The 114577-nt window shown below is 72.2% G+C and carries 100 protein-coding genes and 2 pseudogenes (2 of these 102 only partly in view); 51 read left to right on the top strand and 51 right to left on the bottom strand.

All coding sequences use genetic code 11. The annotated features are described in order from the left end of the window. On the top strand, positions 1–299 hold the 3' portion of the coding sequence (locus AB0B63_RS21005) for a methyltransferase (protein ID WP_357021196.1). It extends 721 nt beyond the left edge of the window; only the last 299 of its 1020 coding nucleotides appear in the window; the start codon falls outside the window, past its left edge; its stop codon occupies positions 297–299. Positions 300–335: 36 nt separating this feature from the next. On the opposite strand, the gene AB0B63_RS21000 is transcribed toward AB0B63_RS21005, so the two are convergent. From AB0B63_RS21000 to AB0B63_RS20985, 4 genes are read right to left on the bottom strand one after another with little or no spacing between them, the layout of a single operon-like run. After that, positions 336–1265: an acyl-CoA thioesterase domain-containing protein gene (locus AB0B63_RS21000; RefSeq protein ID WP_357021193.1), complete on the bottom strand. Its 930-nt coding sequence runs from the start codon at positions 1263–1265 to the stop codon at positions 336–338. Continuing rightward, positions 1262–2521, bottom strand: a complete 1260-nt coding sequence (locus AB0B63_RS20995; protein ID WP_357021190.1) for a glycosyltransferase — start codon at positions 2519–2521, stop codon at positions 1262–1264. Before AB0B63_RS20995 ends, AB0B63_RS21000 begins: the two co-directional genes overlap by 4 nt. Next, positions 2484–3413, bottom strand: coding sequence for an SDR family oxidoreductase (locus tag AB0B63_RS20990; protein WP_357021187.1), 930 nt, complete (start codon positions 3411–3413; stop codon positions 2484–2486). Before AB0B63_RS20990 ends, AB0B63_RS20995 begins: the two co-directional genes overlap by 38 nt. Next, positions 3410–4393, bottom strand: a complete 984-nt coding sequence (locus AB0B63_RS20985; RefSeq protein ID WP_208570506.1) for a ketoacyl-ACP synthase III family protein — start codon at positions 4391–4393, stop codon at positions 3410–3412. The genes AB0B63_RS20990 and AB0B63_RS20985 overlap by 4 nt, the downstream gene beginning before the upstream one ends. 419 nt (positions 4394–4812) lie before the next feature. On the opposite strand from AB0B63_RS20985, the gene AB0B63_RS20980 reads away from it, so the two are divergent. Further along, positions 4813–5091 (top strand): acyl carrier protein, encoded by a 279-nt coding sequence (locus AB0B63_RS20980; RefSeq protein WP_219460528.1) that lies wholly within the window; start codon positions 4813–4815, stop codon positions 5089–5091. A 177-nt stretch (positions 5092–5268) separates the two neighbouring features. On the opposite strand, the gene AB0B63_RS20975 is transcribed toward AB0B63_RS20980, so the two are convergent. Continuing rightward, positions 5269–11748, bottom strand: coding sequence for a type I polyketide synthase (locus AB0B63_RS20975; RefSeq protein WP_357021182.1), 6480 nt, complete (start codon positions 11746–11748; stop codon positions 5269–5271). A gap of 525 nt (positions 11749–12273) precedes the next feature. Between AB0B63_RS20975 and AB0B63_RS20970 the strand changes: the two genes are divergently transcribed. The 4 genes from AB0B63_RS20970 (at position 12274) to AB0B63_RS20955 (ending at position 16362) form a co-directional block, all read left to right on the top strand. Then, entirely contained in the window at positions 12274–13095 is an 822-nt protein-coding gene (locus AB0B63_RS20970; protein ID WP_357021179.1) for a glycosyltransferase domain-containing protein, read from the top strand. Continuing rightward, on the top strand, positions 13092–13790 hold the full coding sequence (locus AB0B63_RS20965; RefSeq protein ID WP_357021176.1) for a class I SAM-dependent methyltransferase: 699 nt from the start codon (positions 13092–13094) through the stop codon (positions 13788–13790). Before AB0B63_RS20970 ends, AB0B63_RS20965 begins: the two co-directional genes overlap by 4 nt. A gap of 131 nt (positions 13791–13921) precedes the next feature. Next, the gene (locus AB0B63_RS20960; protein ID WP_357021173.1) at positions 13922–15364 is read left to right on the top strand and encodes a DHA2 family efflux MFS transporter permease subunit; all 1443 of its coding nucleotides are present in this window, start codon (positions 13922–13924) and stop codon (positions 15362–15364) included. A 47-nt stretch (positions 15365–15411) separates the two neighbouring features. Further along, positions 15412–16362, top strand: a complete 951-nt coding sequence (locus AB0B63_RS20955) for a hypothetical protein (RefSeq protein WP_357021170.1) — start codon at positions 15412–15414, stop codon at positions 16360–16362. Between the two features lie 6 nt (positions 16363–16368). Here the strand turns inward: AB0B63_RS20955 and AB0B63_RS20950 are convergent, their stop codons facing one another. Then, positions 16369–17247 (bottom strand): NAD(P)H-binding protein, encoded by an 879-nt coding sequence (locus AB0B63_RS20950; RefSeq protein WP_357021167.1) that lies wholly within the window; start codon positions 17245–17247, stop codon positions 16369–16371. 71 nt (positions 17248–17318) lie between these two features. Between AB0B63_RS20950 and AB0B63_RS20945 the strand changes: the two genes are divergently transcribed. After that, positions 17319–18242: a LysR family transcriptional regulator gene (locus AB0B63_RS20945; RefSeq protein ID WP_357021164.1), complete on the top strand. Its 924-nt coding sequence runs from the start codon at positions 17319–17321 to the stop codon at positions 18240–18242. 166 nt (positions 18243–18408) lie between these two features. Here AB0B63_RS20945 and AB0B63_RS20940 read toward each other — a convergent pair whose 3' ends face one another. The 5 genes from AB0B63_RS20940 to AB0B63_RS20920 form a co-directional block, all read right to left on the bottom strand. Further along, the gene (locus AB0B63_RS20940) at positions 18409–18669 is read right to left on the bottom strand and encodes a hypothetical protein (RefSeq protein WP_357021161.1); all 261 of its coding nucleotides are present in this window, start codon (positions 18667–18669) and stop codon (positions 18409–18411) included. Between the two features lie 137 nt (positions 18670–18806). Further along, a complete protein-coding gene (locus AB0B63_RS20935; RefSeq protein WP_357021157.1) occupies positions 18807–19217 on the bottom strand; it encodes a hypothetical protein in 411 nt (136 codons plus the stop codon). A gap of 215 nt (positions 19218–19432) precedes the next feature. After that, the gene (locus tag AB0B63_RS20930) at positions 19433–20107 is read right to left on the bottom strand and encodes a hypothetical protein (protein ID WP_208570517.1); all 675 of its coding nucleotides are present in this window, start codon (positions 20105–20107) and stop codon (positions 19433–19435) included. A gap of 136 nt (positions 20108–20243) precedes the next feature. Continuing rightward, the gene (locus AB0B63_RS20925) at positions 20244–20822 is read right to left on the bottom strand and encodes a TetR/AcrR family transcriptional regulator (RefSeq protein ID WP_357021152.1); all 579 of its coding nucleotides are present in this window, start codon (positions 20820–20822) and stop codon (positions 20244–20246) included. Between the two features lie 13 nt (positions 20823–20835). Beyond that, the gene (locus tag AB0B63_RS20920) at positions 20836–22344 is read right to left on the bottom strand and encodes an MFS transporter (RefSeq protein WP_357021149.1); all 1509 of its coding nucleotides are present in this window, start codon (positions 22342–22344) and stop codon (positions 20836–20838) included. 172 nt (positions 22345–22516) lie between these two features. Here AB0B63_RS20920 and AB0B63_RS20915 point away from each other — a divergent pair, with 172 nt between their 5' ends. Continuing rightward, positions 22517–22909: a nuclear transport factor 2 family protein gene (locus AB0B63_RS20915; RefSeq protein WP_357021146.1), complete on the top strand. Its 393-nt coding sequence runs from the start codon at positions 22517–22519 to the stop codon at positions 22907–22909. Between the two features lie 68 nt (positions 22910–22977). On the opposite strand, the gene AB0B63_RS20910 is transcribed toward AB0B63_RS20915, so the two are convergent. The 3 genes from AB0B63_RS20910 to AB0B63_RS20900 all read right to left on the bottom strand — a co-directional run bounded on the left by AB0B63_RS20910 (position 22978) and on the right by AB0B63_RS20900 (position 25978). Then, positions 22978–23859, bottom strand: coding sequence for a fructosamine kinase family protein (locus AB0B63_RS20910; RefSeq protein ID WP_357021143.1), 882 nt, complete (start codon positions 23857–23859; stop codon positions 22978–22980). Positions 23860–24014: 155 nt separating this feature from the next. Further along, positions 24015–24659: a hypothetical protein gene (locus AB0B63_RS20905; RefSeq protein ID WP_357021140.1), complete on the bottom strand. Its 645-nt coding sequence runs from the start codon at positions 24657–24659 to the stop codon at positions 24015–24017. An 83-nt stretch (positions 24660–24742) separates the two neighbouring features. Then, positions 24743–25978, bottom strand: a complete 1236-nt coding sequence (locus AB0B63_RS20900) for a hypothetical protein (protein WP_357021137.1) — start codon at positions 25976–25978, stop codon at positions 24743–24745. A gap of 117 nt (positions 25979–26095) precedes the next feature. Between AB0B63_RS20900 and AB0B63_RS20895 the strand changes: the two genes are divergently transcribed. Continuing rightward, complete coding sequence (locus AB0B63_RS20895; protein ID WP_357021133.1) at positions 26096–26560, top strand: DIP1984 family protein; 465 nt, start codon at positions 26096–26098, stop codon at positions 26558–26560. A 253-nt stretch (positions 26561–26813) separates the two neighbouring features. Here the strand turns inward: AB0B63_RS20895 and AB0B63_RS20890 are convergent, their stop codons facing one another. From AB0B63_RS20890 to AB0B63_RS20875, 4 genes are read right to left on the bottom strand one after another with little or no spacing between them, the layout of a single operon-like run. Then, positions 26814–27626 (bottom strand): ABC transporter ATP-binding protein, encoded by an 813-nt coding sequence (locus AB0B63_RS20890; RefSeq protein ID WP_208570525.1) that lies wholly within the window; start codon positions 27624–27626, stop codon positions 26814–26816. Then, complete coding sequence (locus AB0B63_RS20885; protein WP_357021130.1) at positions 27623–28657, bottom strand: iron chelate uptake ABC transporter family permease subunit; 1035 nt, start codon at positions 28655–28657, stop codon at positions 27623–27625. The genes AB0B63_RS20890 and AB0B63_RS20885 overlap by 4 nt, the downstream gene beginning before the upstream one ends. Further along, positions 28654–29694: an iron ABC transporter permease gene (locus tag AB0B63_RS20880; protein WP_357021127.1), complete on the bottom strand. Its 1041-nt coding sequence runs from the start codon at positions 29692–29694 to the stop codon at positions 28654–28656. The genes AB0B63_RS20885 and AB0B63_RS20880 overlap by 4 nt, the downstream gene beginning before the upstream one ends. Continuing rightward, a complete protein-coding gene (locus AB0B63_RS20875; RefSeq protein ID WP_208570528.1) occupies positions 29694–30731 on the bottom strand; it encodes an iron-siderophore ABC transporter substrate-binding protein in 1038 nt (345 codons plus the stop codon). Before AB0B63_RS20875 ends, AB0B63_RS20880 begins: the two co-directional genes overlap by 1 nt. 99 nt (positions 30732–30830) lie before the next feature. Here AB0B63_RS20875 and AB0B63_RS20870 point away from each other — a divergent pair, with 99 nt between their 5' ends. Further along, positions 30831–32555: an ABC transporter ATP-binding protein gene (locus AB0B63_RS20870; protein WP_357021124.1), complete on the top strand. Its 1725-nt coding sequence runs from the start codon at positions 30831–30833 to the stop codon at positions 32553–32555. Beyond that, positions 32552–34411, top strand: coding sequence for an ABC transporter ATP-binding protein (locus AB0B63_RS20865; protein ID WP_357021121.1), 1860 nt, complete (start codon positions 32552–32554; stop codon positions 34409–34411). The genes AB0B63_RS20870 and AB0B63_RS20865 overlap by 4 nt, the downstream gene beginning before the upstream one ends. Here the strand turns inward: AB0B63_RS20865 and rpsD are convergent. Continuing rightward, a complete protein-coding gene (rpsD, locus tag AB0B63_RS20860) occupies positions 34399–35007 on the bottom strand; it encodes a 30S ribosomal protein S4 (protein ID WP_219460451.1) in 609 nt (202 codons plus the stop codon). The two genes, AB0B63_RS20865 and rpsD, sit on opposite strands and share 13 nt — an antisense overlap. Positions 35008–35080: 73 nt before the next feature. Here rpsD and AB0B63_RS20855 point away from each other — a divergent pair, with 73 nt between their 5' ends. Both AB0B63_RS20855 and AB0B63_RS20850 read left to right on the top strand, forming a co-directional pair. Beyond that, positions 35081–35815 carry a DUF2470 domain-containing protein gene (locus AB0B63_RS20855; RefSeq protein ID WP_357021117.1) on the top strand — a complete coding sequence of 245 codons (735 nt, stop codon included), beginning with the start codon at positions 35081–35083 and terminating at the stop codon, positions 35813–35815. 232 nt (positions 35816–36047) lie between these two features. Next, entirely contained in the window at positions 36048–36689 is a 642-nt protein-coding gene (locus AB0B63_RS20850; protein WP_357021114.1) for a TetR/AcrR family transcriptional regulator, read from the top strand. 77 nt (positions 36690–36766) lie between these two features. On the opposite strand, the gene AB0B63_RS20845 is transcribed toward AB0B63_RS20850, so the two are convergent. Continuing rightward, complete coding sequence (locus AB0B63_RS20845; RefSeq protein WP_357021111.1) at positions 36767–38233, bottom strand: MFS transporter; 1467 nt, start codon at positions 38231–38233, stop codon at positions 36767–36769. Positions 38234–38470: 237 nt separating this feature from the next. Between AB0B63_RS20845 and AB0B63_RS20840 the strand changes: the two genes are divergently transcribed. The 5 genes from AB0B63_RS20840 to AB0B63_RS20820 all read left to right on the top strand — a co-directional run bounded on the left by AB0B63_RS20840 (position 38471) and on the right by AB0B63_RS20820 (position 42079). Next, positions 38471–39019 (top strand): hypothetical protein, encoded by a 549-nt coding sequence (locus AB0B63_RS20840; RefSeq protein WP_357021108.1) that lies wholly within the window; start codon positions 38471–38473, stop codon positions 39017–39019. Positions 39020–39042: 23 nt separating this feature from the next. Continuing rightward, the gene (locus tag AB0B63_RS20835; RefSeq protein ID WP_208570533.1) at positions 39043–39438 is read left to right on the top strand and encodes an Imm7 family immunity protein; all 396 of its coding nucleotides are present in this window, start codon (positions 39043–39045) and stop codon (positions 39436–39438) included. Positions 39439–39577: 139 nt separating this feature from the next. Further along, positions 39578–40114, top strand: a complete 537-nt coding sequence (locus tag AB0B63_RS20830; RefSeq protein ID WP_357021105.1) for an ATP-binding protein — start codon at positions 39578–39580, stop codon at positions 40112–40114. Positions 40115–40477: 363 nt separating this feature from the next. Next, positions 40478–41053 carry a hypothetical protein gene (locus AB0B63_RS20825; RefSeq protein WP_208570534.1) on the top strand — a complete coding sequence of 192 codons (576 nt, stop codon included), beginning with the start codon at positions 40478–40480 and terminating at the stop codon, positions 41051–41053. 342 nt (positions 41054–41395) lie between these two features. Further along, a complete protein-coding gene (locus AB0B63_RS20820) occupies positions 41396–42079 on the top strand; it encodes a lytic polysaccharide monooxygenase (RefSeq protein WP_208570535.1) in 684 nt (227 codons plus the stop codon). 177 nt (positions 42080–42256) lie between these two features. Here AB0B63_RS20820 and AB0B63_RS20815 read toward each other — a convergent pair whose 3' ends face one another. Continuing rightward, complete coding sequence (locus tag AB0B63_RS20815; RefSeq protein WP_357021101.1) at positions 42257–42754, bottom strand: cellulose binding domain-containing protein; 498 nt, start codon at positions 42752–42754, stop codon at positions 42257–42259. 388 nt (positions 42755–43142) lie between these two features. On the opposite strand from AB0B63_RS20815, the gene AB0B63_RS20810 reads away from it, so the two are divergent. Further along, positions 43143–44171, top strand: coding sequence for a hypothetical protein (locus AB0B63_RS20810; protein ID WP_357021098.1), 1029 nt, complete (start codon positions 43143–43145; stop codon positions 44169–44171). 127 nt (positions 44172–44298) lie between these two features. On the opposite strand, the gene AB0B63_RS20805 is transcribed toward AB0B63_RS20810, so the two are convergent. From AB0B63_RS20805 to AB0B63_RS20795, 3 genes are read right to left on the bottom strand one after another with little or no spacing between them, the layout of a single operon-like run. Then, positions 44299–44763: a hypothetical protein gene (locus AB0B63_RS20805; RefSeq protein WP_357021095.1), complete on the bottom strand. Its 465-nt coding sequence runs from the start codon at positions 44761–44763 to the stop codon at positions 44299–44301. Next, complete coding sequence (locus tag AB0B63_RS20800; protein ID WP_208570539.1) at positions 44738–45379, bottom strand: sigma-70 family RNA polymerase sigma factor; 642 nt, start codon at positions 45377–45379, stop codon at positions 44738–44740. Before AB0B63_RS20800 ends, AB0B63_RS20805 begins: the two co-directional genes overlap by 26 nt. A gap of 28 nt (positions 45380–45407) precedes the next feature. Next, positions 45408–46721, bottom strand: a complete 1314-nt coding sequence (locus AB0B63_RS20795; RefSeq protein ID WP_357021092.1) for a S8 family serine peptidase — start codon at positions 46719–46721, stop codon at positions 45408–45410. A gap of 186 nt (positions 46722–46907) precedes the next feature. Between AB0B63_RS20795 and AB0B63_RS20790 the strand changes: the two genes are divergently transcribed. Beyond that, positions 46908–49520 carry a CHAT domain-containing tetratricopeptide repeat protein gene (locus tag AB0B63_RS20790; protein WP_357021089.1) on the top strand — a complete coding sequence of 871 codons (2613 nt, stop codon included), beginning with the start codon at positions 46908–46910 and terminating at the stop codon, positions 49518–49520. A gap of 31 nt (positions 49521–49551) precedes the next feature. Here the strand turns inward: AB0B63_RS20790 and AB0B63_RS20785 are convergent, their stop codons facing one another. Next, on the bottom strand, positions 49552–50334 hold the full coding sequence (locus AB0B63_RS20785; protein ID WP_208570542.1) for an inositol monophosphatase family protein: 783 nt from the start codon (positions 50332–50334) through the stop codon (positions 49552–49554). Positions 50335–50610: 276 nt separating this feature from the next. On the opposite strand from AB0B63_RS20785, the gene AB0B63_RS20780 reads away from it, so the two are divergent. The 3 genes from AB0B63_RS20780 (at position 50611) to AB0B63_RS20770 (ending at position 55346) form a co-directional block, all read left to right on the top strand. Then, positions 50611–52338 (top strand): aminotransferase class V-fold PLP-dependent enzyme, encoded by a 1728-nt coding sequence (locus AB0B63_RS20780; protein WP_357021085.1) that lies wholly within the window; start codon positions 50611–50613, stop codon positions 52336–52338. 181 nt (positions 52339–52519) lie between these two features. After that, entirely contained in the window at positions 52520–52912 is a 393-nt protein-coding gene (locus tag AB0B63_RS20775; protein ID WP_357021082.1) for a hypothetical protein, read from the top strand. Position 52913: 1 nt separating this feature from the next. Continuing rightward, positions 52914–55346, top strand: a complete 2433-nt coding sequence (locus AB0B63_RS20770; RefSeq protein ID WP_357021079.1) for a DUF4132 domain-containing protein — start codon at positions 52914–52916, stop codon at positions 55344–55346. Between the two features lie 79 nt (positions 55347–55425). On the opposite strand, the gene AB0B63_RS20765 is transcribed toward AB0B63_RS20770, so the two are convergent. Continuing rightward, positions 55426–56295 (bottom strand): helix-turn-helix transcriptional regulator, encoded by an 870-nt coding sequence (locus AB0B63_RS20765; protein ID WP_357021077.1) that lies wholly within the window; start codon positions 56293–56295, stop codon positions 55426–55428. Between the two features lie 101 nt (positions 56296–56396). Between AB0B63_RS20765 and AB0B63_RS20760 the strand changes: the two genes are divergently transcribed. The 3 genes from AB0B63_RS20760 (at position 56397) to AB0B63_RS20750 (ending at position 58422) form a co-directional block, all read left to right on the top strand. After that, entirely contained in the window at positions 56397–57170 is a 774-nt protein-coding gene (locus AB0B63_RS20760; protein ID WP_357021074.1) for an SDR family oxidoreductase, read from the top strand. 247 nt (positions 57171–57417) lie between these two features. Then, entirely contained in the window at positions 57418–58116 is a 699-nt protein-coding gene (locus tag AB0B63_RS20755; protein ID WP_357021071.1) for a M23 family metallopeptidase, read from the top strand. A 135-nt stretch (positions 58117–58251) separates the two neighbouring features. Then, the gene (locus AB0B63_RS20750; protein WP_208570549.1) at positions 58252–58422 is read left to right on the top strand and encodes a hypothetical protein; all 171 of its coding nucleotides are present in this window, start codon (positions 58252–58254) and stop codon (positions 58420–58422) included. A 528-nt stretch (positions 58423–58950) separates the two neighbouring features. On the opposite strand, the gene AB0B63_RS20745 is transcribed toward AB0B63_RS20750, so the two are convergent. Beyond that, the gene (locus tag AB0B63_RS20745; RefSeq protein WP_357021067.1) at positions 58951–59136 is read right to left on the bottom strand and encodes a hypothetical protein; all 186 of its coding nucleotides are present in this window, start codon (positions 59134–59136) and stop codon (positions 58951–58953) included. An 88-nt stretch (positions 59137–59224) separates the two neighbouring features. Here AB0B63_RS20745 and AB0B63_RS20740 point away from each other — a divergent pair, with 88 nt between their 5' ends. The 3 genes from AB0B63_RS20740 to AB0B63_RS20730 all read left to right on the top strand — a co-directional run bounded on the left by AB0B63_RS20740 (position 59225) and on the right by AB0B63_RS20730 (position 61509). Further along, on the top strand, positions 59225–59992 hold the full coding sequence (locus tag AB0B63_RS20740; protein WP_357021064.1) for a hypothetical protein: 768 nt from the start codon (positions 59225–59227) through the stop codon (positions 59990–59992). Positions 59993–60069: 77 nt separating this feature from the next. Then, complete coding sequence (locus AB0B63_RS20735) at positions 60070–60423, top strand: hypothetical protein (protein WP_357021061.1); 354 nt, start codon at positions 60070–60072, stop codon at positions 60421–60423. Between the two features lie 435 nt (positions 60424–60858). Further along, on the top strand, positions 60859–61509 hold the full coding sequence (locus AB0B63_RS20730) for a DUF4291 domain-containing protein (protein ID WP_357021058.1): 651 nt from the start codon (positions 60859–60861) through the stop codon (positions 61507–61509). A gap of 146 nt (positions 61510–61655) precedes the next feature. Here AB0B63_RS20730 and AB0B63_RS20725 read toward each other — a convergent pair whose 3' ends face one another. Together AB0B63_RS20725 and AB0B63_RS20720 are read right to left on the bottom strand one after the other, a co-directional pair. Next, positions 61656–63185: a hypothetical protein gene (locus AB0B63_RS20725; RefSeq protein ID WP_357021055.1), complete on the bottom strand. Its 1530-nt coding sequence runs from the start codon at positions 63183–63185 to the stop codon at positions 61656–61658. Further along, positions 63182–63718, bottom strand: a complete 537-nt coding sequence (locus AB0B63_RS20720) for a hypothetical protein (RefSeq protein WP_357021052.1) — start codon at positions 63716–63718, stop codon at positions 63182–63184. Before AB0B63_RS20720 ends, AB0B63_RS20725 begins: the two co-directional genes overlap by 4 nt. 382 nt (positions 63719–64100) lie before the next feature. Here AB0B63_RS20720 and AB0B63_RS20715 point away from each other — a divergent pair, with 382 nt between their 5' ends. Then, positions 64101–64988: a macro domain-containing protein gene (locus AB0B63_RS20715; protein WP_208570280.1), complete on the top strand. Its 888-nt coding sequence runs from the start codon at positions 64101–64103 to the stop codon at positions 64986–64988. A 29-nt stretch (positions 64989–65017) separates the two neighbouring features. On the opposite strand, the gene AB0B63_RS20710 is transcribed toward AB0B63_RS20715, so the two are convergent. After that, positions 65018–66592 carry a hypothetical protein gene (locus tag AB0B63_RS20710; protein WP_357021048.1) on the bottom strand — a complete coding sequence of 525 codons (1575 nt, stop codon included), beginning with the start codon at positions 66590–66592 and terminating at the stop codon, positions 65018–65020. Between the two features lie 26 nt (positions 66593–66618). On the opposite strand from AB0B63_RS20710, the gene AB0B63_RS20705 reads away from it, so the two are divergent. Further along, positions 66619–68136, top strand: a complete 1518-nt coding sequence (locus tag AB0B63_RS20705) for a hypothetical protein (protein WP_357021045.1) — start codon at positions 66619–66621, stop codon at positions 68134–68136. After that, positions 68133–69323: a nucleotide-binding protein gene (locus tag AB0B63_RS20700; RefSeq protein ID WP_357021041.1), complete on the top strand. Its 1191-nt coding sequence runs from the start codon at positions 68133–68135 to the stop codon at positions 69321–69323. Before AB0B63_RS20705 ends, AB0B63_RS20700 begins: the two co-directional genes overlap by 4 nt. Before the next feature lie 164 nt (positions 69324–69487). On the opposite strand, the gene AB0B63_RS20695 is transcribed toward AB0B63_RS20700, so the two are convergent. From AB0B63_RS20695 to AB0B63_RS20685, 3 genes are all read right to left on the bottom strand, one after another. Next, a complete protein-coding gene (locus AB0B63_RS20695) occupies positions 69488–70306 on the bottom strand; it encodes an alpha/beta hydrolase (RefSeq protein ID WP_357021037.1) in 819 nt (272 codons plus the stop codon). A gap of 19 nt (positions 70307–70325) precedes the next feature. Continuing rightward, entirely contained in the window at positions 70326–70895 is a 570-nt protein-coding gene (locus AB0B63_RS20690) for a DJ-1/PfpI family protein (RefSeq protein ID WP_208570275.1), read from the bottom strand. Between the two features lie 93 nt (positions 70896–70988). Then, complete coding sequence (locus AB0B63_RS20685; RefSeq protein WP_208570274.1) at positions 70989–71732, bottom strand: GntR family transcriptional regulator; 744 nt, start codon at positions 71730–71732, stop codon at positions 70989–70991. A gap of 444 nt (positions 71733–72176) precedes the next feature. On the opposite strand from AB0B63_RS20685, the gene AB0B63_RS20680 reads away from it, so the two are divergent. The 7 genes from AB0B63_RS20680 to AB0B63_RS20650 all read left to right on the top strand — a co-directional run bounded on the left by AB0B63_RS20680 (position 72177) and on the right by AB0B63_RS20650 (position 80667). Then, the gene (locus AB0B63_RS20680; protein ID WP_357021034.1) at positions 72177–73562 is read left to right on the top strand and encodes an extracellular solute-binding protein; all 1386 of its coding nucleotides are present in this window, start codon (positions 72177–72179) and stop codon (positions 73560–73562) included. Continuing rightward, on the top strand, positions 73559–74512 hold the full coding sequence (locus AB0B63_RS20675; RefSeq protein WP_208570272.1) for a sugar ABC transporter permease: 954 nt from the start codon (positions 73559–73561) through the stop codon (positions 74510–74512). The genes AB0B63_RS20680 and AB0B63_RS20675 overlap by 4 nt, the downstream gene beginning before the upstream one ends. Then, the gene (locus AB0B63_RS20670; RefSeq protein ID WP_219460361.1) at positions 74512–75429 is read left to right on the top strand and encodes a carbohydrate ABC transporter permease; all 918 of its coding nucleotides are present in this window, start codon (positions 74512–74514) and stop codon (positions 75427–75429) included. The genes AB0B63_RS20675 and AB0B63_RS20670 overlap by 1 nt, the downstream gene beginning before the upstream one ends. Next, complete coding sequence (locus AB0B63_RS20665) at positions 75429–76496, top strand: ATP-binding cassette domain-containing protein (RefSeq protein WP_357021030.1); 1068 nt, start codon at positions 75429–75431, stop codon at positions 76494–76496. Before AB0B63_RS20670 ends, AB0B63_RS20665 begins: the two co-directional genes overlap by 1 nt. Next, positions 76496–77572 (top strand): ABC transporter ATP-binding protein, encoded by a 1077-nt coding sequence (locus tag AB0B63_RS20660; RefSeq protein WP_208570269.1) that lies wholly within the window; start codon positions 76496–76498, stop codon positions 77570–77572. Before AB0B63_RS20665 ends, AB0B63_RS20660 begins: the two co-directional genes overlap by 1 nt. A gap of 230 nt (positions 77573–77802) precedes the next feature. Beyond that, positions 77803–79263 (top strand): NAD-dependent succinate-semialdehyde dehydrogenase, encoded by a 1461-nt coding sequence (locus AB0B63_RS20655; protein ID WP_357021026.1) that lies wholly within the window; start codon positions 77803–77805, stop codon positions 79261–79263. 195 nt (positions 79264–79458) lie between these two features. Then, on the top strand, positions 79459–80667 hold the full coding sequence (locus tag AB0B63_RS20650; protein ID WP_208570267.1) for an iron-containing alcohol dehydrogenase: 1209 nt from the start codon (positions 79459–79461) through the stop codon (positions 80665–80667). A gap of 241 nt (positions 80668–80908) precedes the next feature. On the opposite strand, the gene AB0B63_RS20645 is transcribed toward AB0B63_RS20650, so the two are convergent. Next, positions 80909–81685 carry a maleylpyruvate isomerase family mycothiol-dependent enzyme gene (locus AB0B63_RS20645; RefSeq protein WP_357021023.1) on the bottom strand — a complete coding sequence of 259 codons (777 nt, stop codon included), beginning with the start codon at positions 81683–81685 and terminating at the stop codon, positions 80909–80911. 486 nt (positions 81686–82171) lie between these two features. On the opposite strand from AB0B63_RS20645, the gene AB0B63_RS20640 reads away from it, so the two are divergent. Beyond that, positions 82172–82786, top strand: coding sequence for a DUF1062 domain-containing protein (locus tag AB0B63_RS20640; protein WP_357021020.1), 615 nt, complete (start codon positions 82172–82174; stop codon positions 82784–82786). A 54-nt stretch (positions 82787–82840) separates the two neighbouring features. Here AB0B63_RS20640 and AB0B63_RS20635 read toward each other — a convergent pair whose 3' ends face one another. The 6 genes from AB0B63_RS20635 to AB0B63_RS20610 all read right to left on the bottom strand — a co-directional run bounded on the left by AB0B63_RS20635 (position 82841) and on the right by AB0B63_RS20610 (position 89252). After that, entirely contained in the window at positions 82841–83743 is a 903-nt protein-coding gene (locus AB0B63_RS20635; protein ID WP_357021017.1) for an ABC transporter substrate-binding protein, read from the bottom strand. 37 nt (positions 83744–83780) lie between these two features. Next, a complete protein-coding gene (locus AB0B63_RS20630) occupies positions 83781–85268 on the bottom strand; it encodes an MFS transporter (RefSeq protein ID WP_357021014.1) in 1488 nt (495 codons plus the stop codon). Positions 85269–85273: 5 nt separating this feature from the next. Further along, positions 85274–86287, bottom strand: a complete 1014-nt coding sequence (locus tag AB0B63_RS20625; protein WP_357021011.1) for a PhnD/SsuA/transferrin family substrate-binding protein — start codon at positions 86285–86287, stop codon at positions 85274–85276. Positions 86288–86375: 88 nt separating this feature from the next. Further along, positions 86376–87098, bottom strand: a complete 723-nt coding sequence (locus tag AB0B63_RS20620) for an ATP-binding cassette domain-containing protein (RefSeq protein WP_357021008.1) — start codon at positions 87096–87098, stop codon at positions 86376–86378. After that, on the bottom strand, positions 87095–87949 hold the full coding sequence (locus AB0B63_RS20615; protein WP_208570260.1) for an ABC transporter permease subunit: 855 nt from the start codon (positions 87947–87949) through the stop codon (positions 87095–87097). Before AB0B63_RS20615 ends, AB0B63_RS20620 begins: the two co-directional genes overlap by 4 nt. Before the next feature lie 292 nt (positions 87950–88241). Continuing rightward, complete coding sequence (locus tag AB0B63_RS20610) at positions 88242–89252, bottom strand: LacI family DNA-binding transcriptional regulator (protein ID WP_357021003.1); 1011 nt, start codon at positions 89250–89252, stop codon at positions 88242–88244. Positions 89253–89613: 361 nt separating this feature from the next. Between AB0B63_RS20610 and AB0B63_RS20605 the strand changes: the two genes are divergently transcribed. After that, positions 89614–91968 carry an AbfB domain-containing protein gene (locus tag AB0B63_RS20605; RefSeq protein WP_357021000.1) on the top strand — a complete coding sequence of 785 codons (2355 nt, stop codon included), beginning with the start codon at positions 89614–89616 and terminating at the stop codon, positions 91966–91968. Between the two features lie 50 nt (positions 91969–92018). Here the strand turns inward: AB0B63_RS20605 and AB0B63_RS20600 are convergent, their stop codons facing one another. From AB0B63_RS20600 to AB0B63_RS20585, 4 genes and pseudogenes are all read right to left on the bottom strand, one after another. Next, positions 92019–93236: a chitosanase gene (locus tag AB0B63_RS20600; RefSeq protein ID WP_357020997.1), complete on the bottom strand. Its 1218-nt coding sequence runs from the start codon at positions 93234–93236 to the stop codon at positions 92019–92021. A gap of 430 nt (positions 93237–93666) precedes the next feature. Further along, positions 93667–95073 (bottom strand): NAD(P)/FAD-dependent oxidoreductase, encoded by a 1407-nt coding sequence (locus AB0B63_RS20595; RefSeq protein ID WP_357020994.1) that lies wholly within the window; start codon positions 95071–95073, stop codon positions 93667–93669. Positions 95074–95580: 507 nt separating this feature from the next. Further along, positions 95581–96060, bottom strand: a pseudogene (locus AB0B63_RS20590) (cellulose binding domain-containing protein); the annotation flags it as partial. 84 nt (positions 96061–96144) lie between these two features. Then, positions 96145–97398 (bottom strand): annotated as a pseudogene (locus tag AB0B63_RS20585) (glycosyl hydrolase family 28 protein); the annotation flags it as partial. Positions 97399–98306: 908 nt separating this feature from the next. On the opposite strand from AB0B63_RS20585, the gene AB0B63_RS20580 reads away from it, so the two are divergent. Further along, positions 98307–98777 carry a hypothetical protein gene (locus AB0B63_RS20580; RefSeq protein ID WP_357020991.1) on the top strand — a complete coding sequence of 157 codons (471 nt, stop codon included), beginning with the start codon at positions 98307–98309 and terminating at the stop codon, positions 98775–98777. Between the two features lie 41 nt (positions 98778–98818). Here the strand turns inward: AB0B63_RS20580 and AB0B63_RS20575 are convergent, their stop codons facing one another. After that, complete coding sequence (locus AB0B63_RS20575; protein ID WP_357020988.1) at positions 98819–99451, bottom strand: TetR/AcrR family transcriptional regulator; 633 nt, start codon at positions 99449–99451, stop codon at positions 98819–98821. Between the two features lie 48 nt (positions 99452–99499). Here AB0B63_RS20575 and AB0B63_RS20570 point away from each other — a divergent pair, with 48 nt between their 5' ends. The 3 genes from AB0B63_RS20570 to AB0B63_RS20560 are packed head-to-tail and all read left to right on the top strand — an operon-like array spanning position 99500 to position 103859. Next, positions 99500–100156 carry a CatB-related O-acetyltransferase gene (locus AB0B63_RS20570; RefSeq protein WP_357020985.1) on the top strand — a complete coding sequence of 219 codons (657 nt, stop codon included), beginning with the start codon at positions 99500–99502 and terminating at the stop codon, positions 100154–100156. 18 nt (positions 100157–100174) lie between these two features. Further along, on the top strand, positions 100175–101014 hold the full coding sequence (locus tag AB0B63_RS20565) for a hypothetical protein (RefSeq protein WP_357020982.1): 840 nt from the start codon (positions 100175–100177) through the stop codon (positions 101012–101014). Continuing rightward, the gene (locus AB0B63_RS20560; protein ID WP_357020979.1) at positions 100944–103859 is read left to right on the top strand and encodes a tetratricopeptide repeat protein; all 2916 of its coding nucleotides are present in this window, start codon (positions 100944–100946) and stop codon (positions 103857–103859) included. Before AB0B63_RS20565 ends, AB0B63_RS20560 begins: the two co-directional genes overlap by 71 nt. Positions 103860–103963: 104 nt before the next feature. Here AB0B63_RS20560 and AB0B63_RS20555 read toward each other — a convergent pair whose 3' ends face one another. Continuing rightward, positions 103964–104551, bottom strand: a complete 588-nt coding sequence (locus AB0B63_RS20555) for an XRE family transcriptional regulator (protein ID WP_357020977.1) — start codon at positions 104549–104551, stop codon at positions 103964–103966. A gap of 80 nt (positions 104552–104631) precedes the next feature. On the opposite strand from AB0B63_RS20555, the gene AB0B63_RS20550 reads away from it, so the two are divergent. From AB0B63_RS20550 to AB0B63_RS20540, 3 genes are read left to right on the top strand one after another with little or no spacing between them, the layout of a single operon-like run. Further along, positions 104632–105696: an alpha/beta hydrolase gene (locus AB0B63_RS20550; RefSeq protein ID WP_357020974.1), complete on the top strand. Its 1065-nt coding sequence runs from the start codon at positions 104632–104634 to the stop codon at positions 105694–105696. Then, positions 105693–106331, top strand: a complete 639-nt coding sequence (locus AB0B63_RS20545; RefSeq protein ID WP_357020972.1) for a class I SAM-dependent methyltransferase — start codon at positions 105693–105695, stop codon at positions 106329–106331. Before AB0B63_RS20550 ends, AB0B63_RS20545 begins: the two co-directional genes overlap by 4 nt. After that, positions 106331–106834 (top strand): DinB family protein, encoded by a 504-nt coding sequence (locus AB0B63_RS20540; protein WP_357020968.1) that lies wholly within the window; start codon positions 106331–106333, stop codon positions 106832–106834. Before AB0B63_RS20545 ends, AB0B63_RS20540 begins: the two co-directional genes overlap by 1 nt. A gap of 307 nt (positions 106835–107141) precedes the next feature. Here AB0B63_RS20540 and AB0B63_RS20535 read toward each other — a convergent pair whose 3' ends face one another. From AB0B63_RS20535 to AB0B63_RS20515, 5 genes are all read right to left on the bottom strand, one after another. Continuing rightward, entirely contained in the window at positions 107142–107900 is a 759-nt protein-coding gene (locus AB0B63_RS20535; RefSeq protein WP_357020966.1) for a hypothetical protein, read from the bottom strand. Beyond that, positions 107897–108931, bottom strand: a complete 1035-nt coding sequence (locus AB0B63_RS20530; protein ID WP_357020963.1) for a hypothetical protein — start codon at positions 108929–108931, stop codon at positions 107897–107899. The genes AB0B63_RS20535 and AB0B63_RS20530 overlap by 4 nt, the downstream gene beginning before the upstream one ends. Then, positions 108928–110646, bottom strand: coding sequence for an AMP-binding protein (locus tag AB0B63_RS20525; protein ID WP_357020960.1), 1719 nt, complete (start codon positions 110644–110646; stop codon positions 108928–108930). The genes AB0B63_RS20530 and AB0B63_RS20525 overlap by 4 nt, the downstream gene beginning before the upstream one ends. Positions 110647–110653: 7 nt before the next feature. Then, positions 110654–110896 (bottom strand): phosphopantetheine-binding protein, encoded by a 243-nt coding sequence (locus AB0B63_RS20520; RefSeq protein ID WP_357020957.1) that lies wholly within the window; start codon positions 110894–110896, stop codon positions 110654–110656. Between the two features lie 62 nt (positions 110897–110958). Next, on the bottom strand, positions 110959–111918 hold the full coding sequence (locus AB0B63_RS20515; RefSeq protein WP_357020954.1) for a hypothetical protein: 960 nt from the start codon (positions 111916–111918) through the stop codon (positions 110959–110961). Positions 111919–112222: 304 nt separating this feature from the next. Here AB0B63_RS20515 and AB0B63_RS20510 point away from each other — a divergent pair, with 304 nt between their 5' ends. From AB0B63_RS20510 to AB0B63_RS20500, 3 genes are all read left to right on the top strand, one after another. Continuing rightward, on the top strand, positions 112223–113818 hold the full coding sequence (locus tag AB0B63_RS20510) for an amino acid adenylation domain-containing protein (RefSeq protein WP_357020951.1): 1596 nt from the start codon (positions 112223–112225) through the stop codon (positions 113816–113818). Next, a complete protein-coding gene (locus tag AB0B63_RS20505; RefSeq protein ID WP_357020948.1) occupies positions 113819–114103 on the top strand; it encodes an acyl carrier protein in 285 nt (94 codons plus the stop codon). 178 nt (positions 114104–114281) lie between these two features. Then, positions 114282–114577, top strand: the 5' portion of a protein-coding gene (locus AB0B63_RS20500; protein ID WP_357020945.1) for a dihydrofolate reductase family protein. It continues 262 nt past the right edge of the window; 296 of the gene's 558 nt are visible here — the first part of the coding sequence; the start codon lies at positions 114282–114284; its stop codon lies off the right edge, out of view.

The following is a 114577-nucleotide window of genomic DNA, read 5'->3' as shown; positions in this document are numbered from 1 at the left end:
GGGTCCTGCACAACTGGAACGACGGCAACGTCGCCCGGGTGCTGGCCCGGGTGCGCGCGGCGATGCCGACCGGGGCGCGGCTGCTGGTGCTGGAGGAGCTGCTGCCGGCACAGCCGCAGCAGACCGGAGCCGGCGCGGGCACCTGGGGGGCGCCCCGCAACCGGATCGTGGATCTGCTGATGCTGGTCCTGATGGAGGGCCGGGACCGCACCGCGGCGGAGTACGGCCAGCTCCTCGCCGACGCCGGCTTCGCCGTCACGGGCGTCACCGACGGCGTGATCGAGGCGGTACCCGTCTGAGGGCGGCGGGCCGTCCCGGGTCCGTCGTTCCCCGGCTCAGCGGGCGGGTCGGGTCAGCAGCAGGCCCTCCTGGGCCACCGTGGCCACCAGGTCGCCGTCGCGGGCGTACAGCCGGCCGGTCGCCAGGCCACGACCGGTGGCCGCCCACGGGCTGTCGCAGTCGTACAGCAGCCACTCGTCGGCCCGGCAGGGTCGGTGGAACCACACCGTGTGGTCGATGCTGACGCCGAGGTCACCCGGACCCCACTCGGTCGCGTGCCCGGCCACCATCGCGCTGAGCAGCAGGGGCAGATCCGAGATGAGCACCAGCGCGCCGGCGTGCAGCGGCCCGTAGTCGGGCAGCCTCCCGGCCACCCGCACCCAGGCCCGGCGGTGCGCCTCACCCGCCCGCTCCCCGTCGGTCCGCCCACCGGGCGGCGCGCCGAGGTACCTGACGTCGAACGCGAAGAGCATGTCCCGCACCGCAGCCAACCGACCGGGCGCGTCGGCGAGCAGCCGGGCCAGGGTCGGTACCTCGTCCGGTGGCGGGACCTCGGGCGCCGGCCGTCCGTGCGTCGGCCCGGTGCCGGGATCGTGGAACGAGGCGGTCAGGAAGAAGATCGGGATGTCGCGCTGGAGGGCGACCACCCGCCGGGCGGACATGGACGGGCCGTCGCGCAGGGCCTCGACCAGGTAGGTGACGGGCCTGCGGCTGTCGCCCGGCCGGGTGAAGTAGGCGTGCAGCGAGTGCACCGGTCGACCGGACCGCACGGTGTGCGCGGCGGCGGTCAGCGCCTGCGCGGCGATGAGCCCCCCGTACCGGCGGGTGGTGCCCCGCGTCGTGCCGCGACCGGAAAACACCCCCGCGACGGGCACCAGCCGGTCCGTGGTGACCGTGGCGGGGTCGACGGTCACCAGGTCGAGCAGCCCGACCACCTCCTCGACGACCGCCCGGGCCCGGTCGGGGGCGGCTGCTCCGCCGCTCATCCGGCGAGGTACTTGTCGACCTCGTCGGCGGCGACGAGCGTGCCGTGGGGTTCCGCGCGCATCTGCTCGCCGAGCTGTACCGCGCGCCGCCGCAGCGCAGCGGTGGTCAGGTGGGACATGCCGGAGCGCAGCACGTCCTCGGACAGGTCGGTGAACCGCACGTGCACACCGGCACCGAGCCGTTCCAGCTGGCGGCCCCAGAACGGCTGGTCGGCGTAGGAGGAGCAGACCATGGTGGGGATGCCGGCGCGTACCCCGGCGGCGGTGATGCTGGCGCTGCCGTGGTGCACCACCATGGCACAGTGCGGCAGCACCAGGTCGTAGTCCACATAGGGCACCACCCGCAGCTGCGGTGACGTGGACGGCGCGACCCCGGCCAGGCCCCAGCCGGTGGCCACCAGGGCACGCACCCCCAGCGACCGGCAGACCCGCTCGATGCCCGCCATCATCGCGGCCGGATCCGCCACGTGCGTGCTGCCGAACGTCAACAGTGCCGGTGGTTCGCCCGCCGACAGCCACCGCGCCAGCTCCGGATCGAGGGTGGACATCCCGGCCCGGTGCAGGTCGTCCGGGGTCAGCCGGAGGTCACCGACGATCGGACGGTAGGCGTCCCAGGTCAGGCCCGGCACCAGGGTGGGGCTGTAGCCCTGCAGTTCCAGCGGCCGCCGCAGCTGCTTCGGGTGCGGCGGCATCGGGGGCAGCCCGAGCTGGCGACGGAAATCGAACATCAGGTCCCGCCGGTACCGCCAGGCCCGCCGGGTGTAGTGCAGGTAGGTCGCCCGGTTCGCCTCGGGGGTCGGCAGCGGGTCGACGGACACCAGCGGATGCGGCACCACGTCGTTCGGCCGCGACGGCGTGAGGTCGTACGCGATCAGCGGAACGTCGTGCGCCTCGGCCAGCGTCGCGGCCCACTGCTCGCTGACCACGGCGCAGACGATGGCCTCACAGCCGGCGGTGAGCTGAATCGCCTCGTCGCCGAACCGCCGACCGTAGTCCCGGTACGCCTCGATCGTGATCTGGAGGAAGGAGTCGAGGGTGCTCTTGGTGACCCACTCCCGGCCCCGCTCGGTCTCCATCATCGACTGCTGGTTCCACCCGACCGGCACCACGTCGAGCCCCAGCTGCCGGGGCAGGTCGACCAGGTTCATCGACGCCCCGACGAGTACCTCGTGGCCGTGGCGGGCCAGCTCCGCGGCGAGTGCCGTCAGCGGATAGACGTCACCGCGACTGCCGAGCGCCAGGACGGTGATGCGCATCGTCGTTCCCCTCCGGTCCTCGGTGCGGCGTCGACGGCGTCGACCCGTCGCCTGCATTCAGGTCGGTGGAGAACGCGATCTCCCGCTGGTCCTCCAGGTCCGCCAGCCGGGCGGTCAGTCCGCGCCGGATCGCGGCGTACGCGTCGCTGCCGAGCGCGAGCCGCAGCGGGACGGTCGGCCCGGTGGCGACGTCGACCACGGCGGCGGCCATCCTGGCCAGGTCGCCGCGGCACGGCAGGCGACCGTCCTGCGCCCGGCGACGCAGGATCGCCGCCGGGGTGCCCGCGTAGGCGGGCGACTCGGCGGTCAGCTCCTTGCTCCGCCCGAAGAACCCGGTGCTCACGGTGCCGGGCTCGACGATCGTCACGCCGATGCCGAAGCTCTTCACCTCGGCGGCCAGTGACTCGAAGAACCCCTCCACGCCCCACTTGGTGGCGCAGTAGACGGCCGTGCCGGGCGACCCCCGTTGCCCGGCCATGCTCGAGATCTGGATGATCCGTCCGCCGCCCTGCGCCCGCAGGTGCGGCAGCACCGCCCGGGCCAGGTGGATGGGGCCGGTCAGGTTGGTCCGGAGCTGCCTGTCGACCTGCTCGCGGCTGGCCTCCTCGGCCGCGCCGACCAGCGCGTATCCGGCGTTGCTGATCACCACGTCGATCCGGCCGAGCGCCCGGGCGGCGTCGTCGACCACCTGACGGATCTGCTCCGGATCGGTGACGTCCAGTCGGGCCGTCCACAGCGCCTGCGCCGAGGGGGGTCGCAGGTCCGCCAGGGTACGCGGATCACGGGCGGTGGCCGCCACCGTCTCACCCCGGGCGAGCAGCTCGGTCACCAGCGCCCGGCCGAGACCGGCCGAGCTCCCGGTGACGAGCCAGGTACGTGCGGGCCCGGTCATGCCCCGGCCCACGCCGGGACGTCGAGGATCTCCAGGACCGCGCAGGACAGGGTGGCCGGCGCACCGCCGTAGAGCAGCAGGTGGTCACCGGCGGCCAGCTGCCCGGTGACCAGCAGGTGGTTGAGCGACAGCAGCTGGTCGCTCGCGCCGGTGTGCCCGACGCCCCGACCGAACTGCCAGGTGGTGCGCTCCATGGTGATGCCCAGCGGCTCCACCAGGTCGTGCTGCACCATGTAGGCGGCGGAGTTTCCGCAGATGACCCGGGTCATGTCGGTCAGCTTGCGGTCGGCCTCGTCCAGCGTCCGTTCGATCAGGTCGAGCCGGGCGCGGGTCCTGATCTCGGCGGCGTCGGTCAGCGACATCACGTTGTTGCGGAAGTGCTCGGCCCGTTCGCGCATGTCGATCGTGCGGCCCTGCGCCGCCAGCGGCGGATACAGCGGCTCGCCGCCGCGGTACAGCGGCTCCACCTCGGGCACCACGACGCTGCCCACGGCGCGCAGCCGGGCGAAACCGGTGTCGCGGTCCAGCAGCAGCGCGCTGCCGGCGTCGCCCAGGATGAAGCCGGGCGCGGAGTTCCACCGGTCGATCAGCGGTGAGCCGAGGTTCTCCGCCGTGGTCACCAGCACCGTCCGGCCCGCCGCCGCGACGGCCAGGTGCCCGGCGGCGATCTCCAGCGCCGCGAACACGCCGTTGCAGCCCAACCGGACCTCGAACGCGGGGGTCGACGTGCCGACGACCTCCCGTTGGATGTACGGGCCGGGCAGCCACATCTCCGGACCCTGGTGGTGGATGGAGGCGTGCAGCACCATGCCGATCCCGGTCGGGTCGGCGGCGGCCCGGGTCAGCGCCTGCCGGGCCGCGTGCACGGCCATCTCCGGCGGTGAGACGTCCCCGGCGATGCCGACGCCGGTCAGCCGGTTCTCCAGGTAGGAGGCCGGGCTGTAATCCCCGCGCCGGGCGGCCTGTCCGGCGTCCGTCACGGGCGGTTGAAAGACACCCAGCCCGGACAGGTGAACGTTGGTGATCTTCAACCGCGTCTCCCGGGTCGGCCGGCCATGGCACCACGTCCGCCATTCTTCAAGGACTGTAGTGGCCGTCCACGGGGGCACGGCGCACGTGACCTTGACGCCGGACTGAGAACTGCTTGAATCCGGCCGCCGTTGCGACTTCAGCACGCATGGAGGCGACCGGTGTCGCATTGACCGCTGCGAGTGGCCGTTGCTAACTTCGGGCCACGCATCGGGGAGATATGTCGTCGGCTGGCGTGATGGCGCTGCGGGTCGTCGGTGACCACACACGACGTCGTCGATTGACGGCAGTTCGTCCGGAGAATGTGCGACCGGTCCACCGAGGACACCGCCCCGCCACTCCCTGCCACCCGAGAGAAGGTAGCTGAACCATGTCAGCCGACGAGGTCCTCGCGTTCACCATGCAGGCGCTGCGGGAGATGAACTTCTACACCGACGACACCGGCCCCGACTCGATGCTCGGACCATCCGGCGTCGACCTCGACTCGCTCGCCGTGTCCGAGCTCGCGCTGCGGGTCGAGGACCAGTTCGGCGTGACGTTCGACGACGACGACATCGAGACGCTGGCCATCATGACGCTGGGCGAGTTCGCCGCGGAGGTGGCCAAGCGGGCAGAGCTGATCCCGCAGGCCGACGCGGCGCGCGGCTGACGGGCGGTCCGACACCCGGCCCGACGACAGGCTCCACCGCACGACCACGGTGGCGGTGACCGGCACACTCGCGGTCACCGCCACCGCCCGTACCGGACGAGTCCGCCCCGGGGCCACCGCGTCGGGCGGACGGCGTCGGGCCGCACGGGCGGCAGGTGGTACGTCGGGCCACGCCGGTCAGTCGCGGCCCGGGTCGCCCAGCTGGCTGAACACCTCGCCGGCCAGGTCGGCGACGCTGTGGCCACCGAGCATCTTCGCGATCGGCAGCATCATGCCCAGGTCACGTTGGACCCGGGTGCGGACCTCCACGGCCATCAGCGAGTCCAGGCCCTGCCGCTTGAGCGGACGCCGGGGGTGCACCTGGGCCGACGGCATACCCAGCACCTCCGCGAGGACCCCTGCCAGGTAACGCTGCACCGCGTCCTGGTCGGTCAGCGTGTCCGCCACCCCGGGAGCCGCCACCTGACCGACGCCCGGTCCCACCGGTACGGAACCCGTGGCGCTGGCGACGGCGGTGACGGGGGCAGCGGGGACGTGAGCCGTGGCGTCGGGGACCGGGGTGCCGGTGTCCCTGGGTCGGGGCGCGGGCGGCGTCGCGGGCGACGGCGACCACGGCACCGCAGTTGCCGGGGCCGCAGCGGTGGTGGGCTCGGCGAGCAGGTCACGCAGCAGCGGCGAGGCCGCCGCATCCGGATGCGCCGTCGCCCACCGCCGCCAGTCCGCAGGCAGCACCACGCCATGGGTGGTGTCCCTGGCCAGCAGCAGGCGCAGGGCCTCGATGCCCTCCCGGGGACTGAACGTGTCCATCCCGGCGGGATTGATCGCCCGACCCTGCTGACGCCCGACCCGCGCCGGCATGCCGACCGACCAGAAACCCCAGTTCACGCTGAGCGCGGTCGCCCCGGCGAGGCGGCGTTGGTCGGCCAGTGAGTCCAGGGCGGCGTTCGCGGCCGCGTACGCGCCGAGCATCGGGGAGCTGAGCACCGCCGAGCCGGAGGAGAACAGCACGAAGAAGTCCAGCGGCCGCTCGGCGAACAGCCGGTGCAGCACGGCCGCCCCGGTGACCTTCGGGCGCAGGACCGCCGACAGCACCTGGTCGTCCAGCTCGGACAGTGCGCCGTACTCGATGATTCCGGCCGCGTGCACCACGCCCCGGATCGCCGGGCCGTCCTGCTCGTGGTGGCGCAGGACCGCCCGCATCGCCTCCTCGTCGGCCACGTCGACCGCCTCGTACGCCACCCGCACCCCGTGCCGTCGCAGGTCAGCCAGCCAGCCTTCGCCGCCGGTCCGGTCGAGCGGGGTCCGCCCGGTCAGCACGATATGCCGGGCACCCTCGCGGACCAGCCAGTCCGTGACCACCCGGCCGAGGTCGCCCAGCCCACCGGTGACCAGGTAGCCGGCGGCCGGATCGAACCGGACCGGCCGGTGCGGGGCGGCGACCTCGACCGGTGCGGGCACGGTCAGCTCCGCCGTGGACACCAGCACCTTGCCGATGTGCCGGGCCTGCGCCATGTGCCGGAACGCCCCGACCAGTTCGGCAGCGGGGAACACCCGGTGCGGCAGCGGTTCGAGCAGACCGGCCTGCACCAGGGCCAGTGTCTCCTCCAGGATCGCGCCGAGCCGACGCGGGTCACTGAGCCCGAGATCCACCACGTCGACCACGAAGAACGAGGCGCCTCGGGCCAGCAGCCGCAGGTCCAACCGGGTGCCCTCGACCAGGTCACGGCGGCTCAGCTCGACGTAGCGCCCCCGGTCGGCCAGCAGCTCCACACTCTTGAGCAGGCCCTCCCCCGCCAGCGTGTTGAGCACCACGTCGACGCCCTCGCCCCGGGTGGCTTCCCGGATCTCGTCGGCGAACCCGGTGCCGCGCGAGTCGGACACGTGCGCGACGCCCATCATCCGCAGCAGCGCCCGCTTCTCCGGGCTGCCCGCGGTGGCGTACACCTCGGCGCCGCGCCAGCGGGCCACCTGCACCGCGGCCAGGCCGACCCCGCCGGTGGCGTGGTGGATCAGCACCCGCTCGCCCGGCCGCACCTGGGCCAGGTGCACCAGCGACTGGTAGGCGGTGACCAGGCCGACCGGCACGGTGGCCGCCTCCTGCGGGGTGAGCCGGGCCGGCCGCCGGCGTACCAGGTGCGCGTTGACGCACAGGTAGCTGGCGGCGGGCGTCTCCAGGGCGATCGCCACCACCTCGTCGCCGGGCCGCAGCCCGGCCACGCCCGGTCCGACCCGGGTGACCGTGCCGGCGCACTCACCGATCACGGTCGCCGGTCGGTCGGACAGGCTCGGATACATGTCCATCGCGACCAGCACGTCGCGGTAGTTCAACGCGAGGTAGTCGGCACGCACCTCCACCTCGCCCGGCCCCGGCGCGCGCCGCGGCACCGGCACCAGGCGCATCCCGTCCAGCATGCGGGGCACGGTGGCCTGCACCTGGTGGGCGACCTCGCCGCCGTCCGGCCGGCGGACGCCGACGGAGCTGGACCGCAGCCGCGCCGCGTACCGCCGGTCGCCCCGCAGCGCCACCTGGTCCTCCGGGCCGGCACCGGCCAACTCCCGGCCCAACGCGGCGGCGAGTTCGGCCGGCGACCCCGCCGGGTCCAGGTCGACCAGGGCACAGCGCAGATCCCGGTGCTCGTGGGCGAGCACCCGGCCCAGCCCCCAGACGGCACCCTGCCACATCGACACGCTGCGGTCCGTGTCCCCCGCTCGGTGCGCGCCCCGGGTCACCAGGGTCAGCCGGGGCGGCTCGGCCAGGCCGGCGTCGGCGAGGGCCCGCAGCAGGCGCAGGACGCTGGCACAGCCGAGACGCTCGGCGTCCTGCGCCTGCCGCTGCACCGGGGCCGAGTCGTCGGGCTGGTCCACGTCCAGCGCCCAGAGGTGCACCACCTCGGTCGGCGTCAGGCCGTCGAAGTCGGCCCGCACGTCGGCGAGCAGCCGGCGGTACTGCGCCGGTGCGGTCGGGTCGATCTCGTAGTGGTCGGCTGCCAGCCGCCGGTAGCCGGTGCCCGCGAACACCCGCACCTCGGCGTCGAGCGCGCCGCCGACGCCGGTCCGGTCGGCGAGGACCAGCCGGCGGTCGCCCGGCCGCGGCACGTCGGGCAGCGCCGGCAGCGGCTGCCACCGCAGCTCGTGGAACCAGCCGTCGGGGTCACGTACCGAGTCCGGCGGTTGCAGGTACTGCAGGCGCAGGCCGGTGATCTCCACGATCACCCGGCCGTCCGCGTCGGACACCACCAGGTCGCCGCAGACCGAGTCGGAGCGCCAGGCGGTGACCGCGACGGCGTGCGCCCAGGCGGGTGTGCCGGGATCCGGGTGGATCGACAACTCGTCGATGCTGCCCAGGACGAACGCCGACGACCGGTCCCCGGCCGGGATCAGCGACGCGAGCACCTGCCCGCACGCGTCCAGCAGCGCCGGGTGGCAGGTGTACCCGGTCGGGTCGACACCGGCGGGCACCTGGATGCGGCCCAGTGCCTGACCGTCGCCCAGCCAGAGCTCCGCGACGCCCTGGAACGCGCCCCGCCACTCGTTGCCCCGCTCGGCGAAACGCCGGTAGAAGTCCGCGCCGGTGAGGTGGTCGGGGCAGGCCGCCCGGATCGTGTCCAGCGGCAGCGTGCGCCGCCCGGCGGGTGGGGTCCGGGTCACCGTGCCGGTGACGTGGGTCGCCTCCGCACCGGTCACCGCGAAGTCCCAGGTGTCCGGCCCGCGCGGGGTGAACGTCGTGGCCAGGGCGGGTGCCGGCTGGTCCGGGCGCAGGAACAGCGCGTCGACGTACCGGATGTCACGCAGGACGGGCGTCTGCCCGCCGCAGATCCCGTCGGCGGCGGCGTGCACCATCTCCGCGTACGCCGTGCCGGGCACGACCACGGTGCCCTGCACCTGATGGTCGAGCAGGTAACGCTCGCGGGTGAGGTCGACGACCCGCTCCACCCGGTGCGGGGCCGGCCGGCCGGCTGCGGGCGGGACGAGCCAGTACCGCTGGCGCTGCCAGGGGTAGGACGGCAGCCGCACGTAGCGGGGCGGCGGCCCGCCGGACACCCGGTGCCAGTCGACCGGGCAGCCGGCCCGGTGCAGGGCGCCGACGGTGTCGAGCAGGCTGGCCCGTTCCGGCTCGTCGCGGCGCAGGCAGCCGACGGCGGCACCGCCGGACCCGGCGAGGGCCAGGGCCTCCCGGATGGCCGGCAACAGGACGGGGTGCGGGCTGATCTCCACGAACACCGTCTCGCCCCGCCCGGCCAGGTGTGCCACCGCGCCGCCGAAGCGCACCGGCTCACGCAGGTTGCGTACCCAGTAGGCCGCGTCCCACCCGGAGCCGTCGCACGGCGCGTCGTCCACGGTGGAGTGCAACGGGGTACGCCCCGCGCGGGGCACGATGTCGCCGAGGCTGGCCAGCAGCTCCTCGCGCAGCTGCTCCATCTGCGGGCTGTGCGAGGCGACGTCCACCTTCACCTGGCGGCAGAACACGCCGCGTCCCTCGAGGTCCGCGACGATGGCGGCCAGGGCCTGCGGGTCGCCGGAGAGGACCGTCGAGCCGGGGCTGTTGCTCACCGCCACGCCCACCAGGTGCTCGTGGCCGGCCAGCGCGGCCTGCGCGTCGGTGACGGACAGCTCCACCGAGTACATGGCGCCCTGTCCGGCGACCGTCTTCAGCAGCCGACTGCGCCGGCAGATCACCGCTGCGGCGTCGGCGAGGCTGAGCGCGCCCGACGCGCATGCCGCGGCGACCTCACCCATGCTGTGCCCCACCACGTGGTCCGGCTCGATACCCCAGTCGCGCAGCAACGCGCACAGGGCGGTCTGCATCGCCCACAGGGTCGGCTGGATCGTGTCGATCGACGCCGGGGCGTCCGCCTCGCCGGTCAGCCGGGCCAGCAGGGACCAGCCGGTCTCGGCCCGGACCGCCTCGTCGCAGCGGGTGAGCATGTCGCGGAAGACCGGCGAGCCGGCCAGCAACTCGCGACCCATGCCGTCCCACTGCGAGCCCTGGCCGGGGAAGACGAAGACGACCGCCGGCCGGTCGCCCTCCACCGGCGCCGACGCGGTGACGCCCAGCCGGGGCCGGGACTCACCGGCGGCGTACGCCCGCAGCCGCTCGACCAGCTCGTCCGGCGACGTGCCGACGGCGGTCAACCGGTGCTCATGGTGGTCACGCCGGGTGGCCGCGCTGAAACACACGTCGCGCAGCGGCAGTTCCCGCCCGGCACCGCCCGGTCCGAGAAAGCGGGCGTACCCGGTGGCGAGCGCGGCGAGCGCGTCCGGGTCGGGTGCGGAGAGCACCAGCAGTTGCGCCTCGTCCCCGTCGGCGCGGGCGGGCGCGGGTGCGGGTGCGTATCCGCCGAGCACCACGTGGGCATTGGTGCCGGAGATGCCGAACGAACTGACCCCGACCAGGCCCGGCCGGTCGGTCTGCGGCCACGGGGTGCGTTCGCGCACCAGCCGCAGCCGCAGGCCCGTCCAGTCGACCGCGCCGGTCAGCTCCTCGGCGTGCAGGCTCGGCGGGATCTCCCGGTGCTGGAGGGCGAGCACCGCCTTGATCACCCCGGCCAGCCCGGCGGCCGCCTCGGTGTGGCCGATGTTCGTCTTGACCGAGCCGACCAGACACGGCGACCGCCCGTCCCGGCCCTCGCCGGTCACCACGCCGAGGGCCCTCAGCTCCACCGGGTCACCGGCCGCCGTTCCGGTGCCGTGCGCCTCGACGTAGTCCACCAGCCCGGCCGACACGCCCGCGTCGGCGTACGCCGCGCGTAGCGTCTCCTCCTGGCCCGGCTGGGACGGCGTGAGCAGGTACCCGCCGGACTGGCCGTCGTTGCCGACCGCGGACCCGTAGATCACCGCGTGGATGGCGTCGCCGTCGGCCTCGGCCCGCTCCAGCGGCTTGAGCACCAGCACGGCGACCCCCTCGCTGCGGACGAAGCCGTCACCGTGGGCGCTGCCGAACTTGCACCGGCCGTCGGGCGCGAGCATCCTGGCCGCGGAGAACGGGATGGTCTCCTCGGGAGAGAGGACCAGGTTCACCCCGCCGGCCAACGCCAGCTGGGTCTCCCCGTTGCGGACGCTCTGGTAGGCCAGGTGCAGCGCCGCCAGGCTGGAGGAGCAGGCGCAGTCCACCGCCATGCTGGGGCCGCGCAGGTCGAAGGCGAACGACACCCGTCCGGCCAGGAAGCTGCGGGCACCGCCGGTCGCCGCGTGCAGGTCCAGCACCGACGCGTCACTGAGCAGGTGCCCGTAGGCGGAGGACATGCCGCCGATGTAGACACCGGTGCGGGTCGTGGACAGCCGCTCGCGGGTCAGGCCAGCGTCGGCGAGCGCCTCGGCCGCGGTCTCCAGCAGCAGGCGCTGCTGGGGGTCCATCCGCTCCGCCTCCCGGGGCGCCACCCCGAAGTAGCCGGCGTCGAACTGGTCGATCTGGTCGAGGAAGCCGCCCCGGCGGCTGATGATCCGGTTCGGCGTGCCCGGTCGCGGGTCGTGGTAGGCGTCGATGTCGTACCGGCTGGCCGGCACCTCGGTGATCGCGTCACCGCCACCACTGAGCAGTTGCCAGAGCTGCGCCGGCCCGTCGGCCCCCGGGAAGCGGCAGCCGATGCCCACCACGGCGACCGGAGTCCCGGTCGGTTTCCCGACCTGCGACCGTGCCGACTCGCCCCGTCCGGTCATCCGGCCCGCCTCTCTCGGCATCGTGTGATGGCTGCGACCCGAGTCTCCCGGCCACCCCTTGGAAATGGCTTGAGAAACTACGGACATCAATGGTCAGACCCGCTAGCCTCTCGGTCGGGACCAGCGGCGTGAGACCCAGTTCCCCTCTTTCGCGGGTGCCGATGATCGACGAGTGGGGTCTGGAACCGTCCACCCGGCCGCGCCTGCTGCAGCGGGCGGTCATGGCCGACGACCCCGGTGCTGGCGGCGACGCCGAGGGCCGACGGACCGAACCGGCTCCCCGACCACCTCGTGCGTCGCCGGGCCCCCCGGGCGGCGGTGCGGGAACGCCGTCGACCACTGCGCTTGAGAACGGCTCGACAACAGCTCTTGCGGGAGGCGGGGGCGGGTGGCGCTGCTCGACAGCGACCACGGTGGATAGATAGTTTGGCAGCCGGTCGACCCCCGCCCAGCTCGGGCAGCCGTCCCAGCGCGCGTCCGGTGCGGTCCCACGCCACGATCCGCCAGCACGATTGGACGCCGAAGATGAGGGTCATCACCATCGCCACCGACCTCGAACACCCCTTCCTGCGCAGACTGCTGGAACCGTCCTGCGAAGCGGCGGGACTCAGGCTGGTCGTCCTGGAGGGCACGCAGAAAGGTTTCCGGCCGAGGGACAAACGCGCGTTACTGACCGAATACCTCGACCGGCACGTGGCCCCCGACGAGTTGGTGATGTTCACCGACGCGTACGACACGCTCCTCCTGCGGGGGGCGGAGCACATCCTCGACACGTACGCGGGCTTCCCGCAACGTGTCGTGTTCAGTGCCGAGTCGAACTGCTGGCCGCTGGGCAACGTCGGCCTCGCCCTACACGACAGCCCGCCCGTGCGCCCGTACCCCTATCTCAACAGCGGTGGCTTCATCGGGCCGGCCGGCGACATCGTGGCCCTCTCCGCGAAGTACCCGAAGCCCCCCAGCGAGCACTTTCCCCTCCTGGGTCGCCTGAGGGCGCACGGCGTCGACCCGGACCGGCTGCACGCCACCAGCGACCAGTACCACTGGATGCTCGTCCAGCTCCTCGAACCGGACACCGTCGGGCTCGACCACGGTGCGGTCCTGTTCGAGAACTTCGCCCCGGCGGTCGCGAACTTCTGTGAGCTGTCCCGCTGGACGAGCGACTTCCGCGCCAACGGCCGGCAGGCGGCCAGCTACCGACGGGAGCGTACGAGGCTCGAGTCGCGGTTGCAGTCACCCAGCGGGGCCGCCCAGGTGCACTTCGCCTCCGCCCTGGCCAAGACGGTGGTCCTCGACCTCCTCGACGAGGGGCAGCTGCCCTCCTGGCTGGCGGGGGTGTTGCCGCGGTGAACGCCCGGCCGGAATACGAGGAGCGCCACCGCCCCTCCCTGCAACGCAACGAACTCCAACGCAACGACCTGCTGGCCATGCAGGCACTGGCCCCGCTGTCGCTGACGTACCTGCCGTGGAGCGCGAGCGCCATGCGGCCGAGCGGGGTCGTCGCGGTGCTCAACGAGATCCTGGTCAACCAGCGTCGGTCCGTCGTCGAGCTGGGCAGTGGCGTCTCCACCTTCTACATCGGCCGGCTCCTGCGGCAGCGGGGCGGGCACCTGTGGACCGTGGAGCACGACGAACGCTGGGCGGAACTGCTCGGTCAGGAGTTGGCGCGCGAGGGCCTCGGCGACGTGGTGACCGTGGTGCACGCCCCCCTGGTGCCGGTGGAGTCCCGCTGGCCGGACGAGGAGTCGACCTGGTACGAGCAGCGCCGTCTCGCGGAGATGACCGCGGGCCGGGCCGTCGACCTGCTCGTCGTCGACGGACCGCCCGCCTACCAGGCGGCGAACGCGCACGCCCGGCATCCCGCCGGGCCCTTCTTCGCCGCGCGGTTCGCCGAGGACTTCGCCGTCGTGCTCGACGACATCGACCGGCGTGGTGAACAGGACATCATGCGGTGCTGGGAAGACGAGATCGGGGTGACGTTCGAGCACCGCCCGACCAATGGCCGGATCGGCATCGGCCGGCCCGGACCGGCGTTCACCGTGTAGGAACGGCCGACCGGGAACGAGCCCCGCGCCACCGCCCGGCTCCGGCTTGACCTGGAGCGCACTCGAAAACCTAGCCTCGACCCGTGCACGACGTGACATCTGATGATGACCGTACGTATCGGGAGAGCCTGGTGAGCGAGCTCGGTCCACGCCGTCGCACCCTGGTGCTGGCGATCTGCTGCGCCAGCATGGTCCTGGTGGTGGTGGACATCTCCATCGTCAACACCGCCCTGCCCCGCATCCGCGACGATCTGGCCGTCACGGTGACCGGCCTGCAGTGGATCATCGACGCCTACACGTTGGTGCTGGCCGCCTTCCTCCTGCTGGCCGGTTCGACGGCGGACCGGGTCGGTCGGCGGCGGGTCTTCCAGACCGGCCTGCTGGTGTTCGGCGTCGGTTCGCTGCTGTGTGGCGTGTCGCCGGGCATCGGCTGGTTGGTCGCGGCGCGGGCCGTGCAGGCCGTCGGCGCGACCATGCTGAACCCCGTGGCGATGGCGATCGTGGCGGACACGTTCACCGTTCCCGCCGAACGGGCCAGGGCCATCGGCGTCTTCGGTTCGATGTCCGGCCTGTCGCTCGCGCTGGGTCCCGTCCTCGGCGGTGCGCTGATCGACAGCTTCGGCTGGCGCTCCATCTTCTGGGTCAACGTGCCGTTGGCGCTCGTCGCGTTCGCCCTCACCACGAGGTACGTTCCGGAGTCACGCGCGCCACGGCCCCGCCGGTTCGACCCGGTCGGCCAACTCCTGGTGATCGTGGTGCTCGGCAGCGTCGTCTACGCGGTCATCGGGTCCAACCGGCAGGGCTGGGCGGCACCGGTCATCGTGGGGCTGCTCGTCGTCGCCGCGCTGGCCACGGTGGGCCTGGTCGGGTACGAGGCCCGCCGGGCCGATCCACTGCTGCAGTGGCGGCTGTTCCGCAGTGTGCCGTTCAGCTCGGCGATCCTGATGGCCCTGTTCGGGCTTGCCGCCTTCGCGGCCTTCCTGTTCGTGACCACGCTCTACCTCCAACACGTACGGGGCATGTCGGCGCTGACCGCCGGGCTCAGCCTGCTGCCGGTCGGTGCGCTGATCGCGCTGCTCTCGCCGTACACCGGGACGGTGGTCGGGGCCCGTGGGCCGCGCCTGCCGCTGCTCGCCTCGGGGACGGCTCTCACGCTGGGCGGCCTCACGTCCCTGCTGATCGGGCCGGCCACCCCGCTCGTCGCCGTGCTCGCGAGCTATCTGCTCTTCGGCATCTTCCAGGGCACCCTCAACCCGCCGGTCACCAGCACCGCGATCGCCGGGATGCCGCGTTCGATGGCGGGGTTGGCCACCTCGCTCGCCTCGGCGGGCCGTCAGACCGGCACCACCCTGGGGGTCGCGGTCGCCGGCACGATGGTGGGGTCGGTCGGTGACGGCACCTCGTTCACCGACTCCACCCGGCCGGTGTGGTGGCTGGTGTCCGGTCTCGGCGTGGGCATCGCCGCCCTGGGGCTGCTCAGCACCGGCCGGTGGGCGAGGGGTACCGCTGCGCGGGCCGCCGCACGGTTCGCGGACGTCGACGGTACGGCGTCGGCGACCGGCGGGCATGGTTGACCGCCTCGCGCGGGGTCGGTGTCGGTCGGGGTGGTTAGCATCGCCCCATGATCGAGGAGTTGGTCCGCCAGGCGTCCGTCGGTGACGACGACGCGGTCGAGGAGTTGTCCCTGGTCGCGGACACCGAGCCGGGCAGGCTGACGCCGCACCTGGGCTCGCTGCTCGACCACGACGTGCTGTGGCCGGGAAAGCTGTACCGGGCGGCGGACGCCGACGTGGTGCGTCGGGTCGTCGCGCGCGTCGACGGGGGGCGGACACCGGAGCAGCTCAACCACCTGCTGGTCGCCCTGGCGCACACCGCCCACCCGCTGGCCGAGGACGCCCTGCGTCGCTGGTCGGCCCAGCCCCCGCCCGGCGCGGACACGCTGCACGTCGACATTTTGGACTACGCGCCCGAGGGCGGCTGGACGGTCGACCCGCAGGGCCACCGGCGCGACCTGTGCGGGGACACCGCGTACCGGTGGCTCATGCGCGAGGCACCACGGCGGCCGGACGGGGCGACCTGCCCGTGGTGCGCGTCGCCGCTGTGGACGGCTGCGGACCTCGACCATGCGGACCCCGCCGTCGGTGTCGCGTTGGCGCACACCGGCTGGTCCGGTCGCCTGGTGATCGAGACGTGCCACTTCTGCGCCTGTTACACGACGCTGTACAGCCGGGTCACGCCGGACGGCGGCACCGGCTGGTGGGCCGGTAACACCCGCCCCGACCATCTCGGCCCCGCCGGGGCGGAGGATCCGCCCGCGCTGCTGCCGGTCCCCGGGGCGGCCCGGGAGAGCCCCTATCAGGCCAGCGCGTGGGACCGGGGCGGTTCGACGCTTGGTGGCCGGCCCGACTGGATCCAGGACGCCGACCATCCCGACTGCCCCGGGTGCCGGCAGCCGATGGACTACGTCGGTCTGGTCGGCGGCGCGGACCTGGACGAGTACGGCGAGGGCGCCTACTACCTGCACCTGCACCGGCCGTGCGGGTTCGCCGCCGTCAACTACCAGCAGAGCTGACCTGCGTCACCCCTGCCGTCGCGCGACGGCGGGGGCGAGCGTCTGCGCGCACCACTGCCGGAACGTGGTTCCGCCGCCCCCGTCGGGTGCGGGCGGGTAGACGCCGGCGGCCTGCGCCCGGGCCATCTCGACCATGGCGTCGACGACCGCCGGGCTCGCTCCGGCCGCCGTGTACCGGGCGCGGTACTCGTCGAACGTGGCCCGGTGGTAGGTGACCGGCCGGCCGAGCGTCTCGGAGATGATCTGTGCCAGTTCGCGGGGAGTGTGGTCGACGGGTTGCCGGACGGGGACGCCGGCCTGGCCGGTCCAGGTGCGGTCGGTGAGCAGTGCCGTCGCCGCGTCGGCGATGTCGGCGGTGGCGACGGCGGGCAGCGGCGCGTCGGGGTCGGCGGGGAGCACGAACCTGCCCTCGTCACGGATCAGGTCGACCTGGCGTAGCAGGTTCTCCATGAAGAACGGTGGCTGCAGCGAACGGTAGGCGGCGTCGCTGGCCTCCAGCGCCGAGTCCATCGCCCAGGCCGCCGCGAGCAGCCCCGACGGGCCGGTGAAGCCCCGGCCGAGGGAGGAGACCGCGACGACCCGGGGTAGGCCGTGGGCCCGGACGGCGGCTGCGATCGGGCGGGCGAAGCCGAGGTAGTGCCCGGTCACGTCCGGGGTGGTGTAGTCCGGTGGCACGAGCACGAACAACGCCTCGGCGTCGGCCAGCGCGGTGTCGAGCACGGCGGGGTCGGCGTGGGAGCCGACGACCACCTCGGCGTCGGCGCGCAGGTGCTCGGGCAGGCGGGCGGGGTCGCGGGCGACGAGGCGCAGCGGCGCTCCGGTGTCGTGCAGGCGGGCGGCGACGGCGGCACCGATGGTGCCGGTGGGGGTCGTGACGACGATCATGACGCCCATCGTCACGCGGTGGGCGGCACGGGGAGAAGGACCGGTTCGGGCGCGATCATTACCCTGGAGGCATGAATCCCGTGGAGTCGAGGGCGCTGCGATACTTCGTGGCCGTCGCCGAGGAACTCAACTTCACCCGGGCGGCCCGCCGGATCGGCATCGCCGCACCGGCGCTGTCCAGGGCGGTCGCTGGCCTGGAGACGGAGCTCGGGGTGCGGCTGTTCGCGCGCACCACCCGCAGCGTCAGTCTCACCGAGGTGGGCGCGCTGCTCCTGGCCGACGCACGGGCGGCGCTGGTCGCCCTCGACGCCGCCACCCTGCGGGCCCGACGGGCGGCCGGGGTGACGGACGGCAGGCTGGTGCTCGCGGTGAAGGCCGACGTCGAGGCGGGGCTGCTGGAGGACATGCTCGCGGCGTACGCTGCCGAGCCGGCGGCGGTGCCGGTCGAGGTGGTGTTCACCGGCTGGCGGGAACAGCCCCGGCTGCTGCGCGCGGGCGAGGCCGACGTGGCGATCGTCCTCGAGCCGTTCGACACCGAGGGGCTGGACGTCGAGGCGCTGCTGCGCGAGCCGCAGGTGCTGGCGCTGCCGACCGGTCACCCGCTCGCCGGGCCGCCCCGGCTACGGCTGGCCGACATCGAGGCCGGGCACCAGCAGGTCGTCCCCGGCGCGTACGTCTACGTCCGCCACGGTGAGCAGCGGCCGCCGTTCGGGGACATGGTGCAGATGCTGCGGCAGATCGAACTCGGACGGATGGTCGCGCTGCTGCCCGCCTCGGTGGCCGCGCGCAACGCCCGGCCGCAGTTGACGTGGCGGCCGGTCGAGGACGCGCCGGAGGCCGCCTTCGCGGTGACCTGGCCGCGGCATTCGCATTCGCTGGCGGTGGCGGCGTTCGTCCGGATCGCCACCGCCGTCGCCGCCGACCGCCCGGCCGACGCCTGTGCGCTGCGGGCCGCCGGGGTGCCCGGCACCGGACGGGTGCGGGTCGCCCTCTGACCGGCCGGAGCGGTCGCGCCGGGCAACAGGGAATCGAGGCGTCCGCCACCAGGGGTGGCCACCCGCGCCGGTGTCGCGCGGATGGCCACCTGTCGTACCGGAGGGGTGCGGTGAACCCGGCGGCCCGGCGGGCGGGCTGTGGGCCGGGGCAGCCCGTCGTCGGGGCTCAGCCCGCGATCGCGGCCCGGAAGTACCAGCCGTTGTACTGGCTGTCGGGCAGGGTGCGGTAGACGCAGCTGTTGGCCACCTCACCCCAGTAGCTGGCGTCGATGCGGTACTGCTCGCACTCCTCGTACGTGGCGAAGGCCCCGTTCCAGTCGAACGGCACGGCGGCGGCCGGGGCCGGCTGGACGGTGAAACTGACGGCGGCCGCCGCGGTGGCGACCACCGCGAGTCGGGTGAACCGGCGGCGCATCGGCTGGGACATGGGGGGTCCTTCCGCAGGGGTGACGGGACTGTGACCGATCGTAGATCCACAGTGGCCGATCACCGATCCACCGTTCGGGCAGGCCCCGGGAGGCAGGCGCGGGGCGGCCGGGCCGCCCCGCGCCGGCACGGGAGGTGTCAGTCCTGGACGCCCACGTGGAAGTTGAAGACCGCACCGTTGCGGGTGAGGATGAGGTTCCACTTCCCGCCGTTCTTCAACACCACCGGGTTGGAGTTCGGATACCGCTGGAGGAACCAGTCCTCCAACCGCTGCGCCTGCGCGGCGGCGAGCACCCCGACCTCCCCGATCGCCGCCGCCTGGTGCGGTTCCTGGTTGCAGCCGGCGTTGAACCGGTAGCTGGTGTCGCGGTTCCACCGGCCGCTGCCGAGCATCGTGACCGTCACCGGGCCGGATTGCTGGAACGCCAACTGCGGGACCGCGGGGTCGGCGACGACCACGTCGGGTGGCGTCTCCAGGGACGGGAACGGCACGGCCACCGTCTCGATGACGGCCTGCGATGCCCAGTTGAAGTCGACCTCGAACGGCATGCCCATCCTCCTGACCGGGGTGTCCCGTCCGCCGGCCTGTCGCGACGGCACGTCGACGTGACCCATCATGGGTGGGACCCCAAGTCACATGGCGGCCACTGTCCGTGCCCGGACACTGCCGACCAACCGACAGCGTCCGGCACGGACCCGGCCCCGGCGGGCGGTGGCGACGCCGACCCTCGGTGACAGGCCGGTCGTCGCGCCACCGGCCGTCGTCAGCAGGCGGCGCGCTGGCCGGAGTAGTGGACGCCGATCCGGCCGACCACGGTCAGGTCGGTCAGGGCGGTGTCGGCGGCGCGGTTGACGTAGCAGGAGTACCGGTGCTGGTTGATCACCTCGAGGTGGATGTGCGCGCCGCTGTCCCCGTTGACCTGGTAGCAGCTGGAGTACCGGAACCGGCCGGTCTCACCGAGCTTGGTCCACGGGCCGACCGAGGCCCCGACGACGACACCGCCGGGTTTGTTGTTCACGTGCATCACGTCCGCCCGGCCGATGATCCCACCGGTCGTGGTGTCCCGGGCTTCGAGTCCGATCCGGTAGCCGCCGTCGGCGAGGTTGCCGGTCGCGCAGCCCGGACGGACGGTGACCACGGTGACCGCGACCGGGTGCCCGGCCGCCGTCTTGGTGCCGAACGGGGAGACGACGGTGGCTCCCGGGTTGCGGTAGATGTCGACCGCCCAGTCGTTGGTGTAGCCCCAGTTGCCGAACACGATGTGGTGGTTGGCCGGCCCGGACCCGCCGAACCTGTTCCAGGTGGACGAGCCCTGGATCGGCGGGTACACCGCGATCGCGTCGGCGGTGTCGTGCGCGACGGCCGGGGTCGCCGGTACGGCGACGGCTCCCAGCACGAGCGCGAGTGCACCGAGCGTACGGGCGATGCGGAACCTCATCGTGCCTCCGAAAGGGTGTGCGGAGCGGAACGAAACCACCTCGCCGATCGACGAGAGTGGATGAGGATACCGCCTGCGGCGGGAGGTCGGCAGCCGCCGACGTCGCAGCCGTGCCGGGCCGTGCGGGTCGCCCGGCTCAGGGCGTGAGCAGCTCCCACAGGTGCGGGTTCCGGGTCAGGTGCAGCAGCCGCTCCGCCAGCCGTCGGTGGGCCGGGGTGTGCGTCGGGGCGCCCCACAACGGCGCGGTGCTCATGCCGTCCGCCGCCGCCACCACGAGCGCCAGCACCTCGGCGGGCAGCCCGTCGGCGGCGAGGGCCGCCGCCAGCCGTTCCGCGTCGGCCCGGGCGAGTTCGGCGACCGCGGGCACCGTCATGAGCTGGGTGATCAGCGACAGCGATGCGCGTACCGTGGCGTCGTCGGCGGGCGCCACCGCCGCGCGCAGGTAGGCCCGGGTCAGTCGTCCCGGTGCGGTGTCGCTGGGGTCCAGCGCGGCGTCGATGCTCGCCTGGAAGGCGGCGAGCTGATCGCGCGCCAACTCGGCGATCAGCTCGTCCTTGCTGGCGAAGTGGTAGATCAGGCCGCCCTTGGACACGCCGGCGAAGCGGGCGATGTCGTCCAGCGAGGCATGGATCCCCCGGGCGCGGACGGCGTCCGCGGCGGCGTCCAGCAGGGCACGTCGGGTGTCCTGCGGCGACCGGCCGGCTGTGCGTCCCACGGCGACACCGTACCTACGGCCGCGTGGGACGCGGTGAGGGGATGAGCACCCAGGCCAGCACCGCCGCGCCGAGGGTCAGCGCCGCGGCGAGCGACGAGGTGACCTGCACGCCGGTGATGAACGCGTCCCGCGCCCCGGCGGCGGCCTGCGGCGGCAGCACCTGCAACGCCGAGCCCAGCGAGTCACGGACCCGGGCCGCGTCGGCGGCCGGCAGCCCGGACGGAACGCTCACCGCGTGCCGGTAGACCAGCGACAGCAGGGAGCCCAGCACCGCGATGCCCAGCACCACGCCGAGTTCGTTGGCGGTCTCGGTGATCGCCGAGACGGAACCGGCCTTGCGCGGGGGCGCGGCCGAGATGATGGCGTCGCCGGTCAGGGTCATCGCCAGCCCGATGCCGAGGCCGATGGGCACGAGCGCCAACCCCAGCCACAGGTACGGCGCGTGCGCGGCGACCGCCACCCCGGCCAGCCCCGCGGCGGCCAGGCCCAGGCCGAGCGCGATGGCCCGGCCCCGGCCGAAGCGGGCCACGACCGCAGCGATGATCACGACGACGACGATCGAGGCCAGGGTCGCGGGCAACTCGGCCAGTCCCGCCTGCAACGGGCCGAACCCCCTGGCGAACTGGAGGTACTGCGAGAAGAAGAACAGCATGCCGACCAGCGCGAAGATGGCGATGACGTTGGCGACGACCGCCCCGAGGAACGCCGGGTTGCCGAACAGCTCGACGTCGAGCATGGGCTGTTCCAGCCGCCGCTGCCGCCGCACGAACAGCACCCCGGCGGTCACGCCGACCAGCAGGCAGGACACCGTCACGCCGTCGACGCCGGCCCCGACCACGTGCTTGACCGCGTACACCAGCGGCACGACCGCCGCCATGGACAGCACCGCGGAGGGGACGTCGAAGCGGCCCGGTCGCGGGTCGCGGGACTCCGGGAGCAGCAGCAAGCCCGAGACCACCACCAGGACCATCACCGGGACGTTGATGAGGAACACCGAGCCCCACCAGAAGTGCTCCAGCAGGAACCCGCCCACCAGCGGCCCGACCGCCGACCCGGCCCCGAAGGCGGTGGACCAGATGGCGATCGCCCGGGTCCGTTCGCCGCTGTCGGGGAAGATGTTGCGGATCAGCGACAGGGTGGACGGCATCAGCGTCGCGCCGGCCACACCGAGCAGCAGACGTGCCCCGATCAGCGCCGGCGCGCTGGGGGCGAACGCGGCCAGCAGCGACGCCGCACCGAACGCCACCGAACCGACCAGCAGGACCCGTTTGCGCCCGAACCGGTCGGCCAGGTTGCCCATCAGCACCAGCAGCCCCGCCAGGGTCAGCGAGTAGACGTCACCGATCCAGAGGACCTGTTCCGCGGTCGGTGCCAGGCTCGCGGTCAGCGCCGGCACCGCCAGCGAGAGCACCGTCCCGTCGACGGCGAGCAGCAGCACCGCCGCGGCCAGCACGGCCAGCGCCGCCCACCGTCGGCGGGTGGACAGCACCGGAGCGGGAACCGGGGTCGAGGACGTGATCACGCCGGAACTGTACCGACCAGCCGGTACAGTTTGTCAGGGTGACGTACCGCACCCCCGGCTGCCGGCCCAGCCGCTCCCGGCGCGATCACCGCAGCAGCGCCACCGGGCCCGCCGCCCGCGGTGTGGGCGGTGTGCGGCACTCCATCGTCTGCCGGATGGCAGGGTGGAACGCATGGACAGGAAGCATGTCGACGACTGGCTCGTCGCCTACGAGCGGGCCTGGCGGACGGCGGGTACGGACACCCTCGGCGCGCTCTTCACCGAGGACGCGAGCTACCAGCAGGGGCCCTACCTGACCCCCGTGGTGGGTCTGCCGGCCATCGCCCGGATGTGGGAGGCGCAGCGCAAGGGCCCCGATGAGGTGTTCCGGATGACCAGCGCGATCGTCGCGGTCGACGGCGACACCGCCGTGTCCCGCCACGAGGTGCACTACGGCAACCCGGTCACGCAGGAGTACCGCGACCTGTGGGTGATGCGCTTCGCCGACGACGGGCGGTGCCGGTCGTTCGAGGAATGGCCGTTCTGGCCGGGTCGGCAGCCGCCCGGGGTGCCGTCGGGATCGTGACGGCGCCCGGCCGCCCGGGTCGGCCGCCGGCTCCCGGGACGTGCCCGGTGGTCGCCGGTCGCGGCCGGTCAGGCCCGCGACCGGAACGGGGCGAGCGTGGCGCGGATCGTCTCGGCGGCACCCCAGTCGTCGTCGAACTGGGCCAGCACCGCCAGGTGTTGCCGCAGTTGGATGATCGGCATGCGGTCCCGCCAGCCGGCGTCGAGGCCGGTCAGCTCGGCATAGACGGCGAAGAACCGACGCGACTGCGGTGGCGCAGCCGTGGTCCACAGGTGGGCCAGGTCCACCTCTGCCCACAGGTACGACACCGCCGGGTCGATCAACGCCGCCTGTCCGTCCCCGGTGGACAGCACGTTCTGCGACCAGAGGTCGCCGTGCGTCAGGCACGCCGGCCGGTCCGGCAGCAGCTCGGGCAGCCGGGCGCACAGCCGTTGCATCGCGGCCCGGTCGGCGGCACCGAGCGCCGCCTCGACCCGGGGCTCGGAGAGCCAGCGCAGCAGACGGCGTTCGGCGAAGAAGGCGAAGCCGTCGTCGGCCCAGGTGTTGACCTGCCGGCGACGCCCCAACCAGTTGTCGCGGTGCCAGCCGAAGCGGGGGTGGACGGTGCTGGTGTGCAGGTGGGCGAGCGCGTGAGCGAACCGCTCCCAGAAGGCCCCGTCCTGCGGCCTCGGCGACAACAGCGACAGCACCAGCAGTTCGTGGTTCGCCACGAGCACGTCGGGGGTCGCCAGGCCGCCCAGTTCCCGCAGGGCCGTCAGCCCGTCGGCCTCCGCGACGAACGCGTCGCCGTCGGGTGGATCGGCGAAGGTCTTGACGAAGACCGGTGGCGCGTCCCTGCGGTGGGCGATCCCGGCGAGCGCGGCGAGGCCACCGCTCACCGGCTCGACGGTGACGACGTCACCGATCCCGGCCCGCACCAACCGTTCGGCGAGCAGATCCGTCGCGGGCATCGGTGCGCTCCGTCCGGGTCGGGGTGCGGCGGGTCCACCATGGCATGCCCCGTCGCGCACCGCAGCCCCGCCGGCCGGTCGACGCCGCACGGGCACGACCCGGGTGGCGCGGGTACGCCGGACCGAACCGGGTGGCAGGCCCGGCCCGGCCCCGGTCACCCGCCGGTGCCCTCCTGCGCGCCGTCGTGCTGGTCGCCGTCCAGGTAGACGTGCTGGTGGCCGTGGCCGGCGTCGACGTTGACCTGATCGAGTTGGGTGGCGGCGACGGACCAGGCGGCGGCGGCCTGCTCCGCCTGCCGTTTCGCCAGTGCCGTCAGCGCCGCCCGCTGCGCGGGTGGCCCGGTGACCGCGAGGAGGTACGACTCGACGGCCAGGGACGTCTGCTCCACGGCGCCACGCAGACCACCGCGTGCCACGTTGGTTGCCGTGCTGCCCGACGGTGGGTCGGCGAACGGCTCCGCCGCCCGCAGCACGGTCTGCTGCCACTGGCGTGCCTGCTGCTGGTCGGCGGTCGACCCGGCCCGCAGGGCGTCGAGCACGGGGGTGATCTCGTCGCGGAGGCGTCGGGCGGTGGCCGTCAGCTCGGTGATCTGCTGGGCGTCCCGCTTCGCCTCGGCCCGGCGCAGCTCGGCGATGGTCGACTCGGTGGCGTCCGGTCGACCGACCGTGTATCCGATGCCGCCGCCGACGAGGGCGACGACGAGGCCGATCGCGGCGACGACGGCGAGCCGGGACGTCCGGCGGCGTGGTGAAGGCGACGCGGCCAGCAGATACGAGGGCCTACCGGTACGACGCGACACGTCATCTCCCTGCTCGACGGGACTTGTCGCAGCATAGTGCCGTCCGGCCGGCGGCGGGTCGGCCGTTTGCCGACCCGCCGGGGTCACCGCAGCGCCACCACTGCGTCGGTGCCCCCCTGGTGACGCAGCACGGTCTCCGGTGCCGGATCGTGGCGCAGCAGCGTGTGCCGGACGAGGTCGGTGCCGGCGGCGAGATCGTCGAAGACCGCGATGTCCACGCTGACGGCGTGGGTGACATAGCCACCGGAGGCGTCCCGGCGCATGCTGCTGCCGGTCTGCTCGGCGTGGCCCAGGCCCCGGTCGCGCAGCGCCCGGTCGAGGTCGCGGGTCACCGTGGTGGCGTACCCGCGCGAATCGGGCCGTCCGCCGACCTCCAGGTGCAGGTCCAGCCGGTAGCGGCGGGCCACCCGCAGCGCACTCGGGCCGAACCACCGGGCCACGAGGGAACCCTGCGCCGCGCCGGTGACCGTTTCGAGGATCCAGCAGACCTCGGCAGGGTCCGTGGGTCCGTCGAGCCCGCGCAGGATCACCGGATGACCGACGCCGGCTGCGGCGAGCGACCGGCCGGTCTGCCCGGCCAGGCTCAGGTCACGGTCGGCGACGGCACGCGCCGGCAGGTCACCGAGAGCGTCCCGCGCCGACCCGGGCACGGCGTCGGCGACGGTACGCCCGGCGGCGGCGAGCAGCTCCCGCCAGGCGTCGAACGGGAACTCCGACTCCGGGCCGCGCAGGCTGTAGAGCGTGAAGTCGCCGCTCTGGTCCTCGTCCTGGTCGACGGTCCAGTTCCCGGCGTCGTCGCGCTGCCAGGTGACGCCCCTGCCGCGCCCGTCGCACCGGTACAGCCAGGAGCGGGCCGTCGGCCAGTAGGCGGCGTCGGCGGGGCCGGTCCCGAAGGCGGCAGCCAACAGCGGGGTGACCGCGTCGAGGTCGTCGTGCTCGCCGAGCAGCACGAACCGGCTGGCCAACGCCAGCAGTGGGCCGGGGTGCGGCAGGTCCGGGTCCCGCAACGCGACGGCCCGGGCGATCAGGTCCAGTTCGTCCCAGCGCAGGGCGTGCGGGAAGGGGTGCGCGTCGTCGTCCCAGCCGAGTTGCAGCGGCTCGGTCACGCCGGGCGGGCACATTCCGAGGTTGACCATGCCGAGCTCGATGTCGATCTCCAGGACGAGGGTGTGACCGCCGCCGACGTCGGCCGTCAGCGTCCATCCGGGATGGTCCTCCCAGCGCTCGTCGTCAGCACCGTCGTCGCCGTCGGAGCGCTCGTAGGCCGACCAGAACGACGGGTCTTTCAGCAGGTCACGTAGGTCTGCGGCGAGAGGCACGCCGGGCATCGTACCCAGGCACCCCGACCTGTCCCGGGCCCCGTCGGCGTCGCCCGTCTCCCCCGGCGTCGATGAATTGGGCGGCAGGGGTGATCTTCGCCGGCCATACTGGCGGGCATGAAGCTTGCCGAGGCCCTGGCGTTGCGCGCGGATGCGGCACGCCGCGCCGAACAACTCCGGGCCCGCATCGTGGCCAGCGCCCGGTTCCAGGAGGGTGAGACGCCGGCGGAGGACGCGACGGCGCTGCTGACCGAGGCCGGCGTGGTGCTCGGAGAGTTGGAGACGCTGATCCGGCGGATCAACCGCACCAACGCCGCCACCGTGCTCGACGGCGGCACGCTCACCGACGCCCTGGCCCGCCGCGACGTGCTCCGGTTGCGGCACAGCGTGGTCACCGCCGCCGCGGACGCCGCTGCCGGCGAGGGCCAGCGGGGGTTCCGGCAGTTGCGGTCGGAGCTGAGGATGATCCCGGCGCTGCCGGTGGCGCAGCTGCGCGGCCAGGCCGACGACCTCGCCCGGCAGCTCCGCGAGGTCGACACGCTGATCCAGCGGAGCAACTGGGAGGTCGACCTGCTGGACTGACGGGTTGCGGAGCAGGTAGCCGACGTGGAGGCGTGCACGAACCCGGGAGCCGGCGGGTATTCCGGCTCACGCTGGTGCGCCGAGGGCAGGCGCGGGGGTTCGATTCCCCGGCACACACCGCACGCCCAGCACAGCACACAGGTGACGGCGCACAGGGTACGGCACACCACCGGGTGCAGATCCACGACGGCGAGGGTGGGACAGGGGACCTCCGCAACCCGTACCGGCCGCCCCGGCGGGGCTCGTCGGGGGGCTAGGTGCGGGCGGCCGAGACGTGATGGCGACCGATCGGCAGCATCAACGGCCGGCCGGAGACCGGATCGACGATGACCCGACTGTCCAGGCCGAAGACGGCCCGGACGCACTCCTCGGTCAGCACCTCGGTCGGCGGCCCCGCCGCGTACAGGCCACCGTCGGCCAGCGCGATGAGGTGGCCGGCGTAGCGGGCGGCCATGTTCAGGTCGTGCAGCACCATCACGATCGTGGTGCCGCGTGTGGCGTTGAGGTCGGTGAGCAGGTCGAGCACCTCGACCTGGTGGCTGACGTCGAGGAAGGTGGTCGGCTCGTCGAGCAGCAGCAGTTCGGTCTGTTGGGCCAGCGCCATCGCGATCCACACCCGTTGCCGCTGCCCGCCGGAGAGTTCGTCGACCGACCGGTCGGCCAGGTCGGCGGTGTGGGTGGCGTCGAGGGCGGCGGCGACCGCACGGTCGTCGTCCCCGCTCCAGCGCGACAGCAGTCGCTGGTGCGGGTTGCGGCCCCGGCCGACCAGGTCGGCCACGGTGATGCCCTCCGGGGCGATCGGTGACTGGGGCAGCAGGCCGAGGGTGCGGGCCAGCTCCTTGGCCGGCGTCCGGTGCACCTGCCGGCCGTCGAGCAGGACGTGACCGGCGCGCGGGGCGAGCAGCCGCGACATCGACCGCAGCAGCGTCGACTTCCCGCAGGCGTTGGCGCCGACGATCGCGGTGATCCGGCCGGGCGGGACGAGCAGGTCGAGCGATTCGATGACGACGCGGTCGCCGTAGCCGACGGTCAGTTTCTCCGTCGTCAGGGCGTGGTCGGTGGTCACAGCGAGCCTCCGGCGCGGTTCGTGCGGACGAGCAGGTAGATGAGGTACGGGGCACCGAGCACGCCGGTGATCACCCCCACCGGGAAGCGGATGTCGAAGGCGAACTGGCCGAGGAAGTCGGCGACGAGCACCAGCAGCGCGCCGACGAGGGCGGACGGCACCAGCGGTGAGCCGCCGGCACCGACCAGCCGGGCGGCGATCGGCCCGGCCAGGAAGGCCACGAACGCGATCGGTCCGGTGGCCGAGGTGGCGAACGCGATCAGGCCGACGGCCGCGACGATCGAGACCAGCCGGGTACGTTCCAGCCGGGTGCCGAGCGCCGCGGCGGTGTCGTCGCCGAGTTGCAGCATGGTCAGGTTCCGGGCCTGGCTCAGCAGCACCGGGCCGAACACGGCCAGCGCGGCCAGCACCGGAACGGTCTCGTCCCAGGTGGAGCCGTTGAGGCTGCCGTTGAGCCAGCGGGTCGCCGCCTGCAGGTCCCACTGGCCGGCCTGGTTGAGGACGTACGAGGTGGCGCTGTTGAGCATGGCGGCGATGCCGATGCCGATCAGCACCAGCCGGGTGCCGGCCACCCCGTCGGTGAACGACAGCAGGTAGATGAGCACGGCGACGCCGAGCGCGGCGACGATGGCGAAGATCGAGACGCCGGTCTCGCCGAGGCCGAGCACGATGATGCCGAAGGCCGCCGCGGCGCTCGCCGCCGAGCTGATGCCGATGATGTCGGGGCTGGCCAGCGGGTTGCGCAACATGGTCTGGAAGGTGACGCCGCCCATGCCGAAGCAGAGCCCGGTCGCCAGGGCCAGGACGGTGCGGGGCAGCCGGAGTTCACCGACGGTGAACGACGCGCCGGGCACGGTCTCGCCGAGGATCACCCGCAGCACGTCGCCGGGCGGGTAGAACGTCTGCCCGACCATCAGCGAGACGACGACCAGCGCGGCCACCGCCGCCGAGAGTGCGGTCAGCACGACACGACGTCGTCGGCTGCGCCGGACCCGACCGCGGGTGACGGCCCTCAGGGTCGTGGTGCTCACAGTTCGCGTACCTTCTGCCGGCGGACGATGTAGATGAAGAAGGGGGCGCCGATCAGGGCGGTGATGATCCCGGCCTCGATCTCGTCGGGGCGGTTCACCACCCGTCCGGCGACGTCCGCGACGGTCAGCAGCACCGCGCCGACCAGGGTCGCGAACGGCAGCAGCCAACGGTGGTCGAGTCCGACGAGCAGCCGGCACAGGTGCGGGACGATCAGGCCGACGAAGGCGATCGGTCCGGCGACCGCGGTGGCCGCGCCGCAGAGCACCACCGCACCGGCGGCGGCGATCCCGCGGACCAGGGCGACGCGTTCGCCCAGGCCGGCGGCGAGGTCGTCGCCGAGCGCGAGGGAGTTGAGTGCCCGGGCGCACAGCAGGCAGACGGCCAGCCCGGCGGCCAGGAACGGCAGGACCTGGCCGATGCTGTCCCAGCTGGCCCCGCCGACGCCGCCGACCTGCCAGGACTGGAAGTTCTCGGCGATGTCGCCACGCGGCAGCACGACCGCGACCACCAGCGAGGCGAGGGCGGCGGAGGTGGCCGCCCCGGCCAGGGCGATCTTGAGAGGGGTGGCGCCGCCGCGACCGAGCGAGCCGACCGCGTAGACGAACAGCGCGGACACCGCCGCTCCGGCGATGGCGACCCAGATGTACATGGTGGCGGTGTACAGGCCGACGGTGGTCATGGCGACGGCGATGGCGAGCATCGCGCCCATGTTCACCCCGAGGATGCCCGGGTCGGCGAGCGGGTTGCGGGTGACGCCCTGCATCACGGCCCCGGACAGGGCCAGTGCGGCGCCGACCAGGGCCGCGAGCACCGTCCGGGGCAGGCGTTTGACCACGGCCGCCTGGTCGAGGGTGTCCTGGGTGCCGCCGAGTGCGGCGGTGATGTCGGCCCAGCCGACGATCCGGGAACCGAAGGCGACCGACGCGATCAGGGCCAGGGTCAGCGCGGCGAGGACGACCAGGAGCCAGGTCAGGCGGGTCCGGGCCGGACGTCGCAGCAGGGCGACGTCCGGCCCGGAGGTGGTTGCACCGGTCATCAGAGCTTGTCGGCGGCTTTGCCGAGCAGGTCGACGTAGTCCTTGAGGACGAACGAGACGCCCAGGGGTGTCGGGTTGGCGGCGGTGGCGACGGGGGTGCTGCCGGGCAGCGAGACGAAGGAGCCGCGCTTGATCGCGGGGATCTTGGACAGCAGCGGGTCCTTCTGGAGGGTGGCCAGGGTGGTGCCGTCGGCGTCGCCGTAGGTCACGATGATGTCGACGTCGCTGAGGTTCTGCACCTGCTCGGCGCTCTGGGTGAGGCTGAATTCCTTGGTCGCGGCGGAGGCCTTCGCGATGCTCTGCGGGTGCGTCATGCCGAGGTCGGTGAAGAACTGGGCCCGGGTGTCGTTCGTGGTGTAGAAGCTGATCTTGCTGAGGTCGGTCGGGTCGAGGTGGGTCAGGAACATCACCGACCGGCCCGCCAGCTTCGGGTAGCGGGCGGCCTCGTCCTTCATCTGCTTCTCGATCTTCGCGATCAGCGCGTCACCCTCGGTGGCCAGGCCGAGGGCCTTGCTCTCCAGCTTGATGCTGTCGCGCCACGAGGTGGCCCAGGGCGCCTGCGGGTACGCGACGACCGGCGCGATCTTCGTCAGGGTGTCGTAGTCCTGTTTGGTCAGGCCGGAGTACGCGGCCAGGATGACGTCCGGCCTGGTGTTCGCCACCGCCTCGAAGTCGATGCCGTCGGTCTCGTCGAACAGCACCGGGGTCGACGCGCCGAGTTCCTTGAGTCGCGCGGCGTCCCAGGGCAGCAGCCCGTCGCCGTCCTCGTCGCCGAAGTTGGCCTTGGCGTAGCCGACCGGGACGACGCCCAGGGCGAGGGGGACCTCGTGGTTGGCCCAGTTGACGGTGGCGACCCGCTCCGGCTTCTTGTCGATCGTGGTGGTGCCCAGCGCGTGGGTGACAGTGAGTGGGAAGGTCGCCGTCGCGGGCCCGGACGCGGCGGGCTTCCCGTCGGGGTCGGACGACCCGCCGCAGGCGGCGAGGGCGAGCGTGGTGGCGACCGCGACGATTCCGGTGAGCAACCGGGAGGGGCGCATACGGAGTACTCCAACTCACATAGTAAGGACAGGCTTACCTAATACTTGATCGGTAAAGTACTCCACGTTCCTGAGCCGTTGACCAGGGGGTATGAGGCAGTGAGCAAGATCAGTGCTGGCACCGTCATCCTGCGTAGGGCGGTCGCCCGCAACGGGCGACGCCTCTGGAGCGGAACGGCACTGGCCGGCGTCTACCAGCTCTGCGCGGCCCTGGTGCCGATCCTCATCGGCGTCATCGTCGACCGGGGCGTCGCCACCGGCGACCTGACCGCACTGCTCGTCTGGATCGCCGTCCTGGCGGCGGTCTACCTGGTGCTGGCGGTGACCTACCGCTTCGGCGCGCGACGCCTGCAACGGGCCATCGCCGAGGAGGGTCACCAACTGCGGGTCGAGCTGGCGGCACGGATCCTGCACCCACGCGTGCTCCGGGCCGAACGGCACACCGGCGACCTGCTCGCGGTCACCACCACCGACGCCGAGTACACCTCCTACCTGCTCGACCACATCCCCCGGATCACCAGCGCCCTGGTGGCGGTCACGGTCAGCGCGGTCGCGCTGCTGCTGATCTCGCCACCGCTCGGACTGACCGTGCTGGTCGCCATCCCGGTCGTGCTGGCGGTCCTCAACCGCACCGCGCCGCTGATCGCCCGACGTGTCAAGGAGCAACAGGATCAGGCCGGCCGGGCCACCGCGCTCGCCACCGACCTGGTGACCGGGCTGCGGGCGTTGCGCGGCATCGGCGCGCAGGACGCCGCCGTCGAGCGGTACCACCGGGTGAGCCGCCACGCCCTGGCGGCCACGCTGCGCGCCTCCCGGACCCAGAACGCCTACCTGGGCGCGTCCACGATGCTGAGCGCCCTGCTGTCCGGAGGCATCGCGCTCATGGCGGGCTGGTTCGCGCTCACCGGCCGCATCACGGTCGGCCAGTTCATCACGGTGATCGGCTCCGCGCAGTTCCTCGTCGAACCGTTCGGTGTGCTCGCGGTCGTACCCGGTTGGACCGCTGCCGCCCGCGCGGCGGCGGAGCGGGTCGCCGCCGTCGTCACGGCCGACGTGGTCCTGCCGCCGGGTGCCGCCGCGCCCCGCAGCGGCGGCCACGAGCTGCGCCTGACCGACGTGACGTACGGCCCGCTCGCCGGGCTGCGCCTGCACGTGCGCGGCGGGGAGTTCGTCGGTGTGGTGGCCCGCCGACCGGCGGACGCCGAGGCGCTGGCGCGGCTGCTGGCGGTGCCCGACGGTCACACGGGTGACGTCCTGCTCGGCGGCGAACGGCTCGAGGCCGTGGACCGGGGCCGGGCGCGGCAGGTGCTGCACAGCGAACCGCACCGCACCGACCTGTTCACCGGCACCCTCGCCTCGAACATCGCCCTGCGCGACGACGGAGGGCGGCACGACGACGACGGTCGGCACGACGACGGACGGCTCGACGAGGCCCTGGGCGCCGCTGCCGTCGCCGAGGTGGCGCACCTGCACCCGGAGGGCCTACGCATGCCGGTCACCGAACGCGGCGCGAACCTCTCCGGCGGCCAGCGGCAACGTGTCGCGCTCGCCCGCGCGTTGCTCGCCGCGCCGCCGCTGCTGGTCCTGCACGACCCGACCACCGCCGTCGACGCGGTCACCGAACGGGCCGTCGCCGACGGCATCCGCGCCCTGCGGCACGGTTCGGATGCCGGCTACGGCACCGTCGTCATCACCACCAGCCCGACGCTGCTGGCCGCCACCGACCGGGTGGTGTTCATCGGGGACGGCGCCGTCGCCGCCGAGGGTACGCACGCCGAACTCGTCGGCCACGACGACAGCTACCGCCGGACGGTGCTGCGGTGACCCACCCGATCCTGCCCGTGGCCGGCCCGCGCGAGAGCAGGGCGTGGCTCGGTGCTCAACTACGGGCCCGCCCGGGCGGCACCGGCGGCACCCTGGTCGTCGGGCTGTTCGCCGCCGCCACGGCGATCGTCCCCGCATACGCCCTGGGCCTGCTGGTCGACCGGGTCCGGGCCGGTGGCGGCACCGACGCGCTCGTGCCGGTCGCCGTGGTCATCGTGGCCGCGGCGGTCGTCGGCGGCGTGGCCACCGGCGTCAGCGCCCACCTGATCCGCCGGTTGGGTGCGGGGATCCTCGCCGACCTGCGTGAACGTGCCCTGGACACCGCGCTGCGCCTGCCGGCGGCGGTGCTCGACCGGGCGGGCCGGGGCGACCTGGTCTCGCGGGTCGGTGCGGACGTCAGCGCCATCGACCGGGCCGTCACCGAGGTTCTGCCCACCCTGATCTCGGCCCTGCTGCTGGCGGCGATCAGCCTCGGCACGATGATCGGCATCGACTGGCGGCTGGGGCTGGCCGGCGCGGTCGCCGTCCCGCTCCATGTGCTCGGCCTGCGGTGGTACCTCCCCCGGGCCGCGCCGGCCTACGCGGCGGAGCGGGTCGCCATCGCGCAGCGGTCGCAGCAGTTCGTCGAGAGTGTGCAGGGCATCCGTACGGTGCACGCCTACCGGCTGGAGGACCGGCACCTCGCCGGCATCACGGCGGTCTCGGCCCGCGCGCGGGACATCTCGACGAGCGTGTTCGCCCTCTACACCCGTTTCGTAGGCCGCATCCACGGGGCGGAGCTGGCCGGGCTCGGCGCGGTGCTGGCGGTGGGATTCCTGCTCGTCCGCCGGGACGCCGTCACCCTCGGCGAGGTCTCCGCGGCCGCGCTGCTGCTGCACCGCCTGTTCGGCCCGATGCTGCACCTGATGGTCACCTTCGACAAGGCCCAGGATGCGGGGGCGAGCCTGGCCCGTCTCGTCGGTGTGCTCGGCACGGACCCCGAAGGCCGTGGCGGCGGCACCGCGCCGACGGCGCACGACCTCGTCCTGACCGGCGTCGGCTTCAGCTACGACGGGACCACGCCGGTGCTGCGCGACGTCTCCCTGCGGGTCGGGTCGGGCCAGGTCGTCGCGCTGGTCGGGTCCACCGGCGCCGGGAAGACCACGGTCGCGTCGATCGCCGCCGGGGCCCTGCGCCCCGGGCACGGCACGGCCACCCTGGGCGGCGTACCCGTCAATGAGCTGCCCGCCCGGACGGTCGCCCTGGTCAGTCAGGAGACCCACGTGTTCGCCGGGCCCCTCGACGAGGACCTGCGGTTGGCCCGCCCGCACGCCACGCCGGAGGAACTCACCGCGGCCCTGGCCCGCGTCGGTGCCCTGACCTGGGTGCTCGCCCTCCCCGGGGGCCTGGGCACCGTGGTCGGTGAGGGCGGCCACCCGCTGACTCCGGCGCAGGCGCAGCAGTTGGCGCTGGCCCGGGTGGTGCTGCTCGACCCCGCGGTGGTGGTGCTGGACGAGGCGACCGCCGAGGCGGGCAGCGCAGGTGCGCGCGACCTCGAACAGGCCGCCGCCGCGGCGTTGGCGGGACGCACCGCCCTGGTCGTCGCCCACCGCCTCACCCAGGCCGTGGCCGCGGACCACATCATCGTCATGGACCATGGCGAGATCGTCGAGAGTGGTCCGCACGCCGACCTGGTCGGTGCGGGGGCAAGCTACGCCCGGCTGTGGGCGGCGTGGACCGCCCGGGCCGCCGACGGTCCCGGGCCGCCCCGCACCGACGCCGCTGCGGGGCCCGTGGTGGGCAGCGGCGACCCGCCGGTGCCGCAGCGGCGGCAGGTGCGGAGGGACGGGCCGCCGCTGACCGCTCAGCGGGAGTAGAACTCCACCACGAGCTGCTCGTCGCAGACCACCGGCACCTCGTGCCGGGCGGGCTCGCGCAGCAGCGTGGCGCGCAGCCCGGTGAGCTCCACCGACAGGTACGGGCGGGGTCGGTCGTCGGCGTGCGCGCCGGTGGCGGCGAGCTGGAACGGTGGCAGGGCGCGGCTGCGCTCGCGTACCGCGACCACCTGGCCGGGCCGCAGCCGGTACGAGGGCCGGTCGACCTTGTGCCCGTCGACGGTGAAGTGACCGTGTCCGACGAGTTGGCGTGCCTGGTAGATGCTGCGGGCCAGCCCGGCCCGGAGCACCACCGCGTCGAGTCGCCGTTCCAGGAGGGCGACCAGCGACTCACCGGTCTTCCCGGCGCCCCGGGCGGCCTCGTCGAACGTCCGGCGCAGTTGGGCCTCGCTGACGTTGTACTGGTGGCGCAGCCGCTGCTTCTCCAGCAGCCGGACCTGGTAGTCGGAGGTCTTGCGCCGGTTGCGGCCGTGCACACCCGGCGGGTAGGGACGTCGCTCGAAGTACCGCACGCACTTGCGGGTGAGCGGGATGCCGAGCGCGCGGGAGAGCCGGGCCTTGGGGCGGGGGTGGTTCACGTTCGACGTCTCCGATCGAATGGTCTAGCCTGCAACTTAGGTAAGGCTAACCTACATTGAGGAGTCAGGGATCATGCGACCCAGCCCGGCGGAGATCGTGCGTACCCTCGTCGCGGGCGGGCCGCCGGCCCTCGCCCACCTGGCCGGCAGCACCGGCCCGCACCGGGTCCGGCACGCCACCGACCCGGCCGGCCGGGTGCTGCTGCTGGTGCCGGCACCCGGCGACCTCGCCACGGCGCTCACGCCGCCCGCCGGGGACACCGCCGTCGCCACCGTCCTCGACGTGCTCGACCTGCCGCCCACCGCCGGTGCCCCCTCGCTCGGCCGGGCCTGGGTCTCCGGCTGGGCCGAGCGCCTCGACGGCGACGCGGCCCGGCAGGCCGCGATGGACTTCGCCGCCACCCGGCCCACCGGCGACCTGCTCGACGTGGGCAGCAAATTCCAGCTGCACCGGTTCGAGGTGACCGAGGCCCGCTGGGAACGCGCCGGCGCAACGCGCCCGATCGACCCGCAGGCGTACGCACAGGCCGAGCCCGACCCGTTGCACGCGGCCGAGGCGGGGTTGCTGGCCGACCTCGCCGACCACCACGCCGAGCAGGTCGCGGCCCACCTGCGCCGGCAGTTGAAGCTCACCGGTGCCGAGTCGCCACGGGTGGTCCGGATCGACCGGTACGGCCTGCTGGTCGCGTACGGCCAGCCCGGCGCGGCCCGACGGGCGAGGGTGAGCTTCGCGCGACCCGTCGCCGACGTCGCCGAGCTGTCCCGGCTGCTGCACCCGATGCTCTGCCCCCGGCAGGCAGCCGCCTGAGCCCGTCGCGACGACGCTGACGCCCACTGCCCACCCCGGATCCGGCACGCCCAGGACGTCCTCGACGCACGGCGGCTCCTGGCACGCCTGCAACCCGGTCTGCCGGATACGGTGGTGCGGTTCACCGGGAACGTCCCCTGCACGGAGGCGGCAACGCCACGGTTCGAGGGCTTCCTGCGCCGATGGGGGGTCCGGAGCCGTTATGCAGTCTTCCTCGTCGCAGGGCGGTCGGATGGGACGCCCTCCCCGCCTGTCCAGGGAGGCCATCGTGGTGGCGGCCCGACGGATCCTCAGCGAGAAGGGTGTCGGGAGCCTGTCCATGCGTCGCCTCGCCAAGGATCTGGACAGCACGCCGATGGCGCTCTACCACCACGTGAAGGACAAGGACGAGCTGCTGCTCCTGCTGCTGGAGGAGCACGCCGCGCAGTTCCCGCGCCCGGACATGCCGCCCGAGCCCCGGGAGCAGCTGATCACGGCGGCCCAGCTGCTGCACGACATCCTGGCCGAGTGCCCGTGGATCGTCGAGGTGCTCGCCTCCGACGATCTGATGGCGGTCTCCGCCCTGTGGATCGTCGAGAACATCATCGACGGTGCCATCCGCTGCGGCATGACTCCCGAGCAGGCCGTCTACGCCTACCGGGTGATCTGGTACTACACCGCCGGCGAGCTGATGCTGCGGGTCTCCCGAGGGAAGCACTACTCCCGGCCGGACGCGGGAGCACACCGGGAGAAGGCATTCGCCAACCTCGACCCCACGCAGTTCCCGCGGCTGTCCGCCCTCGCCGACCGGTGGCCGGCACTCACCACACGCAACACGCACCGGTCGGGGCTGATCGCGGTCATCGACGGATTGCTGGGGCAGACCGCGGGATGACCCGGGCGGTCTCCCACGGTCGTCCCGCGGTCTGCCCAGCAGGTTGTCACGACGGCATCCGTGCCGACCTTGCGGGATCAGCGCAGGAGAGGACTCGTCCCCCGGCGACGTGACCCGAATACGGCCGGGCCACCGGCGACCCGCTTACCGGGGAGGACGAACAGTGCCACGAGCGCGGCGAGGAACAACAACGCGCCCGACAACGCGAGGCCGACGCCGAACCCACCGGTCAGCGCCTCCAGGGGCGGGTCACCGGCGGCACGGCGGTGGGCCGTGTACGTGGCCTGCGCGGTGACCAGGGCGGCCAGGCCGAGAGCACCGCCGATCTGGCGGGAGCTGTTGAGCACGGCCGAGGCCATCCCGGCTTCGTGCCGGGGCAGACCGCCGACGGCGGCACCGGTGAGCGGTACGAACGAGATGCCCATGCCCAGACCGGTGAGGATCGAGGGGCCCAGCAGGTCGGCGACGAAGCTGCCGTCGACGTCGAGCGCACCGAACCAGGCGAAGCCGACTCCGGCGAGCAGGCCACCAGCCACCAGCAGCGCCCTGGGGCCTGTCCGGGGAAGCAGCCGGGTCGAGATGTTGATCGCCACCACCACGCTGAGCGTCAACGGCAGGAAGGCGGCGCCCGCGCGCGCCGCGTCCAAGCGCAGCACATCCTGCAGGTAGAGCGAGAGGAAGTAGAAGCCCGCGAACTGACCCGCGCAGAGCAGCAGGACGAAGAGGTTGGCACCGGCGACATTACGCCTGGTGAGCAGGCCGATCCGCACGAGCGGGTCGCCCTTGACCCAACGGTTTTCCCAGAGCACGAAGAGCACGAGCAGCAGTACGGCCGCGCCGAGGGTGAGCAGGGTCGTGGTCGAACCCCAGCCGTGCCGGTCGGTGCGGACGAGGCCCAGCACCAGGGTGCCCACACCAGCGGTGACCAGCACCGCGCCACCGATGTCCAGCTTCCGGCCGAGAGGAGCGCTGAGCAATCCGCCCGGCACGCTCGCCAGGGCGAGCAGGAGGACGCAGGCGGCCATCGGAATGTTGACCAGCATCACCCATCGCCAACCCGCGTACTGGGTGAGCAGGCCGCCACTGAGCACGCCGGCCGCACCGCCCACGGCGGAGACCATGGCGTACACGCCCAGGGCACGGATGCGTTCCCGGCCCTCGCGTTGGGTCAGGGTGAGCACGGCGAGTGCGGCCGGCGCCATCATGGCGGCACCCACACCCTGCAGGGCCCGGGCCACGATCAGCTGCCACGGGGCCTGTGCCAGGCCACCCACCAGCGAGGCGAACGCGAAGAGCGCGGTGCCGCTCAGCAGCAGGCGGCGCTGGCCGAACAGGTCGGCCGCACGGCCGCCGAGCATGAGAAACCCGCCGAACAGCAGGGCGTAGACGTTGATCACCCAGGGCAGCTGAGTCGCTCCGAAGCCGAGCTCAGCATCGAGCGAAGGCAGAGCGACATTCACAATTGTCATGTCCAGCGTGACCATGAACTGCGCCAGGGCCACTGTGGTCAGGGCGCCACCCCTGCTCGACTCCCTCTGAGCCATGCACACTCCTCGGTGTTTTCGTACAAGTAAACTATACGCGTACGATAACTATGCGCCATGGACCCGGATCGCCGCCACCCCGAGACGCGAAGGAGCCGCCCCGCAGTCCAGCCACCCACCTGCACCACCTGCTCGGCGGCCACCCGCACACCGCCACCTGGCCCGCCCGCGGCCCGACGAGGTGGACCCGATCGGTCCGGGGTTTCACCGGTCGCCGGTTGCGGGTAGCGGTTGGTCGTGAACCGCGATCTCGTGACGGCGTTGCAGGCTGCCTGGGGCCTACCGGAGTTCCGCGACGGGGTACGTCACGTCATCGACCTCGACGAGGTGGCGCTGCTGCTGGCCACGCTCTCCGTCGCGGACCATGACCGCGAGGTGGAACGCAGCCTGCTGCGGCTGCTGCGGTCCAGTCTGGACACGACCGAGATCCGCGAAGCGGTGTTGCTGCTGCTGGAACGCGACGAGGTACGCCGACCGCTCCTCGCGGCGGTGGTCCGACCGCGTGCCGACCGACCGGGTCAGGCTGCCGCCATCACCTCGGCCGCCGAGGACCCCAGGGTGCGGCGTGAGGTACGGGCGGTGCTGGACGACGCCAGGGTGCGCGAGCTGGTCTGGCAGGCGGTCGAGGACCAGGTGGACGCCGACCGGGTCGGCCTGGCCCGCCGCGTCGCCGTGCTGTTCATCCGGCACCCGAGCGTTCCACGCCTCGCCTGGGCCCTGCGCCGCCACGGCGTACTACGCGAACTACGCCGCACCGGCACGCCGGGCGACGGCACCGCGACCTGAGGAGGTGCACCTACACTGCGGCCATGTTCGAGTACCACGGGTGGATCACCCTCCGCTCGACAGCCGAGGCGGTCGACGACGACCCACCCCTGCGCCTCGACGAGATCCAGGACCTGCTCGACGGCCTCACCGGCCACGGGCTGGTCGACCTACGCCCGGTCAACGGCGCGTACCACGTCCATCTCGGCGGGTTCCCCAACCACCGGGGCACGTTCGGTGCCGACATCCTCGACCTGTTCACCAGGATCGGTCAGCTCGCCCCCGGGTCCTACGGGCTGCTGTACGTCCACGACGACGAGGACCCCGGGCACGAACTGGCCTTCCGGGTCTTCCGGCTGGCGCGCGCAACGGTCACCGAACACGCCGACCGTCTGCTGTCCCCGGTGATCCCCACCCTCGAAGACGAGGACCTCGGCTGACCATGGCGAGGCCCGCCCGCACCATGTGACACCGCCCGTCCACCCGTCGCCGTACGTCAGCACGGCGGGGAACACCGGCCAACGGGGAGCGGCCCGGGTGGCGGTGCGCGATGATGGGGCGTCCGGCCGGAGGATGTTGATGGAGAAACCGACGCTGTTCCTGACCGTGGGCCTGCCCTGCACCGGGAAGACCACGGCTGCCCGGCGCATCGAGATCGAACGCAAAGCACTTCGGCTGACCAAGGACGAGTGGGTGAAGGCTCTCTACGGGCCCGGGAATCCACCCCTGGCGGGAGCCGTGATCGAGGGAAGGCTCATCCAGATCGCGCTGCGCGCCCTCGAACTCGGCACCAACGTCGTGCTCGACTACGGTCTGTGGGACCGCAACGAGCGCTCCGCCCTGCGCCGCGCGGCGCTTGACGTCGGCGCGACGGTGGAACTGCACTACTTCGCTCTCAGCCCGTCCGAGCAGCGAAAACGACGTGACCAACGCCAGGCCGACGCACCGCACACGACGTGGCCCATGTCCGACGGGGAACTCGTCGAGTGGGCCGCCCGCTTCGACGTCCCCACGCCGGGCGAGCTCGACGGCGGCGAGCCCATCGACGACCCCCCTGCGGGCTTCCCGACCTGGTACGAGTGGCGCACCCACCGCTGGCCGCCCTCGGTTCACTGACCCCCGCCGACCGGCCGTGCCGCACGTACCCGAGCGGGTCGAAAGCCCACTGAGATCCGTCAATGTTGCCAGAGTGCATCCAGACGTGTTGGAATAGCTCATATCGCCGCAGCGCGGGGGCAACCGCACTGAGAACGGCCAGCACGGGAGCAGCACGGCATCGACAGCGCGCCGCCTCGACGGACGCTCGCACACCGCCTCGACGGGCCATCGCCGTGCTGACGGGCACCCTGCCGGGTGGGCACTCCCGCCCGCCACACGTATCCGCCGCCACGCGCCCCGACGGTCGACACGCTCGACGCCTGCCCGGGGTCGCCTGACGGGCCTGCCAGCGCACCACAACCGGCGACGAGGTGAGAAGCGATGAGTTCCCCAGAGAGTTCCGCGTGGTACCGGCACCGCCTGGTGTGGGTGGCGGTGATCCTGCTGGTGGTGTCGGTCGGCACTGTCGTATTGGCCAACCGGAGCAGCACGGGGGCGCAGCCGGCGGATCTGCAGGCGCAGATCGTGGCCCGGATGCGTACCACGCTTGAAAAGGCGGATCCGGGGCAGCACCAGCATGCCGGGCACGACGCTCAGCAGGGCGCCACCACGGAGAAGCCGCCGGTGATCTGCGGGGTCCGCGTCTACGGCTTCGAACCGGCCGGGGCCACCACGTTCACCGACGTCCAGAAGATCTACGGCTTCCATCTGTGCGGCATCGCCGAGCAGAAGCGCCCCTGGGACGTGGCGGTCAAGCTGGCCGGCCCACTGATCATGGACATGTCCACCGATCCGCCGGGAATCCAGGTCGTCGAGGCGACCGCGGAGGTCAGGTTCGTCGACCGGCTCCGGGAGATGTTCCCGCCCGCGTACGCGACGATCGCGCAGCAGGAGGCGCTGGGTGCCTCGGAGATGGCCGACCTGCGCCGGAGGTACGACGCCGCAGCGAAGCTGTGACCCGTCCGGCCGACAGGCCGGCACGCCCCGCCACGTGGTGACCGCGCCCGGCGGCCGACCCGGGGTCACCGTGCCGGGTGGCCGACGCACGGTTGCCGCCCCCGGTGGCCGGCCCGACACCACGCCGTCCGGCCGCCCGACCCGGACCTGCGGTGACCTCGGGTCCACGGTCCGGCCGCCCGCCGGCGATCCGGCGATCTCGGACAGCTCGCTCCACATCCGACAGCTCGATCCAATCCGACTAAATATCGATCAACATTGATATTTTGCGGCATGGGTGCAACAGTGGATTCGGGAGCATTCACCACTCGATGTCCCGTACCGACGAATGGAGGATGAACAGTGCGTTCACACCAGTCCGACCGATCCGGCGGACGCCCCCGGTCAACCGTCCGCCGGTCCCTCCAGGCGCTCGCCCTGATGTTCGCCATGGTGGTCGGCACCCTGCCCCTGACCAGCCCCGCCCAGGCCCACGGGACGATCATCAACCCGGCGACCCGGGCGTACCAGTGCTGGCAGACCTGGGGCAGCCAGCACACCAACCCGGCCATGCAGCAGCAGGACCCGATGTGCTGGCAGGCGTGGCAGGCCAACCCGGACACCATGTGGAACTGGATGAGCGCGTTGCGCGACGGCCTGGCCGGCCAGTACCAGCCCAGCACCCCGGACGGGCAGCTGTGCAGCAACGCCCTGTCCCGGAACAACTCGCTGAACACGCCCGGGGCATGGAAGGCGACCACCGTCAGCCGCAACCTCACCGTCCAGATGTACGACCAGGCCAGCCACGGTGCTGACTTCTTCCGGGTCTACGTCACCAAGCAGGGGTTCAACCCGGCCACCCAGCGGGTCGGGTGGGGCAACCTGGACCTGATCACCACGACCGGGCGGTACGCGCCGGCACAGAACATCTCGTTCAACGTCTCGATCCCGTCGTCGCGCTCCGGAAGCCACGTCCTGTTCTTCATCTGGAAGGCGTCGCACGCGGACCAGACCTACATGTGGTGCAGCGACGTCAAGATCGCCTGATCGGCGACGCGGCACTCCCGGCCCAGGACGTCACCGTCCTGGGCCGGAGCCCGTCTCGGGGTCGTCCGGCGGCACCGCGTGACGCTGGTGGTGGCGGCGGGCCGTCGTCAACCGACGCTTTCCGGCACGCGGCCGACCGCCACGGCGGGGAACCGGCCCGGCCGGCGGGACTCCGCCTCAGGTGAGCGAGCAGGGCGTCCCGTTGAGGGTGAACGAGGACGGGCTGCCGGTGTCACCGGTGTGCTCGGCCACGAACCCGATGGCGATCGAGCCCCCCGGCCCGAGGATGACGTGGTCGTCGAGCCCACGGGCCGTGACGGTGCCGCTGGACGGCGAGTACACCGCATTCCAGTCGGTGGTGATGCGTTGCCCGGCCGGCAGCGGGAACGTCAGCCTCCAGGAGGTGATCGCGCCGGCACCGGTGTTGGTGATGGTGATGCTGCTCGTCAGGAAGGTGTCCCAGGTGTAGACCGAGTACCGCACGGTGCACGCCGCCCCACTGGGCGGCGGACTGCCCGGCACCGCCGTACCGGGCGGCGGACTGCCCGGCACCGCCGTGCCGGGTGGTGGGGTCATGCTGGCGGGCACGGTGGTCGGGACGCCGGCGCCGCCCAGGGCGGTGGCCAGCGTCAGGGTCGCCGCAGCGGCACCGAGATGACTGCTTCTCAGTCTCATGGCGGCGGTTCCTCCCGGGGGTCGGCGCAGGGCGGCGCGGCTGCACACGGGGCGTGAGCCGCCTCGATGACCGCCCGGCGCGCACCTCGCGAGCCCAACCTTAATTCACCACTGTCGATTGCCAAAGGCGTCGCGCCGGCCCTGCCGCCGACGGGCCGGACACCCCCGGGGGGCGGGCCACGGGATCGATCGCGGCCATCGAGACGGGCGGTCGACCCTCCAAACGTATTGATGACTGTCTTTTTTGCCGGTCCTCGCGCCATCTGACGGCAGGCCCCCGGGACGGTATTTCCCGGCGCATGGCCGACTCCTCAACTACGTCATCGCGCCGACACGACATCGAAACATGTCGTGATCGACGTCCCCCGCCGATGGGAGAAAACCTGTCATGGGCAAGGTAGGAAAGCGCGTCCGCCGCTCCACGCTGGCCGTACTCACGGGTGCGGCGCTGGCCGGGCTGCTGGCGGTCACCGCAGCCGCCGCGGCACCCGGCGAGGCACCGCAGGGCAAGGCCGCCGCGGCGGCCCGCACCGACGTCTACATGAAGGACGTCGCCGCCGACACCGGCGTCCAGCCGCACTCGTACGGCCCGTTGTGGGCCAGCCCCGACATCAAGGTCTGCCCGACCGCCGTGGAGTGTGCCGTCAGCCAGAACCCGATCGTCGGGGTCACCAACTATCTCTTCCTGAAGGTGCGCAACAACGGACCATACGGCTCGGGCATCGACAACGGGGTGCTGCGGGTCTACCGGACGACCCCGGGCGGCGGCGCCACCTGGCCGACGCACTGGACCCAGATCGGCGCGGTCAGCGTGCCCGTCTACCCCGGCGTCACCACGGTCACGATCCCGTGGACCGGGGTGCCCGGCCCGGGTCACTTCTGCCTGTTGGCGCGCTGGGTGTCACCCACCGACCCGATGACCTTCGAGGGTCCGAGCACGAGCGTCAACACCCAGCACAACAACAACATCGTCTGGCGCAACGTCGACTCGGTCCGGCTCGTCGCTGGCGGACCGCGGGTCGTGCGGCCGTTCGCCATCGGCAACGTGACCACCGCGGAGACCAAGAACGACCTGGTCTTCACCCAGCCGGCGGAGCAGGACCGGGGCGCCCGGGTCTTCGTCGACCTCGGCCCGACCCTGTTCGAGCGGTGGCAGTCCACCGGAAAGGTCGGCACGGGCATCCGCCAGGTCGGCAAGACCGAATTGGAGATCGTCGAACCGACGAAGGCCAGCATCAGCGGGCTGGTGTTGAAGCCCGGTGAGCGCCTCGAGTTCTCGTTGGCCTTCTCGGCCGAGACCGCCCTGGCCAAGGAGACCGCGCTCAACGTGACCCAGTTCGGGCCGGACGCCGACGGCACCGCCCGCGCCGACCTCGGCGGGGTGCAGTACCTGCTGGCGGACGGGCAGCGGGGATAACCCGGATCGTCGCCACCTGCGACGGTGGGGCGTGGGCCATCCGGCCCACGCCCCACCGTCGTCGGTCGGGGTCGGACACCGGACGCGCGGCACCGCCCGCGCCGCCCTCCGGGGAGCAGAGCGCCGGTCAGCGCAGACAGACCCAGGCGGTGGACAGGGCATACCCGACGGTACGCGCGCACAACTGGACCGGACCCGGCGGTGGGACGCCCAACGAGAAGAAGCCCATCGCGTCCACCGACGCCTCGTCGTAGGTGCCGGTGGCCGTGCGGGCGCTCACCCGTCCGCCACCGGACGGGGAGAGCTGCCCGACGATCCCCGCATCACTCACCTCGATCTCCACCAGCACCGACCCGCTGCGGAAGGAGAGCGTCCGCGCGGACGCGGCAGACCGGGTCATGCCCACCAGTTCGGCGTCGACCGCCGAGTCGAAGGTCAGCTCGGCGACGGCCAGCTCCGCGTCGGCGGTACGCCAGGTGAACGCGGCCAACGCCGCGCTCAGGTAGGCCTCCGAGACCGGCCCCGTGTCCCACAGCGCCGCGCCCAGCTCCGTCGTCAGCGCGTCGTCATCGACCGGCGGCCACTGCTCCATCCGGCTCACCCCCGTTCGTACCGATGGCGGACGCTCCGAGAAACTCGACGATCGCCGGACATTTCCGCAGCCTACGCAGACAGCGGGCCTGGGTGGGTCCGATACTGCCGATCGGAATGCCGAGCCGCTCGGCGACCTCCCGGTAGCTCATCGGCGGGTCGGTCGTCAGCAGTGCCAACAGCGCCTGGCAGCGCGGCGGGAGCTGCACGAAACCCTCGCGCAACGCCTGCCGCCGCTCCGCGCGCAGCAGCTCGTCGTCCGGGGCGGGCGCCATCGCCGCCAGCTCCCGGGAGAGCCCGTGATAGGTCTGCAACGACTGGTCGTACGGGTCGACGGGCTGGGCCCGACGGCTGAGGCGGGACAACCGGTAGCACTCGCGCCGGGCCGTGGTGGCCAGCCAGCCCGGCAACGCCTCGGGTTCGCGTACCCGGCCGAGCTGCTCCACCAGGCGGAGCCAGACGGTCTGGTTGACATCCGCCGCGTCGGCCCGGCTGAGGTCGTACGCCCGGATGACCGAGTAGACGACCGGGGTGTACCGGCGGACCAGTTCGGCCCAGGCCGACTCGTCCCCACCGGCGGCGGCGGACAACAGGCTGGTCGCGCTGGCACCGGTCACCGGGCCACCGCCCGGGGCGTCACACGGCTCATCCGACGAGCACCCCGTAGTCGGGGTGCCACCGGGGGGCGGCGAGCAGGGTCGTACGCGCCTGGTCCGCGCTGAGGCCCCCGGCGGTCATCAGGGCGGCGAGCCGCCCGGAGACGTGTGCGGTGGCGAACGAGGTGCCGGCCCAGACGGCGAACCCGTGGAACTGGCGTACCGGCCGCCCGGGTAGCGGCAGCTGCCCCTCGACGTAGGTGCTGTGGCGCTCGCCGAGGGCGCAGGCGTCCACCCAGGGGCCGAAGCAGCTGTCGACCGCCGGCACCAGACCGCCGGACGTCTGGGCGACCGCCGCGACCGCCAGCACCCGGTCCAGGGCGGCGGGCCAGAGCGGACGACTGGTGCCCGCGTTGCCGGCCGCCGCGACCACGGCGCTCGTCGTCGGCAGCGCGGCCAACGCGTTGGCCAGTGGCAGCGACGGCTGGTCGTCCAGGGTGTAGCCACCCAGGGAGAGGTTGAACACGGACACCTGCGGCGCGAGCCGGCTCAGGGCGGCCACCACGCTCGCCTCGTCCCCCACCCCGGTCGGGTCCAGGGCCTGCTCCGGGTCGACGCGTACCCCCGGCGCGGCCTGCCGGACCACCCCCGCGACGAAGGTGCCGTGCCCGCCCTGCGGAGCGAGCACGTCGGTGTGGACGTAGAGCGGATCCTCGTCGTCGGGCTGCGGCAGGTACGTGCCGCCGAGCCACTGCGGGTGACACGCGCCGGCCAGCTGCCAGATCCCGGTGTCGCAGATCCCGACGGTGACGCCTGCCCCCTCACCGAGCCGGGTCGGGTCGGGCGGCGGCAGCGCCGCCGCCGGGCGGGGCGGCGTGCCCGGGTTGCCCATGATGTTGCCCAGGCCGAGCAGCACGTGGTGCGGCTGCACCGCCGGCACCGGTTGACCGGGCCACTGCTGGGGGTCGCGTAGTTTCCCCACGACGCCGGGGATGTCGGTCTCCCGGTCGAACAACAGCCGGGTGACACCGGCGAAGCCGGCGCCGACGGTCACCGGATAGTCGTGGGCACGCAACCAGGTGGTGACCCGTTTGGCGTCGGCGGCGGCGGCGAGCAGTTGCCGGGGCCGGTAGAGGATCTCCCGCCCCGGCACGGTGTACCGACGCACATTCTGGTCGGCGGCCAGCGCCGCTTCGAACGCCTTCTGGTAGGCGTTGGCGTCCGCGTCGCCAGCGACCGCCGGGGCAGGGCGCGGCACGACGCCGAGCGGTGCCGCCACGGCCAGCGCGGACAGCGCCAGGACCCGCCGTCGGGACAGCCGGCCGGCCGGACCCGGCACGGTGGGGTGGTCGGACGGCGGCACGGATCCTCCATGCTCGTGAGAGAAGCGCGCCCACCGATGGTGGACGCGGCGAATTCCCCGACCGCCAATTATTCCGGACCATCGCCGGTTGTCAATTGTGAAACCAAGTAGGACACCCATTGACGAAATTCCCGCGACGGATTCTCGACGTTGACTCGCGGCTGTCCGTCGTGGACTCTCTAGGGCATGTCCGACAGCACCGGTTCCGGTGCCACGGCGGCCCAGGCGGCACTCGACGCCGTCCAGCGATACCCACCCGAGGCGATCACGATCGCCCACCGGGTGCTCGCCGGCCAGACCGCCGACGACGACGAGCGCTCCACCGCCGAGCGGGCCATCGGTCTGGCCCTGCGCGAGTTGAACGACCTGACCGGCGCACTGCGCCACCTCCGGCGGGCGGTACGGGCCGCCGGCACCCCCCGTACCCAGGCGTTGGCCCGGATGAGCCTCGGGTACGTGCTGGCCAACGCCGGCCGTACCGCTGCGGCGTTGCGGGCGGTGACCGCCGCGCTGCCCCAGCTCACCGGTGCCGACGCCGGTCGGGCCCGGATGCAGCGGGGGGTGGTGCTGCACTACCGCGGACGCTACGCCGAGGCGGTCCGCGACTACGGCATCGCCATCGACATCGCCCAGCGTGAGGGCGACCCGCTGCTGGAGGCCCGCGCCCGCAACAACCGTGGTCTGCTCAACGCCCACCGGGGCTCCCCCGGCGGCACCGACGACGACCTCTCCCGGGCGGCGGCGGCCTTCCGCCGGCTCGGCCTCGACCTCGCGGCGGCCGACGCCCGCTGGAACAGCGGTATCGCCGCCGGGCAACGCGGCGAGATCGCCATGGCGCTGCGCTGCTTCGCCGACGTCGACGAGGAGTACCGGCGGCTCGCCGTGCCCCGACCGGCGCTGCTGCTGGACCGCTTCGAGCTGCTGCTGTCGGTGCCGCTGCTCGACGAGGCGGTCGAGGTCGCCGCCGCCGCGGTCCGCGAGCTGCACCGCAGAGGGATGGCCTCGGACCTCGCCGAGGCGCTGCTCGCCCAGGCCCGGGCCGCGCTGCTCGCCGACGACCTGGACACCGCGACCGCCGCCGCCGCCCAGGCCCGGGTCCGGTTCCGGCGGCAGGGCCGACGCACCTGGGCCGTTTTCGCCCGGCACGTCGAGTTGCGCGCCGAGTTCCGCCGGGGCACCCGCACGCCGGCCCTGCTCACCGCGATGGTGCGCACCGCCGGCCAGCTCGACGCCACCGGGTGGTCGGGTCCGGCGCTGACCACCCGCATCGAAGCCGGCCTGTTGGCCGCCGCAGCGGGTCGCGTCGACCGGGCCGTGGCCCTGCTCGACGTGGCCGCCCTGGCCCGCCGGCGCGGCACCGCCCCCCGCCGCGCCCAGGGGTGGTACGCCCTGGCCCGGTCGCGGCGACTCACCGGAGACGATGCCGGTGCGGCCCGGGCACTGCGCCGGGGGCTGGCCGTCCTCGACCGGCACCGCACGTCGCTCGGGGCCACGGAGTTGCGGGCCCACAGCGGCACGTACGGGCAGGAGCTGGCCGCCGAGGGCCTCGACATCGCAGTCCGCGCCGGCTCCCCGGCCCGGACGCTGGCCTGGGCCGAACGCTGGCGGGCCAACACGCTGCGGATGCGCCCGGCGTTGCCTCCCGACGACCCGGACCTGTTCGCGGCGCTCACCGAGCTCCGGCTCGTCAGCAGCCTACTGGAGGACGAGGTGCTGGCCGGCCGGCCCGCCCATGCCCTACGCAGCCGGCAGGCCCGGTTGGAACAGCGCATCCAGGACCTGGCCCGCCGGGTGCCCGGCGGGAGCGGCGTGGTGACCCCGCCCGGCGTGGGGGTGCTCGCCGGGCGGCTCGGTTCCCGCGTGCTGGTCGAGCTGGTCGCCCACGGCGAGCGGCTGCGGGCGGTGCTGGTCCGCGACGGCCGGGCCAGCCTGCACGACCTCGGCCCGCTGGCGGAGGCGGTGCACCTGACCCGGTGGCACCGGTTCGCCCTGCGCCGGCTGGTCACCACCGGCGACACGCCCACCGCGCAGGCCGGGGCCCGCCATGCCGCCGCCACGCTGGACCGGCAGCTCTTCGAGCCGCTGCGCCGGCACCTCGGCGACCGCCCCCTGGTGATCGTGCCGGTCGGGGCCCTGCACGCGGTGCCGTGGTCGGGCCTGCCGACCTGCGCCGGGCGCGCGGTGACCGTCGCCCCGTCGGCCACCGCCTGGCTGCGGGCGGACGGCCGGTGTCCGCCGGCCGGGCCCTCCGTGCTGGCCTGCGGGCCGCGCCTGCCGGCCGGCCTGGCCGAGGTACGCCGACTCGGGCAGGTCCTGCCCGACGCCACCCTGCTCACCGGTGCGGACGCCACCGCCGACGCGTTGACCACGGCCCTGGACGGGGCCGGCCTGGTCCACATCGCCGCCCACGGCACCTTCCGCGCCGACAACCCGCAGTTCTCCACGCTGGAGCTGGCCGGTGGACCGCTGTTCGCCTACGAGTGGGAACGGGTCGCCCGGCCGCCCGGCTGCGTGGTGCTCTCCGCCTGCGACTCGGGGCTGACCGGGGTGCGGCCCGGCGACGAGGTGATGGGCTTCACCGCCGTGCTGCTCGCCCTGGGCGCACGGTGCCTGATCGCCACCGTGCTGCCGGTGCCGGCCGAACCCACCACCGCGCTGATGCTGGACCTGCACCGACGGATGCGGGGCGGGGTCCGCCCGGCGCAGGCGCTCGCCGACGCCCAGCAGGCCTTCGCCGTGCCCGGCGACGGCACCGCCGGGGCCACGGCGGCGGCGTTCGTCTGCCTCGGTGCCGGCTGAGGCCGCGTCGAGCCGCCCGGCGGACGTGGTGTCAGCCCAGCGTGGCGACCCGGGGACGCAGGCCGTCGATCAGCTCCGGTGGGGCGGCGAGCACCCGACTGCCGCTCACCTCGACGGCGACACCGGCTTCGACGGCGATCACCAGACCGGCGGCCCAGTCCCAGCGGAACGTGCGGTCCTCGACGTAGGCGTCGCAGCGGCCCGCCGCGATCCAGGCCAGCGCCAGGGCCGTCGAGCCCAGCATCCGCACCCCGCGCACGTCACCGGCCAGGTCGGTGACCACGGCCGCCTGCACCCGGCGGTGGGCGACGTCGTAGGCGTACCCGGCGGCGAGGACGACCTCGCCGAGCGTGATCCCGGCGGGCCGGGTCAGCGGCGTGTCGTCGAGGAACGCGCCCCGGCCCCGGACACCACGGAACGTCTCGTCGTGCACCGGGTCGTGGACCACCCCGACGACGGGCTCCCAGCCGTCCGGTGTCTGCTGTTCGCAGGCGACGCTGACGCACCAGAACGGCATTCCGGCGACGTAGTTGACGGTGCCGTCGAGGGGGTCGAGCACCCAGCGCAGCCCGGAGTCGCCGAGGTGGTCGCTGCCCTCCTCGGCGAGGATGCCGTCGCGGGGCCGACGGGTGCGCAGCAACTCGACGATGCGCGCCTCGCTGGCCCGGTCCGCCTCGCTGACCAGGTCGGTGGAGGCGGTCTTGTAGTCGACGCGGCCGTGGTCGCCGAAGCGCCGTAGCAGCTCCCGGCCACCGAGGCGAGCCGCCTCCTCGGCGACCCGCCGGCAGTCGTCCAGCTCGGCACCGGTGGCCATCGCGTTCTCCTCGGGTCGTCGGCAGGGCCGGTCGAAATCGTCGCACCCGTACGGGCGCGGGCGCCAGGTCCCCGGCGCGGGCACGGACGCCGGTTGCCCGACCGGCCGGCTCCCGGTCGCCGCCCGGCGTGGCCCCGGGCGTGCGGGTCGGCGTCCCGGGCGGCGAGCGACGGGGGCGGCCGGTCGGGCACACTGTGGACAGCGGTCGGGACACCGACGCCCGCCGACGCGCCGTCGACCCGCCCCGTCGCCATCGCCGTGGGGAGGCAGCGCGACATGGGTACGGTGGACACGTCCAGGGTGGACCGGTTGCTGGCGCGGATCCGCGACGGGGTCATCGGCGAGGGTGAGCTGCTCGACGGGCCCTACGGGCCACGCCGGATCACCTACGCCGACTACACCGCCTCCGGCCGGGCGTTGGACTTCGTGGAGGACACCATCCGCGACCGGGTGTTGCCCCGCTACGCCAACACCCACACCGAGAGTTCCGCGACCGGTCGGGCGACGGGGCGGTTGCGCGAGGACGCCCGACGGACCATCCTCGACGCCGTCGGCGGCACCGACGAGCATGCGGTGCTCTTCTGCGGTTCCGGGGCCACGGCGGCGGTCGACAAGCTGGTCGGGCTCCTCGAACTGCGGCTGCCCGCCGGCCCGGCGCACCGGCACAAGCTGCTGGACGGCATCCCCGTGGCGCAGCGCCCGGTGGTCTTCGTGGGCCCCTACGAGCACCACTCCAACGAGCTGCCGTGGCGGGAGACGTACGCCGACGTGGTCGTCATCGGCGCGGACGCCGACGGGCACATCGACCGCGTCGAACTGGCCGACCGGCTGGTCCGGTACGCGGACCGACCGCTGCGGGTCGGCAGCTTCTCCGCCGCCTCCAACGTCACCGGCATCCTGTCCGACGCCGACGCGATCGCGGCCCTGCTGCACGCCCACGGGGCACTGTCGTGTTGGGACTACGCCGCCGCCGGCCCGTACGTGCCGATCCGGATGGGTGAGTCGACGCCGGGCGCGGCGGACGGCAAGGACGCGGTCTTCCTGTCGCCGCACAAGTTCGTCGGCGGCCCGCAGACCCCCGGTGTCCTGGTGGTGCGGCGGGATCTGATGCGCAACCGGGTCCCGGTGGTCCCCGGCGGGGGCACCGTGGCGTTCGTCGACCCCGCCGGGCACCGGTACCTCGACGATCCGGTGGCCCGCGAGGAGGGCGGCACTCCGGCGATCGTCGAGTCGATCCGGGCGGGCCTGGTGTTCGCCCTCAAGCAGTCCGTCGGCGCCGACGTCATCCAGGCCCGCGAGGAGCGGCTGTGGTCGCGGGCGCTGGGCCGCTGGTCGGCCAATCCGGGGATCGTGGTCCTGGGCAATCCCCGGGCGCGGCGGCTGCCCATCGTGTCGGTGCAGATCCGCCACGGCAGCCGCCAGCTGCACCACAACTTCGTCGTCGCGCTGCTCAACGACCTGTTCGGCATCCAGGCCCGTGGGGGGTGCTCCTGCGCGGGCCCCTACGGGCACCGCCTGCTGGGCATCGACGAGGAGCGCTCCCGGGCGTTCCGGGAGCAGATCGCCCTGGGCTGGGAGGGGATCAAGCCCGGGTGGACCCGGATCAGCTTCGGCTACTTCGTCTCCGACCTGGTCGCCGACCATCTGATCGACGCGGTCGACCTGGTCGCCCGCCTGGGGCACCGCCTGCTGCCCGACTACCACTTCGATGCCCGCAGCGGTCTGTGGCACCACTACCGGGGCCCGGGGCCGTCGCTGCGCCTGGCCGAGCTGGGCGGCCTGTTCACCGGCGACGACCAGCCGGTCCCGCCGCGGCGGTGGGCCGGTGAGGACGCCCTGGCCGGTCACCTGCACGAGGCACACGAAATCCTGGCCGGGCGTGGGGACCACGTCGACGAGGGACCCACCGGCCTGCCGGCCGGCGTGGAGGCGCTGCGCTGGTTCCACCTCCCGCCGGCCTGCGTGACCGCCCCGAACGTGCCGCCCTCGCGCCGAGCAGGGTGAGTGTCGGTGGTGGCGCTGGTCGTGTCACGCGTCGAGATCGCCCCCCGGGCGTACGCCGGCGGTACCCGGCTGCCGGCACGCTGCTGCGCGCGGCGACAGCGCTGCCCGGCGGGCTGACCGGACGGTCCCGTCGGACCGTCGTGCCATGATGCCGCTCACCCAAGGCAAGGAGCACGGCGCAATGGCCACGGTGACGGTTCGGGACGAGACGGCGACCGGCAGGGCGATCGACCAGTGGCCGCTGGCCGGCCTGCCGGAGCGCATCTCCGCGCGGGAGCTGGTCCGGTTGCGCGTCCGCGAGGAGGTGGCGCGGTTCAACGCCGACCGGAAGGACCTCTTCCGGGGTCTGGTGCGGCCGACCGACGCGGAGGCGACGTGGAACGGCTACCGGGTCGGTCCGGGTAGGCGGCTGGACTGGGAGCGCCAGGCGGACGCGGCCTGTGCCGCCTTCGCCCGCAACGGCTTCGTGCTGCTGGTGGGTGACCGCCAGGTCGAGGACCTGGACGAGGAGATCGACCTGCTCGCGGAGCCCGACGTGGCCTTCGTGCGGCTCGTCGCCCTGGTGGGTGGCTGAGGTGGCTGACTGGGCACTGCTGCTGCCCCCGCTGGGCGCGGCGGATCGCCGGCGGGTGGAGACCGGGGTCGCCGAAGCCGATGCCCAGGTTCGGCCGCTGCTCCGGCTGGCGAGCACCCACCACTGGACGTCGTCGGTGACCCGCACCCCGCAGTGGGCCGTCACCGGGTCGTGGCCGTCCGAGCTTCGCCGCTGTGCGGCGCTGGCCATGCACCGGGAGGTGGTGGCCAGTTCGATGCCGTCGGTGCTGAACGACGTCGTACGGAGTCTCGCCGACGGTGAGCACGACTGGACCCGGGCGGATCTTCTGTGGTGTCTGGAGGTTGTCGGACAGGGTCTCGACTACGACCTCGGCGTCCGCCTGGAGTTGCCGGCGGCGATTGCCGCGCACCTGGCTCCCGCCGACCTGGCCGATCTCGCGCCGGTGCTCTCGGGCCTGTTCGACGAGCTCGCCGCCAGCAACTTCCCGACGGCCGGCCCCCGACGTGGGGTCGTCACGCTGATCGGGGAGGCGCTCGACCGTGCCACGGGTAGCCGTGTGCCGTCGTGGTTGCTGCACCAGGGGGACGAGTTCGGTCCGCTCGTCCGCGCCGACCTGGGGGACGTCCTCGCCGCGCCGGGCGTGCCCGGGTTGCTGGTGCACTGTGCCTCGCTCGGCAGGCCGGCCGCACCGGCGAGATGGCTGCGCGGCCTGGACCAGCAGCTCACGACCGCCCCCGACGGGAGGAGGGCGGTCCGTACGATCCTGGAGGTGTTCGCCGCCCACCGGCACCCGGTGCACGACGACTCGGACCGCCTCCTGCGGGGCCTGGTGTGGGCGTTGTCGCGGGAGTCGGACGCGGCGGCGACGGACCTGCTGGCCCGGGTCACCGCTGCCGCCTCGGCAGCACCCCGCCAGGCGGCGGGTTTCCCGCATGCCCAGCGCACCGCGATCGCGGCCGTGCAACTGCTCGCCGGGCGCGACGGTGAGACGCCGCTGCGGACCCTGGCACGGCTCGCGGTGACCGTGAAGAACAAGGCGGTACGCGCTCGGGTGCACACCGCGCTGACCCGCCTCGGCGCTCTGCGGGGGTGGTCGCTGAGCGAGGTGCTGGAACTCGCCGTCGACGACCACGGGCTCGACCCGGCCGGGACCCGGCGGACCCCGGTCGGCCCGTACGAGGCGACGGTGCGGATCGAGGGTGAGCAGGCCCGCCTGACCTTCGCCCGTGGCGGCGTCGGGCTCAAGGGCGTTCCCGCGGTGCTCAAGGAGACGCACGCCGACGAGCTGAAACAGCTACGCGACTCGGTGAAGGCCGTCAACGCGACGCTGACCGCCGAGCGCCAACGGGTGGAGGCGCTGCTGTCCGAGGAGCGCACCTGGGCGTACCCGGACTGGGTGTCCCGCTTCCTGGACCACCCGGTCACCGGGGCGTACGGGCGGCGGCTGCTCTGGGAGACCAGCACCGACGGGTACGACTGGTCGGCGGGCCTGCCCCGCGAGGACGCCGACGGGTGGGTGGTCGTCGGTCTCGACGGGCGGCCGGCACGCGGGGGCCGGGTCCGGTTGTGGCACCCTGTCCGCGCCGGGACGGACGAGGCCCTCGCCTGGCGTGACCGGGTGCTCGTCACGGGCCTGACGCAGCCGTTCAAGCAGGCGTTCCGCGAGGTCTACCTGCTCACACCGGCCGAGGAGCGGACCGGTTCCTACTCCAACCGGTTCGCCGCGCACATCCTGCGCTACCGCCAGGCGAACGCGCTCATGCGCGCCCGCGGCTGGCAGGCCGGCTACCTGGGCACCTGGGACGGCGGGTACGACAGCGAAGCCACGAAGCTCTTCGGCGGCGGTGCGTGGCGGGCGTCCTTCCACCACCACCTGGTCGGCACGGACGATTCCCGCAACTACGACGTCGACCACTGTGCCACCGATCAGGTGCGTTTCGCCCGCTCCGACGGCACGACCTGGCGACCCGTGTCGGTCGCGGAGGTGCCGCCGCTGGTGTTCACCGAGGCGATGCGGGACGTGGACCTGTTCGTCGGCGTCACCTCCATCGCCACCGACCCGCAGTGGGCCGACCGGGGCGAGGACCGGTTCCGGGACTACTGGCACCGGACCGTGGTCGGGGCACTGACCCCGTCGGCGGAGATCCGCCGCGACGCCCTGGCCCGGTTGCTCCCCCGCCTGACCATCGCCGACCGGGTCACCCTCACGGACCGCTACCTGCACGTACGCGGGAACCTGCGCGGCTACCGCATCCACCTCGGCTCCGGCAACATCCTGATGGAGCCCCACGACGCGTACCTGTGCATCGTCCCCGCACGCGGGGGCACCGGCCGGCTGCACCTGCCGTTCGAGGACGACCCGATGTTGTCGATGATCCTGTCGAAGGCGATCATGCTCGCCGCCGACGACGCGATCACCGACCCCACGGTGGTGCGGCAGCTCGCCCGATGACCGGGCGGGGCGGGCCCCGACGTCGTTCTCGCCGCATCGCCGCGTTCACCGCGCCTGTGCCGATCAGCCGGCGGCTCGTTCAGGTGGTGGATTGGCCCGCACCGGGTGCCGCCTGCGGCTCGGTTGTCCAGCTGGCCAGCAGGGGCAGCACCCGCGCCGTGGGTGAGTCGGGTTCGACGGTGTAGACGACCAGACGTTGCTCGGGATCGTGCGGCCCGACGACGGATTCGATGCCGAAGCTGAGCGTTCCGGCCGTCGGGTGGGCCAGTTGCTTGGTCAGCGAGGTACGGAAGGTGACCCGCTGGTCGTCCCACCACTGCGCCACGTCGGGATCGCCGTCCCGCAGCTCCTGCACCAGCTCGACGAGTCGCCGGTCGTCGGGGTGGCGTCCCACCTCGTAGCGCAGCGCTCCGACCGCGGCGGCGGCGAAGTCGGCCCAGTTGACGATCCGCACCCGCGCGTCGGGGTCCAGGAACAGCCACCGCGCGAACGACGACCCCGGTTCGGCGGCTGACCCCAGCACCGCGCTCAACAGCCCGTTGCGCGCCAGCACCTGCGTACGGCGTCCCAGCAGCAGCACCGGGACGTGGCTCAGCGCTCCCATCAGGCGCAGCATCCCCGGGTCGGGTCGCTGCGCGACCTCCGGCCCCGCCCACCGCCGCCGCGACGTCGGCGCGGCCAGATCCCGCAGGTGGGCACGTTCGATCTCGTCGAGCTGCAGCGCCCGCGACAACGCCTGCACCACCTCGTCGGTGACGACGTGCTGGCGTCCCTGTTCCAGGCGGCTGTAGTGGTCCGGGCTCAGCCCGGCGAGCACGGCGAGTTCCTCCTTGCGTAGACCCGGCACCCGCCGTGGGCCGGGGAATGCCTCGATGCCGGCCTGGGCGGGGGTCAGGCGGTCCCGCCGAGACCGTAGGAACGCCCCCAGGGCAGCGCGGTCGGCAGGCACCCACCCAGTGTAGGAGCGGACCTCGACGCGAGCCTGGTCATGCGGTGACCAGGCAGCACACGCCCTGGTGCGGGCCGCGTGCCTGCCCTGGGATGGTGACCATGACACACCCCGAGACTCCTGCCGCGCAGATCCGCACCGTCCTGATCACCGGCTCCACCAGCGGCATCGGTGCCGCCACCGCCCGGATACTGGCGGCGCGGGGATGGCGCGTCGTCGTCACCGGCCGCGATCGGACCCGTGGTGCCGCCGTCGTCGCCGACATCGAGGGCACCGGCGGACACGCCGTGTTCGTCGCCTCCGACCTGACCGGCCCGCCCGGAGCGCTGCGGGACTTCGCCCGCGCCGCCACCGAGGCCGCCGGTGGGCACCTGGACGCGCTGGTCCACAACGCCGCGCTGTGCCCGGCCGTCGACACCGTACGCCTCACCGACACCGACCTGGAGGCCACGCTCGCGGTCAACGTCCGCGCTCCGCACGTCCTGACCGCCGCCCTGGCTCCGGTGATGGCGGCACGCGGCCACGGCGCGATCGTGGTCATCGGCTCGTGGATGGCCCACGTCGGGCACCCCTTCGTCGGGCTGTACTCGGCGACCAAGGCCGCGGAGATCCAACTCGCCCGCAGTTGGGCCGCGGAGTTCGGTCCCCACGGGGTACGGGTCAACACCGTCTCCCCCGGGGCGACGCGTACCCCGATCAACGCCGGCGACGGCGACGTCATCGCCCGGATGACCGCCGGCACCCCCGCCGGACGACCCGGGACCCCCGACGAGACCGCCGACGCGGTGGCCTGGCTGCTCTCGGAGCAGGCCGGCTACATCCACGGCGCGGAGATCGCCGTCGACGGAGGTATCACGGCGACCCGTCCCGGTTGAGTGCCGTCACGCAGGCCCGAAGACGCCGGGTGTGCTCGCCGGAAGGTCATCGACGCTCCGAAACGATCGGGGCGAATCCCTTGCCCCGCAACAGAGATGACCTTAGGTTACATTGATGATCCTCAGTGGTGAGCCGCACCCTGACCCTCCGCCGAGCGCCGGGGCCGGCGCTCCGCGGCCCGAGGATCTCGGTGGCGTCGCCTATCTGCGGAGGCTGTCGAGGCGGGGCTTCATCACGGGGGCCGCGTTGGCGGCATCCGGCTTGTCGGCCGCCTTCGCGCTGCTGCCCGACTCCGCCCGGGCTGCTGGCGGCTACCTGCGACCGTGCGGAAACGTCCGGATTTCCAGCTCCTGGCAGGACCACCGCAACCGGACGCCGCCCTCGGGTGAGCCGGGCACCGACTACGCGGTCGGCACCGGCACTCCCGTCATGGCCGCGGCGAACGGCACGATCCGCTTCGTGAAGACCGACACCGCCACCGCCACCGGGCGCGTCGTGGGAATGGCCCACGACGACGGCAACTACAGCCGGCACCTGCACCTGTCGACGATCACCGTCTCCGTCGGTCAACGGGTGTCACGAGGCCAACCGATCGCGTACTCCGGTTCCTCGGCGAACGGCAGCGACCAGGGTGTCGGACCGCACGTGCACACGAGTCTCTGGCTGAACACCGCAAGCCCGACGAACTTCTCCGCGACGGTGGACTTCGAGAACCACGTCGGAGACGTCGCCAACCCGAACCCGCCGGACCAGGAGGTAGACGAGGTGTTCATCGCGAACGTGAAAGGTAGCTGGTACCTCATAGTCCCCCAGGGGACCGGTAAGCCGCGGGCGGTGGTCCTGGGTGGCGACAGCAACGCCGCCGCCGCCGGCCTTCCCGTGCTGAACTTCAGCTGGGACCCGTCGATCAACGCGCTCCGGGCCGCGGTCGACGGCATCGGCTGAGCTGGCCCGGGATCTCCCGGTCACCGGCCGTCCGCCCGCGCCGCCGTCGTCCCCGCCGAAGGCGGACCGGGACGACCATGAAGGGTGGGCCGAGGCAGGTGGGCGCCCGATGCGACCATGGCGGATAATTGCCCGATGACAAATCCAGACCTCGACCCCGACGTCTACCCACCCCTGGACCCCGGTGAGCCGGTGCCGGACGACGCCGGCGAGCTCCTCCCCGATACGCCCGGTGAGCTGCCGGAGGCACCGGTCGAGCCGATGCCCGACGACGGCGAGCCGGGCGGCGTGCCCGAGCCGGCCTGACGGCGAGCGCGGACGGGCCGGCCGCTCGTGCGGACCTCCACCGGCCGCCGCCGGTCACGTCCCGGTCACCTTCGGTCACGTCCCGGTAGCCTTCGGTCACGTCCCGGCCGCTTTGCTCACGTCCCGGCCGGCGCGGGCGACGGTCGGGGGGCGCAGACGTGATGTCGACGCCCCCGCCGCCGCGCCGACGGGGGCGTGGGTCAGCGACTCCGACCGGTGGGACCGCGCCGCCACCCTTCGAGCTTCCCAGGGTTACGGACCGGGTGCGGCCCGTCCGGCTGGGTCGGCAGATCGTCCTTCGCCGAGCAGGCCGGATGGTCGCTCACCACGGCGGACGCCGGCGCAACGAGGCGCAACTGCGCGCCGAACTCGACCGTGTCCGCGCCCACGGCACCGTCGCCGGCACCCACGAACTCTTCCTGACCTTCAACGGCCGGGCGACCCGGGTCCTCACCGCCTGGCAGCTGCGGCCGGGCGACCCGGGTCCTCACCGCCTGGCAGCTGCGACCGGGCGAGGCCACCGGGACGCTACGTCACCTCGCCGGTCTCGCCGACGAACTCCGCGACCTCGAACGACACCTGACCGCGTGCCTGGCCCGCTTCGCCGGCTACCACGACCGGTGCACCCGGGCGCTCACCCGGGCCGGCGACGATCCGGTGTGGATCACCGGTGTGCAGGTCGACTCGTGCCACCACGTCTGGTTCGAACTCCACGAGGACCTGATCGCCACCCTCGGCATCACCCGCTGACCGCACCACGCATCGACTCCCGAAACTGGCGCGGGCCTGGGACACTGCGCCCATGAGTCAGGGTGTGCCCGGCGTGTCGTCCGGCCGGTGGTGGGGCGCGTTGCGGATCGCCCTGGTCCTGCTGTGGCTGCTCGGGGCGGCGACGACGTGGTGGACCGCTCCGCGCGAGCAGGGCTACGACCGGGCCAGGGCGGACGTGGTCGCGGGCCGGGTGGTCGCGTACCAGTGGGGTGACCGGTGGCAGGTGGACCGTTCGCCACCCTGGTTCGGCTCCGCCACCCTGTGGGCCTCCGGCACCTCCGGGCCGCTGTTCACGTGGAGAACGCCCGACGGGCGGGTGCACTGGACGAACACCGACCGGTTCGGACAGGTGAGCACCACCGGGACCGTCGAGCAGGAGAGCTACTCCGGACCCGGTGCCGTCGGTATCGCGCAGGAACTGCGGGTCGCCGGGCTCGAACACCGCGCCGGTGACGTCCACTCACCGATGACCGTCGTCAGCGGGACCGGCCTCCTCGTCGCGGTCGTCGCTCTCGTCGTCGTCGCCGCCGGCCCGGCTCCGGTCCGGGGCACCCGGTGGTTCTGGTTCTGGCTGATCTGCTTCGCCCCGTACGGCCTCGGACTGCTGTTCTGGATGGCCCGGGACCACCCGTGGTCAAGGTCCGCGGCGGCGGTGACCACGCGGAGCCCGACGTACCCACGGGACCGGGGCGTGCTCGGCTTCGGCGTCGGCGCCCTCGCGTCGGTGCTGATCGGTGCCGTGCTGCTGATCCTGCACCAGTCACTGGGTGACTGGTGGGTGCCGCGACCGGACGCCTAGCAGCACGCGGTCTCCCCACGTACCGACCGGGGTCCGAACGGTCCTCGGGTGCGACCGGGATGCGCGACAATGCTCCCATGACCTCCACCGGATCGTCGCGGCTGTCGTTGTGGTCCACCGACTCGGTGCTGTCGATCGGGTCGCGGGGCTCGGTGCTGTCCATCGGCAGCGTCGGCTCGATCGCCTCCGTCGGCAGCGTCGGCTCCACCGGATCCGTCCTGTCCATCGGGTCGGCACTCTCGGTCGGGTCGGCCCTGTCGTGGCGGTCCCGCTGGTCGCTGCTGGCCGACCGTTCCTCGGGGGCCGCGATGGGGTCCCGCGAGAGCGCCCGCACGCTGGTCGGTCCGACGGCGACGGTGGCGGCCGTGGCGCTGGCCGCCTATGCCGGCTACCTCCTGACCCGCAGCCGCCATCCGGGTGAGGGTCGTTGAGGGCGGACGCGGCAGGGGTGCCGGGGGAAGGTGGCACCGGCACCTTCAGCAGTTGCCGGGCTTGTCGTTGCGTGTCACAGCGGTCCAGGTGAGCAGCTGGCCGGACACCACCGTCACCAGGAACCCGACTGGCTTTCCTTGCCGGGCGTGCGGTAGGGCGGCATGGCCGCCACGACCCCCACGATCAGCGTGACCAGCGTGACCAGCGTGACCAACGCAGCCACCTGCTCGGCAGACCTCAACGTACGCCGCCATCGCCGTATCCGTGCCCTCCTCGATCAGCCGACGCGGGCTTTCATTACGCAAAGTGCGATCAACAGACACCCTCCGTGGTGGAGGCGATCGGCGCGACGACACGGTCCACTGGGGAGGGTGCGGCTCGGTGGGGCGCGAATCCGGTGGACCTGCCGGTTCCTGATCGTCGAGGATCGGCGGATGTCCGTACCCGTACGTCAGATCCGTGCTCGCTACTCGACCACGACGATCACCGTGTACCAGGCGTACCCACCGCAGATCGCGCTGCCGGCGGTGTCCGCCGGACGTTTCGTGGCCCCCTTCAAACGGGACCGGATGACGTGGATCAAACCGTCGTTCCTGTGGATGATGTACCGCTGCGGCTGGGCCACCAAGCCCGGGCAGGAACGCGTGCTGTCCATCGAGATCACCCGGGCGGGTTTCGAGTGGGCGCTGGCACACGCCTGCCTGAGCCACTACGACCGTGACCTGCACGGCGACGCGGCGACCTGGGCGCAGCAGGTGAAGACCAGCCCGGTCCGGGTGCAGTGGGACCCGGAGCGGTCGCTGCGTCTGACCGCGTTGCCGTACCGGTCGCTACAGGTCGGGCTGTCCGGCGAGGCCGTCCACCGGTACGTCGACGACTGGATCGTCGCCGTCGAGGACGTCACCCCCGCCGTCGAGCAGATCCGGGACCTGCTGCGCCGGGGTGACGAGCAGGCAGCGGCAGCACGCCTGCCCGCCGAGCGCGGCTATCCGCTCCCGGACCGGATCGCCGTCGGCCTCGCCGCCAGCCCCGATGTCGCCGCTGCGCCGGGAGTCCCGCTCGACGGCACCGCCAGGGGCAACTGACGCCCTGCGGCCTGGCCGCAGCAGATCAACCGCCGACGTTCCGGCGGCTTCGGCCGCCGCCGCGCCGTGCTCCCCTGGCCCGGGGCGCACGGTGCTCCACCGCGGGCCCGGACCGCCCCCGACGGGCGCCAGGCGTCACGTCCGGCTCAGGGCGGAAAACCCGGCGGCCGGGGCCACTGGTCCGCCTCCGGGTCGGGCCGGTAGCCCGGTGGCGGCTGCCCGGCGGATGGGCGTACCGAGGACGGCGGCGCGGCGGACGGGCCCGGACCGTGCGCCCCGGCGGCGGGTGGAGCGGTGACCCCGGCCACGGGTGGAGCGCCGCCGCCCGGTGGGGGCGCAGCCGCGACGCCGACCACGGGCCGGGCCACGCCGGGCTCGGCCGGGACACCCGGGGCGTCCATCGGTGGGGTGGCAGGCCGCGCCGCCGGTGGCCGGTGGTCGGTGGGCTGCGGCCCCGGGAGCGCCGGTACGGCAACCCGGGGCCGCCAGACCTGCTCCCCGCCGATCAGGCTGCGGAAGTCGAACTGACACTTCGGGCAGGTGCGCAGTGCGGTCTCGGCGCGGCGGTCACCGCACTTCTGGCAGTAGGTCACCACCGTCTCGTCGGCGTCCATCCCCTGGCAGCGGGGGCAGGCGAACTTGGGGCCCTTGTTGTTGAGCTGCACCAGCCGGCCGGCGAGCACGTAGGGCGTGACCAGCCCGCCGATGCTGCTGGCCAGGTCCCGGGTCCGTCGAGTGCGCTCCTGCATGCGTTCCAGCTCGGGGTTGGCGACCTTCTCCAGCCGGCAGGTGGTGCAGGTGCGCAGGGTCCGCACCGGCAGCAGTCCACGTAGCCGGGCCTGCTGGTGCAGGAACGTCACCGCCGGCACGTCCGCCGGCTCGACGGTGATCCGGTCGGCCCCGCCCGCCGCGAGGCGTTCCTCGACCCGGAACACCAGCGACTGCACCTGCCCGACGAGCTTCGGCGGCATACCGCCCGGCCGGCTGACGATCAGCGTGCCGACCATCAGCATGCCGTCGGCCAGGTTGGCAGGGACCTCGGCAACGGCGTCGGCCGTCTCGAAGGTGAAGGTCGCGCCGCCGGTACGGGTGACGACCGCCTGCCGGTGCGCCTGCCCGTCGCCGTCGAGCAGCCGGCCAGCGTGCCGGGACAGTGCCGCCTGCGCGCGGTTGGCCAAGCCGGCGGCGTGCTGCATCATCGCCACGTCACCCGGGCCCGTCTGCCGCCACCATGGGCTGAACGAGGTGGCCGCCGCCGGGTCGAGCCGACCGAGTACGCCGTCGAAGGCGCTCAGCACGGACTCGAAGAGACCGACGTACACCGAGGTCACGCCCCAGTTCCGCCCCAGCCGGCCCGGCCATCGGTCGACCAGCAGCACGCCCACCAGTGCCCCTGGGCCGTCGGCCTCCAGGGTGATGCGCAGCTGTACCGGCACCTGGGTCGGCGAGAGGGTGACGCCACCGAGGCGGGAGCCGCGTACCGCCTCCAGCAGGCTGAGTTGCTCGGTCTTCAGCTCGAAGGCGAGGTCACGGAGACTGCGCAGCAGTTGCTGGCGGGCCACGCTCGGCGGGGCACCGAGCCGCCGTTGCGCGCCGGCGGCCAGCCGGCCGGGCTCCAGCCCGGCCGCGACGACCGGCGGCACGGCTCCGGGTCCCCCGGTGTCAGCCCAGCTCATTCCGCTACGTCGTAGGAGACGCTGGTGTCGAAGCTGGACCCGGCGGCGTCGTAGCCCCCGGCGTCGTATGAGGTGTCGTACGACGTGCTGGTGTCGTAGGAGGTCGCGTCGTACGTGCTGGTGTCGTAGGAGGTGCTGGTGTCGGTGCCGCTGGTGGCCCAGTCGACCTCGGCGGCTGCGGTCTCCACGTGGTCCACGACGGCGTCGGAGTAGTCGGCGGAGACCGTGTAGTTGTTCTCGGCGATGTCGGCGTGGTCGGCCGCCCGCGCCATGGCGCTCTCGGCGACGTCGATATTGCCGGCGGCGGCGTTCTCCACGGCGTAGTCGGCCCAGTCCTGGGCGGAGTCGGCCCAGTCGTCACCGCTGTCCGCGTGCCAGTTCGACCAGTCCTGGTCGCCGACCGCGCCGCTGATCTCACCTTCCACGATGGACGCCGAGGGTTCCGGTAGCGCCACCACCGCCTCGGTCAGGGTGGTGTCCCCGATCGGCGTGTCGGTGGTCAGGAAGTCGCCCCAGTCCGAGTCGGCACTCATGCTCTGATTCCCCAGATTTCGATGAACGTTTGCGGTAGGCGGTCGTCGGCCGAGCGCTCCGGCCGAGCGACCAGAACTGTCCCACGATCGCGACCGGGGCCGCGCGCTCGCCGCGACGGGGGGTGGACGTGTCGGCCGAGGTCACGGTGGTTTCCGGCCGGTGCGGCGGCGACGGTGTCTAGATGCCGACAGAGACTTCCCCCGCACCGGTGCCCGTTGCCGACGGCCGGCGCGCCGGGTCGAAGACGACTGGTCTCCTATGGTGCACCTTCGACTGAACGGTGCCCCTGGTTTCGGCTCCGCCGGTTCGGCCTCCCGTGCCATGGCGGCCCCAGCGACCACGGCAGGGCAACCGTTGGTGCGAGCTGAACACAATGTCATCATGAAGAAGCTCTCGGTTGTCGGCCCGGCTTGTGCCAGCCGCGCGATCTTCCGCACCCGCCGTGGACTACGCACCCTGCTCGCTCACTTTCTCGCGGCCGTCGGCCTGGTGTCGGCAGTGGTGCAGTTCCTCGGGCAGATGTTCTTCAACCAGGCATTCCCGGCGCCAGTCGCCGTCACGGCCGTCACTCTTTTCTGCTGCTTCGCCTGGGCTGTCGCCCAGGCCTATCCCCGCTCCCGGATCGAGCGCGAGTTCAGCACGCCGGACACCACGGTCCGGGTCGAGGTCGGCGACCTGTTCGAGCAGGAGACCCACCTCGTGGTCGGCTTCACCGACACCTTCGACACGGCGGTGGGCGACGACCGCATCATCAGTGGTGCCGCCGTGCAGGGGCAGCTTCTGCACCGGCGCTACGGTGACGACCAGCGGCGTCTCGACCAGGAACTGGCAGCCGCCCTGCGGCGTGCGGCACCGATCGCGACAGAGCCACCCGGGAGCAAGCCCGGCAAGCGCAAACGGTACCCGATCGGCACAGTTGCCGTCGCCGGCCGGCCGGGGCAGCAGATCTTCGCCGTGGCGTACAGCCGTCTCGGCAACGACCTCGTGCCGCGCTCGTCAGTGGACGATATGTGGGTCAGCCTGAACCGGCTCTGGGACGCCGTCTACGAGCGCGCCGAACGACGCCCGCTCGCGATGCCCATCATCGGTTCGGGGCTGGCGCGCATCGATCAGCTCGACCGCGAGTCCCTGCTGAAGTTGATTCTCATCTCTTTCCTGGCGCGGTCCCGAAAGACGCCGATCTGCCGGGAGCTACGCATCATCGTTCATCCCGACGACCTGCACTCCGTGAATCTTCTTGAGGTCCGGGCCTTTCTCCGGGCTCTGTGACCGGGGGACGGCGGTCGAAGGCCCGGACGTCAGGTCGGGCCCCCCTGTTTGAGCAGGTGCCAGGCGTTCAGGACGAAGTTCACAGCGAAGCCGGTCGCCGCCGGGTGCTCCTCCAGCAGCGTCGGCTCCAGCACGACCTGCCCGGGATGGCGGCGGCGGAGGCGGTCGGCGAGCAGATACATGCCTGCCGGGGTGCCGATACACAGGAATCGGAACGGGTGGTTGCGGGTGACTGCGAGCATCAGCAAGGTGACGTCGCCGATGTCGCGGGTTGCCGTGCGAACCAGGATCCCGCTGGCCGTCCACTGCGCGACATGCCGCTCCACCGGCAGGTCCATCAACACGAACACCGGCTCGACGGTTTGCAGCATTGCCAGCAGGTCACCGTGCCGGGCCAGCGTGTGATGGGTGGTCAGGGCCAGTAGCGGCCGGTTCGCCACCATGCCCTGGCACTGCGTCGGCGTAGCCCCGTCGGGCAGTAGCCCGAACCGGATCGTGGCACCGCTCACGCTGGCGATCGCGGCGAACCGCTCCGGCACGGCCTGCTCGCCGAACATGAACTGGCCCTTCGCCACCGCGCCGTCCAGCCAGAGCCCACAGACATGGTCCCCGCCGCCGGCCGACTCCGCGACGGAGGCGAACTCGGCGGTCAGCGGCGCCCGGAGCAGAACCCGCTGCCGGTGTAGTTCGAGCCCGTCCTCGTGCGCCGCCAGACGCTCCCGGGCCACCGTGATCAACGCAGCTGTCTCCGGGTCGACCTCGGCGACGGCGTCCCGGTAGGCGGTGGCCAGCGCGGACTGCTGGTGGGACCCGACCGAGCCGAGGCCGGCCCGGTCCAGGACCTCGCACACATGGGCGTGGCATCGGGGACCGAGGACCTCCTCCTCGAACTGGCGCAGCCGCTCGAATCCCGGCGAGCCGGCCCTCGGACGTGCCGCGCCGTCGTCACCGCCCCGGTCCGGGAACTCGGCGCGCACCGCCGCGAACAGTTGTGTCCAGGACTGCGGCCCGCCTGTCTGCTCGAACACCGCCAGACGCCGGTCCGGGCTGTCCCGGCCAGCCGCCACGTCGTCACCGGCGAGTTGGCGGAACCCGCGGTGCACCAGGTCGAGTGACATCGCAGGGCGCATGCAGACTCGCAGCACCGCGTCGATGGCGCTGATCCGAAACTGCCAGGGCCAGTCGCCCGCCACGTCGACGAGGGCAAGCCCTCGATCCAGGTACGCCAGGTACTCGCGGTTACCGACCAGCAGTTCGCGTGCGGCGTCGACACCGGTCACGATGGCGGAGAGTGTCGTCGCGTACGTCTCGTGGCTGTCTCTCGACTGGTCGACCAGACGCAGAAAGACCTCGCGCAGCGCGTGCCGCCGGAATCCGGAGCGGGCTAGAATTCCCGCACCGGTCGCCAGCAGCCCCCATCCGGACGACCGTTGCAACTCGTGATGGAGCGCCTCGTGCAACTCTGTCATGGACACCTGGGCCGGCCCGGTCAGGCTTCCCATCGTCAGGACCCAACTGTCCGACCCGTCATAGGCGCCGTACTGATCGAAGCGAAGGACATCGGAGAGGTGATCTCGTCCGCAGCTCAGGGTTTCGCCGGCCATGTATCGATGATGCACCTTGGTGACCGGTGATCCCCCAGACCTTCGCCTGTTCGCGGGACGGCCTGGCCGCCGTGCTGCTCGGCGGGTACGACGGTGCGGGATCGTGGTCGATCGCCGCGCCCCAGATCCGCGGTGACGACGAACAACTGCTGGTCGAGACCCACGAGGGGCTCCACCACGAGCTACAGAGTTCCACCGGCTACGGACTGGTCGCCGCGCTGTCCGCCCGGCTGTCCGGGCGGGGGGTGTCCCGCTACCGGCTCCGCGAGGTGTTTCACGAGATGGTCGTCCGGTCCCGGCAGGTCCACGAGGTGTTCGCTACCACCCTGGCGGCCGGCGTGGTCGGCGTCGATCTCACCCGGCGGCTGTTGTCCGACAACACCGACTACACAGGACACCTGGAGACCGGCCTGCGACTCGCCGGTCCCGGCGTGCCCGAGCCCCGGCGGGCCACGGTCGCGGCCGCGGTGCTGCGCTGCTGCATGGCGCCTGCCGGCGTCTCGACCCTGATCTCCAGCGGGTTCCGCCGCCTCTCCCGGGAGCACCTGGCGGCAGACGACCTCACCCCGGACGTCCGGCTGGATCGGTTCCGCGCCGCCCGCGCCGGTCCTGAGCTCGGCCGGATGGTGCGGGACCTGGCCGGCGCTCCGGAAAGGGAGCTGATGCGGGCCACGTACGAGCACGCGCGGCACGTCCTGGACCGGGTCGGCCTGCCGTCGGTCGCGTGGGCCGACCAGGCTGAGGTGGCCGAGGCGCTGCGGGCTGCGGTCGGCGCAGTGGACACCGACTTGGCGGCCCGGCTGAACATCGTGACCGGACGGCGTCCGCTGCTCGACGACGGCCTCGAATACGACCGGCAGAAGGTCGTCCTGCGCGATCGGCTGCCCGCCGAGGTCAGCATCCTGACCGATGCCGAGCAGGCCAACCGGTCCTTCGGTGGGTCATTCGTCTGCGCCGTCTGGATGAGGCGAGACGTACTGGCCAAACAGTTCCGGCTTCCGGCGACGCCTCCGTTGCCCGATCTGGTGGCGGCTCTGATCGACGGCGGTGGAACGGAACCGGTCGTACGGCTCGGACTGCTGCCGGACGGCATGACACCCGGTGAGGTGCAGACGTGGCTCGGACCGGTGCCGGTCGTGGCGCTGACCACCCACCTCACGCTCGCCGCCCCGGAGGCCGACGCGCTGCTGCGGCGGTCCTCGCCGGTCCTCGTGTTGATGGATCTTCCGGTAGCTTGGCACGTAGCCGACTGGCTCAGGCAGGGCGCCACCGTCCGGCTGGCGCCGACGCCGCTCGACTCGCCGTTCGGTGGCGTCGAGCTGTGGTTGGCGGTGTTCGCGATCGACCGCCGACCCGGGCTGCGTTTCCTCGCGGTGGGAGGCAAGGTGGGAGTGTCGGTACTCGTGGAGCGGCTCCGGCAACGGCATGGTGAGCGGTTGGTGATCGACGGCGCGCTCCTGAGCACTGAGGCGAGCGTCGTTAACGCCGTTCTCACCAGGGTCTTCGACACCTGGCACGTGTTCGACCAGGACGCTGTCGAGTGACCGCCCACTCCTGGCCACTGGCCCTGCTCGGCGCGACGGAGCCAACCGTCGATGGCACGATCCTGGTGGACGCCGCATCGGTCAACCGGCTCGGCGACACCCTCGGTCTCGATCCGGACGACACCCGCGTGTGGATGCGCGGACTGATCGAGCAGGATCATCCGCTGGCGGCGTTCGAGATGCGGTCGGGGGCTTGGCGCGTCAACCTTCTCCCGGCGGTCGCCGTCTCGGCGGTGACCGGCCTGGTCGGCGCGGCGGTGCTCCAACTGCTGGACGTCGGCTCGCTGCCCGGGGTACTGCTCGGCCTGGCCGCCGGGGCGCTGCTGCACGTCGAGCAGGTCGAGGTCGCCGAGGCTGACGTGGTCGTGCACGCCCGGCTGTGCGCGGCGGCGGCCAGCGGCGACCCGCAGAGCGTGGCGGCCCTGTACGCAGCGCTGCCCGCAGATGTCCGGGACGAGTTGACTCTGACCGAGTTCGCGGCGGTGGCGCTGCGCCTGCACGAAATCGGCCTGGTCGAATGGACCGGCACCGGCGTCAACCTCCGCGCGGCGAACGCCCGACGCGGATTCCGGTTGGTCGCCCGTGCCCCTTCGGCAGCCGCGCTGTCGGCGGCGTTGCCCGACGCCCCGGACACCCCCCACGAGCACCGTCAGCGGGTCTTCGTCGTCCACGGCCGCGACGACGCCTTCGTCGGGCGGATGTTCGAGCTGCTCAGCCTCCTCGGCCTGCGCCCGATGGAATGGGAGTCGCTGGTCGCGGCGGCAGACCGGGGACCCGCACCGGTCCTACACGAGGTGATCCGCGAAGGGCTGTCCCGGGCGCAGGCCGTCGTCGTGCTGCTGACCCCGGACGACGTGGTCCACCTACATCCCAATCTGCGTCGCGATCAGGAGGACGGCCACGAACTGACCCCGGCCGGCCAGCCCCGACCCAACGTCCTGATTGAGCTGGGCGGCGCCCTGTACGGTTTCGCCGACCGGACGGTCATCGTCCGGGCCGGGGCGATCCGGCCGATCGCCGATCTCGGCGGGATCAACTACATCGACTTCGACGGCCGCGAGCCGTCCCGGGCGAAACTCGTGGAGCGGCTTCGCCGGGCCGGTTGCGTCGTCGACGACCGGGGCACCGAGTGGCGGCGTCCGACCCGGTTCGAAGGGCTCGACACCTTCACCCGCCGCCCGGCCTGACCGGCACACCGGCACCCTGTTGCCGGATCCGGAGGCCGGTCGTTTGCGCACGACGATGCGACATCGGTGATCCCCGTGGCACCTCAGGCTGTGCGCGGCGGCACCCGACAGGGGCCGCGTCACCTGCCCGCCGGGGCGGGGGACCTGCCGCGACGGCCGGCGCGTTACGTCCGGTCCGGGTTGAGGAAGCACGACAGCAGGTGCCGGAACTCGTGCGGGTGCTCGATCGCCGGCACGTGTCCGCAGCGGCCGAACACGTGCAGACGCACGTCGGCCAGGTGGTCGAGCAGGGGTCGGGTCGCCGTCGCGAGCGGGGTGACCCGGTCATCGGCACCGTGGACGAGCAGGACGGGTGCGCGGATCGCGGCCAGCGTCCGCGCCCCGAGGGTGAGGTCGTCGACCCAGCGCGCCCGGGGCGGCGGGAACAACGCCGCGTACGCGGCGGCTCCCGCCCGCATCGCGTCCGCGCGGGCGGCGACGGCCTCGTCGGTCACCAGCGTCTGGTCGAGGAAGAGTCGACTGAGCATGTCCCGTGCCCCGACCGGGCCGGCGGGGGCGGCCCAGAGCGCGTCGAGGTCGGCCGACAGCGGTGCCCCGGGGGCACCCATCGTCGAGACCGCCACGACCCGGGTGACCTGCCGGGGGTACGCGGCCGCCAGGGCCAGCGCCACGGCCCCGCCCATGGAGTGGCCCACCACGGCGTAGTGCTCGATACCGAGCGCATCCATCAGTCCAGCGGCCTGCCGGGTCCACAGCCGGAGTCCACCCCGGGAGCCCGCCGGGGCGGGGGTGCCGCCGAACCCGGCATGGTCAGGGGCGAGCATGCGCCAGGACGGGCCCAGGGCCTGGGCCGTCGCCGCCCAGGCTCCGGACCCGGTCGTGCCGGGTCCGGAGCCGTGCAGCATCAGCACCGCCGGCCCGACGCCACTGTCGAAGACGTGGACGGGAGAGCCGTCGACGGTGACCGTCCGCGGTGTCGTCATCGGGACGGGCCGGGTGCGCTCACGCCGCGGGAGAGTCGACGGACTTCGCGAAGAGTTCCATCATCGCCCGGCCGAACTGCGGCATGTCGGGCCATCCCCGGCAGGAGACGAGGTTGCCGTCGACGACGTCGGGCGCGTCGATGACGGTCGCGCCCGCGTTCTCCATGTCACCGGTGATGGGCGGGAAGCAGGCCGTCTTGCGGCCCTTGAGCAGCCCGTACACCGCGGGGACCTGCGCGCCGTGGCAGACCAGCGCGACGGGGAGGTTGCGGGCGAAGAAGTGTTCGGTGATGCGGCGGACGTCGGCGTCGACCCGGATCCACTCGGGTGCCCGTCCGCCGGGGATGATGAGGGCGTCGTAGCGTTCGACGTCGACCTCGGCCCAGGGCACGTCGACCGGCAGTTTCCTGCCGTTCTTCTCCACGTAGGCGTCGGAGTTGGGGTCGAACTCGTGGATGACCAGTTGCACGTCACGCAGCGTGCGTGACGCGACGTCGACGTCCCAGCCGCCCTCCTGCACGCGGTAGTAGGGATACATGGTGTCGAGTTCCTCGGCGGCGTCGCCGGTCAGGAGCAGCGCTCTGGGCATCTGCTTCTCCTCGCAATGTGGTGGCGGTGAGGTGGACGCGATCCAATCCGATCCAATCCGATTGAGCTAGCATTCCTCCGCCCCGCCCGCCCGTCAAGCCTGCACGGCCATCGCCTCCGCGCCTTCGATCTCGTCGAACAGCCGCCGGAAACGCTCGCCGGAGCGCAGGATGTGCCGACGCATCGCATAGGCGGCGGCGTCGGGGTCCCGCGCGGCGATCGCCGCCACCACGTCCTCGTGCTCGGCCATGGCCAGGTGGGTGACCTGGGTGTCGTGGTGCAGCCGGAACAGGTGCACGTGGCTGTGCAGCCGGGCGAGCGACTCCCGGATGACCTGGTTCTCCGCGCTCTGCGCGACGAGATCGTGGAAGGCGGCGTCGCGCAGCCCGAACGCGCCGTAGGCGGCGGGTCCGCTGCCACCCTCCAGCTCCGCCATCTCCTCCAGCATCCGCCGCAGGCCGGCGACCTGCGCCAGGGTGGCACGTTCGGCGGATCTGCGCGCCGCCGCCGGTTCGAGCAGCAGGCGGACCTCGAGCATGTCCTCGAAGCGGTGCCGGGTGATCTGGGGTGGGATGCGGTAGCCGGCGTGGGGCACCCGCACGACCAGCCCCTCGGCCTCCATCCGGTTCAGCGCGTCCCGGATCGGCGTCTGCGAGACCCCCAGCTCGCGCGCCAGGACGTCGATCGTGACGCGGGAGCCGGGCTCGATCCGGAGCGACATCAGCTGTCCGAGCAGCGTGTCGTACACCTCGTCGGCAAGGCGGCCGCCAGCTCGTCCCGGCGACGTTGCGCCCGGCACGACCCTACGGCCCCGCGCGGCCGTCGCTTCGTCGTCCATCGTGACGTGGGGTCCTCTCTTGCGCCTGCGGGAACCTGTTGACATCAGTCGCGACGCTGCGACATGCTGACGCCCCCCACCCGATCGTATAGGAAACGTGACGGACGCCCGTCATCCTGCACCGTCGCCGTAACGCCTGCCATCGCTCCACTCGATCATCTGGAGCTCCCATGAGCATGCTCGACGTCCGGCCCGCTTCGTCACCGGGCCACCGATGGGCCGACGTACCCCTTCTCGACAGCTGACGACCGGCACGTCGCGGCGGTCCGTGACCACCGTCCACGGGTCGACCACCGCGCCGGACCGGCACCACGCCTGAAACGACCCGGCACCTGCTCGGCGAGGCACCTAGCGAGGCTCTAGAAGTCCCCACCACCCCAGAAAGCAGGAACCCCCATGCGGCATCCGAAGCGAGTTGGACGAACATCCGTTTCCGGCCGAAAGGTGCGGCTGGCGACGGCGGCCATGCTCCTGCTGGCCACGACCCTGGCCGCCTGCGGCGACGGCCAGGACGACGACACGAAGGCGAGCGCCCCGAAGGCACCGGCGACCATCCCGGAACTCACCAAGGACCCGCTGACCCTCAGCTTCATCTGGTTCGACTGGCCCCCCGCCCACGCCCTGGAGGACTTCGCCAACGCGGAGTACAAGAAGGAACGGCCGAACGCCACCATCAAGGTCAACACCGTGCCGAACGCGAACTGGCACGACGCGATGTTCACCCAGTTCGCCGCGCGTAAGACCGACTTCGACATCGCGATCCTGGACTCGCAACACATCGGCGAGGCCGTGACGAACGGCAACATCCTCGACCTCACCGACTTCGTCAAGAAGAACATCGACGTCGACGCCTACAACCCGTACCTGCTCGCGGCGTACGGCCAGTTCCCGCAGGCCGAGACCGGCAAGCGCGACGAGAACGCCAGTCTGTACGGGCTGCCGCTGCTCGGCGACACCTGGACGATGATCTACCGCAAGGACCTGATCGGCGACAAGCCCCCGCAGACCTGGGACGAGATGATCTCGGTCGCCGCGAAGTGCCAGGCGGACAACCCGGGCGTCAGCGGGCTGGCCTTCCACCAGGCCAACGGCTCCGACGCGGCAGCCGTCACCTACAACACGGTCAACGGCGTCTACGGCGGCAACCTCTGGAACGCCAAGGACCGCAAGATCGACGGCGTCCTCAACGACACCGCGGGCCACGAGGCGATGGACGTCCTGGTCAACAAGATGAAGCCGCTGACCGCCAAGGGCTCCGGCAACTGGTTCATCGACGAGGTGAACGCCGCAGTCGCCCAGGGCAAGGCGTGCATCGCGTTCAACTGGATCGCCGCCAGCGGCGGCCTGCTCGACCCGAAGCAGTCGACGCTCGGCACCAGCCGGGAGCAGATCCTCGGCAAGCTGGGGTTCGCCACCCTGCCCACCCAGAAGACGAACCTGGTCCCGCTCGGCGGGATGGGGATGCACGTGTCGGCCTACTCCCCCTCGGCGCAGCAGGCCGAGGCGCTGAACTTCATGCGGTGGTTCGAGCAGGCCGACGTGCAGAAGAAGTGGGCCGCGGCCGGTGGCGTGCCCGCGCGTACGGATGCCCTGCAGTCACCCGAGTTCCTCAACGCCGGGCCGTTCAACCAGGTGTACGCCGACTCGGTGCCGCGGATGCGGGACATGTGGAACGTGCCCGAGTACGCGCGTCTGGTCGACATCGAGAACACCGGCGTCAACGCGGCCCTCAACGGTGCGAAGAACCCGAAGGCCGCGCTCGACGACATCGCCCGGGAGCAGCAGGGCGTACTCGACTCCAGCAACCGCAAGGGCGGCGGCGGGCTGTGAAAGACCCCGTCCCGCTGACGACCGACCGCCCCGGGCAGGTGGTGTCCGCGACGCCACCTGCACCGGGCCGGTCCCGCCGCCGGCTCAGCGACCGTGGCCTCGCCGTGGTCTTCGTCTCCCCCGCGCTGCTGCTGTTGCTCGGCATGTCGGTGTTCCCGCTGCTGTGGGCGTTGTACCTGTCGTTCACCGACTACTCGGCCACCCGTGGCGGGCCCGCCCGGTTCGTCGGGTTCGGCAACTACACCGCCATCCTGACCTCGGCGCAGGTCCACCAGCGGGCCCTGACCACGCTGATCTACGTGGTCGGCGCGGTCACCCTGCAGACCGTGCTCGGCTTCGCCATCGCCTACCTGATCTCCCGGCGCACCCACGGGCGCGGAGTGCTGACCACCCTGTTCCTGGTGCCGATGATGTTGTCGCCGGTCGTGGTCGGGCTGTTCTGGCGGTTCATGCTCGACGCGCAGTTCGGCGTGGTCAACAGCATGCTCGGCTCACTGGGTCTGGGACAGGTGGAGTGGCTCACCCGGCAGCGGACCGCACTGGTCTCCCTGATCGTCGTCGACACCTGGCAGTGGACGCCGTTCATCATGCTCATCGCGCTCGCCGGCCTCACCGCCGTCCCGAAGTACCTGTACGAGGCCGCCTCGATCGACCGGGCGTCCGAGTGGTTCCGGTTCCGCACCATCACCCTTCCGCTGGTCTGGCCGCTGCTGCTCATCGCCGTGCTGTTCCGGGCCATCGAGGCGTTCCGGCTGTTCGACCTCGTCTACATCCTCACCAGCGGAGGACCGGGGGTCTCCACCGAGACGCTGTCGTTCCACGTCTACAAGGTCGCGTTCCTGGGCTTCAACACCGGCACCGCCTCGGCGTACGGCATCCTCATGGTCCTCGTCGTCATCGTCCTGACGCAGCTCTACCTGCGCTACCTGAACAAGCTCAAGGAGGGCTGATGGCCGTCTCCGTCGACGAGGCCGTGTCCGCGGGCCCGACCCCGGACCGCCCGCCCCCCGCACGCCGGGTACGCCGTCGGGGCCGTGGCCGGTCGGTACTGGAGGTCGTGCTGCTGACCGTGCTGGCCGTCGTGATGCTCTTCCCGGTGCTCTGGATGATCGAGACGTCCATCAAGGAGAACCGGGACGTCTACGCCGTGCCGGCCGAGTTCTTCGGCTTCACGGTCACCCTCGACCACTTCCGGGACGTCTTCGTCGGCGCCGACGGTGGCCGCTCGGCCCTGTCCGTGGCGTTCCTCAACTCCGTGGTGGTCGCCGGGGTGTCCACGGTGCTGGCCACCGTGCTGGGGGTGCCGGCGGCCTGGGCCTACTCCCGCTTCACCCTGAAGGCCAAGAAGGACCAGCTGTTCTTCATCCTGTCCACCCGTTTCATGCCGCCCGTGGTGGTCGTGGTGCCGATCTTCCTCATGTACCGCCAGGTCGGACTCATCGACAGCAAGCTCGGCCTGATCCTCATCTACGCCGCGTTCAACGTCCCGTTCACGATCTGGATGATGAAGGGATTCGTCGACGAGGTGCCCGCCGAGTACGAGGACGCCGCCATGCTCGACGGCTACAGCCGCCTGCAGGCGTTCGGGAAGTTCACCCTGCCCCTGCTCGTGCCCGGCATCGCCGCGACGGCGGTCTTCGCGCTCATCTTCTCGTGGAACGAGTTCGTGTTCGCCATCTTCCTCACCTCCAGCGACGACGTACGGACGGCACCACCGGCCATCGCCGGCCTGATCGGCGGCACCACCGTCGACTGGGGTCTGGTCGCCGCCGCCTCGGTGGTGTTCGCCCTGCCGGTGCTCGTCTTCGCCTACCTGGTCCGCCGGCACCTCGTCGCCGGTGTGACCCTCGGGGCGGTGCGACGCTGATGGCGGGCATCGAGGTGAGCGCCCTGCACAAGCGCTACCCGGACGGCACGGTCGCCGTCGAGCACGTCGACCTGTCCATCGGCGACGGCGAGCTGTTCGTGATGCTCGGCCCGTCGGGGTGCGGCAAGACCACCACGCTACGGGCGATCGCCGGTTTGGAGCGGCAGACCAGCGGCGACATCCGCATCGGCGACACGCTGGTCAACGACCTGCCGCCGGCCGAACGCGACATCGCCATGGTGTTCCAGTTCTACGCGCTGTACCCGCACCTGAAGACCCGCGACAACCTGGCGTTCCCGCTGCGGGCCGAGGGACTGCCCAAGCACGAGGTGCAGGCGCGGGTCGAGGAGGCGGCCCGGCTGATGCGGCTCGGTCCGCTGCTGGACCGGCGGCCCCGTCAGCTCTCCGGCGGAGAGCAGCAGCGGGTCGCGCTCGCCCGCGCCCTGGTGCGCCGGCCGCGCGCCTTCCTGATGGACGAACCCCTCACCAACCTGGACGCCGAGTTGCGGGCGGACATGCGCACCGAGATCAAGCACCTGCAGGGGGAGCTGGGGGCGACGATGGTCTACGTCACCCACGACCAGGTCGAGGCGATGTCGCTCGGTCACCGCATCGCCATCCTCAACAAGGGCCGTGTCGAGCAGATCGGCACCCCGCTCGAGGTGTACGACCGGCCGGCGAGCCTGTTCTGCGCGGCGTTCATCGGCTCCCCACCGATGAACCTCATCGAGGTGGAGGTGGCCGACGGGAAGCTGCACGGTCAGGGCGGACTGGTCCTCACGCCACCGCCCGGCCTGCCCCGCGACCGCCCACTGGTCGCCGGGGTCCGGCCGGAGGCGCTGGAGGTCACCGCACCGGGGGCGGACCGGTCGGTCCCGGCCCGCGTGGTGTCGGCGGAGTGGCTGGGCGACGAGATCATCTACGTGGTCGACCACAGCGGCGGACGCGACGTCCGGGTCCGGATGCCACCGACGGTCCGGTTCGCCGCCGACGCCCAGGTCGGGCTGCGGCACACCGGCGGGACACCGGCGGTCTACGACGTACGCACGGAAGAGCTGGTGGCCTGATGGGAACCGTTGCGGTACAGGGGCTGTGCAAGTCCTTCGGTAAGGTCCAGGCCCTGGACGGGGTGACGCTGGACGTGCCGGACGGCGCGTTCTTCGTGGTGCTCGGGCCCTCCGGGGCGGGCAAGACGACGACCCTGCGGGCGATCGCCGGCCTCGACCGGCTCGACGCCGGAACGGTGCACCTGGACGGCAGGGACGCGACCACCGACGCCCCGGCCGCCCGTGACCTCGCGATGGTCTTCCAGAACTACGCCCTCTACCCGCGACACACGGTGTACGAGAACATCGCATCACCGTTGCGGGCCCGCCGCCGTCCGTCGGGCGAGATCTCCGCCGCCGTCGAGCGGATGTCGGACCTGCTGCACATCGGGCGTCTGCTGAACCGTCGTCCCGCGCAGTTGTCCGGCGGTGAGATGCAGCGGGTCGCGTTGGCCCGGGCGCTGGTGCGCAGCCCCCGCGCGTTCCTCATGGACGAGCCGCTGACCAATCTCGACCTCAAGCTCCGCGTCGAGATGCGTACCGAGCTCACCCGCATCCACCGCAGCCTCGGGGCGACCTTCGTCTACGTGACCAACGACCAGGTCGAGGCGCTGTCCATGGCCGATCAGGTCGCGGTCCTCAAGGAGGGGAAGGTGCAACAGGTAGGCACCCCGACCGAGGTGTACGAGCGTCCCGCCAACCAGTGGGTCGCGGGATTCGTCGGGAGCCCGCCGATCAGCCTGCTCCCCTGCCACGCCGAGGGGGACCGCCTGGTCGGTGCGGCAGGCTGGACGCTGCCGCGGCCCCGCTGGGCCGCCGCGCAGGACGGCCGCCCGCTGCTGCTGGGCCTGCGTGCGGAGGACCTGTCCGTCGAGCGGCGCGCAAGCGCCACGTTGCCGGGAGAGCTCTACGGGCTGGAGCCGCTCGGCGACCGCACGGTGGTCGACGTCCGGGTCGGGGCGCAGATCCTCAAGGTCAAGTCTCGACCCACCATCACCGGTACGCCTGGCGAACAGGTGCTCGTCGCGGTCGACCTGGACCGGGCGCACCTGTTCGACGCGGGCACCGGGCTGTCGCTGTCCGAGGCCGGGCGGTAGCCACGTCGGGCGGCACCGGCACCAGGCGCCGCCAGGTACCCCCGTGGAGCGTCACCGGTGAGCACGGCCTGACGACCAGCGCCCGCGAGGGCGGTCGGTGGTGCGGGCGGCACCGCAGACGAAGCCATCTTCCAACCGCGCCCCGGCGGGGGCGGGTGACCCGTCCGACTGCGCGCGGCGCGATCGCCGGGCACCCGGACAGCACCACGACGAGCACAGGAGGCGACGCAATGAGTGACCCGATGGACGTTCTGGCCCCCGAGCACCGACGGCTGCGAATCGGCGACGCCTGGCGCGACGCCACGGGCGGCGTCACCTTCGCCGTCGAGGACCCGGCCACCGGCAGGACCATCGCCGAGGTGGCGGACGCCGACGTCGCCGACGGGCTGGCCGCCCTGGACGCGGCGAGCGGGGCGGCGGCGCAGTGGGCGGCGACCCCGCCACGGAAACGGTCGGAGTTGTTGACCGCGACGTACCGGGTGCTGACCGAACGGTCCGAGGAGGTCGCCCGGCTGATCACGCTGGAGATGGGCAAGCCGCTCGCCGAGGCCCGGGCGGAGGTGGCCTACGGCGCCGGGTTCTTCCGGTGGTTCGCCGAGGAGGCGGTACGGGTCGAGGGGCGTTACAGCACCGCCCCTGCGGGTGGATACCGCATCCTCACCGTGCCGAAGCCGGTCGGACCGTGCGTCTTCGTGACGCCGTGGAACTTTCCGCTGGCCATGGGTGCCCGCAAGATCGCCCCTGCGTTGGCCGCAGGCTGCACGACGATCACCAAGCCGGCCGCCCAGACACCGCTGACCATGCTGTTGCTGGCCCGCATCATGGCAGAGGTCGGCGTACCCCCGGGGGTCGTCAACGTGGTGACCACCAGGCGTTCCGGCGCGGTGGTCTCCGCGCTGCTGGCCGACGCCCGGACCCGCAAGCTGTCGTTCACCGGCTCGACCGAGGTCGGGCGGGTGCTGCTCCGGCAGGCCGCGGACAACGTGCTGCGTACCTCGATGGAACTGGGCGGCAACGCGGCCCTGATCGTGTGTGCCGACGCCGACCTGGACGTCGCGCTGGACGGTGCCATGGTGGCCAAGATGCGCAACATCGGGGAGTCGTGCGTCGCGGCCAACCGGATCTACGTCGAGGAGCCGGTACGCGAGGAGTTCACGGCGCGTTTCGTCGAGCGGATGGGTGCGCTGTCGGTGGGCCCCGGTCTCGACGACGGTGTGGACGTCGGGGCGTTGATCGACGATGCCTCGGTCACCCGGATCGACGAGCTGGTCGCCGACGCGGTCGGTCGCGGCGCCCGGGTCCTGGTGGGTGGTGAGCGTCCGGCCGGGCCGGGGCACTTCTATCCGCCCACGGTCCTCGTCGACGTGCCCGGGGAGGCGCGGATGCTGGGGGAGGAGATCTTCGGCCCGGTGGCGCCGATCATCTCGTTCACGTCCGACGACGAGGTGCTGGCGAGGGCCAACGACACCGAGCACGGCCTCGTCGGGTACGTCTTCACCCGTGACCTGCGGCGGGCGCTCCGGTTCGCCGAGGGGCTGGAAACCGGGATGGTCGGCATCAACCGTGGCCTGATCTCGGACCCGTCGGCCCCGTTCGGTGGCGTGAAGCAGTCCGGGATCGGCAAGGAGGGGTCGCACGAGGGCATCCTGGAGTACCTCGACCTCACCTACGCGGCGATCGACCTCCCGTGACCGGCCTCCCGCCCCGGGTATCCACCGGAGATCGTCGCGTCCGGTGCCCGTCCGACCTGCCCGGTCCCCGCCCGGGAGGCGTCCGCGCCGTCCGGGCCGCCCGGGCGGCCGACCTCACCGACGCCGTCGGGGTCCCGCAGGTGACCTGGCGGTCCGCCCAGCACATCGCCGCCGACGTTCCGGAGAGGCACCGACATGCTTGAGACCGTCCGCGGACCGCGCCAGTTGATAGTCGGCGAAGGGGTCGCGCAGAACATCCCCCGGGTGGTGGCCGAGAGTGGCTCGCGGGTCCTCATCGTGACCGACCGGATCCTGCTGGGGCAGCCGGGGGTGGCCGGGATCGTGGCCGCCGTACGGGAGCGGGTCGAGGTCGTCGAGGTGTTCTCCGACGCGACCCCGGACGTACCGCTCACCGATGTCGACCTGGCGGTCTCGGCCGCCGCCGCGGTGGACGCCGACGTGATCCTCGCCGTCGGGGGTGGCACGGTGATCGACCTCGCCAAGATCGTCGGGGTCATCCGGCGGCACGGTGGGACGCCGCGCGACTTCTACGGTGAGGCGCGGGTGCCGGGGCCGACGATTCCGCTGGTCGCGGTCCCCACGACGTCGGGGACCGGTTCCGAGCTGACCCCCGTCTCGGTGTTGACCGACCCGGACCGTGCGCTGAAGGTGGGGGTCTCCAGCGTCCACATCGTGCCCGACTTCGCCATCGTCGACCCCGAACTCACCTACACCTGCCCGGCGACCGTCACCGCACACTCGGGCATCGACGCGTTCTGCCACGCGGTGGAGAGCTACACGGCGCGGCCCCGGCCCCACGGACCGCGCGATCCGGTGGAGCAGGTGTTCCTCGGCCGCAACCCGGTCACCGACCACTACGCGCTGCGGGCCGCCGAGCGGATCGCCCGGAGCCTGCGTCGTGCCGTCAGGGACGGCGGCGACACCGACGCGCGGGCGGACATGTCCTACGGGTCGGTGCTCGCCGGGCTCGCCTTCTCCCACGCGGGCAACGCGGCCCCGCACGCGCTCCAGTACCCCATCGGCGCGGCCACGCACACGCCGCACGGTCTGGGTGTCGGACTGCTGCTGCCCTACGCGCTGCGTGCGGCCAGAAACGCTGTCGGCGACCGGTTGGCCGTCCTCGCCGGGGTGTGCGGGCTCGACGTCGCCGACGCCTCGGATACCGAGGCCGCAGACACGTTCCTCAGCTGGCTCGACGGGCTCCTCGCCGACATCGGCATCCCACCCACCCTGGCCGACATCGGGGTGGCCCGCGCCGATCTTCCCCGCTTCGCGGAGATGGCAGGTGGCGTCACCCGCCTGATCCAGAACCATCCGGGCCCGACCGACACCGCGAGCCTGACCGCGATCCTGGAGGCGGCCTGGGCCGGGGACCGGGCCTGACCCGGCGCCGGTACTGCGTGGGCGGCGGCCCCCGTCGGGGAGGTCGTCGCGGCGCGGCTCCGTCCGCTGTCCGGCCGGGCCGGGCCGGGCCGGGCCGGGCCGGGCCGAGCCGAGCCGAGCCGAGCCGAGCCGAGCCGAGCCGAGCCGAGCCGAGCCGAGCCGAGCCGAGCCGAGCCGAGCTGCCAGGGTCCACCGCCGTGCGCCGAGGTCGGCGCACGGCGGGTGGGTCCGTCGTCGCGTGCTACTCCTCCGGCTCCCAGGCGATCAACTGGTCGAAGACACGCCGGTCGCCGTCGACCCGCAGCGAATCCATCGTAATCCGGCCGTAGCAGAACAGGACCAGCTCGTGGGCCGTGCCCCGGGCGGAGACATAGGCCAGCTGCGGGTCCTCGACGGCGACCGGCGTGGGGAGGCGGGCGGTCCGGGCGCCGTCGGCGGAGAACCAGGTTCGCCATGACCGGCCCTCGGTGGCGTGGTAGTCGACGACCGCGGGCTGGTGCGGCCAGGCGATGGTCGTCGCGACGCAGGTGGTCAGGAACTCGTCGACACCGTCGAGGGCCACCTCGTCCGGCAGCGGCTGCGGGGTGCCCAGCGCGGCCTGGGCGTCGTAGGTGTGCACGGCGACCTGCTGGAGTTGGTGTCGGGCGACGGCGCCGGTCGTCTGCGGCGACTGCGACGGACCCCACCACGTCCAGCAACCGCGGTCCGGGCCGGCATCGCGCAGCGCGTCGAGCAGTTCCTTCGTCGACGCGGCGAACCAGTCCAGCAGCGCCTCGCGCTCCCGGGGAACCACCGGGGCGGACATCGCCGGTGGAGCGTCGGCGGGGCCGGCGGCCACGATGGCGGCCCACCTGCGTCGCCCTTCGCCCAGGTGCTGCACCAGGTCGAACAGCGTCCACTCCGGGCAGGTCGGCACCCGCACGTCGAGGCTGGGTGCCGTCGCGACCGCCGCCCGGAACGCGCCCGATCGTTCGTCCATCAGGCGCAACAGGTCAGCGAACTCCAGAGTCTCTTTCACGGCAGCTTTCTACTACCTCCCGGCCACGACCGACAGTGGATTTCGTCTTCCGGGCGGCGGGGTCGCACGGAAAACCGGTTGTCCCTCGTCGCGCGGGTTGACCATGCTGACGCGCATGGGTCGGTGACCAGTGCGCACGTGCGCGATGACGACGGGTTCGAGTCAGCTCCCCGTCTCATTCGTCGTGCCACTCGAAGCCCGCACCGGGTGACCGGTGCGGGCTTCCTTCACGCGACGTGATCTGCGACGTCGCGCCAGCCGGCATGCTCCCCGCCGAGATGCCGGCTGCCCGCCACCGGATCCGGGACGCACCCCCGGCGTGCCATCGCACCCCCGGGCGTCTCCTGCCTAGACCCTGGAATCGCCGAAGCCATGAACAGTTCCCGCCATCTCCGCGTGCCGGCCCACGGCCATGGGCCCGGCATCGACCGCAAAGCGCTGTGGGTGGTCAGCGAGCTCGGACTACCCGCCATCGTCAGGTCCTGCGTGTCGTGCAGGTCCGCCCGGCACCACCCCACCGGCAAGGTCCGGGTCAACGCCAACCACAAGCTGCTCGACGTGTGGTTGTTGATCTGCTGCGACCGGTGCGGTCGCACGTCGAAGATTCCCGTCCACGAACGCGTCAACGTGCGGGCACTGGACAACGAACGGCTGCGGCTGTTCGAGAACAACGATCCGGCCGTGGTGCGACAGTTGACCATGGACGCGACACTCGCCCGTCGGGCCGGCCACCAGCTCGACTGGACCGGCACCTGGCAGCTGGACACCGACCTGCCGTTCTACGACCTGCAGGATGCGGACGCCGCGCCACTGGAGGTCGTCGTCAGGTTCGAGCTGCCGGCGCCCGTCCGGGTCGAGAAGCTGCTCACCGCCGGGTTCGGCCTGAGTCGTCCCGCCCTGCGGGGCATGGTGGACTCCGGGCGCATCCGCCTGCCCCTGCCCGTCGGAGCCAGGGCCCGCGAGGATTTCACCTTCCTGGTCGTCGCCCCGCCCCGGTCACCCGGCGACGTCGGTTCGCGTCCCGGCGGGGGTGGGCCGGTCGAAGGCGGTGGTGGCCGGCGCGGGTCCGGCCCGACGGTTTCGTCGTCGGACGGGGGCTGACCGCGGTGCGGGGCCGGGCCGGACGTCGTCGGCCGGGCCGGCCCCGCGCGCGGGTCAGACCGAGACGACCCGGTTGTCCACGATGGAGGTAAACGTCGATTCGGGGGTGATCAGGCCCCACTTCACCATCCACCGGTAGGTGCGCTCGAACTCGGCCTCGGGGTAGGGCTCCGGGTCGACGTAGCGCAGCCGGCCCAGCCGGAAGTCGGCCGGCTCCAGCTTCACCAGGTCCTCGGGGACCTCGGCGACGAAGTGGTGCAGGTACGGCCGGATGTCCTCGTTGATCTTCGTGACGGCCCGGCGGACGGCCCGGTCGACGGCGGCGAAGGTCTCCGGGTCGACGTCGGCGCTGGCGATCTCCGAGCCGACGTAGAACGCCTCGGTGATCAGCACGTACCCGAGCTTCTCGGCGGCGGTGGTCCACGGCTCCATCAGCGCGACCGCGTCGATCTCGCCGTCGCGCAGCTTGCGGAACCGCTCGGCCGGCCCGCCGGCGTGCACCACCTTGATCTCGTCGGACTCCAGGAAACCCTCCAGGGACTGGATGGCCAGGTAGTGCGAGCCGTGGTGGAAGTTGACGCCGACGGTCCGGTTGGCCAGGCCCTGCGGGTGCTTGATGTCGGAGTCGGGCCGCACGAAGATCGCCTGGCTGGCCACCGAGGCCCGCTTCGCGATGATCTGGCCGCCGCGTCCGCTGTCGTGGGAGCGGCGGATCTGCCCCCACTCGCAGGCCCGGTAGAGGGAGACGTCGCCGCTCTCGAACGGTGTGGAGATGCCGCCGAACGAGCTGACCAGCTCGTGCTCCTCGATCGGCTTGAGCACCGCATCGTACGAGCCGGGGGCGACCAGTTCCAGGTCGATGCCCTCCTCGGCGAAGTAGCCGTGCTCCAGGCCGACGAGGTACGGCAGGGTGAAGATGGCGCCGCTGCGGACGCTCCGGACCTTCTTGAGTGCCACCGTGGTGGTCCCTTCTGTGCTGGTGTCGTGCTGTGCGTTATCGGGCGGGTGTGGCGGTCGGTGGTGCCGTCGAGGTGGCCCCGATCCCCATCACCTCCTCCCCCGGGGTCGGGGCGGACGGCGGTCGCAACAGCCGCCACGTCGCGTACGCGCAGTACGCGGCGGTGGCCGCGACGAGCCCGTACGCGACGCGCAGGGCGGTGGTGAAGTCGTCGCCCGCCTCGGTGGCGACACGGGCGATGTCGTCGGTGGGCTGGCCGGTGAGGGCCAGTACCGACACCACCACCGCGCCGAGGACGGCGACGCCGAGGTTGGTGCCGATCTGCCGGGAGGCGCTGGTGATGGCGCTGGCCACCCCGGCCCGGTCGCGGGGCAGGCTGTTCACTGCGGTGTTGGTGGCCGGCGGGTTGACCAGGCCCATGCCGGCGCCGAGCAGGAGGTAGCCGACGAGCAGCGGGGTCAGGCCCGCGTCGGTGGTGACGGTCAGGGCGAGCAGGGTCATCGACGCCACGAACGACAGGTGCCCGACGGTGGCGGGCAGCCGGCCGCCGTGCCGGCCGACGAACCGGCCGGAGACGTTGGCGAGCACGAGTGTGCCGAGGGTGGTCGGCAGGGTGAGCAGGCCGGTGGCCAGCGGACTGTATCCGCGGACCTGTTGCAGGTAGAAGGTGTTGACGAAGGTGAACCCACCCAGCGCCAGGTACGCCACGATCGCGGTGAGGACCGCGCCGCGCAGGGCGGGGACCGCCAGGTGCTGCGGGTCGAGCACCGGGTCGGGGCGGCGGCGGGCGGCCGGCAGGTAGCCGACGGCGGCGGCGACCGCCACGGCGACGGCGACCAGGACCGGGCCGGTCAGCCAGCCCCGGCCGGGGCCGTCGATGAGTGCGAAGGTGAAGCCGACCAGGACCAGGGCGGCCAGGGTGTTGCCCAGCCCGTCGAGGCGTCGGGGTGGCCCGTCGACGACGCCCGGGGGTAGCAGTCGGGTGCCCAGGTACAGCAGCGCCGCGCCGGCGACGCTCACGGCGAACAGGCTGCGCCAGCCGGCGGCCTGCACCAGGAGCCCGCCGACCAGGGGCCCGCAGGCGGCGGAGACTCCGGCCGTCGCGCTCCAGGTGCCCAGCGCCCGGCCGCGCCGCAGCGCGTCGGGGAACAGGTTGGCGATGAGGGCGAGGGCGGGCGGGGCCATCAACGCGCCCCCGACGCCCTGCACGCCCCGGGCGCCGATCAGGGCGGGTGCGTGCGGGGCCGCCGCGCAGAGCAGCGACCCCCCGACGAACACGAGCAGCCCGACGCGGAACATCCGCCGTCGCCCGTAGCGGTCGGCGATCGCGCCGCAGAGCAGGGTGAGGCTGGCCCGGACCAGGGCGTTGCTGGTGGCCACCCACTGCAACTCGACCGTGCTGAGGCGCAGTTCGCGTTGCACCGACGGCAGGGCCAGGTTCAGCGCCGCGCCGTCGAGGACGCCGAGGAACAGCGTCCCGCAGCACACGAGCAGGGCGGCGCGGCTGCGCCAGGGCAGGGTCATCGGGGTCAGAGCTTCTCGTACACCGGCTTGTCGGCCCGCTTCTTGAGCACGCCGACCTCGACGGCCAGGTCGATCTGCTTGTCGAGGTTGGCGAAGACGGTGTCGTCCCACACGTCGGCGTAGACCGGGGCGAGCCGTTCCGGCAGTAGTTCGATGGCCTTCTTCTCGTCGGCGGGTACGCCGTAGTCGGCGTGGTACTTCCCGATCAGGGTGGGGTCCTTCTTGATCAGCTGCCAGGCTTCCAGGGTGAAGTCGACGTACGCCCTGGCGGTCTCCCGGTTGGCGGCCAGCCAGTCGCGGCGTACGGCGGTGCCGTTGAGGAACAGCGGGCTGCTGTCGCCGGTGCCCGTGCGCCACAGTTCGTCGACGGAGGCGAGCTGCCGGTTTCCGGAGCCGACCAGGCGGGTGGCGTTGGGTTCGATGGCGATGATCGCGTCAAGGTCGCCGCGTTCGTACAGGGCGAGGTTGGCGATGGGCTGCCCGGTGAACAGCTTGAACTCGCGGTCAAAGCGGATGCCGTTGACGGCCGCGGCGAGGGCCGCCGCCCGGTAGGTGTCGCTGCTGGGTGGCTGCACGCCGACCTTCCTGCCCTTGAGGTCGGCGATGCTCTGGTACGGGCTGTCGGCCGGGACGATCCAGCGGCCGTGGTTCCACAGCGACGGCCCGACGATGACCACGTCGTGGCCGTTGGTGTTCACCTCGGTCGCGCCGAGCGGGCCGAAGGCGTAGATGTCGAGCACGCCGGTGAGCAGTTGTTCCTGTCCCGCGCCGGGGCCGCCGCCGGCCTTGCGGTCGAGGCGGAGCCCGTGCTTGCTCTCCAGGGCGAACTGCTCGGCCACGGAGTCGCGGATCGCCCCCGCCGTGCCGGGGCTGCGGGGCTGCACCTTGGCGCTACGGGTGCCGGCGGCGGCCGGCTCGTCGGCGCCGCAGGCGGTCAGCAGGGTGGCCGCGCCGGCGCCGCCGGCGAGGAGCCCGGCGGCACGCAGCAGGGATCGTCGGGTGAGGGGTGTCGTGGACACGGGGGTTCCTTCCAGGTGGTTCAGGGTGGGTGCCCGGCGCGCGGGTGATGGCGGCGGGCCGGTGGCCGCGCTGCGGGGTCGGGCGGGTTCAGGTGAGGGCGGCGACGATGCGGCGGTGCACGTCGAACAGTTCGGGGTCCTCGGGGCTTCGGGGGCGCGGGCGGTCGATGCGGTACTCCCCGACCACCTCGGCGGGGCGTCCGCCGAGCACCACCACCCGGTCGGCGAGGAACGCGGCCTCCAGCGCGTTGTGGGTGACCAGCAGGCCGGTGCGCGGGGTCCGCAGCCAGAGTTGTTGCAGCAGCAGCCGCAGGCGGCGGGCGGTCAGCTCGTCCAGGGCGCTGAACGGTTCGTCGAGCAGCAGCACCTCGGGTCGGACGACGAACGCGCGGGCCACGGCGACGCGTTGGCGTTGCCCGCCGGAGAGCACCGACGGGTACGACCGGGCGTAGTCGGTCAGGCCGACGGCGTCGAGGATCGGGGCGACCTCGGTGGTGTCGATGCCGGCTGCCGTCGCGGCGAGCCGTACGTTGGTCTCGACGGAGGTCCAGTCCAGCAGCCGGGGTTGTTGGAACACCATGCCGAGGCGGGGTCGGGTGCCGCCGGTGGAGACGGTGCCCCGGTCGGGGCGTTCCAGGCCGGCGATCAGGTGCATCAGGGTGGTCTTGCCGGTGCCGGAGCCGCCGACCACGGCGACCAGTTCGTCGGGGGCGAGGGTGAGGGAGAAGTCGCGGAAGATCTGTTGCCGTTCGCCGGTGCGCCGGTTGGTGAACGTCTTGTCGACGCCGTCGAGGCTGATCCGGGTGCTCATCGCAGGGCCACCCGCCGCCAGCGCACCGCGCGGCGTTCCAGGGTCTGTAGCAGCCCGTACTCGATGGCGGCCATGACCAGGGCGAAGGCGACGGTCCAGGCGAGTACGCCGGCCACGTTGTGTTGGGAGAACTCCAGGTTGAGCTGGTAGCCGACGCCGTCGGCGAGGCCGAAGATCTCCACCAGCACGATGACCTTCCAGGCCATGGCGATGCCCAGTCGGGCTCCGGTGAACAGGTCGGGGACGATGGCGGGCAGCCACAGGTATCGCAGCCGGGTCAGCGCGTCGAGCCGGTAGACGTGGGCCATCTCGCCCAGCGCCGGGTCGACCGCGCGGACGCCCTGGGCGATGTTGATGGTCAGCGCGGGTGCTGCCGCGAGCGCGACGGTGAGGACGGGGTTGACCAGGCTGACCCCGAACCAGATCACGCACAGCAGGGCTTTGACCAGGCCGGGGGTGGCCAGTCCGATGAGTACGGCGGGCTCCAGGAAGCGGCGGAGCCATTCGCTGCGGCCCATCGCGATGCCGGCGGCGACGGAGACGACGAATGCCGCGGCGAAGCCCAGGGTGACGCGGGTGAGGGTGACCCGGACGTTCTCCCCCAGCGCGCCGCTGGTGGTGATGTCGGCCAGGTTGCGGGCGATGTCGCCGAGGCCGGGGATCAGGGCGCTGTCGGAGGTGTGTGCCATGAGCTGCCAGCCGGCGGCGAGCAGGCCGACGAGCAGCAGGGCGGGTAGTGGTCGGGTGAGGCGTGCGGCGGTGCCGGTGGCGGGTGGGCGGTCCGGCGGTGCGGGCGACCGGCCGCCGCCGAGCACGACCTCCTCGGCACCGACGGGGTGCGTGACGGTCATCGACATCCCATCTTTCGGTACGTGGGGCGCGTCGTTCTCCACCCCGGCAGACCAATGACCAGCACGACAACGCCAGCCCTTTGATTTCCTATCCTGCCGATAGGATTAGTAGGCTTGCAATGCTGTCTCACCTGGCGGGAGAGTGCTTGTGGAGTAGTCACCCGTGAGCAACGAGTTACCGTCGCTTGCCCGCAGGGCACGGCCTCCTGCCGGGCCCCGGCCGCGCCGGTGCCCACGCGGGAGAGACCACCCGCCTGCGGGACGACACACCGGGCACCCCGGAAGGGGCCGGTCAGCGCGCCGGGCCGGTGCTCTCCCGCTCGATGAGGCGGAAGGAGGGCTGCACGTGCATCGGCGGACCCCCCTCCCCCTCGATGCGGGCCACCAACCGACGCACCGCCGACCGGCCGATCGCGCGTTTGTCCGGGGCGACGGTGGTCAGGGTGGGATTGCTGAAGCGTCCCTCCTCGATGTCGTCGATGCCGGCCACCGCCACGTCGTCGGGCACTCCCGCCCCGGACCGGGCGAGCGTTCGCAGGGCGCCGATGGCGGTCAGGTCGTTGTAGGCGAGCACGGCATCGGGAGGATGGTCCAGGCTCAGCAGGTGGTGCATCGCGTGCTCGCCGTCCGCTCGACCGAACTGCTCCGTGGGTACGACGAGACCGGGGTCGAACGGGATCCCGGCCGCGTCGAGCGCCTCCCGGTAGCCACGGATGCGCAGGTGCGCGGACTGCCGGTCGCCCCCCGGCGGTGCGCCGACGAACGCGATCCGCCGACGGCCCAGCGCGACCAGGTGCGCGGTCGCCGTCCGGCTCGCCGCGACGTTGTCGATCGCGACGTGGTCGTACGGCACGTCGTAGACCCCCTCCCCGATCAGGACCAACGGCATCCGGGCCCGCCGGGCCAGCACCTCCTCCCGACCGATCGCCACCGGGCTGAGGATGAGGCCGTCGATGAGGTGCCGCTGCGCCCCCTCCAGGAGGGCCAACTCGGCACCGCGCTCGGCGGCGGTGTTCTCCATCAGCAGCGTGTACCCGAGGCCGGCGGCCTCGCGGATGGCCACGTCCGCCAGTTCGGCGAAGTACGGATTGGTCAACTCGGGAACGGCCAGCGCGATCAACCCGGTGCGTCCACGGCGCAGGTGCCGGGCGCTCAGGTTGGGGGTGTAGCCCAGTTCGTCGATGGCCCGCTGCACCCGTTGCCGGGTGACCTCCCCCACCGGCCGGTAGCCGTTGACCACGTTGGAGACGGTGGCGAGGGAGACTCCCGCCCGCTCGGCGATGTCCTTCAGGCTGACACCCATCTGCCGTCCCCGCCTCCTGCACCGTCGACCGGTTGCCGGCACCGCCGCTCCGCGACCGCCGGAGCGACGCCGACGTCCACCGGGCACAGCGCGGCGGTGCGGAGATGAGGCTACCGATCCGGGTGGCGGACGCGCGGGCGGCAACGCATCGACGGATGGGGATTGACGCGTTGTCCGCCGGGGATCTATAACGTTATACACACCGCCCGGAAGTTCTGCCGACTGCCACCTGTCGCCCGGGACTTCCCCCGACGTCCGCGCCCGGCCTGGGGACCGGACGTGACCTGACCGGCCGCCCGACACCCACCGCCAGCCGCCGGCGGCGCAGTTCGGCCCTGACGGCCCGTCCGATGGAGACGGCATGACACGTCCCGATCCCGTCCGCCTCGCCGCCCCCCTGCTACTCGTCCTCACCCTGGTCGCCGGCCTGCTCGCCGCGCCGGCCACCCCGGCGCGCGCCGTACCGGCCAAGAACCCACCGCTGACCACCCCCTGGACCGCCCAGGCACTCGTCGGCACACCACTGCCGGAGTACCCACGACCGCAGATGACCCGGTCGGACTGGCTCAACCTCAACGGCGAATGGCAACTACGCCAGTCCGCCACCGACGACGCCCCGGCGTTCGGCACCGAACTGCCCGAGCGGATCAACGTGCCGTTCCCGGTGGAGAGCGCCCTGTCCGGGGTGCAGCGCGCCGCCGGCGACAACCGCAACTACCTGTTCTACCGGCGGGTGGTGACGGTGCCCGAGAGCTGGAACGGACGCCGGGTGCTGCTCCACTTCGGCGCGGTGGACTGGCAGACCACCGTCTGGGTCAACGGGGTGGCCGTCGGTGGTCACACCGGTGGCTACGACGCCTTCACCCTCGACGTCACCGCGCCGTTGCGCGGCGGCGCGAACGAGATCGTGGTGAAGGTGTGGGACCCGACGGACAGCCGGCAGAACGGCAGTCTGCCGCCGATCGGCAAGCAGACCAAGCAGCCCGGCGGGATCTTCTACACGCCCAGCTCGGGCATCTGGCAGACCGTGTGGCTGGAACCGGTGCCGACAGCCTCGATCAGCAGCGTCGACCTCACCCCGAGGCTGGCCGACGACACCCTGCGCGTGCGGGTCTTCACCCGGGGGGACGTCAGCGGTCACCGCGTCCTGGCCGAAGCGCTCGACGGCACCACCGTGGTCGGCTCCGCCACCGGCGGTTTCACCGAGTTCGCGGTGCCCGTGCCGAACGCCCGCCGCTGGTCGCCCGACGACCCGTTCCTCTACCACCTGCGCATCACCCTGCGTAATGCCGCGGGCGGTCAGGTCGACCGGACCACCCACTACTTCGGGATGCGCGAGATCAGCACCGGCGTGGTCAACGGTGTCCTACGGCCCAAGCTCAACGGCCAGTTCGTCTTCCAGGCCGGCACGCTGGACCAGGGCTTCTGGCCGGACGGGCTCTACACCGCGCCGACCGACGCCGCGCTCGCCTTCGACCTGCAAAAACACAAGGACCTGGGCTTCAACATGGTGCGCAAGCACATCAAGGTCGAGCCGCAGCGCTGGTTCTACCACGCCGACCGGCTCGGTCTGCTGGTGTGGCAGGACGTCCCGTCCCTGACCGCGCAGGACATCAACGCGACCGACGCGCAGCAGGCGCAGCTCGAAGCCGAGGCCCGCGAGATCGTGAACGAGCATCGCAGCTCGCCGGCCGTCGTCACCTACACCGTCTACAACGAGGGGTGGGGTGAGCGGGCGCTGGCCGACACCCGCCGGGTCGCCCAGGCCGTCAAGACCCAGGACCCGACCCGGCTGGTCAACGCGCACAGCGGCCACAACTGCTGCCAGTCGTTGGGCGATCCCGGCAACGGCGACATCGACGACTGGCACGTCTACCTGGGGCCGGGCTCACCGGTGCCGTCGGGCAGCCGGATCGCCGTGCTCGGTGAGTTCGGCGGCCTCGGCCTGCGCGCGCCCGGACACGAGTGGAGCCCGAACGGCAGCTTCTTCGCCTACGAGTGGCAGCCGAACGCGACCGCGTTGACCGACCGCTACGTCGGCCTGGTGCAGGGCACCCAGAACCTCATGATCGGCAAAGGGCTCAGCGCCTCGGTCTACACCGAGATCACCGACCAGGAGGGTGAGCTGAACGGATTCCTCACCTACGACCGGCAGGTGGTCAAGATGGACCAGGCCCGGGTGCGGGCCGCGAATCTGGCCCTCATCGCCGCGTCGAGGACGGTCGGCAGCTCGGCACCGGTGGCCCTGCCGCTGAACACCCGCCGTTCCCTACAGGTGACGACTCCCGGGTACACCAACCGGTTCCTGCGGCACCGGGACAGCCTCGCCTACACCGAGGTCGTGGACGCCAACAGCTCGGCGGTGCTCAGGAACGACGCGACGTACACGGTCCGGGCGGGTCTGGCCGACGCGGCGTGCTATTCATTCGAGTCGGTCAACTTCCCCGGGCAGTTCCTCCGGCACCAGGAGTCGCGCGTACGCAACTCACCGGACGACGGCTCGGCGCTGCTGCGCGCGGACGCCACCTGGTGTGCCCGGGTCGGGGTCGGCGGGGGCGGGGTCTCGTTGGAGTCCTACAACTTCCGGGGCAGGTACCTGCGGCACTTCAACTCGGAGGTCTGGCTGAGTGACGGCACGGGCGGCTCGGCGTGGAACACACCCGTGCTGTGGGCCGCGGACAGCACCTGGAACGTCACGACACCCTGGGCACCCTGAGGGAACGGTCCAGGGCGCCGGCACCGCGCCGACGCCCTGGACCGCACGTTTCAGCCGATGCGGAACTGGTCGCCGTAGACGGCGAAGACCAGTGGCGTGTTCAGGTCGAAGTTGCCGTTGTCGAGGAACACCCGCTGGGCGGTGTCGACGCGGGAGGTGTCCGAGTGGGCCTCCTCCTTCTTCATCTCGACGACCCGCTCGTCGAGGAACGCGTTGAGCCAGGTCCGCTCGTTGCCGCCCTGCGCCGGGGGCTTCGCCCGGGTGAGGGCGCGGCTGCGGATCTGCCGCATGCCCTCGTACCCGTGCATGACGGCCGCGTCGTAGTAGGCGAACTGGCCGAGTGCCCGGACCCCGTCGTTCTTCCCGTCGCGGACCGACGGGGTGAAGTAGACCCGGTCCCGTTCGGCCTCCTGGGCGGCGCGGAACACCGGGTCGTTGGCGGCGGTGCGCCAGTCGCGGGGGTAGTTCGGGTCGAGGCCCGCGTGCGACGCGGTGCCGTTGACGGCGCGCAGCGCCGGCAGGTAGCCGGCCAGCACGTTGCCGGGCTTGGTGTTCGTGTACGCCTGGACCAGTTCGAGCATGTCGCCGGTGCCGGAGCAGAAGCCGATGATGCCGGCGGTGTAGCCCCGACCGTCGCCGATGTCCTCGATGTAGGAGAACTGGGCGCGCCAGTCGAGCGAGGAGTTCTCGGCCGCCGAGACGAGCTGCATGGCGACGTCCTTCTTCGCCGGGTCGTCGAGGTTGGTGCCGGCCGGGGCGGTGGCGGTCGGGGTCGGGGTGGGGGTGCCGCCGCCGGGGAGGGTCCACTGCTGGTTGGCGGTGCCACCGCAGGTCCAGATCTGTAGTCGGGCGCCGTTGGCGGTGCTGTGGTCGGTCACGTCGAGACACTTGCCCGAGGCGGGGTTGACCAGGGCGCCGCCACCGGCGGCGGTCCATTTCTGGGCGCCGGTGCCGTTGCAGTCGTACAGCTGGATCTTGGTGCCGTTGGTGGTCGACGCGGCGGTGACGTCGAGGCACTTGCCGAGCGCGCGGATCGAGCTGTCGCTGTTGCCCACCGTCCACGTCTGGGCCGCCGTGCCGTTGCAGTCGTAGAGCTGCACCGCCGTGCCGTTGGCCGGGTTGGCACCGGCCACGTCGACGCACCTACCGGCCAGACCGGTGATCGGGCCGGCGGCCGCGGCGCTGGCCGACGGCAGGCCGTAGCCGACCGCCGCGATGCCGGTCAGCAGGGTGCCCACCGTGTAGGCGACTGTTCTTCTGCGCACCATGGCGTTCCTCGGGGGAAGGGCGGCAGGCCGCCGGCCGGTCGGTGCCCGGACGCGACGTTCGCCCAGGCGGGCACCGCAAGAATTAGGAAACTCTATTAACAACTAGCAGTACGTCCATCGGCTGTCAAACAGGGAGGAAGACCGCACGAGGCCGCAACGCCGGCCCGACCCGGCGCCCCCTCCCGCACGGCCCCGGGTCGTCCTGGCCGTACAGCCCCCAGGTTGCCCTGGCCGCACGGCCAGGGCAACCACGGTCAGCTACGCGACCATGACCTGGGCGCGCACTGTCGGCACGTCACGACCTGCACGACAGGCACAGCCGGCCCAGCCCGGGTCAGGCGCAGCCGGCCCAGCCCGGGTCAGGCGCAGCCGGCCGAGCCCGGGTCAGGCGCGGGGCGTCGGGACAGGGTGGGAGCGACCGTGAGCGCTTTCAGGCAGGCGTCTCACGGACCCGCTCAAGGCCGAGGTGCGGGCTGGTGACGAGGCGGTAGTCGGCCGACTCCGCATCGGAGAGCGGGTTGCCACGGACCGGGGTGAAGTCGGGCCCGACGGAGTCCGGTGCGCGCACGGCCCGCAGCTGCACCCGCACCGCCTCGTCCCGCAGTTGATCGGTGATGACACGGGTGGACGAGTTGGCCGCCTCACGCAGGTCGGACAGGCCACCGATGATCTCCGCGAAGGAACGGGAGGAGACACCTTCGTCCGCCTGCGCGGCCTGCTCGTCTCCGATCAACCGGTCGGACGTGCGGAAGAAGCCGTCCTTACCGAGATAGCGCTCGTACATGATGCTCACCAGCGCGAAGAGACGCATGTACGCACGACGGTAGGCAAATTCGAAGAACCTGAGGGCCTCCGCTTCACTGACCTCGCCACGGTCCATCGAAGCGACGCACGCCGCCGCGGTCAGAGCGCTGTAGAGCGCCAGATGCACGCCGGTGGACAGGAGCGGGTCCAGGAAGCACGCGGCGTCGCCCACGATCGCGTAACCCGGCCCGCAGAACTGATCCGCGATGTACGAGTAGTCGGTCTCGACCCTGGTGGTGCCCAGGAACGCCGCCCCGGCGGTCAGGTCCGCCACGGTCGGCGAGGCGGCGATCAGGTGCCGGTACAGGTCGTCCGACGACGGATGCTCGGAACGGTCACGGGCGAAGGCGTCCTTGGTGGTGACGTAACCGATACTCATCCGTCCGCCGGCCATGGGGATCACCCAGTACCAACCCTCTGGCGAGGAAATGATGTTGATTCCTCCGGTCGGCGTTTCGGGCAGCAGCCTGGCGCCGGTCCAGTAGCCCCAGATGCCGACGTTCCGCAGGTTGCTCAGCGGCTCACGGTTGCCGAAGTGACGGGTGCTGAGCAGCCCGTTACGGCCGGTGGCGTCGACCAGAAAGTCGAAATCATCCAGGGTGAACGATTCACCGTGCTCCGAGGAGCACTCCACGGCCACGGGCCGGCCGTCGGCGAACCGCACTGAACGACCGGTGACGCCGGTGGTGACGGCAACCCCGTTCTGGCGGGCGTGTTCCAGCAGCAGCGCGTCGAACTCGCTGCGATCCACCTGCCACGACTGCACTCCGGACTGTTCTTGCCAGTCGAACGCCCACTGGTCGTCATCCCAGTGGATGACGCCGCCGTTCTTCTTCACGAAACCATAGTCGTCGATGACTTTCGACATGCCGATGACGTCCAGCACCACCCGGCACGACGGCGTGAGCGACTCACCCACGTGGTATCGCGGAAAGTGGGCGCTCTCGATGAGCTGCACGTCGAGTCCGGACTGGGCCATCGCTGTCGCCGCGGTGCTACCAGCCGGGCCACCGCCGATTACGAGAACCTTCATGTCACTGCCACCTCGCCGTTCTGGCCATGGATGGGGTCGCCGACGATGCGAAGACGACGTCTTTCCCCAGGAGTCGAACTGCGGCTCAGCCAGCCGCCACAGCCGGACACCGGCGGCACGCTTCCATTGGTGCGACCAGGGCCGCAGCCGACATCAGGGGTGGCATCGGCCATGCAGCACGGAAGATCCCCGTCCTCGTACGTCAGCGATAGACGATCGTACATGAATACATCGACGATCGTCTCGATTACGCGATAAACCGAGAACCGGGTTAACTCCGGTATTCCAATGCTGTGAACAAACTGCCGCCCGCCGCGGTCGACGGGGACGCGCCATCGGGCCGGACGCGATCCCGCCCGGGTCGACCGGGGCATGACCCGGGCGGACGCACCGTGCTCAGCGCGCGCACCGGCACCGGTGGTGCACCGGATCACCCGCCCCTACGGCGGCCGGTGTGGCCGCGTCCCGAGACGGGATGCGGCCACACCGGCCGGTTCGCTGGTCAGGTCAGGAGATGGCGCAGCTGATGCCGTTGAGGGTGAAGGAGTCGGGCTCGCCGGTGTTGCCGGTGTGGGTGGCCTGGAAGCCGATGTCGGTGGACCCGCCCGCTGCCAGCGTCGCGTTGTACGAGACGTTGCGGGCGGAGACCTGACCGCTGGAACCGGTGTAGGTGGCGTTCCAGCCGTTGGTGACGGATTGCCCGTTGGGCAGGGTGAACGCCAGGGTCCAGCCGTCGATCGCCGAGGTGCCCCGGTTGGTGATGCGGATGCTGGCGGTGAACCCGTCGCTCCAGGAGTTCATCGTGTAGCCCACCTCGCAGGCGCCGGGCTGGCTCGGCGGCGGCGTGGTGGTCGGGGGCGGCGTGGTGGTCGGCGGAGTGGTCGGGGGCGGCGTGGTCGGCGGAGGCGTGGTGGGCGGCGGAGTGGTCGGGGGCGGCGTGGTCGGCGGAGGCGTGGTGGGCGGCGGGGTCGTCGGCGGCGGCGTGGTCGGGGGGGTCGTGGAGAAGGTGATGTTCGAGACATAGGCGTTGATGTTCCAGGTCGCGTCCGAGTCGGTCTGGCTGGTGACCGGCCTGCCCTGGACGGTGAAGTTGCTGAAGTGCACGCCGCTGATGTTGACGCTCGACGAGCGTCCGTGCAGGTTGACGATCTTCTTCACGTCCGAGGAGACGTTCGTGAAGTAGGCGTTGCGGATCGTCGAGGTGTTCTTCACCGTTCGCCAGGACGGTGGCCGGTCTTCCTGGAGGTCGATCAGACTGTCGGTCTGTTCGACCCTGACGTCCTCCCACCGGGTGTTCGACACGACGGCGGTGTCGACCGCGTCGATCACCATCGAGCGTCCCGCCTTCACCACGTCGATGTCGCGGAAGACGACACCGTCCATGGACGTTCCCTCGGTCTTGGTGCCGATCTTCGCGCAGGCGGAGTTGCTGTAGCAGACGATGTGCTCGTGGACGACGTTTTTGGTGTTGACCGTGCCGCTGTTGGCGAACTCGTTCTTGGTCGCCATGTTGTCGTCACCGGTGTAGAGGAACGCGTTGGACAGCAGGCTGTTGGTCGACTCGTCGAAGTCCACGCCGTCGGTGTTGTTGTAGCCCGTCGTGGGCCGGCAGTTGATGAGTTTGTAGTTCCTGATGGTGACCCGGTCGCTGCGGTAGACGAGCGTGTTCCAGTAGCTGGAGTCGCGGACGGTGATGCCGTCGACCAGGATGTCGGAACTCTCTTCGATCTTCAGCAGGGCCAGGTTGATGCCCTGGGCCCGCAGGTACTTCCCGTTGCCGTCGATGACCCCGCCACCCAGCAGCTTGGCGTTCCGCACCTGGAACATCCGGAGCGAGGCGTGCTGCATGCCCTCGATGTTCACCCCACCGCTGCCGGTGTTGAAGTCCGCCTTCTGGTTCGAGCCGTAGAGGACCGCACCGGTTGCCAGGTACAGGGTCATGTTGCTCTTCATCCACAGCTCACCGACCAGGTACCGGCCCGGCGGCACGTAGAGGACGTTGCGGGTCGCCCCGGACGCGGCGTTGATGGCACTTTGGATCTTGGAGGTGACCAGCGTCGCCCCGGTGTTGTCGACGCCGTAGTCGGCGAGGTTCTTGACGTTGGCGTCCCCCACCTGGGGTGCGTTCGTTTCGGGCGCGTCGATCAGGACGAACAGCAGTTCCTTGGTGTCGAACTGGACGATCAGGTAGTTCGGCCCGCTGGTGAAGGTGATGGTGTTGCCGCTGCGGGTGACGGCGAGCTTCCGGCTCTTGGGGCTGACGGTGTACGAGCTGAAGCCCTCGCCGACGGTGACCGAGAAGGTGGCCGTTCCCGCCCCCGCCATGGAGCAGTGGGCGTAGTGCACCTGCATCTCGGGGGCGTACTTGGTCATCTTCTCCACGAACAGCGGCGTGGCGTCCGCCGTCACGGTGTAGAGCGGACTCTTCGTGGCGCCGCGCAGGGCGGGATCAGCGACGCAGCCGCCGGCGGCCAGGCCGGACGCACCGGCCTCGGCCGCGGTGGTCGCACCGTAGACCGGCGCCACCAGGGCACCCACCCCGACAACGCCGAGGGACAGGGCAGCGATCGTTGCCCAGAGTGCGAGACGTTTGTTCCTCATAGGGACCCTTCTCGGGGACGGGGCGGGACGGGTGCGTGCCCGGTCGCGCAGGCGACTGGCCGCCAGGGTGTTCGGGTGGTGGCTTGCCGGCCGACTCGGTGCCGCGGGGCCACGGTGTCGCCTGGTCAGGGCGATCGGGCCGTGGCCGAGGTTCGACACCGCGCTCCATCCGTCGGCGGCCCGCAGCCGCGGTGCCGTTGCGCACCTGGATGACGCGCCACCCCCGGGGCGACCGGCGGCGGCACACGCACCGGGCATCGGGGCGGCGTGAGCCCTGACCGCGGTGATCGGCCGAGCAGTCGGCATCGCGGCCAAGCCTCCCGCGACCAACGGCGCTCCGGATCGGGCCTTTCGGTTTCTCTCCGCCCATCGCTGCTTTTCCTCGCGGCCAGGGAGGCGAAGCCGAGGCAGAGAGCCTCCTCAAGAAACTCTTTCGGAACCGACGCTAACGCCTGACATGGACATTCGTCAATGAGATGCAAGGTGACGACTGGAAAATATCGGAGAAAGGTCTGAAACTTTCCGCCCGCTCGCCGGTGACTCCAACACGGTGCAGGGAATCCTGGTGACCAGCTGGTGCTGGGGTTCGTCGTCGCGGTCGTGCTCATCACGGTGATCACGATGATCCTGCGTTGCCGTGGCGGCAGCCGGGACCTGCTGGGCTCCCGGTACGCGAGCTGCAGGCCCGGGCCGCTGCCGCCGCGTCCCCTGGCGCGGACACCCGCCAGTGGGACGCGGCCACCCGGATCGCCGACGCCCGCAGACACGAAGCCGCCGCCCGGGCCACCGCCGCTGACGACGTCCCGTCCGACCCGCCGACTGCTGCCGCGTCCACCGCGGACACGGCCTCCCCCGCCACCGTGGATCATCCGGCGGCGGACCGGTCGACTCAGGACCCCACCGCCCCGCTGGACGGGCGATCCCCGACACCCGACGCGATGGTCGACGCGTTCGCCTGGCTGCGGATCGCGGCACTCGTGGCGGCCGGGCAGCATGAGCAGGCCGTCGACCTGCTCAGCACCACGATGGCCATCTCGACCGACGAGGCGCAGCTGCTCGTCGACGGCCTGGCCGACGCCGGGGGTGAGCGTCGTCCCGACTGACCCGCGTGAGCGCTGCGGGCCCGGCCCGGTTCGCTGGTGTGCTACCGGTGGGCGTAGGCGCCCGCGCGGGCGGCGGTGGCGACGCTGCGGGCGACGCGTTCGGGAAGGTCGGCGTCGCTGGCCGCCCGCAGGAGGAGGAGTTCGTGGTACAGCGGGGCGGTTGCGGCGACGAGCAGTTGACGGCTGTCGGTGCCCGCCGGGATCTCACCGCGTTCGACGGCACGTCGGATGATGTCGGCGCAGCGGTCGTAGCGGTCGACCCAGAAGGCGCGTAGGGCCTCGGCGGCCTGGTCGGACCGGAAGGACGCGCCGATGAGCGCGACGGTCACCGGGTCGGTGGTCAGTGCCGCGTACACCTCGTGGTTGGCCGCGACGAGGTCACCTTCGAGTGAGCCGGTGTCGGGTGGGCGCCAGGCGTCGACGCTCGCCTCGTTCAGGACGTCGGCCAGCAGGCCACCGACGTCCCGCCAACGTCGGTAGACCGTCGTGCGGTGGACACCCGAGCGCTCGGCCACCACGTCGATGCTCAGGGAGTCGTAGCCGTGCTGCACCAACTGGGCGAGCGCGGCGTCGAGTACGCGCCGGCGGACCGCTGCGCTGCGTCCGCCGGGTCGGCGCGCGCGGTCGGTCACCGCCTCGGCGGGATGATCACTTGTCGGTCGTGGCGACGCCATGCCACGATGCTATCGCTACAGCCGTAGCCTTAACGAGCGAGGTCCGCCATGACGCCCGACCCGACGACCCTCCACCCGGTGGCGACGCATCCCCGGGTGGTGTTCCTCAAGCCGCTGGTCACCTCCCCCAAGATCACCATCGGGGACTACACGTACTACGACGATCCCGACGACGCGACCGGCTTCGAGCAGCGCAACGTGCTCTACCACTTCGGACCGGAACAGCTGGTCATCGGCAGGTTCTGCGCGATAGCGGCAGGCACCCGGTTCCTGATGGCCGGGGGCGACCACCCGGTCACGGGTCCGTCGACCTTCCCGTTCACCCTCTTCGGCGGCGAATGGGCCGAGCGGACCCTCGACGTCGTGACCGCCATGCCCAGCCGGGGTGACACCGTCATCGGCAACGACGTGTGGTTCGGCTACCGGGCGACGGTCATGCCGGGCGTACGCATCGGCGACGGGGCGATCATCGCTGCCGGTGCGGTGGTCACCACCGACGTGCCGGCCTACACGATCGTCGGCGGTAACCCGACGCGGCCGATCCGGCAGCGCTTCGACGACGACGACATCCACCGGCTGCGACGGGCTGCGTGGTGGGACTGGCCCGCCGACCTGGTCAACCGGCACTGCCGCGCCCTGATGACGGGCACACCCGCCGAGATCGAACGCATCGCCGTCGAGAACGGGTTGGCACCGGCCCGGTGAAGTCCGCACCCTGCGGGAATGCGCCGGGGCCGGCACCGACGGCGGTCCGCACGCCTGTCCTTGCGGCGGTACCGGGGCGGCCACCAGCTCGTCGTCCAACAGCCGTCGCTGTTCTGGCACTTCCGCAGGAAGGAGGATCTCCTGGCGGACGCCCAGATGGTGATGCTCGCCGCGAGCCGCTTCACGGTCGGCTGCGTCCCGGACGAACAGGCCGACGACGGAGAGCAGGGCAGCGCGGGCCTGCCGCCCATCGGCCACGAAACCGCCTTCGAGGCGGGGCTCGCCCTCATCCTCCGCGGTCTCGCCGCCGGAGCACCGACCACCGGCCGCTGGCCGAACGTCGCCCGCCGCCCCGGCTGTATTCCACCGGTGGCGGTGACCCTAGACAATGGAACGATGACCCGTCGTAACACGAAGATCGCCGGGTGGGCGGCCGGCACGCTCTGCTCGCTGGGCCTGGTCGGCCTCGGCGTGGCGTTCGTCCGGGTCGGCGTGACGGAGGCCGACAAGTGGGCCAGCACGCTGGGGATCTTCGCCACCGTGCTGGGGTTGGCGCTGACGGCCTACACCGCGGCGGCGACCCGCAGGGCCACGCCGCAGGCCGGGGCCGGGCCGGCCGGTCGGGTCGACAACACGATCCAGGGTGGCGAGTTCGCCCAGTCGGTCATCCAGGCCCGTGACCTGACGCTCGGGGTCCCGCCCGCCCCGGCATCCCGGGCGGCCGCCGACGGTGCGGTGACCAACACGATCACGGCCGGCACGTACCGAGGCCCGGTCATCCAGGCCCGTGACGTCGTCCGGCAGCCAGCAGACCCGCCGGCTGCCGACGACGGTGCCGACCCGTCCCGGGCAGGGTGACGTGAAGGGCGACGGGTTCGGACGCCGGCTCTTCGGCCGGCGGACGGACGGAGCGACCTCGAACACGATCACGGGTGGGGTGTTCCTCAACGTGGTGATTCAGGGTCACACCATCAACGTGACCCTGCCGCCGCAGGTCACCCCCGCCGGGCTCCCCCGGGCCACGACGTCCTTCACCGGTCGGGAAACCGAGGTCGAGCTGCTGCTCAGGGAGCTGGCTCCCGGCGGGAGCACCGGAGCGGGACCGGTCTCGGCGGTGGCCGGTCTGGCCGGGGTCGGCAAGACCGAGCTGGTCGTGCAGGCCGCCACCCGGGCCCGACGACAGCCGGGGTGGTTCCCGGGCGGAGTGCTGTTCGTGGACCTGTCCGGCTACGACCCGCAACGGAGCCTGTCGCCCGGCGCGGCACTGCTCGGCCTGTTGCAGGCACTGGGGCTGCCCGGCGAGTACATCCCCGCTGGCGAGCAGGACCGCAGTGCGTTGTTCCGCAGCGTGCTGGCCGCCTATGCCGCACAGGACCGGCGGCTGCTGCTGGTGATCGACAATGCGGCCACCGCCGCCCAGGTGACCCCGCTGCTGCCGAGCGACGACAGCACCGCCACATTGATCACCTCCCGACACACCCTGGCGGTCGGGGCCCGACTGCACGACCTCGACGTGTTGGACGTCGAGACGTCCGTTCGGCTCCTGGTCGACCAGTTGGGACAGCTGCGCGGCCCGGCCGACAGCAGGGGGCACGACGAGCCGCAGGCCGCTGCCGAGATCGCCGGACTGTGCGCGGGCCTGCCCCTGGCGCTGCACATCGCCGCCGGTCTGCTGGCCGATCCCGGCACCCGTACGCTGGCCTCCCTCGCGGGGGCGTTGCGCGCCGCACACACCCGGCTGGACCGGCTGACCCGGGAGGACCGTGCGGTGCGCGCCGCGTTCGACCTCTCCTACCGGCAGCTGAACCCCACCCAGGCCCGCCTGTTTCGACTGCTGCCGGTCAACCCCGGCCCCGAGGTCGGCACGGAGGCCGCCGCATGCCTGGTCGACACCGATGCGCAGCGGGCCGAGACGCTGCTGGCGGACCTGGCCCGGGCCCACCTCGTCGAGGCCGGCCCCAGCTGGGGGCGATGGCGGATGCACGACCTGGTCCGCCTCTACGCCGAGGAGCAGTCGGACTCGGCCGCCGGGGCCGATACTCCGGATGCCGCCCGTGCCCGGCTGTTCACCTACTACGTCGCGACCACCGCCGCCGCCAGTGTCCAGCTGGAGCCTCCGTCGGTCGCCGCCGCGCTCGCCGCGCGCTCCGTCCCGGAGGACGCTCTGGCCCGGATCGAGACCACCTACGCCGCCGCCGGGCAGATGCAGCCGCCCCCGGTCACGGTCACCTTTTCCACGCGGGCACAGGCGTTGGCCTGGTTGGAGATCGAACGGCCCAATCTGATTGCCGTCTGTACGACCGCGGCGACGCACGGGCACCGCACGGCCAGCATCGGACTGGCGTCGCTCCTGTACACGTTCCTGTCGTTCCGTCGGTATCTGTCGGAGCTGATCACGGTCACCGACAGCTTCCGTGCCCTCTGCCGGGAGGCCGGGGACCGGCACGGCGAAGGCATGGCGCTGAGCCACCTCGGCGCGGCCCTCAACGAGGCGGGCCGGTCCGACGAGGCCGTCACCGCCCACACCCGGGCGGTCGAGCTCATCGGGGAGACCGGTGACCGGCACGACGTCGGCGTGGCGCTGAACAATCTCGGCCTGGCACTGCGGGCGGTGGAGCGGTTCGACGAGGCGATCGCCGCCCATACCCGGGCGTTGGACATCTATCGTGAGATCGACGCCCGGCACAGCGAGGGCACGGCGCTGAACAATATCGGCCAGGCGCTGCGGGCGGTGGGGCGGTTCGACGAGGCGGTCACCGCCCACACCCGGGCCGCCGGGATCTGTCGCGAGACCGGGGATCGGCAGGGTGAGGCTCTCGCCTTGAACAACCTCGGCGCGGACCTGCAGGGGATGCAGCAGCACGAGCGGGCCATCGCCGTGCACACCCGAGCCGCTGACATCTTCAGCGAGCTCGACGACCGGCACCACGAAGCTGAGGCACGGCACCATCTGGGCTCGGCGCTGCGGGCGGTGCGGCGGTTCGACGAGGCGGTCGTCGCACACACCCGGGCCGTCGAGCTCTTCGGGGACAGCGGTGACCGGGACGACGAAGGCTTGGCGTTGACCGGCCTCGGCCTGACTCTGCGCAGAGGTGGACGGTGTGCCGAGGCGGCAGCCGCCCACACCCGGGCGGCGCAGGCGTACCGCGAGGCCGGCGACCGGCGCAGCGAGGGCATCGCGCTGAGCAACCTCGGTGTGGCCCTGCAGGACGCGGAACGGTTCGACGATGCCGCCGAGGCCTACGAACAGGCAGTGGAGGCGTGTCACGAGACTGGTGACCGGCAGGGCGAGGGTGTCGCCTCGAACAACCTCGGCAACAATCTGCGGGCGGCGGGGCGGTGCGGGGACGCGGCCGTCGCCCATTCCCGGGCCGCCGGCATCTTCCGGACGGTCGGCGACCGGTACCGCGAAGGCAAAGCGCTGCTCGGCCTCTGCCTGGCCCTGCTCGACACGGGGCCGGTCGACGAGGTTCGACGCCCCTATGAACGGGCGGTCGAGGTGTTCGCCGGCGTCGACGAACACGAGAGCGCCGCGCTGGTGCAGCGGTGGCTCGGCAATCTTCACCCAGGAACGATCCCGCCGGGGATCTTCCCGCCGGAGTTCCATCAGGCGGCGTTCGTCGTTCTGATGGGGCTCATGTTCGCCGATGCCCGGTCGGGCAGGTCGCTGCGGGGCGGTCCCGGCGTGCCGGACGGCACGTAGGCGGGGTAGCCGAGCTCCTGGGCCGTTTCTGCGAAGGATGTTGTGGCTGGTCGCGCCACCCTCGGCCTGGCTCGGGTGAGGTGTCTGCTCCGGAGCCGGGTCGTTCAGGTGGGCGATGTCAGGGAGGGCGACAGGTGGGCGCGTTCGCCCTGGGCGCTGAAGAGGGTGAGCAGCTCTGCGGCCTGAGCGTCGGCGCTGCCGATCTGGTGCGGGATGCGGGTGTCGAACTCTGCGGCTTCGCCGGGGCCCAGCTGGTATTCCTGGTCACCGAGGACGAGCCTGACATGCCCGTTGAGTACGTAGAACCATTCGTACCCCTCGTGGGTCTGCAGTGTCGTCGTGGCCGATCTGCCGGCCGGTGGATAGATCACCTTGTAGGCCTGGATGCCTCCGGGACGTCTGGTCAGCGGCACGACGGTGAAGCCGGACCGCCGTACCGGCCGCAGGTGGATGCGTGGATCGCCGGTGGGCGGGGCCGCGACCAGTTCGTCGAGCGGGACGCCGTGCGCCCGCGCCAGCGGCAGGAGTTGCTCCAGCGTCGGGCGCAGTTTCCCGTTCTCGAGACGCGACAGCGTGCTTGCGGTCAGGCCGGTCTCTGCCGCCAGGGCGGCCAGGGAGATGTTCCGGGCCTTGCGTAGTGCGTGCAGGCGTGGGCCGACGCCCGCGAGGACGTCGTGCGACGTGACGTTCATGGACCCATGATGCGGATCCGCAACGTTTCTCGCAAATAGGCAACACTGCTGGTCATGCTGGCAGCGGAGGTAGACAACCGATGCTCACATCAGCAGCAACTGCGAGACCAGCAACACGGTGGTCGCGCACCGTCGCGGCCGCCACGGCCGCGCTCGTCCTGGCGACAGCGTGCACGACCACCGGAGGCAGTGCGCAGAACACGACGGCACAGCAGGCGCGCACCACCATCGCGGCAGGTCACGACGCGGCCACCCGGGATGACGCCCCGTTCAACCGTCAATTCACCCACGAGACAGCCGATGTCGACGGCGTGACGATGCACTACGTCACCGGCGGCACGGGCGAGCCGCTCGTCCTCCTGCATGGCTGGCCCCAGTCGTGGTACTCGTGGCGCGAGATCATGCCGGCGCTCGCCGAGAAGTACACCGTGTATGCGCTTGACCTGCCGGGACTCGGCGACAGCGAGGGTGCGCCGTCCAGTTACGACAAGGCGACCCTGGCCCGCTACGTCCACCGGCTGCTCGTCGACAAGCTGGGGCTGAAGAAGATCAACCTGGCCGGCCATGATCTCGGTGCCGGTGTGGCGTTCCAGTACGCCACACAGTTCCCGGACGAGGTCGTCAAGTACGCCCACCTCGACTATCCGATGCCCGGCCCCGCCCTCAGCGCGAGCGCCTACCGGCAGGCGAGCTGGCACATGTCGTTCCACCACCAGGACGGGTTCCCCGGATTGCTGGTCGACGACGACGTCCGAGGCTATCTGTCTCTTTTCTACGGGTATGTTGCCTACGGTGGGGTCAGCTTCGGCGGGCCGGGCGCGAAGGCTCCCTTCACCGCACAACAGATCGACGAGTACGCCCGCACGTACCAGCGCCCGCAGGTCCTGACCGGTGGGTTTGAGCTTTACCGCACCCTGGACCAGGACGAACGGGACAACAAGGCCGCGAAGCCGATCACCATGCCGGTGATGCTGCTGACGGCCGAAGGCACGCTCGACTTCACCCGCTCGACGGTCCGGCCCCTCATGTCCACCATCACCCGCGCCGTGGAGGTGCCCAGGGCCGGGCACTGGCTGATCCAGGAGAACCCGGAATTCGTCACCACCGAACTGGTGACGTTCTTCGCGAGGGGGGCGGACCGGTGACCGGCGCACTCGATGCCGAGCCGTTCTGGGAACAGCACCACCGCGCCCGGCGCGGCGGCGGCGTCGGGCACCCCAACCCGGTGCTGGAGGAGACAGCCGGGGCACTGCCTCCCGGCGATGCCCTCGACCTGGGATGTGGCGCCGGCGGCGACACCATCTGGCTTGCCCGGCATGGCTGGCAGGTCACCGCCGTGGACATCTCAACCGCCGCCGTGGAACGGGTGCGTGCACGCGCCCGGCAACTCGGCGTCGACGGCCGGGTGACCGGCGAACAGCACGATCTGGCCCGGAGCTTCCCTGACGGGCAGTTCGACCTGATCTCCGCGCAGTACCTGCACACCCCCTTCGCGCTGGATCGCGCGCGGGTACTGCGTACCGCGGCGCACGCGCTGCGCCCCGGCGGTCGTCTCCTGATCGTCGACCACGGCTCGACCGCGCCCTGGTCGTGGAACAGAGATCCCGACACGCACTACCCCTCACCCGGCGAGACCGCAGCCGAGCTGGCCCTCGACCCGACCCGGTGGTCCGTCGTACGCGCCGACATGCCGCGCCGCCGGGCCACCGGACCGGGAGGCCGCAGCGCCACCGTCACCGACAACGTTCTGCTCATCCACCGACATGATCGGAGAAGCTGATGCTGCCGACCACCCGAACCAGGAAACGCAAGGACACCGGGCCCGGATGGACCGCCCCCGGGGAGAAGGACACCCTGGTCGGCTTCATCGACTACCTCCGCAATGCGATCATGGACAAGGTCGCCGGCGTCCCGGAGCCCGAGGTCCGCACCGCCGGCGTGCCCTCCGGCACCAACCTCCTCGGGTTGATCAAACACATGACCGCCGTCGAGCGGTTCTACTTCCTCGAAGAACCGATCACCAACATGCGCCGCACTTTCCAGCCCACTCGTGACGACACCGTCGACGGCCTGCTCGCCGGCTACCGGGCAACGATCGCGCAGGCGAACCAGGTCATCGAAACCTGGACCGATCTGACCCAGCCGGCACCCCGGCCGCCCGGCCGCAGCGCCCTGCCGCCGTCGCAGCGATGGGTGCTGGTCCACATGATCGAGGAGATCGGACGCCACGCGGGGCACGCGGACATCATCCGCGAGAGGATCGACGGATCCACCGGCCGCTGACAGTCACTGCAGGAAACTCCCAGCTCCCTCAGCCAGCCCGAAAGCGCCGACAATTGGCGGCCGGGCGGCAAATTGCCCGTCAAATGTCTTCGGCAGCCGCTCGGAAAGACACGGACCTGAACGGCGACGGCCGCGACGACTACCTAACGTCCTGCCGCTCTGCGTCGCGAACCGGTGCCCGCACTGACGGGCTGACCCGTCGGGGAGGCGCGGCGACCTCCGCGCCTCCCCGACCGTCCGGCCCGCCTCCGCAGGATCGCGTCGCCTTCGGCGTGATCCCGTTCGGCCCGCCACGGCTCCGGGTCGGTCACTGCTCGATGCTGGTGTACTCACAGACCGCCGCCGGAAAACCGCCCGGGCCGAAGCGCAGCTCGACGACGTGCCCGCGTTCGGTCCTGGTGACCGCTGGTGTGATCGACTGACCGGCCCGCGCCGGTCGCAGGTACCAGCACCGGCTGGTGTCGGTACGGCCGGGCGGCACCCCCGCGTCGGCCAGCGCGTTCTCGCCGCGCTCCAGATAGCACGCGAAGAAGACGTGGTCGTTCAGATCCGTCTCGCGGTCGCTGAAGGTGAAGCCCGCCGTCTCGGCTCCACCGCTGCGGGGTCGTCGCGGCGACTCCGGCAGCAGCGGCGACTCGCCGCCGAAGCCCGGGGGTGCCTCGGTGCGCGGTGTGGGTCGTGCCCCGGTGCCGCTGTCCAACCAGGTCCATCTGCTGGTCCACACCGCTACCACGGTGCCGTCGGCGGCGCGCAGGGTCAGCTCGTCGTGCCCGCCGTACCAGCCACGCCGGTCAGGACCGAGGGTGACGGCCAGTTCGGCGTCGAGCGGCGCTCCGGGGAGCACCCGCACCGGCGGGGTGTACGCCTCCACGTACCGCACCACGGCACGGACCCGGTGCCGTTCGAAGTAGGACCAGCGGTCGAGGCCGGCCATCTCCTGCCACCAGCCGGCGGAGACCTCGTCGAGGAGGTGCACCAGCTGGGTCGGTTTCAGGGTGCCCCGTTGGGTGATGGCCGGATAGCGCGCCTCGGTGCCCGCGCGGTACACCCTGGACCCGACGGTCACGGCAGCTGCCCCTGCGGTCGGCCGGGCCGCCGCGGCTTGATGGTGGTGCTCACCGCGACCGGACGGGTCCGACCCCCGCAGTGGTGTACCGCCATCGGGCCCTCCGCCCGGCAGGCGCAGGGCAACACCCGGTTGAGGCTGGAACCGATGCAGAAATCCTCGTAGGCGGTCCGGTCGCCGGGAAGCAGGCGGGCCAGCAGCGCCATCACCGGGTCCACCGCCTTGACCCGGCCGTCGTCGTCGCGCACTTCCAGCCAGGCGTGGTCGAGGTCCATCATCCCGATCAGCCAACCCCGCCGGGCGTACGCCTCGTAGCCCATGGCCCGGCACTCCCGTTCGAGATACAGGCTGGCGGAGACGCAGTTGACCACCCCGTTGGCGAGCGTGTCGTCCGGGTCGACCTGCCAACTGGACGGCAGCATCTGGAAACGCGGTCCGCCGTGGCGGATACCGGCGAAGAGCCGGGCCAACCGGGGGGAGACGATCCGGTCCGCCCGGCCGGCGGTGACCAGGTCCAGTTCGACGGCGACCAGGTCGGGTACGGCCGGGAGCCGTACCTCGTCGTCGGTCAGGGTCACGGGCCCGGCGGCGCTGGTCCAGCCGGAGGCCGTGCCACCGCTGCGCTCGGGCACCGGTCGGTGCAGCAGCCAGCCGGGGTCCGCGCCGCATCCGCCGTCCGGACACCGCATCGTCGCGGTCATCCGCCAGGACCTCGGTTCCGTCCAGGTGGCGGCGGGCTTCAGGGAGAACCGGAACGCGAACTCCCAGCCGATCTCCGGGAGGCTGTTCCCGCTGCCCGAGTAGAGGCCCAGATTGATCAGGTCGTAGTGGCAGAATCGCCGTTCGTCGCCCGCGCCGGTGACCGGTAGCCCGGCTTCGACCAGCAGCTCCAGCGTCTCGGCGGAGCAACGCAGCAGCCCCAGCGCGCCCGCCTGGTCGACGGTGGCCTCGCGGTGGGCCGGCGGGACGAGGGTGATGCGGCGCAGCGCGGCGAGCCACCTGTCGGTCTCCGCCACGGTGACCGCGCTCACCGCGGCCACGCCCCGGGCTCGGCGGAGTCGTAGAGCACCTCGCCGGGGAGGGAGCCGTCCGTGGCGGCCCGGAACATGGGCCGCCGTCGTGGTTTGCCGCTGGTGGTACGCGCCACCGCGGGCGCGGGCACGCTGAGCACCCGGACCCGTACGCCGGGGCCGCCCTCCCGGCCGAGTATCCGCGCGACCTCCGCGGCCCACGGACCCGGCCGCTGCCGGATCAGCGCGTGCAGTACGGGTGTGTGGCCGGCGGAACCGGCCAGGACCACGACGCGTTCCGGGGAGAGGCCGTCGACGCCGGCGAGGCGGGCCTCCAGGTCCTCCGCGTAGAGGTTGCGTCCGCGTACCTTGAGGCTGTCGCCGGCCCGGCCGAGGACGAACAGTTGGCCGTCGTGGAGGAAGCCGTGGTCGCCGGTGTGCAGCCGGCCCCCGACGAAGGCGGCGTCGGGGGCGTCGGCCCCGTGGTATCCGGCGGCCATCGACCGGCCGGTCAGTGCGATCTCCCCGACGACGTCGGGCGGCAGCGGTCGGCCCTCGTCGTCGACGACGGTCACCGCGACACCGTCGCGGGCATCGCCGCAGCCGACCAACCAGTCGTCGTCGGCCGACGGCTCCGTCCCGACCTCCTCGACGGCGGTCACCTCGACCGGCTCGCCGGGGCGCAGCTCGCCGGCGACCCGCAGCGCCACCGGTGGTGGCGCCAGGTGCAGGCCGGTCGCGACGAGGGTGTTCTCGGCCAGCCCGTACGCGGGTAGGAAGGCCCGGGTGCGGAACCCGTGCGGGCCGAGCAGCGCCGCGAACGACTCCAGGGTGCGTCGGCTGACCCGTTCGGCTCCGACGATCGCGGCCCGCCAGCCGCTGAAGTCCATCCCGGTCAGCTCGGCCGGGCCGATCCGCCGGGCGGCGTAGGCGTAGCCGAAGGTGGGTGCGGCGGTCAGCGTCGCACCCTGCTCGCCGAAGCAGGACAGCCAGCGTCGGGGTGAGCGGATGAACTGGTCCGGTCGCATGGCCAGGATGTCGCTCTGGTTGAGCACCGGAGCGAGGGTGCAGCCGATCAGCCCCATGTCGTGGTAGGTCGGCAGCCAGGTGGCGGTCACGTCGGCTGCACCCATGTCGAGCCAGCGGCGGATGGCGGTGACGTTGGCCAGGAGGTTGTCGGCGCGGATGGCGACCGCCCGGGGGTGGCCCGACGATCCGGAGGTGAACTGGACCAGCGCCACCTCGTCCCCGGCCGGTGGCCGCGGATCGTCGGCGGCAGACGCGACGGGCCGGCCCGGCCCCGCGTCGCCCGGCTGGTCCGGGCCCGCGACGGTCAGCACGGTCACCGCCAGTCCGGCGGCGGCTGCGGCGCTGCGGGCGGTCCCGGCCAGGTGCGGGTCGACGAGCACGGTGTGGGTGCCGGCGACCCGCATCAGGTGGGTCAGTTGCTCCGGGTACGCCGCACCCGTGCCGAGCCCGGCGGGCGGTGGCATCGGGTTGACCACACCACCGGCTGCCAGCACCCCGAAGAAGCCGGCCAGGAATGTCTCCGGTGACACCAGCAGGAGCGAGACCACCTCACCCCGGCGCAGTCCCGTGTCGCGCAGCAGTCCGGCCACGGTCAGTGCGGCGGCGGCGAGCGAGGGGAAGTCGTGCCGGGCCCAACCGGCGTCGTCGGTGGCCACCCGCAGCCCGTGGCCGGTGCGCGGCTCGGTGAGCCAGCCGGTCAGGCTCATGGTGTCGTCATTCGGTTGCCTGGCTGACCAGCGCCACCACGTCGGCGACCGTGACGACGTCCATCGCCTCGTCGTCGGAGATCGGTGCCAGGTCGAATCTTCTCTCCAACGCGACCGCCAGTTCGATCAGTGCGAGCGAGTCGAAGTGCAGGTCGTCGACGAGTCGTTGGCCGTCGGTGACGTCCCCGCCCGGGTGGGGTGCCATGCTGGCCACCAGTTGGCGGACCGTCACCTCGACGGGCTCTGCCATCGGACTTTCTCCCTTTTTCCTCAGTTCGGGCTCCGGTTTCCTCAGCTCGGGCTCCGGTTTCCTCAGTTCAGGCTCCGGATCGGATGTGGCACGCCGTGCCGGTCCTCGTAGTCGGCGACGGCCCGCTCCTCGGCGGCGTGCCACACCTCGGTAACCTGTGCGTCGACGTCGTCGAGACCGGCGGCGCGCACGCGGCGCAGCAGCGCGTCCCGGGCGGTGTCCCACTGGTCGCGTAGTTGCCGGCCGCGGGCCCGCACCACCATCGGCAGCGCCGACGGGTTGCGCCGCTCCGGTCCGACCAGCACGTGGACCACGTACGGGACGGCGTCGAGGACCTGGTCGCCGACGAGCCGGCGGCGACCGTCGACCACCGCGTGGCGCATCGCCCAGACGCCGAAACCGACGTGCCGGGACTCGTCGCGGATCACGTTGCGCAGTCCCTCGGCCAGCGCGGGCAGCTGCCCGCAACGGCGGACCGCTTCGGCCACCGAGCGGAGCACGACCAACGCGAGGGCCCCCTCGGCCACCACGTGGTAGGTGGTCACCGCGGCGTACCAGGCGTCGAGGTCGTCCGGGTCGCGGCGTACCCGTTCGGTCTGTTCCAGCAGGTACGCGTCGAACAGCTCCGCGGTGGCGGCGGAGGCGTCCGCCCGGCACCGTCGCGCGTACGCGTGGGGTGGTTCGGTGGATCCCTCCACCGCCTGGAGGTAGCCGAGGAAGAAGATGCTGTGGCGGCTCTCGTCCACGAGCTGGCTGGAGAGGTAGAACTGGGCGGCCTGGGTGGGGGCCGCGTACACCAGGGGGGTCAGTAGTCGGGCGACGGCGACCTCACCGACGGCGAGTTCGACGAGAGCGGCCCTGAGTTCCTGGTGGAGGAAGGGCCGCAGCGCCTGCCACGCCGGTCGGTCGGCGGCCATCGCCAGGTCCTGGGTGGACCAGTTCTGCCGCTCCCAGCGCAGGTACAGGCTTTCGGGAGTGGTCTCCCGGTCGTCGATGAGCTGTTCGTCGAGAACGGCCGTCACCGTGGGACTCCTTTCCCGTGGCCGCCCTGCGTCACGGGGCCGCACCGGTGGCAGCCGGCAGTGGGATCGACCGGAGGATCGACATCGACCAGTGATCACCTAGAGAATCGGCGAGCGGGTGCCGGGTGTCAAGCAGGGTCTCGGACACTGCTTGAACAGGAGCTCGGGCAGCGAGTTCGCTGTGCTCCGACCGTGCGTCGCCGTGTCCTCTGTGGAAATGTTCGTGTGGTAGAAAGGCAGGAATTTTCGTCGGTGTCACCGACTACGAGGTCCGGAGGGGAGGCCCGCCATGGGGATACCGGCCGTGGCACGTGGCAGCCTCGTCGACCTGGTCCGCGAACAGGCCGAGCGTGATGCGTCGAGTGTGGCGGTGGCCGACGAGGGCGGTGTGCTGACCTACGGCGACCTGGAGCGGGAGAGCAGCCGTCTCGCCCACGTCCTGGCGGCCCGTGGACTCCGGCCGGGTGACCGGGTCGTCCTCCTGCTCCCCCGGTCCGCCGCGGCGATCTGCGCCATCTTCGCGGTGTTGAAGTGCCGTGGCGTCTACGTTCCGTTGGACACCGCCGGTCCGCCGGCCCGGCTGCGGCCCCGGATCGTCGCGGCCGAGCCACGGTTGACCATCGGCGATGCCTCCACCCACCGCCTGCTCCGGCAGTGCTGGGACGGTCCGTCGGCCGTGACGGTCTGGCTCACCGATCCGCCGCCGGAGGCCCGGCGACCGCAGGACGTCGTGGCGGCCGAGATCGCCGCCGCACCGGCCACGCCACCGGCCACCGAACCGACCGCCACCGACCTCGCGTACCTGCTCTTCACCTCAGGTTCGACAGGGGTGCCGAAGGGAGTGCCGATCACGCACGAGAGCGTGCTGTGGCTGGCTTCCTGGGCGCGGGAACACTTCGGACTGACCAGCGTGGACCGGCTCTCCTGCCACTCGGCCCTGTCGTTCGACTTCTCCGTACTCGACATCTACTCGGCCGTGGCGGCCGGCGCGTCGCTGCACCTGGTCCCGGCGCACTACAACCTCGTACCTGATCTGCTGGCACGGTTCATCCGTGAGTCGCGGCTGACCCAGTGGTCGTCCGTGCCGTCGGTTCTCATGGCGATGGCCAACCGTGGGGTGGTACGGGACATGCCGGAGCTTCGCCGGTTGATCTGGTGCGGGGACGCCTTTCCGGTCGACGGCCTGCGCCACTGGATGGCGAACCTGCCGCACGTGCGGTTCACCAACCTCTACGGGCCCACCGAGACCACTGTCGCGAGCAGTTGGTACGAGGTCGGGTCGATGCCGACACCGGGTGCCGACGTGCCGATCGGCACCGCGTTGCCCGGTGAGCGCCTGGGGGTGTTCGACGAACACCGCCGGCCGCTGCCGACCGGCATGGTCGGTGACCTCCACATTGCCGGGGTCGGACTCAGCCCGGGGTACTGGCGGAGCCCGGCGGAGACGGCGGCGGCGTTCGGCACCGTCGAGGGTGACGACTCCACCCGCTGGTACCGCACCGGGGACCGGGCCAGCATCGACGAGCAGGGGCTCGCCCACTTCCACGGTCGTGGTGACCGGCAGATCAAGTCCCGCGGTTACCGGGTCGAACTGGACGAGATCGCGCGGGTGGCGCGGCAACTGCCGGAGTTCGCCGACGTGGCGATCGTGGCGGTGGACTCCCCCGAGGCCGCCGGACGCGAGATCGGCCTCGCCTACGTGGCCGCCGGCGACCGGCCGCCGGACCACGCGGCGGTACGGTCCGCACTGGCCCGGACGTTGCCCCCGTACATGTTGCCGACGCGGTGGCTCGCGGTGGACGCGATCGACACGAACAGCAACGGCAAGATCGACTATCCGGCGCTGACCCGACGGTTCCTCGACCATGCCGATGCGGCCCCGCCCAGGACGGAGACCTAGATGTCGTCACCCACCACCTGGCCGGCGCCGTTCGAGGCGATCCTGCGCCGTTACCTGGCGGCGCTCTCCGCGGATCAGGACATCCCGGCGGAGCCGCTCGTCGACCTCGGCCTGGACTCGTTGCGGGCGACAGCGCTCCTGGCGGAGTTGGAGAAGGAGTTCGGTGTCGACTTCGGCGACGAGGTGCTCGACCCCGCGTTGTTCTCCGGTGCCGGCCACCTGTGGGCCGTGGTCCAGGACCTGATGGGCGATCCCTCCCCACGTACCGGGCAGACCGTGGGTTGATCCGGTCGCGCCGGACAGCGCCGGTGGAGTCGACCTCGTCCGGGCGCGCCTGCACCGACCATCCACGGTCGACCCTCGCCGACCAGCGGGCGGCGCTGCGGCGGACCGCACTTCGGCGCTGTCTCGACGTGCATGTCGTGGCCGGACCGCGCCGTCAGCGGGGTTAGACTCGCCGGCCATGGGACTGCTCACCTTCAGCATCAACGTCACCCTGGACGGTTGCGTCGACCACCAGGAGGGGATCGTCGACGACGAGACACACGCGCTCTTCACCCGACTTCTGGACGAGAACGGGGCGATGCTGTGGGGCCGCGTCACCTACGAGATGATGGAGAGCTTCTGGCCGGCCGTCGCCCGTGGTGACCTGGAAGCCCCACCGACGACGACGGAGTGGGCGGTCACGCTGGAGTCCAAACCGAAGTACGTGGTGTCGACGACGCGCACCGACTTCCCCTGGACCAACAGTCACCACAT

It is taken from the genome of Micromonospora sp. NPDC049081, assembly GCF_040648835.1.
Taxonomy (GTDB): domain Bacteria; phylum Actinomycetota; class Actinomycetes; order Mycobacteriales; family Micromonosporaceae; genus Micromonospora; species Micromonospora antibiotica.
Note: the sequence above shows the minus strand (reverse complement) of the source record. Positions and strands in the feature narration are given on the sequence as shown.

Excerpts from the sequence above, each read along its gene's own strand:
- AB0B63_RS21000 (WP_357021193.1), bottom strand. The coding sequence starts at position 1,265 with ATGAGCGGCGGAGCAGCCGCCCCCGACCGGGCCCGGGCGGTCGTCGAG.
- AB0B63_RS20995 (WP_357021190.1), bottom strand. The coding sequence starts at position 2,521 with ATGCGCATCACCGTCCTGGCGCTCGGCAGTCGCGGTGACGTCTATCCG.
- AB0B63_RS20990 (WP_357021187.1), bottom strand. The coding sequence starts at position 3,413 with ATGACCGGGCCCGCACGTACCTGGCTCGTCACCGGGAGCTCGGCCGGT.
- AB0B63_RS20980 (WP_219460528.1), top strand. The coding sequence starts at position 4,813 with ATGTCAGCCGACGAGGTCCTCGCGTTCACCATGCAGGCGCTGCGGGAG.
- AB0B63_RS20975 (WP_357021182.1), bottom strand. The coding sequence starts at position 11,748 with ATGACCGGACGGGGCGAGTCGGCACGGTCGCAGGTCGGGAAACCGACC.
- AB0B63_RS20970 (WP_357021179.1), top strand. The coding sequence starts at position 12,274 with ATGAGGGTCATCACCATCGCCACCGACCTCGAACACCCCTTCCTGCGC.
- AB0B63_RS20955 (WP_357021170.1), top strand. The coding sequence starts at position 15,412 with ATGATCGAGGAGTTGGTCCGCCAGGCGTCCGTCGGTGACGACGACGCG.
- AB0B63_RS20950 (WP_357021167.1), bottom strand. The coding sequence starts at position 17,247 with ATGATCGTCGTCACGACCCCCACCGGCACCATCGGTGCCGCCGTCGCC.
- AB0B63_RS20945 (WP_357021164.1), top strand. The coding sequence starts at position 17,319 with ATGAATCCCGTGGAGTCGAGGGCGCTGCGATACTTCGTGGCCGTCGCC.
- AB0B63_RS20940 (WP_357021161.1), bottom strand. The coding sequence starts at position 18,669 with ATGTCCCAGCCGATGCGCCGCCGGTTCACCCGACTCGCGGTGGTCGCC.
- AB0B63_RS20935 (WP_357021157.1), bottom strand. The coding sequence starts at position 19,217 with ATGCCGTTCGAGGTCGACTTCAACTGGGCATCGCAGGCCGTCATCGAG.
- AB0B63_RS20930 (WP_208570517.1), bottom strand. The coding sequence starts at position 20,107 with ATGAGGTTCCGCATCGCCCGTACGCTCGGTGCACTCGCGCTCGTGCTG.
- AB0B63_RS20915 (WP_357021146.1), top strand. The coding sequence starts at position 22,517 with ATGGACAGGAAGCATGTCGACGACTGGCTCGTCGCCTACGAGCGGGCC.
- AB0B63_RS20910 (WP_357021143.1), bottom strand. The coding sequence starts at position 23,859 with ATGCCCGCGACGGATCTGCTCGCCGAACGGTTGGTGCGGGCCGGGATC.
- AB0B63_RS20895 (WP_357021133.1), top strand. The coding sequence starts at position 26,096 with ATGAAGCTTGCCGAGGCCCTGGCGTTGCGCGCGGATGCGGCACGCCGC.
- AB0B63_RS20880 (WP_357021127.1), bottom strand. The coding sequence starts at position 29,694 with ATGACCGGTGCAACCACCTCCGGGCCGGACGTCGCCCTGCTGCGACGT.
- AB0B63_RS20875 (WP_208570528.1), bottom strand. The coding sequence starts at position 30,731 with ATGCGCCCCTCCCGGTTGCTCACCGGAATCGTCGCGGTCGCCACCACG.
- AB0B63_RS20855 (WP_357021117.1), top strand. The coding sequence starts at position 35,081 with ATGCGACCCAGCCCGGCGGAGATCGTGCGTACCCTCGTCGCGGGCGGG.
- AB0B63_RS20850 (WP_357021114.1), top strand. The coding sequence starts at position 36,048 with ATGGGACGCCCTCCCCGCCTGTCCAGGGAGGCCATCGTGGTGGCGGCC.
- AB0B63_RS20845 (WP_357021111.1), bottom strand. The coding sequence starts at position 38,233 with ATGGCTCAGAGGGAGTCGAGCAGGGGTGGCGCCCTGACCACAGTGGCC.
- AB0B63_RS20835 (WP_208570533.1), top strand. The coding sequence starts at position 39,043 with ATGTTCGAGTACCACGGGTGGATCACCCTCCGCTCGACAGCCGAGGCG.
- AB0B63_RS20830 (WP_357021105.1), top strand. The coding sequence starts at position 39,578 with ATGGAGAAACCGACGCTGTTCCTGACCGTGGGCCTGCCCTGCACCGGG.
- AB0B63_RS20825 (WP_208570534.1), top strand. The coding sequence starts at position 40,478 with ATGAGTTCCCCAGAGAGTTCCGCGTGGTACCGGCACCGCCTGGTGTGG.
- AB0B63_RS20815 (WP_357021101.1), bottom strand. The coding sequence starts at position 42,754 with ATGAGACTGAGAAGCAGTCATCTCGGTGCCGCTGCGGCGACCCTGACG.
- AB0B63_RS20810 (WP_357021098.1), top strand. The coding sequence starts at position 43,143 with ATGGGCAAGGTAGGAAAGCGCGTCCGCCGCTCCACGCTGGCCGTACTC.
- AB0B63_RS20805 (WP_357021095.1), bottom strand. The coding sequence starts at position 44,763 with ATGGAGCAGTGGCCGCCGGTCGATGACGACGCGCTGACGACGGAGCTG.
- AB0B63_RS20790 (WP_357021089.1), top strand. The coding sequence starts at position 46,908 with ATGTCCGACAGCACCGGTTCCGGTGCCACGGCGGCCCAGGCGGCACTC.
- AB0B63_RS20785 (WP_208570542.1), bottom strand. The coding sequence starts at position 50,334 with ATGGCCACCGGTGCCGAGCTGGACGACTGCCGGCGGGTCGCCGAGGAG.
- AB0B63_RS20780 (WP_357021085.1), top strand. The coding sequence starts at position 50,611 with ATGGGTACGGTGGACACGTCCAGGGTGGACCGGTTGCTGGCGCGGATC.
- AB0B63_RS20775 (WP_357021082.1), top strand. The coding sequence starts at position 52,520 with ATGGCCACGGTGACGGTTCGGGACGAGACGGCGACCGGCAGGGCGATC.
- AB0B63_RS20760 (WP_357021074.1), top strand. The coding sequence starts at position 56,397 with ATGACACACCCCGAGACTCCTGCCGCGCAGATCCGCACCGTCCTGATC.
- AB0B63_RS20750 (WP_208570549.1), top strand. The coding sequence starts at position 58,252 with ATGACAAATCCAGACCTCGACCCCGACGTCTACCCACCCCTGGACCCC.
- AB0B63_RS20740 (WP_357021064.1), top strand. The coding sequence starts at position 59,225 with ATGAGTCAGGGTGTGCCCGGCGTGTCGTCCGGCCGGTGGTGGGGCGCG.
- AB0B63_RS20735 (WP_357021061.1), top strand. The coding sequence starts at position 60,070 with ATGACCTCCACCGGATCGTCGCGGCTGTCGTTGTGGTCCACCGACTCG.
- AB0B63_RS20730 (WP_357021058.1), top strand. The coding sequence starts at position 60,859 with ATGTCCGTACCCGTACGTCAGATCCGTGCTCGCTACTCGACCACGACG.
- AB0B63_RS20725 (WP_357021055.1), bottom strand. The coding sequence starts at position 63,185 with ATGAGCTGGGCTGACACCGGGGGACCCGGAGCCGTGCCGCCGGTCGTC.
- AB0B63_RS20720 (WP_357021052.1), bottom strand. The coding sequence starts at position 63,718 with ATGAGTGCCGACTCGGACTGGGGCGACTTCCTGACCACCGACACGCCG.
- AB0B63_RS20715 (WP_208570280.1), top strand. The coding sequence starts at position 64,101 with ATGAAGAAGCTCTCGGTTGTCGGCCCGGCTTGTGCCAGCCGCGCGATC.
- AB0B63_RS20710 (WP_357021048.1), bottom strand. The coding sequence starts at position 66,592 with ATGGCCGGCGAAACCCTGAGCTGCGGACGAGATCACCTCTCCGATGTC.
- AB0B63_RS20695 (WP_357021037.1), bottom strand. The coding sequence starts at position 70,306 with ATGACGACACCGCGGACGGTCACCGTCGACGGCTCTCCCGTCCACGTC.
- AB0B63_RS20690 (WP_208570275.1), bottom strand. The coding sequence starts at position 70,895 with ATGCCCAGAGCGCTGCTCCTGACCGGCGACGCCGCCGAGGAACTCGAC.
- AB0B63_RS20685 (WP_208570274.1), bottom strand. The coding sequence starts at position 71,732 with ATGGACGACGAAGCGACGGCCGCGCGGGGCCGTAGGGTCGTGCCGGGC.
- AB0B63_RS20670 (WP_219460361.1), top strand. The coding sequence starts at position 74,512 with ATGGCCGTCTCCGTCGACGAGGCCGTGTCCGCGGGCCCGACCCCGGAC.
- AB0B63_RS20665 (WP_357021030.1), top strand. The coding sequence starts at position 75,429 with ATGGCGGGCATCGAGGTGAGCGCCCTGCACAAGCGCTACCCGGACGGC.
- AB0B63_RS20660 (WP_208570269.1), top strand. The coding sequence starts at position 76,496 with ATGGGAACCGTTGCGGTACAGGGGCTGTGCAAGTCCTTCGGTAAGGTC.
- AB0B63_RS20655 (WP_357021026.1), top strand. The coding sequence starts at position 77,803 with ATGAGTGACCCGATGGACGTTCTGGCCCCCGAGCACCGACGGCTGCGA.
- AB0B63_RS20650 (WP_208570267.1), top strand. The coding sequence starts at position 79,459 with ATGCTTGAGACCGTCCGCGGACCGCGCCAGTTGATAGTCGGCGAAGGG.
- AB0B63_RS20630 (WP_357021014.1), bottom strand. The coding sequence starts at position 85,268 with ATGACCCTGCCCTGGCGCAGCCGCGCCGCCCTGCTCGTGTGCTGCGGG.
- AB0B63_RS20620 (WP_357021008.1), bottom strand. The coding sequence starts at position 87,098 with ATGAGCACCCGGATCAGCCTCGACGGCGTCGACAAGACGTTCACCAAC.
- AB0B63_RS20615 (WP_208570260.1), bottom strand. The coding sequence starts at position 87,949 with ATGACCGTCACGCACCCCGTCGGTGCCGAGGAGGTCGTGCTCGGCGGC.
- AB0B63_RS20610 (WP_357021003.1), bottom strand. The coding sequence starts at position 89,252 with ATGGGTGTCAGCCTGAAGGACATCGCCGAGCGGGCGGGAGTCTCCCTC.
- AB0B63_RS20605 (WP_357021000.1), top strand. The coding sequence starts at position 89,614 with ATGACACGTCCCGATCCCGTCCGCCTCGCCGCCCCCCTGCTACTCGTC.
- AB0B63_RS20600 (WP_357020997.1), bottom strand. The coding sequence starts at position 93,236 with ATGGTGCGCAGAAGAACAGTCGCCTACACGGTGGGCACCCTGCTGACC.
- AB0B63_RS20595 (WP_357020994.1), bottom strand. The coding sequence starts at position 95,073 with ATGAAGGTTCTCGTAATCGGCGGTGGCCCGGCTGGTAGCACCGCGGCG.
- AB0B63_RS20575 (WP_357020988.1), bottom strand. The coding sequence starts at position 99,451 with ATGGCGTCGCCACGACCGACAAGTGATCATCCCGCCGAGGCGGTGACC.
- AB0B63_RS20570 (WP_357020985.1), top strand. The coding sequence starts at position 99,500 with ATGACGCCCGACCCGACGACCCTCCACCCGGTGGCGACGCATCCCCGG.
- AB0B63_RS20565 (WP_357020982.1), top strand. The coding sequence starts at position 100,175 with ATGCGCCGGGGCCGGCACCGACGGCGGTCCGCACGCCTGTCCTTGCGG.
- AB0B63_RS20555 (WP_357020977.1), bottom strand. The coding sequence starts at position 104,551 with ATGAACGTCACGTCGCACGACGTCCTCGCGGGCGTCGGCCCACGCCTG.
- AB0B63_RS20550 (WP_357020974.1), top strand. The coding sequence starts at position 104,632 with ATGCTCACATCAGCAGCAACTGCGAGACCAGCAACACGGTGGTCGCGC.
- AB0B63_RS20540 (WP_357020968.1), top strand. The coding sequence starts at position 106,331 with ATGCTGCCGACCACCCGAACCAGGAAACGCAAGGACACCGGGCCCGGA.
- AB0B63_RS20525 (WP_357020960.1), bottom strand. The coding sequence starts at position 110,646 with ATGAGCCTGACCGGCTGGCTCACCGAGCCGCGCACCGGCCACGGGCTG.
- AB0B63_RS20520 (WP_357020957.1), bottom strand. The coding sequence starts at position 110,896 with ATGGCAGAGCCCGTCGAGGTGACGGTCCGCCAACTGGTGGCCAGCATG.
- AB0B63_RS20505 (WP_357020948.1), top strand. The coding sequence starts at position 113,819 with ATGTCGTCACCCACCACCTGGCCGGCGCCGTTCGAGGCGATCCTGCGC.